Source organism: Acinetobacter sp. SAAs474, from assembly GCF_032823475.1.
In the GTDB taxonomy this organism is placed as follows: Bacteria; Pseudomonadota; Gammaproteobacteria; order Pseudomonadales; family Moraxellaceae; genus Acinetobacter.
The window spans coordinates 2,422,202-2,537,544 of record NZ_CP127915.1; the positions used below are offsets into that span (position 1 = coordinate 2,422,202).

Sequence of the window (115,343 nt, forward strand, 5' to 3'; positions counted from 1 at the left end):
TTGCTAAGGCATATCTGAGATGTTCTCTTTTCAATAATGTTTGCTGATTTCTTGAGCCTAGTTCATTTATGAAATTTTCAGTAGAAGTACGACCAAGTAGGTATAGCTTTCTACCTATCGCATAATCATAAATCGCTTGGTGCCTAAAGCTAATTTCTCTATTTTGCTCGGAAAGCAATCCAACAGAAATCATCGCTCTCTTAATTTTTGATGAACCATTTGATAATTGAGTTGATGAAATACTTAATTTGTTAGAGTGATTAATCAAATCTATAATCTCACTGAAGAAATTTTCACTATCTGCTGTGGAAATGCCATGATTATCAGTGAGTTGCGTAAATCTATCATCAATGAAAAATTTGATTAAATCCAATTTGGTTGTAAATTTAGGGGCTTCACCTAAATCATTCGCTAAGTTTATGTAAATGCCTAACCATAAAGGTATTTTTAAAATATTTTTTTGCTCATCACTTAACTTATCATAATCTTCAAATTGGCTAATATATGGCCTAATTTGATCTGACTCAAAAAGTTTTAATTCTATTTGTTTAACATCATCTTCAAGCCCACTGATCCAACCTTTTAGACGTACATCATCCTCGAGTTCAAAATTTCTTGTTGCCATAATAATTTTTATATTGGCATTAGTATGGTGGCGTAATAAAAGAATTTCCTTAACCATTTTCATGCATATATCCAATGCATTTGATGAATGTAGGGCAGTCCAACGTAAAGCGTCTAATTGATCCAAAATAACGACAACTTCTTGCCCCTGACTATATTTCTCTAGGCAGTAAATTAGAGAGCAGGAAAAACCTAAATCTTCTCCAAATTGGTTGATATTTTTTTCTGGAACTCTTCTATCTAGTCGAATAGGAAGAACAATGACTCCTGATCGAATAAAATGCTTCTTTAAGTCTAATAAAAAGGCACTTTTACCTACACCTGCATCTGCCTTAATTAATGTTATAGGACTACTATTAATAGCATCGACTGTGCTAGTGAATTCAGTGCGTTGAATATTATTCTGTGAGATGAGATAAGGTTCGATTGACCGGTCAAACTCCTCATTTAGCGTTCTTATTACAGAAGAAGTATGAGGGTCACTCGGTGAGGGTCTAAAAGAGAATCCCTGATTTTCTAAATCAGTTTTTAACAGATGAGTGGTAATTTTTACTCTGAGTTTATGAAATTTTACTGGATAAGTTTGTAGGAAGTGGACTAGATGAATAGGAGGCTCATAGACTAATTTTTCAGCATGTATCGGATTTAACATAATATACATTATACGAAATGCTGTATTATTGAAAACGATCCGATGTGTCCGCCGTAATTTTACGTTACGGACACTTTATGATATTTAATTTATTATTCTTCAATGAAGTCTTTAATTAATGCAATTACTTCAGTTGTTTGTTCTGCATGTAACCAATGACCAGCATTATGAACTGTTTTTAAAGTTGAATTATTAAATTGCTGTTGAATTGCAGTAATATATTCCTGTTTTTGAATATATGGCGAATTTCCACCACGAATGAATAAGGTTTCAACATTAGTATGCATCGCATCCCAAGACAAAATATTAGAATAGTTTTCATATAATGCATCTACGTTAAATAACCAATGGTCACGAGAAAAAGATTTAAGTAAAAACTGGATGACCATATCTTCATTAATATCATTTTTCATTATTTCGATTGCTTCTTGACGTGATTTTACTTGTGCATTTTTTACAGAAAAAAGTGCTTTAAATATTTGATTATGATGATTTTCTTTATATGCATATGGTGCAATATCTAATACGATTAATTTTTTAATTTTTTTAGGAATAAGTGCAGCTAATGTCATTGCAATTTTTCCTCCCATTGAGTGCCCTATAACAATACTTTGTTCAATATTTAGGCTTCGTAAAGTTTCAATAATATCTTCAGCCATTAATCTATAATTCATTTCTGGTGAATGGTTAGATTTACCATGATTACGGACATCAACTTGAATTACATTGTATTTTTTGGAAAACTCTCTTGCAAGCATTCCTAGATTACTTAAACTCCCAAATAAGCCATGAATAAGAATAATATTTTCACTACTTTTTTCATTTTTCTGGTATTCATAATTTAGTTGCATTTTGATATTTTCCATTAATTTGATTTTATTATTTTAACATTAAAATTTGCTTAGGCTATTTTTAATGTTAAATTTTAATACTATTAATATAAAAAATGTTAAGGATATATGATTCCATTAATATTCTAATAAGCACTTAAATTATTGATATATATTGAATTATTATATAGAATAAAAAATTAGCTTTATTTTCCTCTAACTGGGATCTTTTTCGAAAATTAAATAAAGCATTTTATTTTTACTAAAGCAACATTACTACTGATGCTGATGAAAGCTTACCAGAACCATTATTAGACACGTACTTTTTTCTTACTGAGAGAATATTGGGTAGCATTAGCAGATGAATATCACTTAAAGCCGTATAATAAAAGAAAAATATCATGTGGTTAACGGTAAAGCGAAAAGTATTAAAGGATATTTAGCTGGGGTTTATACTTCTTTATGTACGTTTATGCCCTCAAAACAAGCCCCTCTTTCGTTTTTGATAACAACTTTTACTTATGTGTATGAATTTCAATTAAAGGCAGTCTTCTTCTTTTTTCTTATTGAATTTTAAAAATTTACTTAGGCTATTTATTAAGGGTAATAAGCAAATGCGCTTTGTTTTAATTGCTTAGGCTATTTTAATATGAATCATAAGATAATGATCTTGCTTCAAAATAATCATTTATAGATGCATGATGAGCAGTTATTCTCTATCCTAAAATCAAACAAATATTTTTATGGCTATTTATTTTGTAATCTGCTGTTAGGTTAACAAATTATCCCTCCTCTCCTAAAAGTTATTATTGTAAATTAAAGCAGCTATCCGTGAGTTTTAGTCATATGAGCAAATACGTCAGCCGTAGAATATCTGAATCAGAGTTTCTAGCATGAAATTTTTAAGCATTTTAAATCGATAAAGATCACAACCAATACAATATTGTTAATATTTTTTAATTAATTTATTGATTCAATCAAGTGTTTTCCCGGTAATTTTTGAGACAACTCGACTTTTTTATTTAATTAAACTAAAATAAACCATTGTATCTATCGGAAAAATCATGTCCGTTTTTCTATTTTGCATTAACAGAAAATCAATCATATGACTAAACAATCAACTCGATTAATCCTACTTAAAGCTTATTTTTGCTAAATCTTACAGCGCTATCATTTAGCAGTATTTTTATTTCTAACATCGTTAGATTATGAATAAATTTAGTAAGATTTTTTTAATATCAGTATATGCAACAAACTATTTTGCTATTTTAATAATTAACATGAAGTAAACAACTTGAAATCTATAAGAGGAGATGGTTTGCAAAATATAACGCTTTTAGAGCAACTTCAAACTTGGATAGATCGGTATCAATGGATAGATTTACTAACGTCCCTATCAATTGTAATCGCTTTAGCACTGATTATAAACTACATTGCCAAACATATTATTGTTCGTGGTTTAAAGAAGCTAATTTCACAAATGCATTTTGTCAATCAAGATATATTTGAAGGACATAGTGTTATTAGCAGGATTGCCAATATTGCACCAGCTTTAGTGATCATGTATGGAATTGCTACCGTTCCTTATTTACCTACTGAAATTACTTCACTAGTCAAAATGCTAACTCAAGCATTTATCTTTCTTACTATTGCTTTGGCAATTTCAGATCTATTAAATATTTTTAATCTTGCCTATCAAAAAAATTCTAAATTTAAAAATAAGCCAATTAAAGGCTATTTACAACTGATTAAACTCATTATTTTTATTGTATGTATTTTAAGTATCTTGGGTACCTTTCTTAAAAAGGATATATTTACCCTTCTCGCAGGATTTGGCGCCATGGCTGCGGTCATGATGTTGGTATTTCAAAATACCATCTTATCAATTGTCGCTGCTATTCAAATTTCATCCTATGATATGATTCGCATTGGTGATTGGATTGAAATGCCATCGTTAAATGCAGATGGCGATGTTGTTGATATGTCATTACATACCATTACCGTCCAAAATTTTGATAAAACCTTAACAACGATTCCAACCAATAAATTAGTAACAGATACTTTTCGAAACTGGCGAGGTATGTCTGAGTCAGGAATGAGACGAATTAAGCGTTCTCTATTTATTGATCAAAGTTCAGTACATTTCATGACACAGGAAATGCAAAGTAAATTAAAAGACTTTTTATTACTTAATCAATATATTGACCTTAAGATTGAAGAACTTAATCAATTTAATCAACAACTCTCTAATCCAGCCAAGTTAAATCAACGACGCCTAACAAATTTAGGAACATTTCGTGCTTATATCGAGTTTTATTTAAAACAGCATGAAGGTATCAGTAACAATGCAACACTGATCGTACGACAATTACAGCCAACTAGCCAAGGAATACCTTTAGAAATTTACGCATTTACCAATACAACCGTATGGAGTAATTATGAGAATATTCAATCTGACATCTTTGATCATTTAATTGCAATTGTTCCGGAATTTGGTTTAAAAATTTATCAAGCACCTTCTGGATCGGATTTACAATTAATGACCAATAAAATCCAAGATCAAATAACATCAATGTAAAAACGTATTGTGCCTATAGGAAATGACATGACATCCTATAGGTGCATATTCACAAAAATTACTGTTTGCTAGCTTTATATGTCTAACTGATGCATATGTGTAAACTTGCCATCTTTAATTTTATATTGATCGATTTGTGGTACTAATGTTTGAAAATGTTCAGATTCCACATGTAAATCTAGCGCATTTCGATCAAGCCATTTTTCAATAAAAATAAAATGACCTATATTTTTAATATCTTGATGTAGTTCATATAATATACAGCCGCTTTCATTTCTGGTCTTTTCAACCAGCTCTTTATAGAGCGGTAATACTAGTTCAACTTTATCAGCTTCAATAAAATCTTCCGCAATGAGTGTTAACATCTTTTATCACCTCCTAACATATCCAGAAAACCCAAATAATCAACATGGCTAATATATCGTAAAATAATGCATCAATATAAATTAGAAGTAGCACAAACTATAGATATAAAATTATAGGTAGCTTTCAAACAAATTAACTATTTTCTAGAAATTTAAATAAAATTCTTAATTTATATTATTGAAATTTATACATTTAATTTAAATAAATTATTGAAAAGTAAAGATATACTAAATTCAAATATTAGATGTCACAGAGTAATGATGCACACCCAGTTAGACTCAATTTTAATCTGGAGATTGCAAAATGAACTTTCACTTTGGCACCTATTCTTGCGTTAGTTAGGCATAATAAAAGATGAGTACTTGCCAATTAGCACTGTTATTAGTCAAGAATCAAATGACACCATTGCAGATTTGTATTGATACAATTTCTATAAAAATTGGATTGAATCAAAAAAATATACGTACAAATATATGTATAAATATTTGTACTTTTTAAGGGTCCGTAAATGAAAGTTGTGACTTATTCTGATTTAAGGAAAAACCTAGCAACTGTACTCGATGGTGTTATTGACGACCATTCTCCTGTACTTGTAACTCGGAAAAATAACCAGACTGCTGTTTTAATTAGCCTTGAAGATTTCAATGCCTATGAAGAAACAGCATACTTAATGAGTAGCCCAACCAATGCAGCTCATTTAATGAAATCTATTGCACAATTTAAGTCAGGAAAAATTAGTCAACATGAGTTGATTGAAGAATGATTTTGAGTTGGACAGATGAAGCTTGGAATGATTATCTAAATTGGCAATCTACCGACAAACAGACTTTAAAACGAATTAATTTACTAATTAAGGATGTTATAAGATCACCATTTGAAGGTATTGGCAAACCTGAGCCACTTAAATTATATTTAAGTGATTTCTGCTCAAGAAGAATAGATAAAACAAATCGTCTTGTTTATGAGGTTTTAGATCAGAAAATCCTGATTATATCTTGCCGTTATCATTATGATTAAGATTTATAAATTGAATTTTTTGAAAAATTTAATACCTAAAATTACGTTCCAAGTAGAAAAAAGAATCAATGTCTATTTAAAATATGCATAGGGATCTTGTTATTTAACTTTTAATTCTTAATAGTATATGTTTTTAAGCCTATTTGTGACTCAAAAATAAGATAAAAGAGATTTTTTATAGCTATAGGGTGATCTTCTTTATATTTGGTGCAGTCACTGCCAATAAGTATTGTTGCATCACGGGTGAAAGTCCCTGGAAACATGCATAACGATGTCCATATAATTTTTCATCTACAAAGCTTCTTTCTACTGTCTCCTTCGGTCTGACGTAGATCTTTTACCTTGTGGATTTAACCTTTCATTCATTCGATCCTTACTATCCTTCCAGACACGGCGAGTCATTACTTTGATTATATTTTGGACTTTGTATAATACATTACTCTCTAACAGAATAGGGCTGGCAACGCTTATAGACGATCGAATGTGACCATTTCGAGTTCTTGTTAAGTAGATTGATATTTCAGCATAATGCTATTATAAAAGGTCTTACAAAAATGTAAGACCTTTGTCAGCAACAAAAACTTCCTTAAAGAGGTTTTTATATATTTTATTTTAAATCAGTCTGATCAGTGACTAAATTAATTTTCAAGATATCAATATCTATTTTGAGCCAATCATTCTTTAATTTTTGTAACTCTTGATCTGTTAAATTATCATCACAATACACTCTATATTCCTCACCACCATGATTCAAGTGTAATACTTTCTTATGTTGTACATTTTCTTGAAGGGTATAACTATCTGGAGTTGGAGAAGCAATGAACTCAAAATCACCTTGTGTATTTTTTATTGCAATAATATGTTTTATAACATTTTTCATAATATGTAACCTATTTAATTTTTTTTATAATAATACAAATTGTTATTTAAGTACTTTTAAATGAATTTGATTTTTGTATTATTTCATTAACGAGTATTACTTATACAACTGAATTTGTGTAAGACATTATTGAGAATTGCAACACGGCTTTAATAGGATAATATTCAACGAATATAAATTAAATATCATGTCTTTTTCTCAAAAAAACACCCTAATAATATCAGGGCATTCACTCACTTGAGCAAGGCCACTCACGTGGCTGAGGTGTACAATAAAACATTACAAAACAATATCTTAATATATATTAAGCTTTAAAACTCTCTACATTAAAATTAACTATTTTTAATAATAAGTGCAAGTTTTTTACTAAATTTTTTGATTAAAAAATAATCAAAAATATTATAATTTTCAAATATTCTATCCATTTGATGTTTTATTAAACAAATATGTATTAAAGTCTATAATATTCAACATTATCCACAGTATTTGTATCAGCAATAATATCAACAAAAAGCTCTATAATTATTTACCTCTATGCTGTAAATAACAGACAAGCAAAACTTGCTTTCAACATGATCTTAACTTTTGAAGCATGAAAATAGCTTAGCTTGGCGATATAGCACTCAAGTACAGAATTTAAAGAACAAGCAATTAATAGCTATTAGCTCAGTTTTCTTTTAAATAGATATTCATCAGCACCACACTAACCCTTTGTCTGCTATATAGTTAAATGCTGACAAACTATTTGTAATTTCTTATGAACAAGATTCTTATCGGAACATCATTAATTGTATTTACCCTATTATCTTCTTGTACTTCTTCACCAGCGAATAACACATTAACAAAACCTATTATTGGCATGGCTAATCCAGCAAGTATTTATTGTGAGCAAATAGGTGGATCGTCTATCACGAAACAAGATATTTCTGGAAATGAAGTTGGTTACTGTAAACGATCTGACGGTACAATCATTGATGAATGGCAACTTTATAGGTCTGCACATCAAGAGAATCAAAAAAATCTAATTATTAGTTACGATGTACCTAAAAAACAAAATGTTCTTAAAGTAATTGAAGCACAAAAAATACAAATCATTTACGCTTTAAAGAACATAAATATTATAGTAGTCTCTATTCCACAGTCAGCGACCCAAGAAAGTACCAAACAACTCAAGAAAATTGATGGTGTATTAGATGTTCAGGAAGATTCGAAAATGGAATTGCATTAATTTAAGAAATAGATTGGTAATACCCTCTTTATTGATTATTGTTTAAAATTAGGGGGGGCTACCATCAACTGCCATATGTGATCTTTCATGATAATAAAAGTACTGCCATGCTATTGTACCGTTTTCGCTATCATCAATATCTGCAAATAAATACTGATTAGACATTCATCACACACTATTCGGTTAAAACGTTCAACCTAAGCCATTCTATTGAGGATAACCTAGTTGAGTAAATAATACTGAATCTCATGTTATTTTCACTAGATCCATTAAATCACTCACGTAATCCGGCCTATTAGCAGGTGTTTCTGCTTCCTTCAGCTTGCTTTTAAATACTCATAATTAAGCTATCTGAATATTTAGATATTTTCATAAAAAATCTCCTCGTTTCAAGGTGATTCGATTTTCTAATTTTAAAATCGTTTAATTTTTGATAACATTACCACAGCTCTCACTATTACTGAATAAGGTATCTCTCAGCCTGATTACAGTATTGATCAACCTACCACCTATAGCGTATAAGTACTGCAAGCCTTCCGAAATAACATCAGCAGTGCAGTGGTCAAAGTTGATGATTAATTTTCCTATTTCAAGTCAGTTTTAATTTTGCTGCATATCTAGATAGTTACGGCGTAACAGATTTTGCCATATTTAAATTAGACAAAAGTAATCGTACAGCATTTCTAATTCATATTAGAGATCTTGCTGATGTACTAGATACAGAACGAGAACTGACCAATATAGAATTTAAAATACTTTATTATTAATATGAATCAAATGAAGCATTTCATGAAAAGTTAATGAAATTATTTTTTTAGGTGAAATATTGTACTGCAGCGTTTACCATGACTCATGTCAGCTATATTGATAACGCACTTTGCACAATCGGAGATTTTTTAATGAGTCACCATACATTAATTTTAGTTTGGCTATAAATACCTTCTGTTTCAGTTAGATATAAATTAATCACATCCAACAGTGTCAAATTCATATCATTTTGATTACCATGTAAAACATTCGGATTATTTTTAATTTTACGTTCAAATTGCACCAATCAGCTTAACGCAATACGTTCGCTACTCAAGGCTTTGCTTTCTATAAATGGAGGGACATCTTTACGCTGGATACAAATGGCTGTTCTATACTTTAAAATCTCTTCTAATAATATTCGGCTGAAAACTGAACCCATATGTTCCCCTTCACTAATTTTGCCATTGTGAGGCAATTCAAGGGGCAAATATAAACCTATTCATAGGGATTATAGAAGGATTTTAAACAAATTTCATTTTGCCTGAATTTACGCGTAAAATACTATTTATCATTATAAATTTATCGGTTTTTTAATCCCATATTATTGTTATTCAAAGGAATTTTATTATGTTGAAGTGGTTTGAAAAATTATTAGATCCTTATCCAACAGATCATTTATTAAAACCACTACCAACACGTTTTTTTTCATTTGTTTGGGAAACAGCAAAAGGTGTACACCCTTATTTATTCATATTAGTGCTATGTTCTGCAGGTGCAGCGACTTTTGAAGCATTACTTTATGCCAATATCGGGAATCTAGTCACATGGATTAGCCAGAGCCAACCAGATACTTTCTTACAACAACACCAAATGAATCTGGTGGTTCTTTCTTTGATTTTATTTGCCAATATTGGGTTTTCCAGTTTACAGTCCGTGATTAAACATCAAATTTTATATAGTACTTTTCCAATGCGCCTACGCTGGCGCTTTCATAACTTATTATTACAGCAAAGTATCGATTTTTTTCATAATGATTTTGCAGGACGATTATCTGCTAAAGTCATGCAAATGGCTTTAGCAGTCCGTGAATTTTGGATTATTCTCGGTGATATGCTGGCCTATGTTTTGGTTTATTTCATTACTGTAAGCATTGTTTTTGCAGCAATTTCTCCTTGGCTCATGATTCCACTTTTTATTTGGCTCATTTGTTTTATTAGTTCCGCATTGTTTTTTATTCCTAAACTCAGCAAGGTTGCCAATGAACAAGCAGATGCACGTGCAGTCATGACAGGTCGTGTCACAGATGCTTATACCAACATTCAAACAGTTAAACTTTTTGCACATGCTGGGCGTGAAAGTCAATATGCTAAAGCATCCATGAAAGAATTCATGACGACTGTATATAAACAAATGCGCTTAGGTACATACTATGACTTAAGCTTGAGTTTACTTACGATCATACTTTACGGCGGCGTTTTAGGCACTGCAATTTGGCTATGGATGAATGGTCAGATTGATGTAGGTGTAATTGCAGCCGCAACAGCAATGATATTAAAGCTCAATAGTATTGCTGAATTCATTATGTGGCAAAGTTCTGCATTATTTGAAAATGTCGGTACCATTCAAGATGGTATTAAAACTTTAGGACGCCCCATTAGTATTCAAGACCAACCAAATGCGCCTGAATTACATGTGACACATGGCAAAATAGAGTTTGAAAATGTCAGCTTCGCCTATCATGATAAAAATGTCATCAACAAACTAAATTTAACCATTCAACCTAGCGAAAAAATTGGGATCGTAGGCCGTTCTGGTGCTGGTAAATCGACACTCATTCAATTGTTACTACATTTTTATCAAACTCAACATGGCTGTATTAAAATTGATGGACAAGATATAGCAAATGTTACTCAAGATAGCTTAAGAAAAAATATTGCACTTGTTACCCAAGATACCTCTCTACTCCATCGAACTGTAGAAGAAAATATTAAATATGGCCGTCCAAATGCATCTGATGAAGAAATGTTTGTCGCAGTCAATAAAGCTCAAGCGACAGAATTTATTCCAAACTTAATTGATCTACGCGGTTGTAAAGGCTATCAAGCATATGTCGGCGAAAGAGGTGTCAAACTTTCGGGTGGCCAACGCCAACGTATTGCAATTGCACGTGTTTTCTTGAAAGATGCACCTATTCTTATTCTAGATGAAGCGACCAGTGCATTAGATTCTGAAGTTGAAGCGGCTATTCAATCTAGCTTAGATGAGTTAATGCAAAATAAAACCGTTATCGCGATTGCACACCGTTTATCGACAATTGCTCAAATGGATCGGTTGATCGTCTTAGATCAAGGTCAAATTGTAGAACAAGGCACACATGAGGAATTAATCGCTAAAAATGGTATTTATGCACAATTATGGCGTAGACAGACAGGTGGTTTTCTCATGGAAGAATAATTTCTTGGTTTAAAAACAAAATATGAAACTGTCTTCATCAGATCAGATAATTTATTTGTTTTCCCCAAATACATCAGGTAATGTGAATATTTAAGTTAAAAATAAACAAGGATGTAAATACATGCTGTATTTGGAAGATATTCAAGTAGGTGACCAGTTTAAAAGTCGTGAATATGAAATGACATTAGAAGAGATTAAGCAGTTTGCAGAACGCTATGATCCGCAACCTTTTCATTTACATGAAGACTTAGCCTCAGAACATCCTATATTTCAAGGTCTAGCCGCAAGTGGTTGGCATACATCTGCAGTTATGATGCGATTATGGACTGAATCTATTCCAATTGCTCATGGTTTGGTTGGAGCAGATACATCGGTACGTTGGCCTAGACCCACACGTCCAGGAGACAAAATTCATGTTGAAGTGACCATTGATTCTATCACGCCGTCTAAAAATAAAAATGATCGTGCTATTGTTGGCTATACCACACAGGTATTAAATCAACATAATCAACCCGTATTAATTTCTACGACGCGTATTGTCGTATTCAAACGAGAAATACAGGATTTAGATTAATACAGAATGATGGTGTTGGTGATTGTATCTATACTCTCACCATACAGCCATAATTGCATTTCATCTCAATACAGTACTGATTTAATCATTAAATAAATTAACACGATCATCTATATTACGATTTAAGAAAAAATATAAAAATAGTTTAAAAACAACCCTGAATACTATTTATATCCATCAATTCGCCTATTTAAGACGTCATATAACTTTTGTTTTAGATTAAAAGCATGTATAAATCATGGCAAATAAATTCAAGACTTTTGAGGAGCTAATCTCATGCATCATCCTTCAGACTTAAAATATGCAACGACACATGAATGGGTACGTATTGAAGGTGATCTGGTTGTAACGGGTATTTCTGATCATGCGCAAGATGCCTTAGGTGATTTAGTTTATGTAGAAGCACCTGAAATAGGTCAACATCTCCAAGCTGGTGAACAGGCTGGTGTAGTAGAGTCTGTAAAAACGGCATCTGATATTCACGCACCTATTTCAGGTGAAGTAGTTGAAGTCAATACAAACTTGGAAGATGATCCAGATTTTGTTAATGATGAACCTTATGCAAAAGGTTGGATCTATAAAATTAGACCAGATAATATAACAGACGTAGAAAAATTGCTGTCAAATACAGAATACGAAGCAGGATTATAATTCTATTATCCAACTGAATATACAAATTGTGATAATCATATGCTAAAAAGCCTCAAATACTATGAGGCTTTTTATGCAATTATTTGATTAAATTAAGCACTTAACTTAAGTGACTGCTGATGTAATTGCTTCGCTACATCAAGTAATAACTGCTGAGTTTTTTCCCAACCTAAACAACCATCTGTAACAGATTGACCATAAGTCATTTGTGTTGATATTTTCTGTGCACCATCATATAAATAACTCTCTAACATGACGCCACGTACATGGCTAAGAGGGCGTTCTGCAATAATCTTTTTTAATACATCAGGTTGTAGTAATGGATTTTTATGACTATTACCATGACTACAATCAATCACAAATGCAGGGAATGCTGTCGTCATCATTTGCTTCATTTTTTCAATTTCAACTAAGCTATAATTTGGTCCTGAATTAGCCCCACGCAAAATTAAATGTGCTTTTAAATTACCTTTAGATTCAAGTAAACTTACTGTACCAGATTGACCTAAGCCTAAAAATTGATGAGGACGTGATGCCGATTGAATCGCATCTAATGCAATCTGAATGGAGCCATCCGTTCCATTTTTAAAGCCAATACTATATGGCATATAACTTGAAATCTCACGATGAATCTGTGATTCACTTGTGCGTGCACCAATAGCCCCCCAAGTTAAAAGATCATCAAAATATGCTGTTGCCATAGGGCTTAATAATTCTGATGCTAGTGGCAATCCCATTTCAATTAATTGCAAATATAATGCACGAGATTGTTCTAAACCACTTTGCATATCTGCAGAACCATCTAAATGCGGATCATATAAAAAACCTTTCCAACCTATCGTCGTTCTAGGTTTTTCAATATATGCTCGCATTACAAAGAAAATTTGATCAGCTACTTGAGTTTGTAATTTTAATAATTTTTCAGCGTACTCAATTGCAGCAACTGGATCGTGAATTGAACATGGACCAATAATAACCATTAATCGATGATCTTGACCATTTAAAATATTGGTAACAATTTGACGATGATGTTGAATTTGTTTGATTAAATGCTCGGGTAATTGCAGCATTTGTTTTAATTGCAGCGGTGAAACAAGTGATGTTTCTTTGGTAATTGTTTTTTCTAATGTATTTACTGAAGCATTCATAAATATTTCCTTAAGGATTGCATTATCAAGCAATCCGAACTTTTATTTGAGCATATTGGGTCTATTGGAACATAAGATCATGTTAAAAAAACTAAACCAATAAAAGTTACTAAAGTAGGCAATGTTATAAGTTTTCATTTCAATTTTCCTCAATGTATAAAATCTGCAGATACAAAAAAACCCAACCGGGTTGCCGATCAGGTTTATACTGGTGGGCAACCTAATTTTGCCCGAACGCATTCAGGCAACTACATAAACTGCCAAAAATAATAATATGCGTTTGTATGTTGTATAGGTTGCTTTTGCATGTTCCAAAGATCTAATTTAATCTTAACTGATCTCTAAAATACGCATTCTTTACATGTTTGACAAGATCTTTTTAAAATTTTTCTCAATTTAATAACGAATTGATTCATCTATTAATCTTGTAGATAAACATTTATAGTCTTCTAAATTGATAAACAGTGATCAAAAAATCACTATTTATCTTATCGACTAAACCAATGATCTTATTCAGTCAAAATGTACAACGGAACGAATAGACTCTCCATCATGCATCAAATCAAATGCATGATTAATTTGATCTAAACTCATAGTATGTGTCACAAATGGTGCCAACTGAATATCACCTTGCATTGCTTCTTCAACCATACCAGGTAATTCAGAGCGGCCTTTTACGCCTCCAAAAGCAGTGCCTTTCCATGTACGACCAGTCACTAACTGAAATGGTCGTGTAGAAATTTCTTGACCAGCGCCAGCAACACCAATAATCACAGATTGTCCCCAACCACGATGTGCACATTCCAAGGCAGAACGCATTACATTCACATTACCAATACACTCAAAGGAGTGATCTACTCCCCAACCCGTCATTTCAACAATAACTTGCTGTACAGGTTGCGCATAATCCTTAGGATTGACAAAATCTGTTGCACCAAATTCTTTTGCCAAGTTAAATTTGTCAGGATTGGTATCCACCACAATAATTCGGCTGGCTTTGGCTTTTTTTGCCCCTTGTACTACAGCTAAACCAATACCACCTAAACCAAATACCGCAACCGTATCGCCTTCTTGAACTTTAGCCGTATTTTTCACGGCGCCCAAACCTGTGGTTACGCCACAACCGAGTAAACAAACTTGCTCCGGATTTGCATCTGGATTAATTTTTGCCAATGAAACTTCCGCAACAACGGTATATTCTGAAAAGGTCGAACAGCCCATATAATGATAAATTGGTTGCCCATTATATGAAAAACGTGTCGTACCATCTGGCATTAATCCTTTACCTTGCGTAGCACGAACAGCAACACATAAATTTGTTTTACCAGATTTACAAAATAAACATTCGCCACATTCAGCTGTATAGAGTGGAATAACATGATCACCTGGCTGAACACTGGTAACCCCTTCACCCACCTCAATAACAATACCTGCACCTTCATGACCTAAAACAGCAGGAAATACACCCTCGGGATCATCACCAGATAATGTAAAAGCATCTGTATGACAAACTCCAGTATGTGTAATTTTAATCAGAACTTCGCCCGCTTTAGGAGGGGCAACATCTATCTCAACAATTTCTAATGGTTGTCCAGGAGCAAAGGCAACCGCTGCACGTGATTTCATCTAAAATATATCCTTGCACATAGACACATATGCGTGAAAAGATGGAAATAGCAATTAAAATAAATGACAGAGACAATTCATATCTCTTGCATTTTATATAAAAGCATATTTAACAAGTATGACCATTTTATAAGTAATTTCTCACTTACAGCAATCTTATTTGATGTAATGAATAATGGTCCTGACTTGCTTTTCACTTTAGCTTTGATTATTTTTTAATAAACAAAAGATGTGTGTATTATGAAACGACCTAAAAACATAACTCATCTTACAGATAATGATGCAACCTATTGGATCCATGAAAAAAATTTTAAGGTTGAATTATCTAAAGGTTTAACAGCATTTTTACCTTTAAATGATGCTTTTTTAAGTATCGCATCACGACGACATATTATTAACAATGCTAAATTCACAATCGATTTACAGTATTATATTTGGAAAAATGATTCTATTGGTCAACTTTTACTCTCTGATTTATTAAAAGCAGCAGATCGTGGAGTCAAAATACGTTTATTAATTGATGATCAGAATGGCACACAATTAGATTCCACGTTAAAACTACTCGCATTACATCCTAATTTTAATATTAAGATTTTCAATCCATATAAATTTAGGAAACTACGCCTTCTTGATTATATCTTTCGCTTTAAACATATTAATCATCGTATGCACAATAAACTTATTATTGGTGATAATAAAATTGCTGTAACGGGTGGTCGAAATATTAGCCGTGAATATTTTGATGCGGGTGGTGAGTTTCAATTTGCAGATCTGGATGTTTTATTTTTTGGACCAGCAACGTCACAAGCTAATAATGTATTCCAACAATTCTGGCAAGACTCATTGAGTTATTGCATTACGGAACTAATCAAAATAGGAACTGCTGAAGATTTTCAACAATTAAAATATCGCTATGAGCTTGATCATTTAAGACTCACTCAATTTGAAAAGCAATTAGAACACGCTGAATATATTATTCGAGAAAAACTGCAACATAGCCCTATTCGTTGGGCAAAAGCCCACTTTATTGCCGATACACCAAATAAAATTAGGGGTAAAGCCAAAATAGAAGAGTTAATTTCGACACAAATGTTAAGTATTATCGGTAAACCTAAAAAATCAATTGAACTCGTTTCTGCATATTTTGTACCAAGACAAAATGGCCTAGAGTATTTAGTCGGCTTACGTAAGCAAAACACACACGTCCGTATTCTCACCAATTCCTATTTAGCCAATGATGTGCCTGTGGTTCATGCATTTTATCAAAAGTATCGTAAAAAACTTTTGGCTGCTGGTGTCAAACTATATGAATTTAAACCCTATATTGAACGTAAAAAACGTACTTGGTATGAAGTTGCCACAGGAAATGTAATTCCTGCTAAAGGCAAAAATGCATCACGCTTACATGCCAAATTTTTTGATATAGACGGCATCGTATTTATTGGTTCATTTAATTTTGATCCACGCTCTGTTCGACTAAATACTGAGGTTGGTCTCGTCATTGAATCAAATATCCTACAAGATCAAATTTCAAATACACTTAACGATCAATTACACAAAGTTGCTTATGAATTAAAACTCAACGATAAAGGTAAACTATTTTGGTTAGATCATAAAGAAAATGGCACGATTATTTATCATACTAAAGAACCACAAACCACTAAATTTCAGAGATTTGCTATTAGATGTGTTTCATTCCTACCAATTGAATGGATGATGTAATTACAAATTAATGACAATCTATACACATTATTGAGCCGTTATCGCTATTTTGTTTTATAATATTACTCGATTTCATCTGCCGCATATGGTGTATTGGTTTTAATGCAATTCTTTGATTTACATCGTCAACTTAATTTAAGTGATATTATTACCCCATTTTTAACACTCAAAGAGCTTGAACAACAAGTCTGGTTTTTAGCAAAAATTCGTGTTGAATATGACTGTTTAATAGATTCTGAATACTTAAAAGGTCAAGCCGTACTCAAATCTAACCATGATATACAAATAGAATTAGATTGGTTGCTACACGATACTGGGCAGGAATTACAAATTTTATTTATAGGCATCGAGACACCGGCTCATTCAGATACATCTATTATCATTAAAGGCGCTCAATTAATCGGAACAGATCAACAGATTCTATCCACAATGGCCTTCAATTTATGGATAGAAGGTACACTATTACCCATGTTACCCAATATCCGTAAAGACATTAAAGCGCGTTTAAATTTATGGGATTATGTACAGTATGATGGGTGAACACTAACTATAATAAACCGACTATTAAAAACAATTGATAATATGCTTTAGCTTTTAAGTCTAAGGGCAAGGGATAAGCCCTAGATGAAGATGGCATTCGATGTAAAGTCACTTGCCTACCCGAAAAATTACATTGTACTGATTGACCAATTTGTGGTTTAGCAGTACCTGTAGGCATAGATTCCATTAAAGTATCTGTCGCTTTATCTCCTGTCGTTAGGATATGCTGACAGTTTGGCATCGCAGCCAATAAAGTCTGTAAATTACTTGGTGTAACAATATCTAAAAATTTATCAGCAGCATTACCCTTTAAACGTCTGACTTGATAAGCTGTATCAAATATTCCAATCCCTTTTTCTGTTAAAAAATTCATGATTTTATGCAAGTGATAACTTTTATTGGTTAAATCTAAAAAATAGTTTTTATCTTGAAAAAAACATAATCCAAAAATTCGCCACATATCATTTTGATAATTCGGATAATAAAAATCCATCTTCCAACGAGTCTTCGGTGGCGGAAAACTTCCAAGCATTAATAACTTGCCATTGGGCGGTAAAAATGGTTCTAATGGATGAGTTTCTATTTCATTATCAGTCATTTATATTTATACCCTCGATCAGGATGATGCTTTATATTAAGAGATATTTTAGCTGAAAAATAAAGAAAAAATCGAATACCAATGTGGTTAAAAAATAATCATTCACAAAGAATTCACAATATTTTCACAATATGTTTTTAGGAAGCTTAATTTTATTGACCGAAATGACAGAGTTTTATAAGTGTTATTCATGTAATATTTCGCCGTTTTGGTGAGATATTGTGGATGGGTGAAGTTGCTATAATTTTATAGATCAAAGCTAATCGTTTTTGATTAACATTAATTATTAATGATTTTTCACCAAATAAGTAAAATAATCATATATAGTACATAAGTACTATATTTTAAATATTAATAATATTGTTAGTACAATTATGTCTAGAGATATTAAAGAACTTGAGCACCTATTATTTGGTGAGGCTTATCAATCGCAACTCTCCAAAAGTCTTAAAAATAAAGATGGTAAGCAAGTACCTAAACAAACCATACAAAATTGGATAAATAGCGGTGTTATGCCTGAGTGGATAGAACCTCAAATTGCAGATCTAGCAAAAAACCGACTTTTAGATTTAATGAAAATTAGTGCGATGCTTGGCAATACTGTAGCCCCAGATGATGATTATTTGTTATCAACCACCCTTGCTTGCGCATCTGCAAAATATAAAACACCAACAGATATCTTTACCCTAAATGGTCAAAGTGATGTTAAAAACTTTGCTTTACCAAACCACCTTAGTGCTATTTACATAATCACAGAAGTTGACGGTGATCCTGAGATTACATTTCAGGAGTTTACAAATTTTAGAGCCGGATCATCATTAAAATGCTCCCGAGCAAATGAGGTCAACAAAAAATCCAATACTTTATATGTTGGTTCATCTCAAAAAAATGTCAAAAAAAGACTCAAAGAGCATACTATTAACTCAGCTGATAGCACATATGCCTTGAGGTTAAATAAGTGGTTTTTCCGCAACTATAAAATCGAGGTTAGGGTTTATGGTGGTATTACTGCAGACGTTCTTCAATTGATTGAAGATGATTTAGCTTATCGACTTAAACCGGCATTTGGCAAAAAAGGGTCAAACGGCAAGTAACCAGTAGCAACCTAAGCGTTGAAAGCCCTCACTTAAGGGCTTCCACCATCTTTATCCAAGCTCTACTTCAAAAACAACTCCTTTTCCTTTGCACGACGATTAACTAATCCTTGCAATCATTTACCTCCGGCATTAACCCAAACATCAAATTGATTTGCTGCACCTTTAACATCACCAGCATTTAATTTTTTAAGTAGTGTTGAGTTTTTAAATGCACTTGAGCCGATGTTATAAGTCAGTGATACCAATGCATTAAACTGATTTTAAGTAAGTGAAACTATGGTAGCTTCATTCACAGTCTGTTCAAATGCTTTTAAATCGTTTTGCATATACTGTTTGACTTGTTTTTCAGTGCAGCTATCACCTTTTTTAACCTTTTGGCCATTCGGATAAATCGTGGTACCGAAGCCAATTGTCCAGACACCAACACCATCGTCATAGGCTTGCAGTCGCTTGCCCTCAAAGCTACAAATCAAAGCAATACCATGATCTGATATAATCATAGTGTTGAGATTTAGCATGTCTTGTACAGCAGATTGATCAAATGCAATAAGCTTATGTGATATAGCTCATGCTCGATGAGGGCACAAAAATCACGATCAGATGCTTGTTCACAAAATGTGGCATCGATCGTGATTAAATAAACAGGTACAAAACCAAACCAATCACGCATCTGCTGTTCTTGTCTTGCCTTCTTCCAACCACCTTGGGTTAAACATGACCTTTTCACATTGACCCAATACCATGCGTTTTTTAGCCACGGTGGCAGATGACGCCCATGCAAACGCTAGAAAGGTTTCGTCATCGTGAAGTAGCTCAGAAATATGATCATGATCGGGATTATGTAAGTGACCACCCACAGTTAGAAAGTTATCTACTACCCATTCTTTTAAATCTGTTGCAGGTGCAAGCCGAATAACTTCCTCTTCCTAGGCTTGGTCAATAAAATCAGTCGGTGGGAATGGTCTGATCTGGTCCATATTTCATCCAATAAAAAACCCACATTTTGTATGTGGGTTTTATCAATAACTTTACTTTTTAGACCAGAGCACTTGCTACTTCATAATGCGCTTTATCTAACTTCCCTTGGTTAAATAACCAAGTTGCCACTTCTGGCCATGAATACATCGCTGACTTTGAAGATAGTCCATACATTGGTTTTGGAAAGTTCCCATCCCCACGTTTATTTAGAGCGTATAGGGATAATACTTGTCGACTTAAACTTGCACGTTCTGCCATTTCTGATAAGGTAGAAACACCTTGCTCTTCAACAATTAAGTCTTGGTAACCTAATTTACGAATATCATTTAATGCTGAACGTATTGCAGTCACAGCATCATCAGCTTCGCGATCAAATTCTAAATAGATAGTATCATTATAGGTACACAACAATGCATCATCACAGCCCGCTTCAAAAAAGTGATCTTCTAAATCTGCAAGATCTGAACGAGCATCACGCACCACAATGGTAAAATGATAAGTATTCATTGTTCATCTCCATTACATTGCTTCACTTTACGCAGGATTTGTTTAGCATGCGTTTCAGGATCTTTGGGCGTACTCCAAATACTCATTTGATGTTCAGTATGTCCTAAAATACATTTTAACCGGCAAAATGCATGTCCTGATTTACCCGTTTCAACAATATCCCATCCATTCTCAACAGCATATTCAATAGCTTCTCGGATATGCTTATTTGGATATTTTTTCATATCTTATCCTTAGAGAATGTTTATTATATATTATTGTTGACATGTGTCAACACATCTAACTAATGCTATTTAAGTTATTTCAAACGGTTTGTACCATCTTCTAATCTCTCTAACTGTGAATTAATCCAACGAATCAGTTGTCCTGACTCAATCGCATGTGGATCAAAACGCTCAATCCTATAACCCATGTCTTCAGCTAAATCATATTTATTGAGAGAGTCTGCTATTTTCTTACCACCACGACCAACGGCCTAAGGGCTACCCACAATCTCAATAAGAAGATTTAGTTTCACAATATAAAAATCAAAGCGCCAGTTTCTGGTTGATTCAAATTGAAATTTACGGCGATAACCAATAAGGTTTTCTTCTAGTTCTTGAAATAAAGTTTCTTCAGCTTCTAAATACTTTTACGTAGCCTTAGGCAGTGGTTTGGTTCTAGGTTTTTTCTGATGAGATTCTTATTGGTTATGGCTTTGTATTTTTGAATATCCATGATTATCAATGGTTCTACTTTTAAGTGAATTTAATTATCAAAAACTATATCGAATCCCCAGCTTGTACACCAAGCTATCAGAATTCTCATGGATTAAGTTGCATATTGTCTGTCTGCTTATTACTGTTAAACAAACTTTAGAATCGTAATTAAATAACCATTGATAACTCAAATTACCAAAATAAGAAAAATGCTCAGATAATTTGATTTCCCCTTCAATAAACAATGGTATGGATATATATTTAAGTTTTAAATCAGCTGTAAGTGGTAAATTTGGATCTTTCAATTGTTGATTTAACCAAACATAGCCTATACCACTACCAATTGATCCATTGATTTTTTTACCACGGTAAAACTTATACAGAAACCCTGTAGATACTTCATCAAACTTTAGGATACTTATTTTCTGTTTATTGTATTCTGCATAAAAATTAATACTAGGTGTAACTCCAAAAATACCCCTTACAAAAAAACCTTTAAGCTTTTCTTTCGTGTCACCAGAAGTATCTTCACCACCAATGTAGCCAGTAGATATTGAGAAATCATGTTTTACTGGCATATGAATTTTCTCGGCAAATGCACAAGTAATCGAAGTACTTAAAATACTAAGCAATAAAAAATATCGCATTGGAACTACTCAAATTTATCAATTATTAATTTATCATCAACTCATTCTATAAAATATTATTCCTACATGTTTTCTTTACGCATTTACTGTCCTTTAGGTAAAAAGAAACCCGCACACAGCGGGTAAAGGTTTCGAATTCAAAACTTTTAAAAATATTAACACTCAATAATAATTTTCTAATTCACTAGGGTGTGTCCTCATTTAGATTTACACCAAATGAACATGCAGGCGATATAAATCATAGACTGATAATTACGTGCGAGTTTATCAAATCGAGTTGCTATTGCACGGAAGTGTTTTAATCTTGCAAAGGCATTCTCAACTAAATGTCTTAAGCAATATAAGTACTTATCAAAATCAAGATTGAATTTCTTACTATTTGATCTTAATGGAATAATAGGTATCATTTTTCGATTTCTAGCAGACTTCCTGATATATTCAGAATCATATCCCTTGTCCGCGATTAGATAATCTGCTGTTTCAATTAGATCTATTAGGTGTTCTGCAACTTGGCTGTCATGGACATCACCCCCAGTGATTTTAAAATCAATCGGTAATCCATTCGCGTCGGTTGCAAGATGAATCTTTGTTGTGAGTCCTCCACGAGATTGTCCAATTGCACGCTCGAAGCCATGCCGAGCTCCACTTGCATGCTGATGCGCGCGTATGTAGCTTCCATCAATGAATACCCATTCTTGGTCCAAGCTGCCTCGTAGTTTGAAAAAAATTTATCCCATAAGCCTTTCATAGCCCAGCGATTAAAACGGTTATAAGCAGTTTTCCAAGGGCAAAACTCTTGAGGAATATCACGCCATGTCGCACCTGTGCGTAGTTTCCATAAAATAGCTTCCATAATATTTCTACTGTTCTTTGAGCTATAGCAACCATGAAATTTCATTGTTACTTGAATCTGTTGCCAAATATCATCTGTGAGAAGAGTACGTGCCATTGAAAAATATTGAAATGGAGATAAAGTAGAGCCTAATTCTAGGCGTTTAAATATTATTCTTCAAATGAGGACACGCCCTAGGGTGTGTCCTCATTTAGATTTACACCAAATGAACATGCAGGCGATATAAATCATAGACTGATAATTACGTGCGAGTTTATCAAATCGAGTTGCTATTGCACGGAAGTGTTTTAATCTTGCAAAGGCATTCTCAACTAAATGTCTTAAGCAATATAAGTACTTATCAAAATCAAGATTGAATTTCTTACTATTTGATCTTAATGGAATAATAGGTATCATTTTTCGATTTCTAGCAGACTTCCTGATATATTCAGAATCATATCCCTTGTCCGCGATTAGATAATCTGCTGTTTCAATTAGATCTATTAGGTGTTCTGCAACTTGGCTGTCATGGACATCACCCCCAGTGATTTTAAAATCAATCGGTAATCCATTCGCGTCGGTTGCAAGATGAATCTTTGTTGTGAGTCCTCCACGAGATTGTCCAATTGCACGCTCGAAGCCATGCCGAGCTCCACTTGCATGCTGATGCGCGCGTATGTAGCTTCCATCAATGAATACCCATTCTTGGTCCAAGCTGCCTCGTAGTTTGAAAAAAATTTATCCCATAAGCCTTTCATAGCCCAGCGATTAAAACGGTTATAAGCAGTTTTCCAAGGGCAAAACTCTTGAGGAATATCACGCCATGTCGCACCTGTGCGTAGTTTCCATAAAATAGCTTCCATAATATTTCTACTGTTCTTTGAGCTATAGCAACCATGAAATTTCATTGTTACTTGAATCTGTTGCCAAATATCATCTGTGAGAAGAGTACGTGCCATTGAAAAATATTGAAATGGAGATAAAGTAGAGCCTAATTCTAGGCGTTTAAATATTATTCTTCAAATGAGGACACGCCCTAATGGTGAGCTTTCTTTTTTACTATTTGCAGGAATAATCATCTGAACTCTGCGTTGAGCGCTTCGAGTAATCAACTCACCTGTCTGGTAATTTTCCTTTTTAAATTTTACAGGCTTACCAAAAGCAATAATTGTATCTAATTCTTTATTTTGCTTTTATGAACCGTACCGGGTTTGTCGGAGAATCAATATTCTGAGTGAGAAGCACTGCTTCGCAAGGTTCGATGACAAAATTAAAATATACCCCTGAAATCAGAGAAAGAGCGGTTCAATTATTGATTGAATCTGAAAAAGATTATCCATCGAATTGGGCTGCGATCACAGCTATTGCTCCTAAAATCGGTTGTACTCCTGAAACACTACGTGTTTGGTATCAAAAATATTTAGATAAACAAAATCCAGTTAAAGTACAGCAGCTTTCAGACCAAGAACGTATCAAACAACTCGAAGAGGTGTGCAATATCTTTCCATTCGCTATACCAATCGTTTAGAAGCAGCAAATTTACGAGCATCAGTCGGTACGACTGGTGATTCATACGATAATGCTTTGGCTGAAACAGTGAATGGCTTATACAAAACAGAGGTGATTGAATATCTAAAAGCAGATTGGCAAGGTTTAGCAGATGTACAACTTGCGACACTAAACTGGGTAGATTGGTTCAATAAAAAGCGTGTAGTGCACTGGGTTATGTATCGCCTTTTGAGTTTGAAGCAATGTACTATGATAAGATTAACCCGTTAGGTCAGGTGGCCTAACTTAAATAAAAAAGTCTCCGACAAACCCGGTACGGTTCATTTTTTCTGGTGTTACTGGGTTTTTAAAGCCTGAAATAAAAAACTCACATGTAAGTGAAACCTCTGTATTTTTACTAGTATTCTTGATGCTAGAGCTAAAATTTCCTTCAGCTTTTCCACCAGGATAGATTCCACTAGCATCTAGTGAGGCTGAAACCATCTGACTTTGCTCTTTTGTTTCTGAATTAAAAATATAAATTGAATAAAATTCAGAACCTTTAATAATTTCAGAGACGTAAGTATCTCCATAAGTTTTTACAAATAAATCAATATCATCTTTGATTTTTAAAGCATTATCTGTAAATTTTATATTGTTACGAACAATACGTTCCTTTTGATTTACGGCCTTAATAATTACGCATACACTTTCATTTGTAATATTATTTTTTTAGCAAGAGATGCCTTTGCTCCAGCTGCATAACTTGCAGACATTGCAGCCGAAATATCCAATGCCTCATAAAATTCTGATAATGACTTTGTGACCTTTAAACTTACTACTGATGTACCAGTAGTAGGAATATATTCATCTATCTTTTCAATAGCTGAGTTTTTCACTTTATATTCAATATTATCAAACCCTTGTAACAAAGCCGTTGGTTCCGCACTTAGCTGTTTTTCATCTATATAAGCATTTAAATCACTACCTTTCTTAATATATTGTCGGATTAATCTATTTGTATTTTCATTCGTGCCTCGTTACCACGCACTATACGGATCAGCAAAATATCAGTCTATTTCTAATACTTCAGCAGCATACTCATGCAGACTGCATTCTTTACCATTATCTGCGGTAATCGTCTTGAATTGATCTTTGATCGATTCAAATAGATAGATTGTGGTTTGACAAATTTCCTCTGCCTTGCGTGAGCTATACTTTTGCAGCCATAAATAATCTGTCTTACGATCTACAATCGAGACCAATGATTGTTGATGCTTCTTACTCACAATCGTATCTATTTTAAGATCTTCAGCGAGAGCGGTGTGCTATCTCAATCTGTCTGTCATGAATTCTTTTTACGATTACTCAGCTGTCCAGCTTTGTTTTTATATTGTCGTATGAAACGATCAATTGAATGCAAATTCACAGGAATACGAGAAAAAATCTGTTCAGGGCTCCATTGAAGATCAAGATAAGAGATGACATTAACCCATATTTCATAAGGGATTCTGTTAGGATGAGAACAATGACGTCTTCGAGCTACTTTATCCGCATGTTTAGCTAAATAGCCATTTCTCGCTCATCTTGCTTCATTCTGATAATTTAATCTCTGTTGCACTTCATTTGAGAATCTAAGAAATTAAATTGTGAAATTATTAAGTACCTAAAGCCATAAATACCTATACTTTTGTGCTTGTTTTCATCTACATTAAATTAATTTATAGCTACTAATATATTACGCGTCAGCAACTTAATTTTTGATATTACATTACTTCAAAAACAACTCTTTTTCCTTAGCACGACGATTAACTAATCCCTGCAATCGTTTCCCACCAGCATTGACCCACACATCAAATTGATTGGCAGCGCCTTTAATATCACCCGCATTTAATTTTTTAAGCAGTGTGGAATTTTTAAATGCACCCGAGCCGATGTTATAGGTCAGTGATACCAGTGCATCAAATTGATTTTGTGTTAATACTATTGTGACAGCATCATTCACGGTCTGCTCAAATACTTTTAAATCATTCCGCATATACTGTTTGGCTTGTGCTTCAGTACATGTATCCCCCTTTTTGACCTTTTGACCATTCGGATAAATCGTGGTACCAAAGCCAATCGTCCAGATACCAACACCATCGTCATAGGCTTGCAGTCGCTTGCCCTCAAAGCTGCAAATCAAAGCAATGCCCTGATCTGATGTAATCATAGTGTTGAGATTTAGCATATCTTGTAAAATTTTGCGATCAAATGCAATGCGTTTATCTACAGCATCGACTTGCTTTTGAGTGAGTTTACCACCGCTAATTTTGCGTAAAAAATCAAATATTTTTTGCATCATTATCCTTCTAAATATCATTTTTTAGCTTTCTTTAACTCATTAATGACTTCAACAATCATTTTGTCTTCTTGCTGTTTAATACAGTTAAATGTCAAACAGAGAATCATAAATGAATAAGTAGTGAGACTGGAAATTATTGGACAGACTGAGCTCACAAACTAATTATGAGATAAATATCGAAAATACATCATGATAAAGACTGCTACTATTGCTACAATTACGAAGCTAACGATAATCATAGCAGCGTAGAATTTAAAAAAGACAATAATATTTCCTGTTTAAACTGGCTGTATATTCACGATACGATCGACCATCTTTTGATAGGTATTTTCATTATCTAATGAAAAACGCTAACCATTGCAACCATAGTGTTGTTTTGAATTAAGATACTTCAAAAATGTCTGCCACTCATGATGAGTATTTAGCTATTGAATATTCTTCATCAACTGGACAGATAGTGGCACAAACTAATGGACAATGATTATTCCCCAACTTGGACAAACAGGTATTGATTTTTAAGATGAATAATTAATCGTTCATAGTCATCTTTAGATAGTTTGCCAATGTAAGTTAATTTTGTTTTATCAATTGGTAACTGATATGTCTGCACAGTATCAATCCATGATTTTTTACTCAGTCCAATCAATTGCCAATCTCTAATTTCAATATATTTACTTTTAATAAAATCAGATTTATTGTCATATTGACTGCTTAAACGGAATACGATGTAGTTTTTTTTTGTTTGTCGAATATATAAAACAGGGCGAGTTTTGCCATCAGCTATATCGGTAAAACCAACGTAAGCCCAATATAACTCCTGTGCCATTAGTACCCACCGTCATCATTTAAAAATGCTTGAGCAGATTTTGTATCAGATACTTTTACACTTGGGATATTATAACTAAGCTCTATAAGCTGTGCTGTCTTAAAATCTTCATCACTTATTTCATTGCTTACAGGGATTCGACCTGTTTTGGCAATTTCAGCCATAACCATACTAAAAACAGATGCAGGGGTTAGCCCAACTTTTTTAATAATGTACTCTGCTGATTCAGAAATAGCTTCATCAACAGAATATTGAACTCTCTTTTTGATTAATGTAGACATTTAACACCTCGCAATCTCAATAGTGCCATTTTATGCCATAAAATGACACAAGACAAGTTAGCAGTAGGTGTCCATCCTTAATAAGAATTAGTGTCCAAGTAACTGTTGATTTTGCAGCTATCTTAATCAGCATGGATCAGGACTTTATTGTTTGGATTTTTTCGCTACAAAGCCATCAATAATGCATTTAAAAATGAGAAATTATTTATAATTTTCTATTTTTGTGTATGATTCAAACAATATAATAGGATAAAGATTATGAAAAAACTGCTACTTCTCACCATGATATCCGCGCTTAGTACAGGAGCATTGGCCAATAGTTCTATTTTTGAGTGCACAACAACCAACCATAAAACTATCAAACTTTCTACTAAAAAAAATTCAATTTCATACTCATTTGGTCAAAAAGGCTCACCAGATTTATTAATTTCAATTCCTAAATCCAAAGCTTCAACTTATCAATGGCAAGGATTTGGTCGATATGAAAATTATGCCATCAATGTGCCAAATGGAAATACCACCTACCGTGTATTTCATGGATTTGATAAAATCAATCAGACGATTGAAGCAGGCGTAGAGGTTATTCAAAATGGAAATCTTCTCGTCACTATTTATTGTTCACCACAATATAAAATTATAAATAATATGATTGGTGTGGATTTAAAGCCTGAAGATATCTAAACACATGCTTAAATGATGAAAAGATTACTCGGTAAAGCTCCCTGCAAATAATAGAGTTTAAAGGTCGAAAATCTCCTTTAATTTTATAGGGTTTACCGTTTATTAGCATATCTAATATTAAAAATCATCTTATCACTGTGAGTTTAGTCTGCATAATAATTATTTCGGCCTATTTTTGTTAAAAAATCATCAAGTGCTGTTCTTTCTGAAAAAAATATTTTCTTTTTAACATTATTTAAAAAATAAATAATTACACAATTTAACTCATGCTTTACTTTTATATATTTAATATGACTTACATTAATCATTAAATCTGCAACTTTTAATAACATATTAACTCTCCATATTGAATTCCTTATAAAAAATTATGGTAAATAGACAGCAAAGTCAATCGTAATTACATTGCTACACTCATCATATATTTTTTTTAAATTTAAAGTGAACACTATAGGTAATCGACTCTGTATATTCATAGCCGATCTAGATATTACAGTCTAAATAACTAACTTAGAATGCTTATATTTAAAAATATCTCATTTAAATTTTAAGTTAAAACACAGCAGCCCAAATTGCTAAAATTATAGTCCTCAAATTACTTTATCTATAATACTCCATTGAGTACCCAATATAGATAGATCTGGAAAATGATCAGCATCAAAAACATTTCCTTCATTATCAACAGCAAATATTAAAACAGAAATAAATAAATCACTGGCTATTTTTTTATAAAAACTCATTTCTCCAGCAACTGCTTCAATCGATATAGATTGATCTATAATCGTTGTTAGAGGACGATCAAAGTCGACAGAGATATTTAAATCTTGTTCACATTCACCATGAATTTCCAAATTATCATTATTTATAAATCTAAAATTCATTTTATTCTCCATTATATTATATATTTTCTAAAAAAGAATAGATGACAATATTTTTGATAAAATTAATAATCTCACTACATCATGATAGTGAGATTTTCTAACGACATCAAACAATTAAAAGCATACGAAGACTAAATTAAGCATATATAATCACTCCTTAATTTAACGCTATTTATCTAGAAAAATAAAAAACCATGACTATCATTATGACCAAAAACATCCATTTTAAAATATGTATAGATTGATTTTGTTGAATATGTGCTCTATTTTTGCCATATCGATAAGATTTTGCTTGAATAACAACCATTGGTGTTTTAAACATATTTCTTTTTAATTGCGCGCGACTATTTTCATTATACATAATATATCCTCATTTTATTTTTAGTATTAAGTATAAAGTTCTGCTCTTTTAAGCGTGTACTTTAGGATCAGGTCGGGTTTTGAAACATTAACACTCCTATTTTTCTAATTACTTTACTTATCCATCAATGTAAATATGACTTTATATCATTTATTACAAAAAGAATAGCCCTATTAGACTGTAAATCAAATTTTTAGTAAGATATGTACAATGATATGAATATTTCTATCTAAAGTGATAAATTTATATCATAATATTGGGCATCATCATTTTGTGTTAAATAAAGATGAAATACTGATCGAAGTTTTGAGAATGGTGATGTATCGATCAAAATCAACCCAAACCACAATATCAAAAGTACTCAGCTTTAAGCTTACGGAAGAAAATTATTCTTATTTTATAGGTAATTAAGTTATTTTAAACATGCTTTAATAAGCGTAGTATTTTATGTATTGACTTAAAATATTTGCTATAAAATTTAAAACCCGTAAATTATAGAAAAGTTTAAAATTATTTATTGACTCTAGAACACGCTGTGATTTATAAAATTATATAAATTAATATTTTAGTTATAATATATCAATTTCTAATATGTTATTTTCCAGCATATGACCCAAATTTTGATCTTGATATACTATCGTAAAACACAATCTATAGCTCAATATAAAATAATTACATTCTCTCCTAGCAAAATCTCACTATTTTAAACTCACTTATAATTTTTAAAAAAAACTTAACTTATATTTTAGATAAAAAACAAATAGTTAAAATTTAGATTTCTCTATATTAAGTTAAAAAAATATGATTTTTCACAATAATTTCACAGTTAGATAAACATGCTTATAGAAAGATATTTTGGTTTTAATCTTGAAAACTTTTACTTACTTTTATAAGTAATGTAATAACAAATTAAATAATTTTAAATGATGGTAATTAAGTTAATCAGTGGAGGAAAAAACTCATGATGTATAAAAATCATCCAAGATATAGTTTGGATTGTCATATTTTAAGTCATCATTTTATTTATAAAAGAGTTATTCTATGAAAAAAGACAAAGCGATTTGCATTGGTGGTTGGATGCATGGTAAAGAAGTTAAAATTATCAAGGGAAATTATGCACCAATTAGCCCAAGTGATTTAAGAAATTATTGGAGTTTATCTATTAATGAAATGATGAGTATTGATGAACCTTTTAATCAATATTATTTACTCTCTATAAATCTTAATAATTTAAAAACTACAGAATATTTTTATTTATGGAATAATGATCAAAAAATCTTTGAAGACTTCCTTAATAATTATGAAAGGTATACTATGGCATCCTAATAATAAGTATTAATTTTAAATCAACGTATTATACTTATGCGATCTTTTCTATAGATTATTTCTAGCATAGTAATTTAATTTTTTATATATAATTAAAAAATAAATTCAAATAGTAAATTAATTAACTATGCTTTCTTTTCAATTAAGCTAGACTAAAATTTTGCCATTAAATTCACATCAAAATGATATAAAAATAAAATTTTATCATTATATTTTCTTTATTATACTTTCTTATCTTATTTTTTAAAAATATTTAATGATCTAAATTTAATTTATAATCAAATAGATCTATTATAAATTACCGATATGATTGAATAGCCACCGATTTTGTAGACACCTTTTAGTTAGATAAAATGGCTAATTAACGAGGTGCTTATGAGCAGTAAACGATATCCTGAAGAATTCAAAATTGAAGCAGTAAAACAGGTCACTGAGAAAGGTCATAGTGTGGCCGAGGTTGCTACGCGTTTAGGAACCACCACCCATAGTTTGTATGCTTGGATTAAACGTTATGATCCACAGCAGCCCAAGACGATAGAGTCTAATGATCCAAGTGCAGAATTAGCAAAGTTAAAAAAAGAGCTGCAACGGGTTACTGAAGAAAGGGACATATTAAAAAAGGCCGCGGTGTACTTCGCAAGCCAGTCCAAATGAGGTACGCCTTTATTCAGGACAATCAGCACATATGGCCTGTTCGTCGTTTATGTTCAACATTAGATGTTCACCACAGTGGTTATTACGCATGGTTAAAGCAACCCACTAGTGAAACTGCAAGGAAACGGCAACAGCTTTCAGAACTGATTAAACAATTCTGGCTGGAATCTGGCGGAGTCTATGGCTATCGCAAGATTCACTATGATTTGAAAGATGTTGGCGAAAGTTGCGGGATCAATCGAGTACATCGACTGATGAAAGCAGATGGTCTTAAATCACAGCGTGGTTATCGTAAACCTAGAGCTCACGCTGGTACTCCAGCGGTCATTGCCGCAAACAGCTTAAATCGACAGTTTAATCCAACTCAGCCGAACCAATTATGGGTGACGGACATTACCTATATCCGTACACATGAAGGGTGGTTGTATCTTGCAGTTGTGATTGATCTATTTTCACGTCTTGTTGTTGGTTGGTCTATGAAATCCAGAATCACGACAGATTTGGTTTTAGATGCGTTATTGATGGCTTTGTGGCGAAGAAATCCAAAGAACAAAGTCCTAATTCATTCTGATCAAGGTAGCCAATATACCAGCCATGAATGGCAGACATTTCTCAAGCATCATAATCTTGAAAGTAGTATGAGTCGTAGAGGTAATTGCCATGACAATGCTGTTGCAGAAAGCTTCTTCCAGCTATTAAAGCGGGAACGAATTAAAAAGAAAATCTATGTAACTAGAACTGAAGCAAGATCCGATATCTTTGAATATATAGAGATGTTCTATAATTCAAAACGCAGACATGGTTCCAATGGTCAACGTTCTCCATTAGATTATGAAAAGGCCCATCAAAAGATGGTTATGTGTGTCTAGAATTTTGGTGGCTATTCAGATATCATATTTTAATCAAATTGTTTTGACCACTTCAAATATTATATCAAGATTGAAATAAATTCTAATTTTTTTTAATTTATCTTAATCTTCTTTAAGGGTAGAATAGAATTAAAGCTTAATCGATTAAAAGATAGATATGAAAAAAATATATGGCCTACTTACCATTATCGGAATAATAATTCCATTTTCACAATTTATACTCTGGTTAATTAAAAATGGAGTTAATTTTAATCTTTTTTTCAACAGATTATTGAAAATCCTTTAGCAACTTTTGCTTGGTTAGATGTCATTTTGACTGTTTTTGTTATTATATTAATGGCTATAAATGAAAATAAGGAACTTAAAATAAAGAAAATATGGATTCCTATCATTGCATCACTACTCGGTGGAGCATCCGTAGGATTACCTCTATTTTTATATATGAAACAGTGCCATATTGACAATGAACTCAAATTAAAACGATAGATAATATTTAACAATGTATAATAAAGCTAAATGTTGAAAGAGATGGCTAAATTAAAAATTTAGACCATATACGATATCCCATAAAATATCCCAAGTGATAATTCTAAAAAAAATTGATTATATCATAACTTGAGTTTTAATATAAAAAACCACCCAAGGGTGGTTTTTATTTTTCATTCAGTTGCTGATTTTAAATCTGTAGTATCTTGCTCAGTTTTATGTTTTTTAACAGGACAGTATTCTGATAACTTTTCTCTGTTAAAATGTGCACATTTTTCTTTTTTATCTTTACGAAAACAATACTTTCCTAAAATAACGCCTACACCAATTAAAGCGATTTCTTTAATCACCAGATATCCTCCTATTTGGTTCTATCAAATTTATTAAATAAACAATAATAGATTTAGAAAAAAATTCATATCATCTTTAACTTTTTTATAACAAATAAATATCTAAACTATAAAAAACAACAATGCTCAGCATTTTAAAATATTAAATTTAGTTTTAAACGAATATACTTCTAATCTAAATACAAAAACAAAATCATCAAGCAGTAGAATTTTATGATCAACTACAATTTAATCATATAAAATAATTTGAATTAAACAACCAAGGTAAATCCCATCTAATTTTACATTTAATACTTTGATTTCTATAATATATTTTTAATAAAAAACAATTGAAAAATAGATAATGTATTTCAATACCACATGATCAATAATAAATTTATTTTATTCCAGCTCAGTCATTAGCTCATATTTTATAAAGTTAGCCTTCTCTCATCGTTATAATTAAAAACAATAATATAAAATATTTTAATCAATCCATTTATGGCAATATTAGATTATCTAATATCATACCAATGATATCGTCTCTTCTGCTATAAAGCACTGAACAAGTTAACTATTCTCTATCGCATCTGGTGTGACTATCCTTGCTAATAAAAAATATTACCATGTAAAACAATAGTTTAGCTTATATTAATCATATCAAGAATATATTGACTTACCTTCAAATCTTAAATAAAAATAAGGATCTATTTCCCTTATTTTTATGGTTATGATCAAACATAAAGCACTTTTTTAAATTTTAATCATCATTTATATTTACACAGTTTCATGTAACCATGGTGTTACTGTTAAACTGGTCAGTATACCTTCTGGACTTAAAAAACGTGTGACTGACTGTCCCCAAGGTTCAATACGATTATTAACCAATAATTGATAACCATGCGCTACCATATGATCTGATGCAGCAGCAAGATCGTCAACTTCAAACTCAATCCAGCTTTGAGGTATTGTGATTTCCTTTGGCCAGTCATCTATACCAAAACAAGATTGTGCTGCTTGAGATAATGGCCAAAGAGCGAAATGCTTCACACCTTCCAGCTGATGGTTTTGTTCGGTACTGAGATAAGATTCATTACCGAACATTGGTTGTAATGGTAAATTTAAGGTATCTAAATAAAAGGATTTACTGGTTTGATTGGCGGTCGTAATTGGACCAAATCCTGCCACAAAAAGAATTTTCAGACGATACATATACAACTCATTTTCTTCTTAAATATGCTGTATTTATACTGTAAAAAATTCATTTTTCAAAGAAAAAATACAGTTTAACTACGAAATTAGAAATGCTATTTTAAGATTTATACAAATGTTAATTCGTTTCCTGAATAAATCCTATAGTTTTCTTAAACGTTTCCTGACTTGCTTTTTTACTCATCATAAATTGATATTCATGAACAAGTAATTCTTTAGAATTTGGATAAAATAATGTTGTTACAGGAACTTTTTTAGACTTTAGTTGTTCAACAAATGGAATAGCTTGTGTTTTAGTCAAAAAATCATGATTTCCACCACTAATCAATACCGGTGGATAATGAGCACTTAAATAATGTTGAGGAGAAATACTTGATAAAAATGCTAAATCATTTTTGCGATTACCTGTATAGGCTTGTACTAAATTATTGATTCCCCATTCAAATAACTTCATCTGCTCAGGTGCAGTCTCTACAAAACTTTGCAAATTATAAATTCCACAATGTAAAATTAAACCTTTAATTTGTGATGCCTGAATAGATATCTTAAAATTTGATTGCTGAGCAAAGGCTGGATTAGATACCAAACCCGCATAATGACTAGCTAAATTTGCACCAGCAGAATCACCTGCCAGATATAAATGATTTATATTAATTCCATAATCATCTGCATATTCAGTGATAAAATTTAAAAGTTGATTGATTTGCTGTAGTTGTGTTGGATAAATATTCTGTGGTGCAAATTGATATTCTATCGCAATAACGTTATATCCTTCATTAGCCAATAATTTAAAATAACCACTGGCATGGGTTTTAGAACCCGAGATCCATCCCCCACCATGAATCCAAATAATCGTTGGACGTTGATCTAATTTTTGAATATTTTGAGCCTGATAAAAATCAAAAGATAGATTCGGATCACGCATATATAAAATATTAGATAAAATACCAATATGATCTGGTGCATGATAGTTTAAAAAAACCTTCTGTACCTGTGTTGCTGTATTAAATCCAGTTGCAATAATCTTGCTACTTTTTTCTACAGATTGACATCCTGTAAGATTGAAGCCAATACTCAAGACCACACATAAAATTAGAAATCTTATATTCACAGCATACTCAATCGTGTATTCATTTATATTTGATATCACAATGCATTTAATACATACATAAAAAAATATTTTAATATGATCAACATTTAATTCTTAGTCTAAATTAAAACTTATTTATAGGCCACTTTTAAATTAATTGTATCTTATAAAATTTTTAACTGATCAGATATATACTTAACTTTTATTAGATATCTTTCATAAATCAAAAAATAGTCATCTTCTAACTAATATTTAGTCTCTAATTTTCTGAGTATTCGTGCATAATTTACAGATGAAATACATCGACTCAAAAAAGCTTTCTGAAACACAGTTTAAGCGCTATACAGGCATCTCGTGGTCAACTTTTGATTTAATGGTTGAGCAATTAAAGAAGCAAACTCCTTCCAAAGGCAGGCCACCCAAATTAAGCATAGAGGATCAGATTCTCTTATGCCTAAGCTATTGGCGTGAGTACCGAACCTTATTTCATGTTGCTACAAGTTACGGAGTTTCAGAGCCCACAGCTTCAAGAATTGTGCGTCATGTAGAGGATTGCCTCATCAAGTCTAATCTATTTAATTTACCGAAGCATTTGCCAGAAGGCGAAGGCATAGACTGGAATGTGGTCATCGTAGATGCTACAGAAATTCCAATACAACGGCCTAAAAAAACAGAAAAAAAGCTATAGCGGCAAGAAGAAGGTACATACTTTCAAAGTTCAAGCGATCATTCATTATAGAACTCAGCAAATTCTGAGTTTATGTACAAGCCGAGGTGCTGTGCATAATTTCGAATTATTCAAACGTAACTTGCATCAGATTCCTGTAGGTGGCTTTATTCTCGCAGATAAGGGCTATCAAGGACTTTATGCCGTGTATCCGAATAGTCTATTGCCATTAAAAGCAAAAAAGCGTTGCACATTAGATCCTGAGCTGAAAATTTATAACCACGAAATAAACAAGAGGAGAATGAGCATTGAGCATATATTTGGTCGTTTGAAAACCTTTAAAATTCTTGCTGAGCGATATCGTAACAGAGGAAAAAGACTGGGTTTAAGATTTAATTTAATTGCTGGAATTTATAATATGGAACTGAGCAGAAAATGACTTATGAAAGAGCTCTATTTTTTATGAATTTATTGAAAATAAAATCTTAGCTGAGTATTTATGTCGCATTTTGTAGACTTAACTAAAAATAAATGATTGCTATAGAACTCATACTTTCATTGATTATATTTATCAAAAAAATCAAATATTTAGATGTAATTTTCTAAATTTTGAGTATCCATTTTAATTAGAGGTTAATACTGGTATAGTCTACACTTTAAAATATACTTCTTTTTTAACTATGATCGCTTTATTTTTTCCTTAAATCTTTATATTAAAACTACGATGATACATGACAAGTACTATATTCCAATCAATCTCCTTCCTTTGGCTTCGGGCAATTTTTTTCAATAACTTGGATTGAATTAGGTGATCCTCAACATAACCTATCATTATTGAATCTATTGATTCTAAAGTATGATAACAATTAGTCAGGTGAAATAAAGTTTAGTATTTCCAACAAACTGTTCAATACTTTCTTAAGCTTAGCCATCATAATCTGTCTTGATTTTAAATATGACCTTGCAATCAATACAGTTGATCCATACATTATCGATCCACGCTCAAAACATCCAAAATAAAACCGATTAAAAAACAATCTATTTTTTTGCTTTCTACAAGAAATCAATTGGACTAAAAATTAAAATATCGCGTAATTTGTAGCAAAATAAACTTCATATTTAATGGAATATGATATTTTTAATAAATATTAATTTGAATGCTTCGCTTATCTTAAAAAAATATGGTATGAATAAATGGAAAAATATTAATAACACCACGGAGAAAGTGTCGTGTCATACCAACATATTATTGTACCTGTTGATGGGTCTCAAATTTCCTATTCTGCTGTTAAAAAAGCAGCAGAGATTGCTAAAGCGTTTAATAGCCAACTTTCTCTAATTAGTTTAATTGCTGAAGATCCATTCACAGATGCTGACTTTTACTATTCATCAGCGATCATGAAAGACTATTTTGCTCAAGCACATGCGAATGCAAAAGAGGCTCTCAAAGAGGCTCGTACTCTTGCAGAAGAATTTGGTATAAATGCTGAGGCTGAAATTATTGAAGGACCTGTGAATGCAAAAACGATTGCTAAAGTATCTATTGATAAAAAAGCAGATCTAATTGTAATGGGTTCACATGGGCGTAAAGGCTTTCAAAAAATCCTTTTAGGTAGCTTTGCTCAAGATGTACTAAGTAATACTCAACTTCCTGTTCTTATTATTAAACAATAATCTATAACGAAAGTGCTCAATAAATCTTAAAAATTTTAGAGAGGGACATACATGTCTACCTATAAACACATTCTGATTGCTGTAGACGAATCACCAATCTCTTATTCTGCGGTAGAACAAGCCCTGAGTCTTGCCAAAGAACTCAATGCTGTAGTAACCATTATGAGTGTTATTGCTGTTGATCCGTTTGTTGGTGTTGATTTTTATAAAGTTGCCCCAGCGGTAACTGACTATTTTATGAAAGCAGAAGAAAATGCTCAATTAAGATTAAAAGATATCGCACACTTATTTATTCGTGATGGTATTGAAGTTAACATGAAAATTATTCGTGGTGTATCGGCTGCTGAAGGTATTATTACGATTGCAGATGAAGTTTGTGCAGACTTAATTGTAATGGGTTCACATGGTCGAACAGGGTTTAAAAAGATGATGCTTGGCAGCGTGGCACAAAATGTTTTAACACTATCACCTATTCCTGTGCTTATTGTAAAAATATAAACCCTCCGATGACAATATTAATATTCTTTTAATTTCATATGCCAGCCAATTTTTAATTGGCTGGCATATCATTATAAACAATAAGATACCAATATATCTTAACTACTTATTTTAAACATTTAACATGCTCGACAAGGTCTCACTCACATTTTTAGAGTGAATCATAGACTTTAAGGCTTCCAGCTTTTCTTTTACATCACTACGCTGTGGCTCAGCCAAAGTATACCATCGTGAAAGTACCTGTAATAAACGAGCACCCATAATCGGATTCTTTTCATCCAAATATTTTGCTAAATCAATAAAGTGATCAACACCAAATGTCCATGTATTAACAGGATTACTATTCAATCCGCCACTTACTGCACGAATACGATTGGGTATTGCTAAATCATAATCTGGATGCTGAGTTAATAGTCGCAACGTTTGAGCTGTTGCTTGAGGATGAGCAGCCTGAACCATAAACCACTGATCCATCGACAATGCTTCATCTTTAAAACGACGATAGAAATCTTCCAGAATCATTGCTGCTTGTGGTGCATCATACCATACTAAAACACGTAATGCACCTAAACGCTCTGACATATTAGAACTATCATGATATTGCGCTGCTGCAAGCTCAAATACCGAAGAATCACCTTGACGCGCCATCATACTGAGTAAAATATTTTTAAGTGCACGAATACCCATAGCTTGAGAAAACTCTTGTTGTAAGCTTGGATCTAAACCTAAATAGGTATCTTTACAAAATGATCCTAATTCAAGCGCTAATTTTTTTAGTAGCACATTACGTTTTTCTTGTATTAATGCAGGCTGATAGTTGCAATCAATCCGCCCTGCCAAATAACCTTCACTTGGCACATCAAATAATCGTGAAGCCAATAACGGATCTTTTTCAATTAAGTCTGGCAAAACATTTTTCATGGCTTGAATATAAATTTCAGCAGAATGATTATTTAGCAAGATACGTTCAAGCAATGTTTGGGTTGCCTGCCACTGATTAAAGCCATTTGTTTCATATTGTAGCAAAAATGCTAAGTCTTCATCTGAATAATTAAAATCAAGATTGACTGGTGCAGAAAAATTACGCAACAAAGAAACAACTGGTTTTGTGATCACCGCTTTAAACTCAATGACGGCTTCATCTTGATCAAAGAGATAAACACCATCCTTGACACCATTTTCAACCAATGCATTAGAATTTAAAGCTAACTGTTCGCCACTATTACTATCAAATAATGCCAATGCAACAGGAATAGGTAATGCTTTTAAGTTTGCATATTTTGGATGTGCTTTTAGGCTTTGTTTTAAACTTAAACGATACGTTTGAGTCTGTGCATTATAATCTCCCTTAACTTCAAGCTGAGGCGTTCCAGGTTGGTTATACCAAGTTAAAAATGCAGATAAATCAGTACCAGAACCGGCCGTTAAAGCAGCAACCCAGTCCTCTACTGTTACCGCTTGGCCATCATGGCGTTTAAAATACTCATCAGTTCCTTTGCGAAATTTATCCTTACCCAGTAAGGTCGCCATCATGCGATTAATCTCAGCACCTTTTTCATAAACGGTTGCTGTATAGAAATTATTAATTTCAACAAAATGGTCTGGACGTGGCGGATGTGACAATGGGCCTGAATCTTCAGGAAATTGATGTGCTTTTAATACAGCAACATCATCAATTCGCTGTACTGCTGCTGACTGTAGGTCTTCAGAAAAAGATTGATCACGGAAAACCGTTAATCCTTCTTTCAAACATAATTGAAACCAGTCTCTACAGGTAATACGATTGCCTGTCCAGTTATGGAAATACTCATGAGCAATCACAGATTGAACACGCATAATTGCAGCATCAGTGGTATATTCCTCATCAGCAAGTACACATGAAGTATTAAAGATATTTAACCCTTTATTTTCCATAGCACCCATATTAAAAGCACTGGTGGCAACAATCATGTAGTTGTCCAAATCATATGGACGACCATAATGTTCTTCGTCCCAACGCATAGCATGTTTTAATGCTTGCATGGCAATATTACACTTAGGAATATCTTTTTGTTCTGCATAAATTTCTAAAGAGACCTGACGTCCTTCAGAAGTCACATAGTGATCTTTTAAAACAGCAAGATCACCAATCACACAAGCAAATAAATAACTTGGTTTTTTTGTAGGATCTTGCCAAATGGTATAATGACGATGTTCACCAACTTCACCAGCTTCTATTAAATTACCATTCGCTAATAATACTGGATACTTTTTATCTGCTTCGACACGGGTCGTAAAAACCGATAAAACGTCTGGACGATCCGGATAAAAGGTAATTTTACGAAAACCTTCAGGTTCATTTTGAGTAACAAATAAATCAGAACCAGCAAGATATAGTCCTTCTAGCTGAGTATTGGACTCAGGATGAATAACGACTGTAATATCTATCACTGCAAAATTTGGAGCATCTGTAATGACAAGTTTTTCCGCATCTAATTGATACTCGCTGCTAGACAAGAGCTGATCATTTAATCGAATTGATTTCAATTCAAGATCTCGACCCAATAAGACCAGATCGCCATCTGCTTGACGCTGCATCACCAGTTTTGAATGCACCTGACTATGATCAGCAAAAACTTGAATATCTAAGTAAATAGAATCAACCGAATAAGATGGTTTTTGATAGTCTTTTAAATAGATCGTTTGATCTGTTTCAACTACTGGATTTGCTGCAATATTCATATTCAGTCCTGATTATTGATTTCATATATTTGGCAAATTATTGAATTGATATAAAATAACCCAAATTCAATTCTTCGTCCCTATCTGTTACATATGGTTCCATTCCTTATATTTTCAATCCATTCCTTTCAGGATTTATCATAAAATGTATAACCTTCTAGTCCATGAGATCAATCATGTCGATTTTTTCAATTAAAATTAAAAGAATAAACCATTAAAATTCAACATATTATAAATAAAAACTCAACGATATTTAATCAAAAATTCTTATTATTTTTAACTTGTGATTAAGATCATCATTAAAAAATAATCAGCAATAAAATATTTTATATGAAGAACAATATTCAATCATATTTTTATATTAACAATCAAATAGATATTTTAAAAAATCATTAAAGATTAAAATTTTTTAATTACTGCTTATTTATAAAACTAAAACTATTAAATTGATATTTAATTTAATTATTTAAAAAATATAACTTTTTTAATCATAAACAAATTCATTTGCAATAATTAAATCATAAATATCTGATAATTAAAGAATTTAAACAAAAAGGTTTATATTTCACATAAAATAAAGCCAATTTAAATTTTAATATCTTTTATTTTCAAACTGTTAACAATATACTCATATAAATCAAATACCATGCTACAGCACTTTGATTTTAAATTATTTAAATTTTATTACATAAAATCACACAATTTTATAAAATATATGATTAATCTTATTTAAAAATATGGTAATTATTCATACATGTTAATTAAAAACTAAAATAAGCTATGAATATAAATAAAATTTTAGTTATATTAATAGTAAACTTCTATATTATTAATATAGCGCAGGCAGATATAAAAAAAGCCAAAACCATTACATGTGATTTGGTTAAAAATCCAAATTATCGTGAGGAAATATTAAAGCAAATTAATAGTATACGATCACGCCCTCAAGTCTGTGGCAATATGCAACTCTCTGCAGCGAACCATTTGAAATGGAGCAATACTCTATATAAAAGTGCACAAGTTCAGGCAAAAGACAATGCAGAACAAAAGAGGATTAATCATTTAGACCGAATAGGAAATAATTTACGAGCGCGTATGCAACAAGCAGGATACACAGGAAGTGCAGGTGGTGAAAATTTAGCAAGCGGACAAGGGAGTATGGATGAAGCCTTAATGGACTGGTTAAAACTAAGCCCTTCCCATTGTAGTACGCTTATGGATGAACGTTATACTGAGTACGCAATTTCATGTGTAACCAATTCACAAACTAAACGCAATTACTGGGTACAACATTTTGGTCGAAATATGCAAAGTTAACAGTAATCATCATGTCATTCTTAATACCTTACTGGATTGATTGTTTATCCAGTAAGGTTTTTAACAATAAATAATGGCAATATCACCATTACGATCTTAACAGTAGGCTTACTTACCCATATATCTCGCATGCCACTTAATGACGTTAGCTCTCTGTGCTTTGGCTCAATTATATTTTAATCATCAAGCTTGATTGCTGCTCTAACAGTACTAAAATTAGCCTAAAACATAAGCTAAAGCTATATTGCTACTATCAGCTAAAAAAGTGTTTAATGATGACTTAACAGAATATCTCTGATCCTCTATAGCATGATTATTTTCTATTTCATAGTTAATTCAATTTAAAACCACTTAGGGCTTAGGACTAAAAAACAAAGAGAAATATAAAATCTATGCATACTATTAAGGGCTTACCTTATGTAAAACAGCAAAGCATTGACTACTTTTATCTGTATTACACAGTTCAAAAGAGCGTGCATTACGCCATTTAATTAAATATTGAGAAATTTCTCCCGATTGATCAATACGATTTCCTGAACAATCTAACTGATTATTATCATACTGAATATTTAAGGTTAGAATAGCTTGTTTATTATCCATTTGTTGATTTGGTTGATATTCATATAACCCTGTAGACCATTCTGCACCACTTTTAACGACTAAATTATTATTACTTTTAAAATTATAATATTCAATACATTGCTTATTATTAGGAATAGGCATACTCCACAGCCCGACTATCTCTGGTCTCAATGAAATTTTAATGGTATTCGTTGGTTGAACTTTATTTTTATTTAACTGACTTTTTAAATTATCTTGAGCATTTACAGTCATACTCAAGGTTAATACTAAAAACGATAAAACTAATATTCTATTCATAACAATCTAAATGATTTTAAACTCAGCACTCAAGTTATCACATTTAAAAACAATGAGGGAATGAATAATGCAAATAAAAAACAAACTTTTTCACTTAATTTCAATTTTTAATATTATTTTTTCAATCTTATAAAAAAATCAATAAAATCGTAAAGATAACCAATATATTAATATTATTTTTTTAGTAAAAAAGTCAATATTAATGATTAACTTAACACAAATACTGTACATTACTTACAATAATATAATAAATATGCTTTCTCTATGGTCGCTCAATAATATCACCCTCTTTTATGACTCATCAATATCTTATACTCTCAATCCCAGTCTATAAATCACATTTGATTATGTTTTGATTTCCAACTGATGATCATCTTGAGTAATCTTAATTCTAATTTGTCGATATGTTCTTTGATTCGGCTCCATGGCAGAGCCGATCACTTCATCAAAAAAAATTCGATTATTCATTAATTCAGCATATGCCCGATAACCAATCAAGATTTTTTTAGGTTTTAGATGTAAACTTTTAACTTTTTCAATATATTGATCTAAAATATTTATAGAAATTGCCAAAAAATACTCCAAGCCTCATCAAAAATGGGATTATAATATTTTTATATTTCAAAGTGATGTCATTAAAAAGTTGAGTATTAACACGTTTTTCTGATCCATACTTTAGTTCACACCAATTGACCGCTTTGTATAGACTAAATTGAAATATCCTCACAATTAAAAGCAATGATGCGCTGATTTCAATTACTCAATACAAGGTATTTCTTTTAAAATTAATTGACTGATCAATACAGCAGTTGCAGCCGATAAGGTCCATCCCAAATGTCCATGCCCTGTATTATAGAAAACCCGATTTGACTTACCTTGCCGAATCACAGGCATCATATTCGGCATCATCGGCCTTAAACCAGCCCAAGGTATAACATATTCGGTAGAAATATTAAAATTTTGCTGACTCCAGTGAATCAAAGGCTGAATTCGATCAACACGAATATCTCGATTATAGCCATTAAATTCTGCTGTACCAGCCACTCTTAAACGATCTATACCTAAGCGAGAAGTAACAATTTTAGCTTGTTCATCTAATAGACTCACCCACGGTGCTTGATCTAAAGATGCCTGATCTTGTAAATTAATTGTGATTGAATACCCTTTAACAGGATAAACATTAACACGATCTCCCACAAGTTCGGCAAGTTGATAACTACCAACACCCGCACATATTAAAACTCCATCTGCAACAATAGGATGAATATCATGATCTAACTGCATATTTTTATCACTTGCTTGATAAGCAATTTCAAGACCCAATTTAAATTCTTTAATCTCTGTGACCGCAGCACCCCAAATAAATTTAACCCCCTTTTGTTCACATACTTTTGCTAATCCCACCGTAAATTTATGAATATCACCAGTAGCATCATCTGGACAATAAAAACCAGCAAAATAATTTTGAGTTAATGCCGGCTCGATATGCTTAATTTCCGCTGAAGTCACTGCGTATCGTTTTAATCCACCACGGCATAGTAGCTCATTGACTCGAATCGCGACGTCATAATCTTGCTGGTGATGATAAAAATGCAGAATGCCTCTTTTTTCTAGATCAAAATCGATCTTTTCTAATTCAGCAATTTCAAATAAGCGTTGACGTGCCAATAATGCCAAGCGTACTGTTTCACAGGTATTTTTTTCATAATGCTTAATATGCCCCATGAACTCAAACAACCAGCTATATTTATGTAAATTAAAAGATGGATTTAACAATAAAGGGGCACTTTTTTGCGACATCCATTTCAGCCCTTTTAAAACTGTGGCTTTTTGATTCCACACCTCAGCATTACATGCTGATAACTGTCCACCATTTGCATAAGAAGTTTCCATTGCTGGATATAAATGTCGATCAATTACCGTCACATCATATCCCAATAAAGCAAGCTCATAGGCAGATGTTACACCTGTAATACCCGCACCAATAATTGTAATCTGTGGCATAAACACTCCTTGACTTGTTTTTTGTGTATGCCCCATCTGTCTTTTTTACCTGAGAGCTTCGGCAAACTTAAATTAAACTAAGTTCACCATCCCCTTCGGTGAGTATATTTATTATTATACTTCTCTCCAGATTGTTAAATTATTACAGTCCTTTGTACCTGAAAGTTTCCGGGGTGGTTGCTCCTTCGGCGAACATCAAGATGTTTCTCTCCTGCAATAATGCAATATGTAGCATAAACATCAAACTTATGCCATGATTATTTATGCTTGAATCCCCTCATATATCTTGAATATTATTAACGTTGTTATCAAATAATATGGATAAAAAAAGCGCTAAAATAGCGCTTCATGTTGTAAACCAAGCTAAGTACGATTAACGATGTGTGTGAATTGACATCACAATCCCCATACCCGCCAAAGATGCAATTACAGCAGTACCACCATAACTCATTAAAGGTAAGGGATCTCCAGTCACAGGTAAGATACCGCTAACCATGCCCGAGTTTAAAAAAACAAAGAAAAAGAAAGTTAGTCCTGTAGCGCCTGCAAATAAACGTCCAAAGTTATGAAAACAATCCATACTGATCATTAAACAACGAATAATAATTGCAGCAAATAAACTAAATAAAAAGAAAACACCAATGAAACCAAATTCTTCAGCAAAAGTTGACATAATAAAATCGGTATGGTGTTCAGGAAGATATCCTAAATGCGACTGAGTGCCTTCAGTAAAACCTTTACCAATCATACCACCAGAACCAATGGCAATTTTAGACTGAATAATATTCCATCCAGCACCCAAAGCATCTGATTCTGGATCAAATAAAGTCATAACACGTTTTTTTTGATATTCTTGTAAAACAAACATCCAGAGTGCAGGTGCAGCAACCATCAAACCCGTTATAGCACCACCAATTAGTTTCCATGACATTCCACTCAAAAACAGAACAAAAATACCTGGAATAATTAAACCAATATTTAAATCTGGCTGTAATGCAACCAATGCAAATGGAATCATCATTAAAATAACAGCAATGACGATATGTAAAAATTTAGGTGGTAAAGGTCTCAATGAAAAATACCAAGCCATCATTAATGGCATTGCAAATTTCATAAACTCACTTGGCTGCATACTGCCGATACCAGGCAATAAAATCCATCGCCTTGCACCCATTTTCTTTTCCCCAATTAATAGCACCAAAACTAAAAGCACAACGGCAATTGTATATAAATACGGTGTAAGCAATTGATAGACTTTGGGAGGAATTTGTGCACAAATAAATAAAATAATGAATCCCATGCCAAAACTAATCGCTTGACGTAATACCATACTCACATCACCTGCTGTGGCACTATAAACTACCATGAGTCCGAGCAAAGCATTTAAAATCAGGAAACACAATAGCCAAGGATCTAAATGTAATTTCATCCAGCGACTAGATGATTCTCTTTTAATGCTTCTACCATCACGTAAGGCGTGACGTAAAAAACGATACTGCTCTGAAGGTATCATTTCATTCAATTATCATAGACAAAAATATGGTGCCAATTATAGAATTAAAGTCCGTAAGAGTGAACTATTAAACCCACTGTTATGATATTTTTAGTTCAATTCAAATCATCAAACTTCGCTGGATAGGCCATCAATCAGTATCATTACTGTTCATGTTGTGATGCCAAAATAAACTTAGCTAAAATTAAGTCGTCTGGATAAGTAATTTTAATGTTATCTGCACGACCTGGTATCATCAATACGGTTTCATGGATAACTTCCAAAGCACTGGCTTCATCTGTAATCGCTATATTATCAAGGCTAAGTGCATGATCAATTGCATACTTTAATAAGCCAATTTTACTGATCTGTGGCGTTTGTGCTTGCCAAAGCTGATCCCTGTTCACCGTTTTTTCAATATAATTTTGGTTGGCGAATGACTTTTTTAAAGTATCACGTACAGGCGTTGCTAAAATAGCACTCTTATTTTGCGCTATCGCTGTTGTCGATAAACATTGTAACGAACTTAAATGTACACAAGGTCGAGCAGCATCATGCACCATTACCCAATCATCTTCTGAAGCAATAGATAATAAATAATCCAATCCATTACGCACAGAATCTACGCGTTCTTTTCCACCGGTACAAAAATGAATTTTTTCAGGATGATCAAATGTCAAGGTTCTCGCAAATGTATCTTGCTCACTCACCACAAGTACACATCCAGCCAAATCAAGTAAATTGATTTGATTCACGGTATGTTCTAATACTGTTTTAGACTGAATGCGTTGATACTGCTTTAATTCATGTGATGAAAATCGAGAGCCAGAGCCTGCAGCAGGAATAATTGCCCATAATTTAGGGGGTTGGTGGGGCTTCATTTTGCTCGGACTCATTTGTTCTTAAATCATTGGTTGAATAAGGATTAATATATACGGGTTTATATTGAGTACTAATGGTACTCATCTGAATAAATGTTTCATGAGGTTTAATTAGACCCAAATCTAATCTCGCATGCTCTTCGATCGCCTCTACACCATTTTTAAGATCATAGACTTCTGCAGCTAAAATACGATTACGTTCTTTTAATTCTTCATTAAACTCAGCTTGCTGTTGTATTTTCTGCATTAACTTTTGATGTTCAAGATATCCTCCCTCACCAAACCAATATAAATACTGAAACCCCGCGATCAAAATGATCGCAAGGCCCAATAATACTTTACTCGAAATTGAGTTAAATACGTTTAACATATCAATGTGCTGTCTATCGCTTAATTTAAGCCTTTAAATTCAGCTTTACCGCGATAAACCGCTTTAGTCAACTCTTCAATACGAAGTAATTGGTTATATTTTGCTACACGGTCAGAACGGCATAGTGAACCTGTTTTAATTTGACCAGCAGCTGTACCTACTGCAAGATCTGCAATAGTAGAATCTTCTGTTTCACCAGAACGATGAGAAATCACAGTACTGTAGCCATTTGCTTTCGCCAAGTAAATTGCATCTAAAGTTTCAGTCAAAGTACCAATTTGGTTATATTTGATCAAAATAGAGTTTGCAACTTTTTCATTGATACCACGTTGAAGAATCTTAGGATTAGTAACAAACAAATCATCACCAACCAATTGAATCTTATCACCCAAAATAGATGTTAAATAAGACCAACCTTCCCAATCAGACTCATCCAAACCATCTTCAATCGAAATAATTGGATACTGTTTTGCTAAGCCAGCTAGATAATCAGCAAATTGGTGACTGCTAAACGCTTTATTTCCTTCACCAGCAAGAATATATTGACCATCTTTATAGAATTCTGAAGATGCACAGTCTAATGCCAACATAATATCAGAACCAGCTTTATAACCAGTTTGCTCAATTGCAGATAAGATGACCGTAATTGCTTCTTCATTTGAACGTAAGTTCGGTGCAAAACCACCTTCATCACCAACTGCAGTATTTAAACCCTGTTTCTTTAAAACAGATTTTAAAGCATGAAAAATTTCAGTACCGGCACGTAATGCTTCTGAGAATGAAGTGAAACCAACAGGCTCAATCATAAACTCTTGAATATCAACAGTATTGTCTGCATGAGCACCACCATTTAAGATATTCATCATAGGTACTGGCATGGTTAAAATGCTGTTATTACGTAAATCTGCGATATATTGGAAAAGAGGAATTTTCTTTTCATCAGCTGCTGCGCGAGCAGCTGCAAGTGATACTGCTAAAGTTGCATTAGCACCTAATTTCTCTTTGTTTTCAGTACCATCTAAAGCAATCATCGTATTATCGATGTCTTTTTGCTCAAATACTGACTTGCCAATTAAAGCATCACGAATCACTGTATTAACGTTATTAACAGCAGTTTGAACGCCTTTACCTAAGTAACGTGCTTTATCGCCATCACGAAGTTCTAAAGCTTCACGAGAACCAGTTGAAGCACCAGATGGTGCACATGCACGACCAACTACACCAGATGCTAAGATAACGTCTGCTTCGATGGTTGGGTTACCACGAGAATCCAAAATTTCACGTGCACGAATGTCAACGATTTGGCTCATGAACAATTCCTCAGTTAATTAATTAAATACTGCTATAGCAGCTTAAGGGTAAATTTTAATGTGTATCTAGCGTTTCAAAACCTTTCACTAAGGTATCTAATGCTTTCAACTGTGCCAAGAATGGCTCTAACTGTGACAAACGTAAAGCACATGGGCCATCACATTTAGCTTGTTCAGGATCTGGATGTGCTTCTAAAAACAATCCAGCCAAACCTGTAGCCATTCCCGCACGTGCTAATGTAGCAATTTGTGCACGACGGCCACCTGCCGAATCTGTACGTCCTCCAGGTGTTTGCAATGCATGCGTTACATCAAAAAATACCGGGACATTCATTTCTTTCATGATGTCAAAACCTAGCATGTCAACAACTAGATTATTATAGCCAAATGCTGAACCACGCTCACAAAGAATAAGCTTGTTATTTCCGGCTTCTAAGCATTTATGTAAAATATGACGCATTTCATGTGGAGCAAGAAACTGTGCTTTTTTAATATTGATAATGGCATCGGTTTTTGCCATAGCTTCAACAAGATCAGTCTGTCGACTTAAAAATGCAGGTAACTGAATAATATCTGCAACCTGAGCAACTTCTGCAGCCTGATAAGGTTCATGTACATCCGTAATAATTGGCACATTAAATTGTTTTTTAATTGCTGCCAGCCATTCAATACCTTTTTCCAGACCCGGGCCACGAAAAGAATGCAAACTAGAACGGTTTGCTTTGTCAAAACTCGCTTTAAATACATAAGGAATATTTAAACGCTGACAAATATCAATATAAGTTTCCGCTATTTCAAACGCGAGATCTTTAGATTCAAGTACATTCATTCCGCCGAATAATACAAATGGCAAATGATTTGCCATTTGTATATCGCCTAAACGTACAATTTCCTGTGGTTTTAATTGTGACATTTAAACTTCCTGATTTAATGCTAAACAGGCATTATTTGGTTTTTTGATACTGTTTTTTGGCAGCATCAATAAAACTAGCAAATAATGGATGACCATCACGTGGTGAACTTGTAAATTCAGGATGGAATTGTACAGCAATGAACCAAGGATGTTCAGGAATTTCAACCGTTTCAACCAAGCGCTGTATAGGTGAATAACCTGAAATTTTCATGCCATTTTCTTCTAAAACAGCAATATAACGATTATTCATTTCATAACGATGGCGATGACGTTCTACAATCTCATTTGCACCATAAACTTGACATGTTTTTGTGCCAGGAACTAACTCTGATTTTTGTGCGCCCAAACGCATTGTACCACCTAAGTCAGAATCCATTGAACGTTGCTGAACTTCACCACGTTCATCTAGCCACTCAGTAATTAAACCAATCAGTGGTGACTTAGTTGAACGATTAAACTCAGTCGATGTCGCATCTGTAATGCCTGCAACATTACGTGCGTACTCGATAACTGCCAATTGCATACCTAAGCAAATACCCAAGAAAGGAATCCCTTGCTCACGAGCAAAACGAATTGCTTTCATTTTACCCTCAGTACCACGTTCACCAAACCCACCTGGAACTAAAATAGCATGGGCATCTTTGAGTACTTCAGTCACATCTTGCTGTTCAAGTTCTTCAGCGTTGACATAATCAATTTGAACTTTAACTTGATTTTGAATACCAGCATGTAGTAATGCTTCATTCACAGATTTATATGCATCTGGCAGTTCAACATATTTACCGACCATCGCAACACGCACCACATATTCTGGGTGGAGCAAAGTATTGACCACATTATCCCAGTCAGATAAATCTGCTTCTGGTAAGTCATGATAACCAAAACGTTCACAAATTAAATCATCAACATTTTGTTCATAAAATGTTCGCGGAATTTGATAAATGGTTTTTGCGTCTTTACAAACAACCACAGCACGTGCTTCTACGTTAGTAAACAAAGCAATTTTACGTGTTGTATCTGCATCTACATCATATTCAGTACGGCAAATTAAAATATCAGGCTGAATACCAATTGATAATAATTCTTTCACCGAGTGTTGAGTAGGTTTGGTTTTTAGTTCTGCTGCAGACTTAATATATGGGAGTAATGTTAAATGCATCAACATGGTACGCTTATGGCCAAGTTCAACCATTAATTGACGTACCGATTCCATAAATGGTAAAGATTCAATATCCCCTACCGTACCACCAATTTCAACAATTGCAACGTCATAACCTTCACCAGCGCGAAGTACACGTTCTTTGATATTGTCAGTAATGTGTGGAATTACTTGAACTGTCCCACCGAGATAATCACCACGGCGTTCTTTGTTTAATACGTCTTGGTACACACGACCAGATGTAAAGTTATTTAACTTTGTCATCTTCGCACGACGCAAGAAGCGTTCGTAATAACCCAAGTCTAAGTCAGTTTCAGCACCATCCTCTGTGACAAAAACCTCACCATGTTGGAATGGACTCATTGTTCCTGGATCAACATTAATATATGGATCCATTTTGACCATAGTTACTTTTAAACCACGGGCTTCTAAAAGTGCAGCAACTGAAGCAGCTGAAATACCTTTACCTAGTGATGAAACAACACCACCAGTAACGAAAATAAAATGGGTCATTGGGTTTCTCGTACAATCGAGCCTAATTCGGCTTACAATGTTGCGTGATTTTACTTTACCTTGCACCTATAAAGCAAAGTCATTCCGCATCAATTACAATAAGATTGCACATTTGCCTATTTTTTAAACAAAAGATTGTATTGTATTGGTCAATCTATTTTACTGTTCGCTATATTTTAACATTTACTACACCAGCTTCGCATCCAACGCATGGCAACAAAATAGATCTATATCAATAAACGATAGCCATCCGAAATAGATCACTAGATTTTTTAAATTCAAGTAAAATTAAACTAAAATAGCAATTGATCAGCCCTTTAACTGAGTGATCTTATGAGCACTTTAATACGAGATTCAATATAAAACATATCTGTAAGAATAAAGCTAAACTCACCACAACTAGCCTTACAAAATTAAAGATAGTGCCATAATCAGCGCTATGTTGTGCCATTTTAGAATTAAACATATATCATTTATCACAGAGGATCGATTTTAAATACGACTAAAGTCATAATTAATGTATCCAATTGATAAAAGTTTCACAGTCTGCAACAAGATAAGATTTCATTCATCTATTTTACTGTTATAATTAACCTATCTCTCTAGACCACTATTTTTGTGCAATTATGAATAAAAAGTTATTGATCTTAGGCGCACTTGCCACTGCTTTACTGGTAACAGCATGCGTAAAAAAAGAATCACCAAGTGAAGATGAGCAAGAAAAAACTGCAGCAAGTCAAGTTGAACCAGCGGATTTTAAAGCACTTGAAGCAACTCAAGTACAAGAAGAAGTCACAGTAACGACAGACAGCAATACCCAACCTACAGCGCCAGCTATAACAGAAACACAGCGTGAAACTCAACAACCAAGCTACACCGAGCCTTCCAACACTAAACCTGTTGAAACAAACCCAACAGCATCGACCAGTAATAGCAACAGTAGTAAAACAACTGTAACAAACACGGCTGTAGAAGAGAAAAAAATCACGACTACACCTGCACCACAAGCTGCTGTGAACAATAAAGTACAATCTGAAGATGATGCTGTTGCAGCAGCAATCGCAGCGGCAACGCCTGCATTAAAAAATTAATCGATACGATTGATATAGCGATTTAACTCATCTAGCTATCATCAATTGATGAGATAAAGCAAATAAAAATCTCCAGACTTTGACTAAAAAGCTGGAGATTTTTTAATGACCCATATTACACCATGACAATATTCATCATTCATCAAGTACAGCATTATTCCCGGATTGAAGATGACATAACTGAATGATGATAACGTTTAAAAAAATCCGCCATCAATTGATGTGCCCATGATTGAGTATGTAAAGTTCCTTGATAAAAACCACAGTGACTTCCCTTACGGGTTGTAATCACAGCAATACTATTCATTTTTTGAATATCCTGCTTATAAGGTTCAAAGTTTTTAATATGGCAAACAGGATCATCTTCTGCATTTAACAACAGTAAAGGTACTTTAATATTTTTAAAAACATAAATTGGATTGGTCATCTGTGTATATGTTTGATAATCGCTAAAGCCAGCCATTTCATAATAAAAACGCTCAAATTCGGCTAAATTTTTTGCAGCGGTTATTTGATGTAATGAGTTTAAATCAGACCAGACCTCTGCATAAGGTGAAATAAATTTTTCAAATAACTTCTTGGCCATAATCCTACTGTAAACAGGATGAATATTGGTAAAACCTGTTTCGGTGTTATAACCCGGACATAAAGCAAATGCAGCCTTAACTGGCGTATCAGCACCAACCTCACCTAAATATCGTACCAACAAACCAGTTCCAGCAGATGATCCAGCCGCATAAAGTATTGATTTTGGAAATTTTTTTTGAATATAAGCAATCTGTTCCTTTAAGTCATCCGTGGAACCAAAGAGATTAATCTTAGCCACCGTCATCGGAAGATCTGCATGTCCACGACGTATACACAATGCAACTCGCCATCCTGTATATCGATTTAGATCTTGCACGACTTCAGCCATACTTTCTGGAGAGCCTGTTAAGGTATGCAATAAAATAATTGTTGGTGTTTCTTCTGGCAACTCCAGACCAAACCAAGCAATCGCCGTAATTCCTCCATCATGCATAACTAAACGCTCAATAAGGTCATACTTTAATTTGATTGTTTTTTGTTTAATAAAATCAAAATATAAAATATGCAGATGTGTATTTGCCAACCAAGGAGTGGGACGATATTTCTGTTTTAGCTGCGGTAAAGATTGCAGTAAATGCGTTAAATAACCTTGTTCTTTATAATAAATTTTAGGTTGTTCAGCACCAATCAGCGCATCAAATGCATGATCTAGATAGCGGCGGCATACTTTATATAATATATTTTTCATCTTTTCTTCCTATATACACTATCTAGGATTTTTCAATGCTATAGCAAGTTATATATCCATAGATGAAAAGCCTATCCAACTGAATATCAAATACATATAAGAGATAGACATCAAATACTACACTATCTCTGATATTTTAATTTAATATTCAACCAATAATGAGACATAAAACACAAAAAATAAATGTAAGTTTACTTACAATAATAGGGTTTTTCTATTGATTACTATTTATTTTGATCAGTTTAGTATCAACCCGTTACCACCATGATACCTACTGATGATTTTAATATTCCTAGTTTATCATCGGTATTTTTCATTCTAGATAAAAAGAAAGTGCAAAGCACTTTCTTTATAATTTCAAATTGTAGCGGCTAATTCTGCACCTTGACGAATGGCACGTTTTGCATCCAATTCACCCGCTTCTTTTGCACCACCAATCAAATGAACCTGATAACCATCGTGACATAATTGTTCATACATAGCACGAAAAGGCTGTTGTCCGGCACAAATTACAACATGATCCACATCTAAAATTTTTGTTTGCTGATCGATGGTGATATGTAAGCCTTGATCATCAATCTTCTGATAATCCACACCAGAGATCATATGAACTTGTCTATTTTTTAAATCAGCACGATGGATCCAACCCGTCGTTTTACCTAATCCAGCGCCTACAGGTGTCGTTTTACGCTGTAATAAATAAATTTCACGTGGTGATTTTTCATGTAATGCAACCTTAATACCGCCTGCATTTTCATATGTAGTATCAATTCCCCATTCCGTATAAAATTTTTCAGGATTTAGACTTGCACTTTCACCGTATTGAGATAAGTATTCAGCTGTATCAAATCCTATACCGCCTGCTCCAATAATGGCAACACGTTGACCAACCTGTTGTTTATATTTTAATACATCAATATAAGATAAAACTTTAGGATGATGAATACCATCAATCTCTAAATGTCGTGGTACGACCCCCGTCGCTATAACAATTTCATCAAATGAATTATTTTGTAAATCTTCATACGTTGCAGTATGGTTTAACACCAATTTAATATTTGATTGTAATTCAATACGGCGTTTAAAATAACGTAATGTTTCATAAAACTCCTCCTTACCTGGAACTGTTTTAGCAATATTAAACTGCCCACCTATTTGTGCTTCCCGTTCATAAATTGTAATTTGATGACCGCGTTCTGCAGCATGAATAGCAAAACTTAAACCCGCCGGACCAGCACCGATCACTGCAATTTTTTTAATTTGCGCAGCCGTTTTAAAAATTAATTCTGTTTCCTGACATGCACGTGGATTTACTAAACAGGTAGCGACTTGCATGGAAAAAATCTGATCTAAACATGCTTGATTGCATGCAATACAAGTATTAATTTCATCACTACGCCCTTGTTCGGCTTTATATACAAACTCTGGATCAGCCAACATAGGTCGCGCCATCGAAATCATATCCGCATGTCCTAGACTCAATACGTGCTCGGCCATTTCAGGTGTGTTAATACGATTCGATGTAATGAGTGGAATATTAACTTCCCCTTTTAATTTTTCTGTCACCCAAGTAAATGCAGCACGAGGAACTTTTGTTGCTATTGTCGGAATTCTTGCTTCATGCCAACCAATACCAGTATTAATAATCGTGGCCCCTGCTTTTTCAATTTGTTTAGCTAAATCAACTATTTCTTGAAGTGTTGATCCACCTTCCACCAGATCAAGCATTGACAGTCGATAAATAATAATAAAATTTTCGCCTACTTCAGCACGAATGCGCTGAACGATTTCTAATGCTAAACGGATTCTGTTCTGATAACTTCCTCCCCATTCATCATGACGATGATTAGTCCGTGCCGCAATAAACTCATTAATTAAATAACCTTCTGAGCCCATGATTTCAACACCATCATAGCCTGCATACTGTGCCAGTTTTGCGCAATTGACAAAATCAGCAATCGTCTGCCAAACTTCAGCTGAAGTTAATGCATGTGGTTTTACTGCATTAATCGGTGCCTGAATTGCAGATGGTGCAACATTTTGTGCCTGATAAGAATACCGTCCAGTATGTAAAATTTGCATTGCAATTTTACCGCCAACTTGATGTACGGCTTGAGTAATTAATTTATGTTTCTCTGCCGTTTGAATTGAATCTAGTTTTGCTCCCCCAGCAAAAGTAACACCTTGATCATTGGGCGCAACACCACCAGTCACAATCAATGCAACACCACCTTTTGCTCGTTCTGCATAAAATGCAGCCGTACGCTCAAAGCCATTTTCAACTTCTTCAAGCCCAGTATGCATTGATCCCATCAATACACGATTTTTTAAAACTGTAAAACCTAAATCCAAAGGTGCTAATAAATTTGGAAAATTTGACATCGGTCCCTCTCATTGATGTAGTATCTGGCTAAATCGTGATCTATTTATGCAACTTGTTGCACAAACTTATAAAGCATATTTTATTCCTATGCAATATGTTGCATAATAAACTTATACAATATTTTGATTCTGATACATTATGTCTTTAGCACATGTCTTACTCACCAGCCTAATAGAAAAGCCAAGCAGCGGTATTGAGTTGGCACGTCGCTTTGATCGATCTATGGGGTTCTTTTGGGGAGCAACACATCAACAGATTTATCGTGAACTGAATCATATGTTGCAAAAAGGCTGGATATCGACCATGCTCACATCTGCACCAAATAGTCGAAAAAAAACCTATCAAGTTGAACAATCAGGTAGAGCGGAGCTGGCCAATTGGATGGTCAAAAATAGTGAACCAGCACAGTTACGAGAAGAGCTTATGGTTCGTCTACGTGCAGAAGCACAATTAGGTGGCAATCAAATTCTACCTGAATTAGAACAACACCTCATTCATCATCAAAATAAACTCAATACTTACACCGCTATTTATCAAAAAGATTTTGCACATAACGATCATGATGATCGTACTTTATATATCCATAAAATGATTTTACAATTAGGTATTGATTTAGAAACTGGTTGGATTAAGTGGTTAGAAAAGATTATCCCTGAACTTAAAAAATTTTAATCTCTATTTCATCATATAATGACATCATCCTTTGACGTTATATTTTAAATATTTAAGATGTCGATAGATGTGTATATCATTAATTTTATTTAATGGTGTAAAAATTATATTTAACAAAAATCTTATAGCCTATTTTGATGATCAAAACAGATTAATGAATCGAGTTAGCTTGACATGATTGCTAAAACTATAGGTATTTTATTGCTTTAAAATCGCATTTTATACAATTTAACGCCAAATACCGTGATATAAATGGATCTATTGATTTTTTATAAACAGCTTATTTTACTGATTAAAATAAACCAATAATCAATAGATCCATCCACCAACACGTTTTATCAATATCTATAGAATCAAAACGTTTAGTCTACTTTAATATCATCAAATAAAACTGAGGATAAATAACGTTCACCACCATCAGGTAATATCACCACAATGTTTTTACCCGCATTTTCTGGACGTTGAGCCAGTTGGGCTGCTGCAGCAAGTGCCGCACCACATGAGATTCCAACAAAGAGCCCTTCTTGAGTTGCTGCTTTACGCGCCCAATCAATAGCAACTTGATTATCAATTGCGATCACCTCATCAACCAAATCTAAATCCAAGTTCTTAGGAATAAAATTCGCTCCTATTCCCTGAATTTTATGTGGTCCTGGTGTTGGTGTTTCACCACGTTTAGTTTGCCCAATAATAGGTGAATCAGCAGGCTCTACTGCGACTGAATATATCGGTTGATTTTTCACATTTTCAAAATAACGTGAAATACCGGTAATGGTTCCACCTGTTCCTACACCTGCCACTAAAATATCGACTTGACCTTGCGTCGCCTGCCAAATCTCAGGACCCGTGGTTGCCTCATGAATTGCAGGGTTAGCTGGGTTTTCAAATTGTTGAGGTAGAAAATAAAGCTCAGGTTGCTCATTCGCTAAACGCTGAGCTTCTTCCACCGCACCTTTCATGCCCTTGGCAGCTTCTGTCAATACCAGATTTGCGCCTAAAGCTTTAAGCACTTTACGGCGTTCTAAACTCATACTCGCAGGCATTGTTAACGTAATTGGATAACCTTTTGCTGCTGCAACAAATGCCAGTGCAATACCTGTATTGCCACTGGTCGGCTCAACAATATGCATACCTTTTTTAAGTACACCACGCTGCTCAGCATCCGCAATCAATGCAGCACCAACACGATCTTTAACAGAAAAAGCAGGATTACGACTCTCTATTTTTGCCAATACAGTAACAGGTTCTTGAATTAAGCGATTAATGCGAACTAATGGTGTATTACCAATCGCATCAGCATTATTTTGATAAACAGCAATCCCTAAATTTTCTGGTGTTTTAAATGCCGCATCAGTTGTCATAATCTTGTCCTCATAGTCTTATCAAGAATGAATACAATGATGATACTATCTTATGAAAAAAAAAGAATTGGCTTCAATCAAATCCAATACAATAAAATCTGATTACCTTTTAATAAAACACGATAAGTGTTTGCTTAAACGTCAGCATAAATGATTTTTAAATCTGATATCATTGCTTATTCAGGTACCTAAAATGTAAATTCAAAACAGAAACAAAACTTAAAATATTGAAAATTTTAACTTCAAAGATGAAAATATATAAAAATCACAAATTCGGATATATCTATGTCTAAGCCTTTTAGTAAGTTTTATCGTAATATCACCAAAACGATATTAGATAAAATTGTCACACCGCAAGTATTAGGCAATACAGCCGAATTAGAACAAAATTTGGCTCAACACCAACAAAATAGTCAAGTATGCTATGTACTGGAAGATGCATCAATCAGTAATACTGTATTGATTGATCAAGAAGCCATTTCACGTGGCTTACCTTCTGTATATTCATCACTTGAAATTGATATCCTTCATGAAGATGATAGTATATTAGCTTTAAATGAAACACATGATAAAAAACAAAATTTTCACTATTCAGCAAAACTGATCCGATTAATTGAATATTTAGAACATCATCCAAATTTAGATATTCAACTCATCCCTGTCACAGTGCTTTGGGGTCGAGCACCCCAACATGAAAACTCATGGCTAAAAGCATTATTTGCTGATGCATGGACAAAGCCTAATAAACTCAAACAAACGCTAAATATTTCATTATATAGCCGCGAAAACTATATTGAGTTTCATAAACCTGTATCATTAAGATCATTGCTCAATCAAGCAAAGACTGAAACACCTCATTTTTCTCCAGCTTACTTTATTGCGCAACAGTTAGAACAAAATTTTACCCACTACAAAGAGGCAATACTGGGGCCAGATTTATCTGATCGTCATAATTTAATCCATCAGTTACTTAAAACTGAAGCAGTACAAAATGCTATTCGACAAGAAAGTATCGATCATAAAATAACCATCTTAGCAGCAGAGAGTCGTGCTAAACAGTATTTATTAGAAATTGTTTCTGATTTTTCTTACTCTACGCTTCGATTTGCTGAACTGGCATTAACCAAACTTTGGACCCAGCTCTATGATGGCATTGAAGTACATCATTTTGATACTGTACGTGAATTAGCCAAAGATTATCAAATCGTATATACCCCTTGCCATCGCAGTCATATTGACTATTTATTATTATCTTATGTGATTTTCAATCGTGGGTTAATGGTGCCCCATATTGCTGCTGGTATTAACCTTAACCTACCTGTTGTCGGACAAATTTTACGTGGTGGCGGTGCTTATTTTATTCGTCGCACATTTAATGGTAATCAACTATATACCGCTGTATTTAAGGCTTATTTAAATAGCTTAATTCGCAGAAATACCCCACTTGAATACTTTATCGAAGGCGGTCGCTCACGAACAGGACTATTACTACCACCTAAAAAAGGTATGTTAGCAATGACCATTGAGAGTCATTTATCAACCCACAATAAACCCATTGCTTTTATCCCCACCTATTTTAGTTATGAAAAACTTCTAGAAGGAACGGCCTATTTAAACGAGTTAAGTGGCAAACCCAAAGAAGCAGAATCTTTATGGGGTCTGGTTAATTCTATTCGTAAAATTGAAAAAATATTTGGTCGAGTCTATGTCAATTTCGGCGAACCTATTTTATTAGATCCATTATTACAACAATATCATGCTAATCATCTACACTTAAATATCGCAGATAAGCCACCTATTGCAGTCATGAATACCGTCAACCATGTTGCTCAAGAAATTTTAGAAAATATCAATAAAGCTGTTGTGATTAACCCAATTTCACTGATTTCATTAGTCCTACTCAACAACAATGATTTTCAATTAGAAAAGCAGGCCTTAATTGAGCAAATAGATCACTTAAAAGAATTTTTACAGGCTGTAAAATATGATGATCGAATGATTATAACTGCACATCATGGCGCCGAGATTATTGACTATGCGGAGCAACTTAAACAGGTTAATATCATTTCACAACACCAAAAACAATATGTACGTGTTGCAGAACGCCAAAGAACACTATTAAATTACTTTAGTAATAATATTTTGCATTGCTTTATTTTAACATCCATCATTGCTCAGCTTATTCAATCAAAACAATCTCTATCTCAATCAGAATTACTTCGCCATATTGAACATATCTATCCATTTATTCAAGAAGTGTTTTTTCTTAAATGGAAACAAAATGAATTATCTCAGCAATTATCTACGATTTTAACTGAATTTAAACGCCAAACTTGGATTCATATCACTGATGATCATATTAATCTATCAACGAATACCAATCAGCATATGAGTCACTTTCATTTACTTGCTCAATTATGCAACCATCATTTAAGTCATTTTATTTTAATCGAAAACTTAATTGCCACATACGGTCATAAAATAGCCTTAGATACTAAAACATTAGAAGCTATGGCAAAGGCCGTACTCAAACGCTGTCTAGGACATCCATGCTTACAGCAACAATCTTATTTTGACAGTGCAACATTTAAAAGTTTTATTCATAGTTTAGAAAAGCAAGGGCTTATTCAGATTAATGAAGACATTATCACGACCACAACTCACTTTAGCAACAATCTTCAAACTTGTTTTGAATGGTATGATGTTACTGTTCATCAACTGATTAAAAGCGCTATATTTTTCACCAATCGAGAAATTAATCAATTGCAAGATCAAATCAAGAAAAAAAAATAAATTTTTCAATCAGGGCTTAGTTTGTTGTTATAAAGAAGATTTTTCACATGATATAAAACTTACATTTTTAAGTAATTTATACGATGTTACTAATAAAAACTCTTCTTTATAATATCAAGGTCTGTTGACAACTTGTCTCTATTTGTAACGGTATGTCTCGCGAGTATAACTGTCATCATGATAGATGCATTCTGCATTCTCATTAATTTGCTAATTTTTATTTTAGATCTAGCAAGAAATGAAACAACAATAGTGTAAATACACACTTTTTAAAAAATAATGGAAATTAAAATATGAATGAAACATTCACCATTTCATCCATGCGTAATTCTAGCGATGAAGTAGTCGGGATTTTAAAATCATTAGCCAATACTGATCGCTTATTAATTTTATGCTATATTGCAAAACAAGAATTAAATGTGGCTCAAATTGAACAATTAACACAGATTGGACAACCCACACTTTCACAACAATTGATGATTCTAAGAAGAAATAATATGGTGACTACTCGTCGGGATGGTAAACAAATTTTCTATCGCCTAAAAGATGCTAATCTTTTCACGCTATTAGATACGTTGCATGAACTATACTGTAAAAAATAATTTTTATAATCGTATTCAATCAACGCCATTAAACCAGCAATACTGACCACTAAAGAAGCGTAACATCAATTTATATATTCAAGTTGTTTTGACATTTTAAATACTTTTTATATTGTCTGAATATCAATATCATCTCTGCCATATTATTGAATCTTTAATTAAATGATTATCTTATTTCGAGAAAGTGACATGACAGCATCGTGATCAACAAAATCGGAGTCTGTGACGATAAATTCTTTTATTGATTAAGATTTCTTAGCATAAATTATGCATAATATATCATAATTTATGCATAACCTTTTGAAGCTGATATGTCACAAAAGAAATCTGATCTTGAACATTTCTTTCCTGCTTGGTCTTGGTTAAAAAATTATCGGCAAGATACATTTCAGTCTGATTTACTGTCATCTTTGATTGTGATTGCCATGCTGGTACCTCAAGGTATGGCCTATGCTATGCTTGCAGGACTACCACCAGTAACAGGTTTATATGCCAGTGTTATCCCCATGATTGTGTATGCCATGATTGGGAGCAGCCCAACCCTGTCTATTGGTCCAGTGGCCATTATTTCCATGATGACTTTTGCTACACTGAATTCATTTTTTGCAGCTGGTTCAGAAGCCTATATTCAAGCAGCCTGTCTCTTAGCCCTCATGGTCGGCATTATTTCACTCATTCTTGGTATATTACGCTTTGGTTTTTTAATTCAACTGATCAGTCATCCAGTCATTAAAAGTTTCATTATTGCATCCGCATTACTGATTGCTCTAGGACAATTAAAATTTATTTTAAATATTCCATTAAGTGCGAATAATGTATTAGAATTTTTTCAAAGCTTTATACAGTCTATAAACGATATTCATTTGGCCAGTGTCTGCTTTGGATTAAGTGCAATTTTGTTTTTGATTTATATTCCTCAAATCATTGCCAGCCAAAAATTTAAGCAAATCATAAAAAAAACTGAATTTTTATCCCGGACAGTTCCACTCATATTAGTATTATTCAGTATTGGTATTGTAGTGGTCTTTAATTTACAACACATCGGAATAAAAACAGTTGGCGAAGTTCCTTTAGGATTTCCTCCCTTAAATATGCCTTTATGGGATATGAATCTTGTATTCAAATTATTGCCTGGTGCAACCATGATCGCCATGATTAGCTTTGTTGAATCATTATCAATTGCACAGGCAACTGCACTACAACAACGTAGTCAATTAAATAGCAATCAAGAATTAATTGCTCTAGGCGTAGCCAATATCAGTGCTGGATTAAGCTCTGCTTTTCCTGTTACTGGCAGTCTATCACGAACAGTTGTGAATGCAGATGCTGGTGCAAAAACACCTATGGCAGGCATCTTCTCCTCCTTATTTATTGTCATTATTAGCTTATATTTTACTGGATTTTTCCGTAATCTACCTTTAGCAGCACTTGCGGCAACCATCATTGTTTCCATCTGGAAACTGGTTGATTTTAAACCATTTTTTAATACATGGCGTTATTCTAAAGCGGATGGAATTGCCATGTGGATTACCTTTTTCGGAGTGATCTGTATTGATATATCAACTGGTTTAATTATTGGTATTATTTCAACGTTTATTTTATTACTTTGGAGAATTAGTCGCCCCCATATGGTCGTCATTGGTTTGGTTGAGGGAACGCAACATTTTCGCAATATTGAACGTTATCCTGTGCAAACCTATCCACAAATTCTGTCTATTCGTATTGATGAAAACTTAAGTTTTTTAAATGCTCAAACACTCAAAAGCTTTCTAATTAACGAGGTCAGTAAAAAAACCGAACTAAAGCATGTCATTATTAACTGTTCAAGTATTAGTTCAATTGACTTAAGCGCCTTAGAAATGCTACAAGATTTTGATCTAGAGTTAAGTAAACTTCATATTCAACTCCATCTATCTGAAGTTAAAGGACCCGTCATGGATAAGCTTAAACAGTCGAATTGGTTGCAAAATATGCATGGCACTATTTATTTAACGCATTATCAAGCCATACAAGATTTATCCGCACAGCTATCAAAATAATACATCGCAAAGTCATCGTATTACATGTATACCATGACTTTAATTAAATCAAATATATCACCCCATAATGACTGACTGATTGGGGTTTTTATCTGATCAATAAATTTCAATATTTTTCTAAATTTTATGCTAAAATAATAAAAAACATTTTTAAAAATAAATACTTATTTTTTATATGAAAATTATTTCAAGCTTATGTCATTTTCAGTATAAAATAGTCAGTTATTTTTTTAATTGTCTTCGTGATTTTCGACAAGGCTCTCCTTATGTTCTCTGCTTACATGCAAATGAGTTTAGTTAAACGTATTATTATTGCGATTATTCTTGGTGGCTTAGTTGCAGTCATTTTTCCGCAAGCTGCACCTTATTTAAGCTTGCTAGGTGATCTTTTTATTAAGGCCCTAAAATCCGTCGCACCTATTTTAGTTTTTATACTAGTGCTTTCTTCCATTGCAAATTTTAAAATTGGTGGAAGCAACGCTTATGTTAAACCCATCATATTCATGTACGGCATAGGGATGTTTTTAGCGGCACTCAGTGCAGTAATCGCCAGCTGGCTATTTCCAAGCACATTACTGCTTGATCTACCAGTACAAAGCAATATTATCCCCCCAGATAACTTGGCAGGTATTCTTAAAAACTTGGTATTAAGTTTTGTTGCCAATCCAATCACAGCTATTAGTGAAGCAAACTTTATTGGTATTTTGGCTTGGGCTGTTGTACTTGGTATCGCCTTTCGCCATGCCAAAGACAGCACCAAAGCGTTTTTAAGCGATACAGCTGAAGCAGTGAATAAAGTTATTCGACTGGTCATTAATTTTGCACCGTTTGGTATTTTTGGCTTAGTTGCCGTGACCTTTGCGGATTCAGGTTTACAAACGCTTGTCAGTTATGGACACCTACTTGCAGTGCTCATTGGTTCTATGCTATTTGTTGCCTTAGTGATTAATCCGATAATGGTTGCTGTAATCACACGTGGTAATCCTTATCCACTAGTATTTCAATGTTTACGAGAAAGCGGAATTACAGCTTTCTTTACCCGTAGCTCAGCAGCCAATATTCCTGTTAACTTAGACTTAGCACATCGATTAGGAATTGCAGAATCTACTGCTAGTGTTGCTATTCCGTTAGGTGCTGCGATTAATATGGCAGGTGCATCGGTTACCATTACTGTACTTTCCTTAGCCGCTGTACATACCTTACATATTCCTGTTGATTTTATTACGATGTTAATTTTATCCGTTGTTGCTACCGTATCCGCATGTGGTGCCTCTGGCGTGGCAGGAGGATCGTTACTTCTCATCCCTGTTGCTTGTGGCCTATTTGGTATTTCTACGGATATTGCTATGCAAGTCGTTGCAATTGGTATGGTGATTAGTGTTCTACAAGATTCTACAGAAACTGCACTCAACTCATCGACAGATGTATTATTCACTGCAGCAGTAGACCGCCGTTTCAAGTAATATTAAGTATTTATTATCAATAAGCGTGTAAGTTATGCCATTTCAAACTTTACCTTACTGGTTACAATTAGGAACATTTTTTCTTGCAATCAATGCGGGCATGATCAATGTATTAGGCCTCATTACTGTATTACATCAATCTGTTTCTCATATGACAGGGAATGTAAGTATATTTGCCATGGCAGTTATCGACTGGAATACAGATACTTTATTGTATTTATTATTGGTTGTTATCTGCTATGTTATTGGTTCCTTCTATAGTGGGCTGATTTTAGGAAGTAGTAATTTTAAACTCGGACGTTTATATGGCTTACCGATGAGTTTGGTCGCGTTATTTATTTTTACCTGTTGGTTTTTACTGCCTTATTTTCCTCGCTATAGTTTATTATGGGCATGTACTGCCATGGGTATACAAAATGCAATGATTAGCCATTACAAAGGAACCATCATTCGAACCACCCATCTCTCTGGCGTACTGACCGATTTAGGTCTCGCCTTAGGCTATAAACTTAGAGGGATTCAAATCAGTCCTAAACGTATTGTATTACATTTACTGATTTTATTTGGCTTTTTACTTGGTGGTATCATTGCAGCTTCTGTTGCACCACTATTAAAATTGAATGCCTTTTTAGTCCCTGCTGGTTTAAGTCTTAGTTTAAGTCTGATTTACTGGATCATTTATTTTCGTCATCAATCTGCTCATCAATAAGGGTATTCTTTATTATGGTTAAAAATGCACTACAAGCTCAACTCCTGAAGGCTGGCTTAGTTGATAATAAAAAAGCCAAGAAGCTTTCCAAGCAAGCCGTACATGAAAAACGTACAGGTGATAGCAAAGAAGCCGAACTTAAAGCGAAAATTAAACAAGATCAGCAAGAAAAATATGCAAAAGATTTAGCAATCGAGCAAGCTAAAAAATCACAGTTACAAGAAAAAGAACTCAAAGCAGCAATCATTCAAATGATTCAGCAGCATAAAATTTCTGATACAGATGGTGATATATCATATCAATTTATTGATGCAGGAAAGATCAAGAAAGTTTATCTAAACCAACAGGTGTATAATGCTTTAGTTGCTGGAAGTCTAGTAATTGCGAAAGACAATGAAAGCTATGCCTTTTTACCTAAGGCACTGGCTGAGCGAATTAATCAAAAAATGTCAGGATTTATTATTGTCAATAATACAGAGCAGAATAGTCAAACAACAGATGAAGAAGATCCTTATGCTGCCTATATTATTCCTGATGATTTAATGTGGTAAAACAGGTTTATTGCCAGCTAATTTTTAAGCATCACCAATCGACATGAGAGGTTGGTAAATATTTTAAATTGTGCTAACAGATAAAAGTGATCAAAAGATGAAAACTTTTTATCTGTGCACATATTTCCTAAAAAGTGAAGCGAAGAAGCAAACTAAAACCTGAATTAAATAAAGTAAATTAATCTAGAAATTAATAAAAGAAGAATGGGTGTTGGGCACATATCTGTTACTTTAAAACGTTTCAAAATATTATCAAGTTATTAACAAAAATCGATATAAGTAATTAAACTTTTGAGGTGTCATTTAATTTCGGGAATCTACAATTTGCATATAATAGTGGAAGCTAATCACTACAAGCTCCAAGATACAAGGTCTAATGCTATTTTCCTATATGCACTTCTGACCAATTTGCATATATTTTTTATTGATCACCAAAAAGATTTTATTATCGCCAATCAATGCCTGATCACGATATTCCTCGCCTGGCAATATATAAAAATGGGTTGCATCTTCATCTGTACCGTTACAACCTTGATGAATAATTACACGAAAAAAAGTATTTCCTGTATTTTTTAATAGCCCTTGTTTTTCATTTAAGTGGTATTGAAAATTTTGTTTACGTGGACGCACGATTAAAATCGTACTTAAAGCCACTGAAGGTAAATAACTTGGTGATCGTGTCGTTGCATTATTATTGAGCGATGTTAATGGTGTTTCAACAAAACTGACGCGATAATAACGCTCTTTATTATCTTGAGGACCTCGATAAATAAGCTTAAAAAAATCAGTAGATTGTTTATCAATAGTTTTTCTTAACGGTGTATACAAAATTTCTTTTTCTTTACTATTGATACGAACTTCATTTGTATTACTGGGTTTTTCTATTTCATAACTTTGAATAGTATATAAATTCATACTATTGGTATCATTGGTCAAATATTTTGCCATGATATTTTCATCACTACCCATTTCATAAATATAGGAAGAAAAATACATGGCCTGACTGCTTAAACTAAAAAAAACAGTCACCAATCCAATTAAAATCAAAGCAAAATATTTCATAAATTATCGATCCACACCAATCCATTTGGCCTCCACTTTAACATCCCCTTCTGCATGCACACTCCCCAACCAATCAATACCTTTATCTACAGTAAATTGAGAAACACGATCATTCATTGGAAATCTTAATTTTAAATCAGTGGAATAAAAATAACCTGATTGTTGTACATCCCATGGCGTCGCAGTCCAAGCAGCATGGGTTAAATCCAGTGTTGCGTTGGCATTACAACCGCTATATTGCTCAACTATATTTCCTGTTTCATGGGTATAAGACAAATATGCTGGAATCGCCACATTAAGACTATTATCATTTGATTTAAATAAACAATAACTCATGGATTTTACTGTGGTAGATTCACCAATGACGCTTGCTGTAACGGTATCAGCTTTACGTGGTGCCGATTGTGTCACGATATAGTTAAATACAATATCTTCTTCATCTTCACCAATTTTTCCTGTTTTTTTCTGCTGATATTGATCTTGATGACGAATACTGATGCCATATTCACGCGGTATAATATCAATATCAACTCCTGATGAAAATTGATAAAATCCTGATTGAGGTGTTACTGTATTATCGATTGCAAATGTAAAAACACCCTGTCTACCAGATGTACTCGCACCCGCAGCCAACATTTTTCGGAAAAATGCTTTCGTAAATAATACGCGAACATAGCCTTGACCAGTCGTAAACATCCCTCTCATACTATTATCCGAACCTTTCTCAGAAAAACGCTTCCAGGCCCCATTTCCGCCATCAAGCCTGATATCATATTCATTCAGATTAATATTTCCTAATGCCGCAGTATCAACAACCATATAAAAGCGTATTCCAGGATACAAATTTGTAATTGCAGCATCTATATTGTATTGGAGCATTTTACAAGAAATGCCTTCACGTTGTCCTGACTTCTCGTCTCCTCCAGAGCTAATCACAATATGCTCACACAACTGACTATCGGCTGCTAAAGTGGGTGTCCCATCAGTAGAAATCCAAATTTCACTAAAAGCTCGGGTATCAACAAAACTGATATTTCCTGTTTTTGTAATATTAAGCTGTGTTTTACGCCATCTTCCTGTCGTCGCATCTTTACAACGCCCTCCCGCAGCAGGATCATAGTCTTCAGTAGTTTCACAATAATGCATATCATAACTATTAAAAGAACCAACCGCCTGATTCTTTAGAAACTCATATGCTTGAGAAGAAAATGATCCTCGTGCAGCGTGTCCTGTAAACTCAGTATCACCAGAGCGCATTTTATAAGCACCATATTGATCTGTAAATGCTGGCGGAATAAAACCCGTTGATGGACATTCATTAGCATTTCTTATTCGACAACGAAGCCCTTGAAAGGGATAAAGCATAGCCGAATTTTCTAACCAAATATCAATATTATTATTTGCACGTAACCTCGTATTTCGCCCCATATAACCCAATGAATCTTGCTTATTTTTACCGTATTTGGTCCAAACATTATTCCCTGTAAAACGTGGATCCAAGTCTTCTGAGGCAATCAAGTATTCTTTATCGATATTATTTTCAATAAAAACAAAGTTATTTTTACCTGTCAGCGTATATCCAGAAGGAGGAGTTAGAGCATAGATCGTTTGCTGTAAAGCACATAGCCCAATGGTTAAAAATATTTTTTGATAATTAATCATAACGACGTGCCTCTAAATTATCTTTACCATGACTGGCTGCTTTATATATACAAGAGATTTCACCCAACCAAGCCACACCTTGTTGTTCTTTCAATGATAAAGTTGATTCACAAATATCACCATTTTCTTTAACAATGGTAATCACTGGATATTTTTTATCGACATCTAAAGAGAATTCACCATTAAAATCGGTTTTGGTTTTACCAATGTGGTTATTGAGCTGAACATGTGATGCAATTTCGCCATCTGGATAACGAATACGCCCAAAAATCGTTACCATCTGTTTCACATCAGGTTTAATTTTGGCCACATTGCCTGGATATAACACCACGGTATTTTTACGTCCCTGACCAATACTGACACTATCCATTGAGTTTTTATCACTTCTTAATTCAACGGTATATTTTTTATAAGGTGCCAATGGAATAAAATTACGATTGCCACTTAAGGTATAATCTTGACCATTAATCAATGCCGACATTTTGGTACCACGAGGTAAACCGGTATTGATCAACACGCCAGAACCAAAATTATTATTTCCAAGCCCGATCGAGAAATTCGAACTGGCAATCGAGCCTTGGGTAGTATAGTTAAAGTTTTTACTATGTGCCGATGCACTGGCAGATAAAGTGCCTGAGTTAATGGTGGTTTGATAAGATAAATACGCAGATGCAGAGAAATCATCTTGATTTAAATAATCATTTTCTCTTTTAATAACTTGTTTAACATCAACACCAATACCATTAATGATGCTATTGCTAAAATTCTGTTTATAACTGGCATTAGCCAATAAATTACTGTTACGGCTACTGATCCCCGCACTAAACCAGCGTGAAATTGGTAAACTGACATCAACAAAAATATATTTATCTTGATCCGAACGCTGACTCTCATAAGTCGATTTTTGTATTCCCGTTCTTAAACTGATATTGGCATAACGGGTATTAAATAAGTTTTGAAAATATTCCATATTGGTATTGGAATACTCACGTAATAAGCTTTTAGAATAACTGACATTTAAAAAACCAAGGCGTTGATAAAGTTGTTTAAAGTTAAAACTCAAACCTGCATCAAAGCCATGATTTTCCGTAAAATATAGTTTATTGCCTTGTGCACTTTTATTATAAGATCCCCAAACACTACCATAGCCTTGTGGTAAGTTATAACTTAATGCAATTGATCCTAAATAAGAAGAATCTGTCGCCAGCATTGCTTGTGCTGTAATATTGGTATTTGGATTAAAGGATAAAGTTGTTTGTGCTTCTGCAACAGCATTTTCATCAAATGCATAAAACGTGGATCTCAATGCCAAACCAGAAAGTACATTATAGTTTTTAGCCAGAGCTGCACCCATCAACCAAGTATCTTGTTTACTGACTGTATTTAAATAAAGACTATTATTCTGGTCTTGTTTATAATATTCCAGCATTCCACCAAATAATTGCCAATCCAATTTACCAGTGACACTAGAACTACGCCCATAAGATTTATTGACCTGAGCCGTTGTGGTAGTTTCCTGACCATCAATAATGGTTTTTAATTCAACATTATAGATACCATAAGGAAAGTTAGAGGTGTCAATTTCATGACTTCCCATGGAGAAATTTTGAATACTTAATAAACGACCATCACGGTAAATCTGTACCGTTCCAGCGCTAGGTAAAAACACCACAATAGGGGTTAAAGACTGTTTATTATCTTCAATCACTGTATTACTTTTAGTCCCATAGCTGAAACCATAAATCTTACTGGTACTCAGTGCAGATAAACTGGCAATCGATTGCATACTCCAGGTATCCATCATCCCTGCAGCTAAACGACGTCCCGCAAAATCACGCTCATACATGGCCCGATATAAATTGCTTTGTACGTTACTCGTTCCAATCCCATAAATAGAACCATTTAAATTGACATGATGCTCTTTATAAGAACTTACGCTGTCCAAACTTAAATAATTGGAAGAATTTGATAAACTATCATATTCATTATAAGAATAACCAAAACGATAATTTAAAATGGAAGCAATTTCATTTGATGTCGCTTCAGCCAACACATCTGAACGTGGAATTAAACTCGTTGCTAATGCATTACGATCTACGGCCAATTCCAGATACATCGATTCGAGATTCATATTTAATGTTGAATCATCATTTACCTTAATCTGCATACTATGATTAAAGCTTTGATCAAGAGTCTGTAAACGATCTTTTAACGCTGATGATAGGGTTGTGGTTTGCTGATAACCATTAAAATCAATTGCCTCAACATATAATTGATCATTTTTATAAATAATTTTTGCATCAGCAACTTTCTGCTCACTCTTACCCTGTTGTATTGAGGCATCTTCTGTATATTTTAAATACACAGGGATGCTAATTCCCTGCGCCAAAGCGCTCGACAATACCTCTGGAAAGGTATAATCCCCGACAACAATACGTTTTTCTCCAGCATAAGATAATACCGACACAAATGTACATCCAGTAAATAAAACGCCAGGGAATAAATAGTTTTTCATAAAAATTATATTGATCGAGAATATGTTAAGCATTATGTGAAAAATAAATATATATATTGATCAACCTAATAGACCAACATAATAAAAATCAGAGAATCTTATATGTCGAGTCTATTCACATAACCTACTTATGATAGACATTGAAAGTAATATATATTTTAACTACTTAGAAACATTGATGTATTGATCGGCATACCAAATGCCTAAATGGGTTTTTGGTGCATTCCAATCAGTCAATTGTAATTTCACTGAAGTTCCCGGCATAACATAATAGCGTTCACGACAGCCCTTCCCATCAATCTCTTTCTTCTTATCTAAACATGGGCCTGCCGCAACAACACGAAAGCTGGCATTACCAGTATTGGTCATCGTGCCATTGGCATATTGATAGTCGAGTTTATCTTTACGTGGAGAAACCACTAAAATGGTATTAATAATCGCAGATGTAGTGGCAAGTGCCGCCTTATTGGCCGTATTGTCTTCTGATCCCAATACAGGAGCATCTAACCAAGATAAACGGTAATAACGCTCTTGATCATCTTCTGGTCCGGTATATAAAATTTTAAAAACATCTTTCCCCGCCCCTGGTAATACCAATCCTGCAGGAGTCGATAATACTTCTTTACTGTCATCTTTGATAACAACACCTTGTGCTGTTGGAGAAGTTATTTTTTCTATTTTTAAGCCAATATAACGTGCAACATTAGTAGTATTTTCAACTTCTTTAATTAAATTTTTCTGATTCGAATTAATTATAGAAGTAATATCACCTACATTAACAGCATAAGTAGGCATTGAAATACTGCATACCAAGATATAAAAAAATGATTTCATTATTATTAGCCATAAAAAGTAGAAAATATGATGTGAAACTTAGATATGAGGAAAATCCTCATATCTAATATCAAGACTTAAATCATTAACTCTCTTGTTCTGGCACAGTCCATAATGCAGTAAACTGCACTGAAACTTCACCATTCCACATTCCATCAGCTAAGTCAGAAAACTCTACGTTATCAGCACCATTAGAAGTAGCACCATCAATGCTAAATACAAAATTACCTTGAGCAGATGATCGAACAGGCTTATTAGTATTCTTTTCTATAACACTATACTTAGATGATTGTGCAAGTGCATCTAAACCAGCAGTGGTACCATTTGTAGTATTAATTAAAGTCGTTGGGGTAGTTTTATCTAATTTGGTACCATTCCATGCCACACCCACGTCTAAAGTAGACGCATCAGAGCCACGTGTTAAGGTATTACTAATTAATTTTGAGGTAAGCTCAAAATCTGTTGCTCCACTTTGTCCCTGAATCGTGATATCAAAAGCACCAGTTTGAGTATTAAATGCTTCTAAGCCTTCTGCATACTGGAAGTTTAAAGATTTTAATGGGGTTACAACCAAAACAGAAGTCGTATCTTTAACAGCGGTAGCATCCCAAGTAGCTGTTGCTGATGCTGTTACGTCAGCCATAGCAGAAGAAGCCAAAACAATAGAAGAAGATAATAACGCTAATTTTGTAAAAATATTTTTCATAAAAAACCTCAATAAATCAAAAAACTTATATCTCATCTTAGAAATAACGACATACTTCAAAATAATTTTCATGTATATCTGGATATTAAGTCCAATTAATATATCAATATTTATCGAAATTTAAAATCAAACAAAGAGCCAAAATAGCATTGACAAAATAAAATAAAACTTAAAAAGTATTAATAAGCCTATTCCTATATTTAAAAATTTCTTAATATAACAATTTTTTTATTTATTTTTTATTACAAATTATTTAATTTCAATAGATTATATTTATTTTTTTATATATAATTATTTTATTATTTCTAATCAATGATTGATATTATTAATATAAAATAAATATAACAAAAATCAATCAATTGTTTAGTAATTAATCAATGGTTAACTTAAAATAAACAATTTTAGCCTTTAATGCCTAAAAAACCTTGTTATATGTAATTTATGCTAAACATAAAATAATAAATGATGCTTAAAAAAATTAAACAAATAACAGTCAACTGAGAAAATTTCATTTTTAATGCCTCTTTAAAATAATAGAAACTAAAAATGCAATTTTATCTTTAGATACAAGCAAAAAATTGCATCATAATATCTAATCGTTTTACAGATAGTCACATAATGTTTATTTTAAATAGACGAAATCTAACCTATCTATAGCTCCTGGTGTCATCAATACCACATACAGAATAAACGATATGAAAAATATGGTTTATAAGTCAGTACGGAATGATTGCAAAAAGCAAAAAGCAAAAAGCAAAAAGCAAAAAGCAAAAAGCAAAAAGCAAAAAGCAAAAAGCAAAAAGCAAAAAGCAAAAAGCAAAAAGCAAAAATACTAGAGCCTATTGATATTTTATATTCAAAAAATAGCAAGAAAGTAGAATTCTATCGCCATACCAAATTCAGTTCTCGCTATACCTCGAACAATACTGACTGATCAATACTGCTCTAAACTAAAATCTATTCTGATTAATTTTGTTATTTATTCCAAACATAATTTAAAATTATGTATTGAAACAATTATCTATAGGATTCAGACTGAATGTTCTTGGCGAAACTTAGCCGAAAAATTGGTTACGCTAAACTCTATTATTAAAAAATTCAATTGGTGGCTTAAAGAGAGTAAATTACTAAAAATATTTAAATAACTATCTTCTGATGCTGATTTAGAATGTATCTTTATTGATACGAGTCATGTCAGAACACACCAACATGCAAATGGAAATCCTATTAAATTTATAATCAATGATGGCACAAAAGTTGCAACTGATCTAATTGACGCTTTAGATTTAAAAGAAATAAAAATATGCTGTGCTGATCATAATGATGATTCAAATTTATATGGATGATGATTTGAGCCTTACTTTAATACCTTTATATGCACAGCAATATATTTTGCACAGACGTATGTATCAATATTTCAAACGATACAATATCAATAACCAACAAAAAGAAAGTTAACTTTTTCTTGGTGACATAAACCAATCTTATTGATTATTCATAATAACGTCGGCCTGATTGAGCATGTAAAAATGCTGGAATCAATCCTGTTAAAGCAGCACGAATATCTTTACGCTCATTAATTAACTGATGTGAGCCTTCTTCCAAAATTAGTAATGTTTGTAACCTAAATTTCTCTCGTATAAAATCAATATTGTATTTCCAATCTACCGTTTGATCTAAAGCACCTTGTGCTAGCCATACCGGAATACGGCAAGCAGGACGATCCTCCATTTCCCGCATCCATTTTGACATCGCTAAAATCCAACCCATTCCCATCATTTTTGGTTGTAGAGGATCTTTTAAACGAATAAATCGTAAAAACTCTGGATTATGATTATTACGTCTAAAATGACGAGGCACTTCACGCTTAATACGACGGATAATACTTAAGCCAATCGTGTTATGCCACCACGCTGTTTTGGCCGGACGTATTAAAGGAGAAAGTAATAAAATTCTTTCAATAAAGGGATTTTGCCGACGTTCAGCATACTGCAAAACATGGTGCATCCAGATTGCACCACCAGTACTTTGACCAATACCAACCCAAGGCTGTGGTAATTGATCTGCATTTTTAACATAGTGATAAATAGTTTCTAAAACCTGTTGATAATGATCAAAATCTGCGATATTGGCAGGTGAACCATTACTTAAACCATGTCCAGGTAAATCATAGGTTAAAACACTAAAACCTTGCTCCAATAATTCCTGAATAATCGGTTGATAAATACCACTATGTTCCAAATAACCATGTAAAAGTGCAACTGTACCCTGTATTCGATGAAATCGACTCCCCGCGAGTTGTGGTGTAAAAACTTGCACATGCAATTTAAAAAGTGGCATTTCAACATAGCCTTGCCAATGCTCGCAATTTAATCGATCAAAGCCATACAGTTTACGATATGCCTGAATATGCACATTAGGGATATATACACGGTTTAAATTTAATTTTTCCAATTTTTCTAATGTCATTTCCCGACTAGGGATGGGCAAATCAAGTTGCTGTAAATCTTTTGGATTTAAAAATGGCAAATCAGACATTATGGAATCTCTCGACAATCGCTTAAACCAAATATGACATCACGAACAGTGGCAAGTAATTCATAATTTGCCCGACGACTATGGTCATAATTTTGCGCACTAGGACGCCAAGTGGTTAATTGAGTAGGTATCGGTGCTTCAACAGGAATTGTTTCAATACCATTTAAAGCAAATAATCGACGCGTTCTAGGCATATGGTATTGATCAGTAATTAAAATAACCGTTGGCGCTCCACCTTTTTTTTGTAACAATAATGAACTGAAACGAGTATTTTCACAGGTATTCATGCTTCTATTTTCAAGCAATTTAGCATTCACCCCCCGTTCTTTAAGCCATTGTTGCATATAGGGTGCTTCTACCCCACTTAATACAATAGGTAAATGATATTGTTTTTCTATCTCTAAGGTTTTTTCTAAACGCAGCCGTGTGTATTGGTTAACGACAATATTTTTGGTTTTTTGATCCAGTGCCAAGCCGCCTCCCAATACAACAATAGCATAAGGTTTCGACTGTTGAATAGATCGGTGCGCATCACTTTGATCAGGCATATCATTAATTTCTTCAGTTAAGTTCAGATCTTTAGAACGATAATCTGTTGTACCCAAATCATGCTGTTGCACTTGATGTGTCGACAAAAATATACGATATTTATCCATAAGTTCTTTATTTTCAGAACTATTGAGCTCAAGTAACTCACGCACAGCTAAAGCACGATCAGCCTCTGCTTCAGAACTAGCATGCGGTGAAGTCATAGGGACTTGGACTGCCGAACCCGCTTCTTTTTCTTGAAGATTTTCCTGATTAATTAAATGAATCAATATTTTATAACGTTGTTGTAACAACGTTATATTTTGCGAGTTATGTTGTTGAATATCTTCTTCCAACAATTTTAGATATGCTTGTCGTGCAATCCAAAGATTTGATCCCGGTTCCAATGTATCATCATCATTTAACTCACCGAGCTTCTGACTTTTAGCTGCTATTTGGTTCACTTCTACTGAGACAAAGCTATTCAAGAGCTTAACAATCGCTTTAGAATAAAAAGGCGAATAAACAAAAAGTACCAGACAGCCGATAAGTACAAAAAGTGCTGCTGCAACTTGTACTATCCGCACCATCCAATCGACTTTCTTCATTGCAATGTTTCCAATGCTGTAGAATGTGCCACAATCTGTCCGATATCATTAAACAATACGGGTTCAGGCTCTAAAATAATTCCAAATTGATCATAAACATCACGTTGTACAGCCATATAAGTATGTTGTACATCAATAAATGTTGCGTCTGCATAATTCACTAATACCAATGCTTGTTTATCAAACATTCCTACAGGGCCAAGCCGCTTACCTTTCCAGTGTGCATGTTCAATCAACCAACCTGCTGCCACCTTAATTTGATGATTAGCCTGAGGATAATGCGGTACAGCATTGATGTTATGAAATAATATATCAAATTGCTGTTGTGAAATAATTGGATTTTTAAAAAAACTTCCTACATTCGGATAAATTTGAGGATCAGGTAACTTACTTTGACGGATTTTAATCACCTGATGTTGTAAATTTAAACCGGTACGGTTCTCACCCACTGCTGCTTTTAAATCACCATAGTCAAGTTTTAAATTTTCCTGTTTAAATAATTTAAAATTAACATGTGTAATCACATAACGTTGAGGATCATGTTTAAAAATACTGTATCGATATGAAAACTGACAATCTTTTTGTTGAATCGTTTTAATTTTTTTCTCAACACAATCATAAACCTGAACAGAATCAATAAACTCTCCAGCTTCAACACCATAGGCACCAATATTTTGTACAGGTGCGGCACCCACTAAACCAGGAATGAGCGCTAAATTTTGTAATCCAAATAAATTTTGCGATGTTGTCCATAGCACAAAATCATGCCACCGTTGGCCAGCACCTACCTTTAACAATACGCTATATGGATCTTCATTTATTTGAGTAATCCCTTGAATATCAATATGCAACAGTAAAGCATGTATTTTTTCTGGCAATAAAACATTACTTCCACCAGATAAAATCATACAATTCAACTGATGTGTCTGTGCATAATCAAAAGCTAATGGCAGATCATCAATAGAATGAATTTTGACATAGTGCGTGACAGAACTGTTTAAGTTTAATGTATTAAAAGACCGAAGCTGTACATCTTTTTCAATTTTCATCATTTTAGCCTTAAACATTCATCGTTTTAAAAATATTTACCCATGCTTGACTACTCGACTCACATTGGTCTAATACACGCTCAAACCCTGACGCATCACCATAATAAGGATCAGGAATTTCTTGTTGAGGATATTGAGTATCATATTGACTCATCAAGGCAATTTTGGCTTTAAGATGCTTTTCTTCAAATTGATCTAATGCGATTTGTTTAAGTTTTTCTATATGCGCCAAATTTTCTAAATCCATTGCCAAAATCAGATCAAACGCCATAAAATCGCGTAATTGTAATTGTCGTGCGCGGAGTGTCGATAAGTCATAACCACGTTTTGCTGCATGTTGCTGACTTCTTAAGTCAGGCGCCTGATCAGGATGAGCATTACTGGTTCCAGCAGAATCAATGATTATATTTAAGTCTTGCTCATCACAAAAATGTTTAAGTACAACTTCTGCTGTTGGAGAACGACAAATATTACCTAAACAAACACATAACACCTTATATGGCGTTTTGGATGACATAATGACCTCAAAACAATTATTTTTTCATCATTGTATGTTAGTTTATTTATGCAATGAATCCTATATCCATCATCAACAATACTAGACAATTCGTTAAATTTTAAACATCACATCAATAATTTTTTATCTATACATTCAGGCGTGTTAATATTTTAAGATTAAAATTAATCGTAACCAGCATTTTTTCGATGTCTTCAATGTATGAGCAGATTATCATACACCATACATGATAAAAATGATGTGCATGAATACCTGCTATCTTAACTACAATCATTGATTGACACACGATAATAGATTCAATATTATTTATTGGAATGATTGTTCCAGTATAAAGTTATGCGTATAAAAGAATTTGATCCAGAAAAAGTTGCCGATTCTGCTATGGAGGTTTTTTGGCGTAAAGGTTTTTTTGCGACTTCAATCCAAGATTTAGTCGATGAAACTGGATTATCACGTAGTAGTTTATATAGTACTTTTAAAAATAAAGAAGAATTGTATCAACACGCTTTATATCGTTACCAACTCAAAACACAAGCTAATATTGATTTATTATCAAGTACAGGTTCTGTAAAAAAAATAATCAACCAATTTTTTTCGCAAATTATTGAAGATGAAATAACCGATATTGAAAATCGTGGTTGTCTCATCGCTAATGCTAGTTTGGAACTGGCTGGTCAAGATGCAAAAGTTGCTAAAACAGTAACATATAACTTTGAAAGGCTAAAAAAAGCATTAGAAAAATTAATCATACGTGGGCAGCAATCAGGTGAAATAAAGAAGGATCATTCTGCACATGCACTGGCACTTTTTTTCGTAAATACTATTCAGGGAATAAGAGTTTTAAGTCAGGGATGTGATACACAAAATCGTCAAGAATACTTATCTAGTATTGTTGAGACCGCGTTAAATATACTCTAAAACTCTTTATTTATCTGCGCTTAGTCTATCTTATACATCACTAAGCATTTCTTTTTTTAATTTAGGAACGATCATTCCAGAATGAACGATTTACAACAACCCCAATTACCAATATGGACGTTATTGGCATTTACGCTTGCGGGTTTTATTACCATCATGACTGAAATTATTCCAGCCGGTTTATTGCCCTTAATAAGCCATGATTTACATGTATCAGAATCTCTAGCTGGTCAATTAATTTCAGTCTACGCATTTGGATCAGTCGTGACAGCTATCCCTGTTATTTTTGCAACACGGAGTTGGTCAAGAAAATACCTATTCCTGTTTGCAATCAGTGGTCTTTTTATTTTTAACAGCCTTACAGCAATATCATCAAACTACTTCCTTATACTGTTTTTGCGCTTTCTTTCAGGGATGGCGGCTGGAATTATGTGGGGAGTTCTAGCGGGTTATGCACGCAACATAGTCGCTATAAATTTACAAGGTAGAGCCATGGCTATTGTTGGGATTGGTCAACCTATTGCTTTATGTATAGGAGTACCTATCGGGACATGGCTAGGTAATCTGTTGGGTTGGCGTGGCGTATTTTTGATTATTTCAGGTTTAACGGCAGGCTTAATCATTTGGGTTCAAACACAGCTTCCTCATGTTCAGGGAAAATCAAACAGCCAAAAGATATCGATTAAAGAGGTTTTATACCATCCTGGAATCTGCTCAATTTTAGCTGTAATTTTTTTATGGATATTGGCGCATAATATTCTTTATACTTTCATTTCACCCTATTTAGTCTCTGTTAATCTCAGTAAATATCTTGATTTTATTTTATTCATATTTGGTATAAGTTCTATTTTAGGAATTTGGATCACAGGTATTTTTATTGATAAGATATTACGAAAATTAGTATTGATAAATTTACTGGGCTTCACCTGTGCTGTTCTTTTAATGGGGATATTAAGTAATCAAATTTGGGCCATCATCATCGGTGTGGCTTTATGGGGAATTACTTTTGGGGGTGCACCAACCTTACTACAGACAGCTATTGCGGATACTGCTGGTGATCATGTTGATATTGCTCAATCTATGTTAGTGACAGTTTTTAACTTGGCTGTCGCGGGCGGTGGTATTGCTGGAGGAATTCTGCTAAAAGAATTCGGTATCAGCTCATTTTTCATCAGTATGGCTTTTTTATCCCTAATGGGCTTATTAATTGTATTTTTAGCGAAAAAACATGGTTTTAAATCAGGATCTCGAGTAATTGAATCTTGACATACTCCCACCACTTTCGACGCGCTCAAGTGGAGGATTCTAAAAGCAAAAGCGCCTAGGTGACTTCCTTACGGATTTCACTTGCTTTCTGCTTCACAGGACGACCTTTACCGCATCGTTTGTATCCCCCACCTGACTGTCGGTAGAGGTCTTACGCTCGATTTAGATAAAAACTCAAACATAGTAAATCATCAACTTTTAACTACATTGATGATTATTTTTCAAGCTATAGCAAAAACTACTCATGTTGTGTTAATGATGTTGAAATATACCTAATATAACCCGCTTGATTCTCTCATGACGATGAATTCATCAGTAAATTAGGTAAAATCAACTTTTTAAAACTATTTCAACTGAATATTATGTAATTCTGCATCAAAGTTATGAATTAAGCTTTGCACAACTGAGTCATGATGAAGTAATTCACTTGCACGCTGGAATGCTTTTTGTTTGCGTTGGTTGAGCAAAGTGTAAGGTGTCGTACAGGTTAAATTTTCATATTTTACACCAAAAACAGTCTGTGGCCATTGTTGCTGTAATGCCTGTTCTAAATAAACTTGCAACTGATCTAACAAGGCCTGATATTGCTCTGGAATATGAAAGATTGACTCGCCATTAATGTTGCCTGTCATAATACCATGCTGTGCCAACTCTTGTACTGCAGGCGATAATTCAGCATACCGAAACCAATACTCCCATTTTTCAACCGTCCATTCACCGTGTAAATCTTGTTCAGACAAACGAAGAATATCTTGTGGCATACAGGATGATGCGACTGTTATTAGCGGAGATTCGTCTTGAGGTATGGCGATATCACGGTCAGAATCAACAGCCGTTTCCTCCCATAAACTTTCCATGACAGACTGTTCGGTATTGCAATCTATAGCCATAGTTTGCTTAGACACAAGCTGATGACTTTCTGATATTGAACTTTCGACAGAAAAATCCTCTAAAACAACATCATTATCACAATGCTGCTGTATATCAGTCACTTCAGAAGATGCGATGTCTAAACCAAATAATAGCTCATCTGATGTCGCATCAAAAACAATTGACTCACTTTGTGCTTGTTGATCCTGACATTGCTGTAACTGAATATCATCATTATGCTTTAATGAATGATCATCTGATACTTTGCATAAATTTTGATGATTTTCATTCTCCTCAGACGGCGTAAATACACTAGAGGGTTGTGCGACCATCGCTACTGGAGATGGTGCGTTCTCTACGACACTAGCAGCTGTGGTATTTTCCATCTCAAAGACATCATCAGATGTTGGCTGCAACATTTCGACCAATGGCTGAGAATGTGTTGCCAATGATGGTTGAGATGCTTGATCTGGAAGCTCATTGACAGAAATCGGCCTAAATGCCAGCAACCGTAACACACACATTTCAAAACCTTGCTCTTGTGTCACGGCAAGCTGTAATTCTGCACGACCTTTACAAGCGATTTGATAATAAAGCTGTAAATCTGCTGCTGAAATCAAGCTCGATAACTGCATAATTTTTTGATTAACTTCATGACTATATTTAAGTGCTAAATCAGGTAAATATTGTAGTAAAGCCAATTCATGTAAAGTCGAAATCAACTGGTCTAAAACCAATGATACATCTAAAGCTTGCTGTCTAAATTGTAATAATAATGCACTTACACGTGCTGGCTGATTTTGATGAATCGACAAAATTAAGTCATAAATAATCGTTCGATCAATTAATCCCAGCATTTCTTTAATGTCTTGATGATGAATTTCACCTTGACCATATGCAATGGCTTGATCGGTTAAAGATAATGCATCACGTAATGAACCTTGTGCAGATTCTGCAATCTGCCAAATCGCATCTGAATCAGCAACAATCGATTCTGTAGACAATACTTGATTTAAATGCTGAGTAATCTCATCAATTGCCAGTGGTCTTAAGGTAAATTGCAAACAGCGTGAGATGACCGTTATCGGTAATTTATGCGGATCTGTCGTTGCAAATAAGAATTTTACATGCTCTGGTGGCTCTTCCAAGGTTTTTAATAACGCATTAAAAGAATGCGTTGATAACATATGTACTTCATCAATCAAGTAAACTTTAAAACGACCTTGTGTCGGTGCATAAGGGACATTATCTAAAAGCTCTCGTGTATCTTCAACTTTGGTTCTTGAGGCCGCATCAATTTCAATCAAATCAATAAAACGACCCTCATTGACTGCCTTACATGTCGGGCATACTTCACATGGAGTTGCAGTTACACCTGTTTCACAGTTTAAACATTTCGCCAAAATACGGGCAATAGTGGTTTTACCCACCCCCCGAGTCCCCGTAAACAAATATGCATGATGCAAACGTCCTCGTTCTAAAGCGCTCGTCAAAGCACGAGAGACGTGATTTTGACCGACCAATTCATTAAAATTACGTGGACGATATTTTCGTGCAAGTACTTGATACATGTATGCTCCTTTTTCACTGTACAAGCATACTGTTTTTTTACCAAAGAGTGAATGCGCAATGACAAAGTTGCGAGAGAATTATCAACACGACTCAAGTAAAAAGATCAGTCGAACAGCAAACAATCAGGTATTATAACTGAGCAAGACCATAAGCCTTGCTTCAACATTCTAGTGTCTAAAGTTAACTTTTTGACATACTTCAACCATTTTCACCTTATTTCTGGCAAAACGCGTTCTCAGGGATTCTAAAAGTAAAGGCAATCTTTAGCACATCCTTGCACTACAAAAAATGATGTACCCCACCAATCAAATGTTGCGTGATGCGTTTAAATCCGCATTGACAACATCATCACACGCGACACATTCAAATTTAGCGACTTTCCTTTGTAACAGACCGCATCAATGACAAAATCCAAGCAAAACATCTAAACTCTAAAAATGGCTTCATTCGTCTTTAAAAGAACAAGAATACCCTATTAATTGTGTTCAATATCAACATTGATCTGTTTTAGACTCCCCATCAAATGAGGCTTCTTATTTTGACTATTTTGAATTAAAAAATCCGTTTGATTGTGTTGTGTTGCAGTTAAAAAATCAACACTTGATGGTAAATAAATAGGTAATTTAAAGGCTACATCTGTTTCATATTGTTCTGGTAGCGCTAAATTAGCAAGTACTTTCGCATGGGTCCACATACCATGAGCAATTGCTTGTTTAAAACCAAAAGCTTTAGCACTGACACGATGAAGATGGATCAGATTAAAATCACCAGAAATGAATGCATAACGGCGACCTATATTTTCTAAAATATGCCACTGCGCTACAATTTTATAATCAGGCTGTGACAAACAATGATCTTGATGAGATGAAGATTTTTGTTGAGGATGATGTTGACGACACAAATAGGTCATCAATGCTTTCATCACAACTTGCCCTTTTGCTTTTGCAGTCACGATAAAATCAAACTGGATACCTTTATCATGTGGACGAAGTTCACCAAATTTGCATGATAAACTCAGTTGTTCATCTTTAATAATTGTTCTAAATTGTTTGATATTATTGCGAATATGCACGAGTCCTAAAATAGGAAATGGAAAATCTTCTTTGGTCATCATATGCATTTGTAAACTTTGTGACAGCATGGCCAAATAAATGGCAGAAACATACTGATCATCTTGAAAACCACAGATTTTATTATAAGCCGCTAAATGGCGTTGATTAATTAGCAAATGGTCAACAATATATTCAACCTCAGCCAATGATTGCTTTGCTTTTGATGGCTTAAAAATCAATCCTTGTATGACTTTAGGATAGGTTAAATAAGGTTTCGGTAATGCTGCAAAATGACGTATGTTCATAATCAATTTCTTCGTTTAATCATATCATTATACCCAGCCATATTTAAGTTCTATTATCAAATATGGCTGAGTAGCAATATTATTCTCTATCAATGATCTGAATATATGTTTTGCCAACCAATCATGCAAATTAACATGATACGCTTGCTAAATACATGTCAAATCCTAATTCATTCATTACAGTAAGTTTTAGGTTTGATATGGCTTATAATCAGATACCTAAGACCAAGATTAATTGTATGATTGAATCATAATCTTGGTCCTTATCTTTTAAAACATCCAATAATTTCTAAGCACCCAGTAAACTTTGCCCACAAACACGTACAATATTACCATTGACGCCAGTTGATGCTGGCGAAGCAATCCAAGCAATCGTTTCTGCCACATCAACAGGTAAACCGCCTTGACTCATTGAGTTCATACGTCGTCCTGCTTCACGAATTGCGAATGGAATTGCTGCTGTCATTTGTGTTTCAATAAATCCTGGTGCGACGGCATTAATGGTCATCTTCTGTTTTAATAATGGTGCAGTCAATGTCACTACCCCGATCACACCTGCTTTCGACGTTGCATAATTGCTTTGCCCTAAATTACCTGCGATTCCTGAAATAGATGAAACACAAATAATACGACCATTCTCATTAAGCCCTTCATGACTGAGTAAATACGCATTAATTTGCTCAATCGCAGATAAATTAATATGAATGACCATATCCCAACGCTCGGGTTTCATATTGGCCAAAGTCTTATCTCGGGTCACCCCTGCATTATGTACAATAATATCTAAGCCGCCATGGGCTGCAGCAGCTTGTTTAATTTTCTCACCTGCATCTGCTGCTGTAATATCAATGGCTAATGTTGAACCAGCAATTTGATCTGCTACACGTGCTAAATCAGCTTGCTGCTGTGGTACATCCAAACAAATGACATGAGCACCATCTCGTGCAAGTACGTGGGCAATTGCCTCACCAATACCTCGACTAGCACCTGTTACCACCGCTGTTTTTCCAGCTAAAGGCTTATCCCATTGCACATCTATCACAGCTGCTTGAGAGACACGAACCACTTGACCCGAAACATAAGCAGAACGAGGTGAAATCATAAACCGTAAAGTCGATTCCAGATTTTGTTCCGCATCCTGATCGACGTAAATTAAGTTTGCTGCAATCCCTTTCTTCAATTCCTTCGCAATCGATTTAACAAAACCAACCAAAGCACGTTGCGCGATTGCATGTTTTAAATCTTTGACCGTTTCAGGTGTTTTTCCAATCACAACGACGCGACCAGAAGTCTGAATTTGACGTGCAATCGGTTGAAAAAATTGATACAGCTGTGTCAATTGTTGTGAGTTTTCTATGCCAGAAGCATCAAATATAATGACTTTAAATTTTGAAATTTTATCAGCATGATCCCAAAGGTTAAAACTTAAACCAGTAGCATTGGCAATCTTTTGTAACGCTGCATCATGCCCAATATAACTGTTTGCATGGATACGTGTTAAAATTTCTGTTATTACAGGCGTGAATGTCGTTGCGCTGGCCATACCAATCAGCACAGCTCCCTTGACCACTGGCATCGCTGATTCAAAACGATCTAATTTAATCGGTGATGGCAAACCTAAATTTTTAATTACAAATTTACCAATCGATGATTTTGCAAATATTTGATATTGATCAGTCATAATGGTTATCTCTCAAACGAATGATGTATTGATTGATCTAAGCCTATCTTTAAACTTTAATATCTTGTCTAAATTTTATAATTCAATAGATCGTTCAGTGCATCCTCATGATACTGAAGTTAAAGTCAACATGTCTTGACCTGAATATCTTTTAGTTTGTCATTGTAGTCAATTGAGCTAAATTCTAATTATGTTAATGTAAGGTCTGAAATGATAATTAATATAGTGGGAAATGCTGTATGAGCAAGGTTACTCAAAAAAATTCAGCCATTAAAATGCCATCCAAAAACACGATGCCAAAATCACCAAAAATGACATCTGTCACTTCTCAGCATCATGATACAGCAAAGAGTATGGCAACAGAAAATTCTCCTACAGAAAACATCATCAGCCATCCACCACAGCACAATGTGTCTACAACGCCTTTAACCGAACAAACATCAGCCAAAATCAATATTGAGCAGCAGGATCATGATATGACTCAAAATACAATTCGTCGCGTTGCAATTCTTGGTGGTAATCGCATTCCTTTCGCACGTTCAAATGGTGCATACTTTTCTGCATCAAACTCCGATATGCTCACTGCAGCACTGAATGGTCTGGTTGAACGCTATCATCTACAAGATCAACGTTTAGGAGAAGTTGTCGCTGGTGCAGTACTCAAACATAGTCGTGATTTCAACATGACACGTGAATGTGTACTCAATACCCAATTGGCACCAGAAACACCTGCATATGATATTCAACAAGCATGTGCTACTGGACTTCAGGCAGCTTTTGCTGTTGCAAATAAAATTGCCCTTGGACAAATTGAAGTCGGTATTGCAGGTGGTGTTGATACGACCTCTGATGCCCCTATTGCTTTAGGTGACAGTTTACGTAAAGCACTACTTAAATTAAACATTGCAAAAAGCGCGAAAGAACGCTTAAAAGCGTTATCTAAAATCAATTTCAAGAAACTCATGGAAGCACCTAGAAATGGAGAACCACGGACAGGGTTATCTATGGGGGATCATCAAGCAATTACTGCGCTTGAATGGGGAATTTCTCGTGAAGCACAGGATCAGTTTGCCGCTTTATCTCATCAAAAAATGGCGGCTGCCTATGAGCGTGGCTTTTTTGAAACATTGGTGACTCCTTTTTTAGGTTTAGAACGAGATAATAACTTACGTCCAGATTCATCTGTAGAAAAATTATCAACACTAAAACCTGTCTTTGGTCAAGGGGATTCACGAACCATGACTGCAGGTAATTCAACTCCTTTAACTGATGGTGCTTCTTGTGTTCTTTTAGCGTCTGAAGAATGGGCTAAAGCCAATGGTCATGAAGTCTTGGCTTACTTAACATTTACAGAAACAGCAGCTGTTGATTTTGTCGTTAAAAAAGAAGGATTATTAATGGCGCCTGCTTATGCTGTTCCACGGATGTTAGAACGTGCTGGCCTTAAATTACAAGATTTTGACTATTATGAAATTCATGAAGCATTTGCATCGCAAGTTCTCGCTACATTAAAAGCATGGGAAGATCCACAATTTTGTAAAGAACGCCTTGGTCTTGATGCACCTCTAGGGACAATTGATCTTGACAAATTAAATGTGACAGGTTCGTCATTAGCTGCAGGTCATCCATTTGCAGCAACAGGCGGACGAATTTTAGCGACTGCTGCAACACTACTTCATCAAAAAGGTCATGGCCGTGCTTTAATCTCCATTTGTGCAGCAGGTGGACAAGGTGTCACTGCAATTATTGAAAAATAAAGCATCAATTGCGTTGATCACTTTTCATCATCTATGATGACCACAAAAAATCAGTTTAATATGATTTTTTGTGGTGCTACTTTAGATCACATCATGCTATCTCAGGAATTTAATTAGAACTGCTTGTTGTTGGCAATAAATTTAGGATAGCTTGTACAGGATCTTCACTATTGTCGGCCAGCAGTCGTTTATGCATAGTAATATGCTGCATCACTTGAATTTGACGAGTTTCAATATCCATCAATGCCTCAATCTCTTTAGCAAGTCGTTCTGGTGTTGCCTGATGTTGAATTAACTCTTTAATCACTTTTTTACCCGCAATAATATTGGGTAAAGAATAATAAGGAATTTTGATCAACAACTTGACAATCCAATAGGTGAAAGTATTTAACTGATAAAAACTAACCATTGGCCGATGGACTAACATCGCCTCCAAAGTCGCAGTTCCTGATGCCAATGCAACAATATCGGCAGCATTCATGACTTGACGCCCAATCTTAGAATCCTGAGCAGTATTTTCCAATATCTGTACCTTGGCTTTTAAATCAGGTGGATATGCACTTAAAATATGCTCAATCTGTTGTTTGCGTGCATCATTAATCGCTGGAATAAGAAAAAAATATTCCGGATAGCGCTGATGAATAATTTGAGCTGCATTCAGTACCAATGGCCCAAGTTTTTCAATTTCACCTCGACGACTTCCAGGTAGTAAAGCAATATGCTTCGCCACTGGATCTAAACCAAGATCAAGTTTTGCTTGCGCCAAGTCATTCTCTAAAGGTAACTGGCTTGCTAATGGATGACCAACAAAAACAGCAGGTACCTGCCACTTTTGATAAAATGCCTGCTCAAATGGAAATAAACACAAGACTAAATCAATATTTGCTTTTATCCCATGTACACGCCCTTGACGCCATGCCCATACAGAGGGACTTACATATTGAACTGTTTTAATTGCTAAGTGCTGTTGCTTAATTTTTTTCGACAATCGTAAATTAAAATCAGGCGCATCAATCCCAATAAAAACATCAACAGGATGTTTTGACCAACGCTCAAATAAACCATCACGTACAGCAAATAATTTTTTGAGATCTTTAACAACTTCAACAATACCCATCACGGACAATACATCCATAGGATAGTAACTTGTAAAACCCTCTGCAATCATTTGAGGCCCACCGATACCTTCAAATTCGGCATCAATACCTTGCTCACGAAAACGACGAATTAATTGAGCTCCAAGTGTATCACCTGAAACTTCACCAACTACCATGCCTATTTTTAGCGTTCGATTCTGCAAGTTTAAATCCTCAAAAAGCATTATGAAAATTTTAACATAATAGCGTTTATTGACAGCAAACATCTGCATGATCTTACTGTGCAATGCCTTTAATTAATGTCTTTAGCACTTTTTAGAATAAGTAAATCATTAATCAAGACAACTCCTTATATCTAAAAGTCATAACATATATTGTTTTTTTTATATTTGATCTCTATCCATGTTTGGTCCAATTGAATTTATATTAGCTGGCATTGTGGTTGGTTTTTGTGTTGGTGTAACCGGTGTTGGCGGCGGTTCATTAATGACTCCGATTTTAATTACATTGTTTAGAATTGAACCCCATATCGCAATTGGTACAGATTTACTCTATGCCGCAATTTCCAAATTCTGCGGTTCATTGGTTCATGCAAAAAAAATGAATATCGTTTGGCCAATTGTGATATGGCTTGCTGTTGGTAGTATTCCAGCCTCATTTGCAACGCATTGGGTACTTGAAAACTATTTAAGCCAATCTAACAGCTATAAAATGGTTTTAACCATAGTACTTGGCTTTATGCTGACCTTAACCGGTATTTCGATTATCTTTCGAGGATCGATTGAACGTTTCTTTGATAAATTTCGTAAAAATCAAATCCATGAACTGGAGATTGATCGAGATGTTATTGCACAACAGGCCAAAAACAAACGTCCTTATATTATTTTTATGGGAGTTGTATTAGGCGTATTTGTGACCTTGTCTTCAGTTGGTGCAGGTGCTTTTGGTATTATGGCACTCATTCTCATGTTTCCTAATTTACCGATGATCCGTATTATCGGCTCAGATGTCGTGCATGCCGTATTACTGACTTTAGTCGCAGGTTTAGGTCATATGAGCTCAGGAAATGTCGACTTTCATTTATTAGGCTGGCTCCTGTGTGGATCAATTCCGGCTATCATTATCGGAACATTAATCAGCTCACGTTTACCTGAACGCCATATTCGTAAAGTTTTAGGTATCACACTGTTTGCACTTGGCGTTAATTTTATGATTCATCCGGTTAAAACCAAACCGAGCAATCCAACGCAACAAACTGTTCAAATCGTATCTACAGCTCAACATAATTAAAACTTATTCATCTTAAGCTAAAAATTATTTATTAAATCAAATATATGCTGATTCCTTTAAAGAAAATCAGTATATATTTGATGATCAGCGTAAATCATCTGTTGATATTTTAAAGATCAATTGAATTTGTTTTATCTACGAACCAAACAGCATGCATAAATTGATTAATTCAGTATAATCATTGGATTGTTTTTTTGCGCAAAGTGATGGATCAAACTTTTCTTTAAGCCATAAGAACAATGATATTCATAAGAATATATAACTTTGATTTATAAATAAAAAATACTAAAAAAAGCAATCAACTGTAACTAAAATATATGCAAATAAAAATAACAAAATGGCGTCTTTCATGTGTATCGCAGTAAACAATATCATCACTGATCACGACTCATCACTTTTTCTTTCATGATCTATTGATCTTTTTTATAACAATTCAACAATATATTCATGTTATAGTCGAAGCATGAAACAACCTTTGTATAATCAAACCAGTGACGGCAATGAATACTTTACAGTCCAATTCTATTACCCAAAATGATATCGATGATGTTAACGTACAGAGCATCCAACCCCTTGTAACACCAGCACAATTAAAAACTGAATTGCCTTTAACTGAAACAGCTTATCAAACTGTACTCAAAGGTCGTGAAACTGTGCGTAATATCTTAGATGGTCAAGATAAACGCCTTTTTGTTGTTATTGGGCCATGTTCAATTCATGATGTTAATGCGGCACATGAATATGCAGATCGTCTAAAAGTGTTAAGTGACAAAATTAGCGATACAATCTATGTGGTTATGCGTGTCTATTTTGAAAAACCTCGCACAACAGTAGGCTGGAAAGGCCTCATTAATGATCCAGATATGAATGACTCTTTTAATATTGAAAAAGGTCTACGTATAGGTCGTAAACTGTTACTCGAATTAAATGAAAAAGGTCTGCCTTGTGCCACAGAAGCCTTAGATCCAAACTCACCACAATATTATCAGGATTTAATTTCGTGGTCTGCGATTGGTGCACGAACAACCGAAAGTCAAACACATCGTGAAATGTCTTCTGGTTTATCATCTCCTGTAGGTTTTAAAAATGGTACAGATGGTGGTTTGACTGTGGCAACAAATGCGATGCAATCCGTCAAACATGGTCACAGCTTTTTAGGGCTAAATGAAAATGGTCAAGTTTCAGTCATCCGTACCAACGGCAATCCATATGCCCATGTAGTACTGCGTGGCGGTAATGGTAAGCCAAATTACGATGCAGGCTCAGTTGCCAATGCTGAGGCAGCACTTTCTAAAGCCAAAGTCAGTCATAAAATCATGATTGATACCAGTCATGCTAACTCCAATAAAGATCCTTATCTACAGCCACTGGTCCTTAAAAACATTACCGAACAAATTATAGACGGCAACAAATCTATTGTCGGTATTATGGTCGAAAGTCACCTCAAAGGTGGACGTCAAGATATTCCAGAAAATCTATGTGACTTAGAGTACGGAAAATCAGTAACAGATGGTTGTATCGACTGGGAAACAACAGAAAAAGCACTCTTAGAGATGCATGAAGCATTAAAATCAGTGCTACCTCAACGTTAAAATTCTAATTTGATCATCAACGCCATCGTCAAGATGGCGTTTGTGTTCTATAGTAGTCATCAATACATTCACCGCTTGATCATCTCTATGAATGACATTGAAAAAAATCTAAGCCAAATTTTAAATTTCCAATTTATTCATGCACATTTATTCACCTCTGGTCAACCGACTCAAGTAGAGCTCCAATCTATTAAAGCCTATGGCGTCAGTACCATCATCAATCTTGGCCTCACTGAAGAAAACACAACCAATCGCCAAGAAGAGCATGATTGTTTAGCGCTAGGATTACACTATATTCATATGCCAATTTCATGGGAAATGCCATCTGATGATCAATGTATCTTGGTTTTAGATCTTATTCATCATCTGGTACAAGATCAAATTTTATGGATTCACTGTCAGAATAATTATCGTGTTAGCAGCCTAATGTATTTATATTTACACTATTATCTTAATATTGAGATGCCAACAGCACAACAGCAAATGCATCAAGTTTGGCAACCTAACCAAACTTGGACTGGCTTAATTCATGCTGTTGCCTTACAACTTCAAGGTCGTAAGGCAACAAAAGAGCTACAAGACACCTTAATGCATACATCGCTTACTTCGCATAGCGAATAAGTACTGTTGCCGTTGCTAGAATACCTTCTTGACGTCCAGTAAATCCCAGTTTTTCAGTTGTTGTGGCTTTAATACTCACTTGATTGAGATCAACATTCATGATGTTGGCAATATTTTGACGCATCTCTAAATGATATGCTGCTAACTTAGGACGCTCACATGCAACGGTAATATCTGCATTATTGAGCAGATAACCACGGTCTAAAATAAGTTGATAAACATGTTGTAGCAATTGCGTGCTGTCTATGCCTTTAAATTTTGCATCTGTATCAGGAAAATGCTGACCAATATCACCTAAAGCCAATGCTCCTAATAAAGCATCACATAATGCATGTAATACAACATCACCATCTGAATGTGCTTTTAAACCATGTGAATGCGGAATACGAATACCCGCTAGAGTTACAAAACTTCCCTCTTCAAACGCATGAACATCTATTCCCTGTCCAATACGGATCTGTTGATTCATTAGTAAACTCCTTAAGAAAATAATCACTGAAATCTTGTATTCATGCTTTCTATTTCGCTATAGTTAAGCATTCAAATTAAGTGAAAGTATAAGCGATCATGCTGCTGGAAAGAAAAATTAATCTGAGCAAATTATTATGCTGTGTCATTGGTTTAGGATTTTTTTGCAGCGCTTTAACATATGCGCAGGAAATTGATTGTCATCAGAAAAAAAATGCGACATTAAAAACGCTTTGTAGCTCATCATTCAAACAGCAAAGACAACAACTCGAAACGCAAAGTTTAACCGCATATTTAGTGACAGATGCACCCTTACGTCTACTACAAGATACACATCAATTATGGTTTAGACATATACAGCAATGCAAAAGTCTAAGCTGCTATCAACAACAAGTGAATGATCGCATTGATCAACTCAATCTTTTTACCTCACTCAATCAAAGTCTAACGCAACATTATTTAAAATATGAACAAGGTCAAATCTCCAAAGATCCTATTCATATTCAAATTCATCAATTAACAAAAGATAATATTAAAATTGAAGGTATCACCTATTTAAATCCAAATAATAAAATTGATAAACAAACTCGTTCCCTACTGGCTTATAGCACTATAGAAAATAAAAATCAGATCATCGACAATGAGAAAGGTTGTCAATATCGTTTTAATTACCACAAAGCTTATCTGGCAATTCACAGCAAACAAAAAGGTTGTGAAGCCTTTATTGGTCTATACCGGCTCTATGATTAGCAAGATGATCAAGAAATCAGCATCGTGTAACTTTTGCCAATACTATGTCGTCTAAAGTGACGACTAGTGATAAAAAAAATACCTATTTATTTGGTCATAAATGAACAATACGGCCAATTTAAATGACAAAGATATACATATCCTCTTGTATCCATAGACAAGATCATTGACAGCCTTCATAAACACCATCCAAGTATATAACTCAAAAAACGATCAACCTTGATCAAGTCTGTTAGATCAAAACCAATTTTAAATTCCGATAACTCCCATTTCCTGTATAATTTTAGTCACATATCCTCAAGTAAAGCTCAATCAAATCGAGCAACAACAGGATATATGATAATTAAAAATATATAATTCAATAAGTTAAAAACAAGAAAAAATCAATTAAAATAAATATTGTTTTTATGATATAAAAAGATATCTATACAGCCAAGTGATCTTAATTTTTAAGAGATGTATTTTTTATCTGCAAATAAAAATTCTAAAATAGGATGATACTGCATTCATCAGATGCTATTTGGTTGATGATCTGGATATATTTTAAACTGACGTATTTATAATCGTTAAAGTCAAATCAAGATTCAAGTATAGTTTTCGCCAATAGTTTTAAGCCAATCATACACAAGAATAAACTGAGAATTTGTAATTTTTTAACATTGCTACTTATTAACAAAATTATCATTATATAGCCGTATTTTGGCAACAGTACTCCACGGCATTTTAACCAATTTATAAAAAAAATGTGGATTTTTCTGCCATAATAAGCAAACTTTGCATAGAACGTGCAAAATTAATTTGCAATTTAATCATTGGAGCAAGCTGAATGAGTGCAGCCATTTTGGTGATTCATGGACCAAATCTAAATTTATTAGGCAAACGTGAACCTGAAGTATATGGATCACTGACACTGGACAATATTAATCAGCAGCTCATAACGCAAGCAACAAATTCAGCAATCACTTTAGAAACTTTTCAAAGTAATTGGGAAGGCGCAATTGTAGACCGTATTCATCAAGCTGGGCAGGATGGTGTGAAATATATCATCATTAACCCTGCTGCATTGACACATACTTCAGTTGCCGTTCGTGATGCACTCTTGGGTGTCGCAATTCCTTTCATTGAAGTCCACTTGTCGAATGTGCACGCACGTGAGGCATTTAGACACCATTCTTATCTTTCAGATAAAGCGATTGGTGTAATCTGTGGTTTAGGTGCGAAAGGATATGCCACCGCCCTAGATTATGCTATTGAAAAAATTCAATCTTCTACACAATCTTAATTAGGAATACTGTCTCATGGATATTCGTAAAATCAAGAAACTCATCGATTTAATGATTGAGTCTGACTTACAAGCGATCGAAGTTAAAGAAGGTGATCAATCGATTGCATTAACTCGTCGTAGTCCTGTGGTTGCGGCAGCCGTTCCAGCAATGCCTACTCCTTCTGCACCTGCTGCTCCAGCAGCAAAAACACCACGTGGTGCGGTTGAAACATCACCAATGGTCGGTGTGTTTTATGCAGCAGCAAGCCCAGGAGAGGCACCATTTATTAAAGTAGGCCAAACTGTTTCTGCAGGCGAGACTTTGGGGATTATTGAAGCAATGAAAATCATGAACCCAATTGAAGCAACACAAAGTGGCGTAATTGAAGAAATTTTAGTTAAAAATGGCGAAGTTATTCAATTTGGTCAACCATTATTTCGTTACCGCGCCTAATCACCACGGGGATTCACAATGTTGCAAAAAGTCTTAATTGCAAACCGTGGTGAAATTGCGCTTCGCATCACACGTGCTTGTAAAACTTTAGGAATTAAAACCGTTGGGATTTATTCCGATGCTGATAAAGACCTCATGCATTTACGTTTTTGTGATGAAGCAGTTTGTATTGGCCCAGGTACAAGTAGCGAAAGCTATTTAAATATTCCTGCGTTAATTACGGCTGCTGAGATTACAGGTGCAGATGCAATTCATCCAGGTTATGGGTTTCTATCAGAAAATGCAGAATTCGCTGAAATTGTCGAGAGCTCTGGATTTATTTTTATCGGCCCTCGCCCAGAACATATTCGTCTTATGGGGAATAAAGTTTCTGCAATTACAGCAATGCGTAAAGCTGGCGTACCAACTGTACCAGGCTCGGCTCATGCAGTAACACCACAGAATGCTTTGGTTGAAGCTAAAGAAATTGGTTTTCCATTAATTGTGAAAGCTGCATCTGGCGGTGGCGGTCGTGGTATGCGTATTGTTGAACGTGTCGATACACTGCTTGAATCTGTGCAGGCCGCTCAACGTGATGCCGAAATGTGGTTTGGCGATGATACCGTTTATATGGAGCGGTTTTTACAAAAACCTCGCCATGTTGAAGTACAAATTTTAGCAGATGGTAATGGCCATGCTATTCATTTATATGATCGTGATTGCTCATTACAACGCCGTCATCAAAAAGTACTTGAAGAAGCACCTGCACCAAACTTACCAGAAAAAGCACGTGCTGATATCTTAGATGCATGTGTTAATGCATGTAAGCTAATGCAATATCGCGGTGCAGGTACATTTGAGTTTCTTTATGAAGATGGTGAATTCTTCTTTATTGAAATGAATACACGTGTACAAGTTGAGCATCCTGTCACAGAAATGGTGACAGGTATCGATATCATCGAACAACAGTTACGTATTGCTGCTGGACTGGGTTTAAATCTGCAACAAGAAGATGTTCAGGTACATGGTCATGCGCTAGAATGTCGTATCAATGCTGAAGATCCAACAACATTCTTGCCTTCTCCAGGTAAGATTGAAAGTTTTTATGCACCAGGTGGTGCAGGTATCCGCTTAGATTCACATATCTATCAAGGTTATAGCATTCCGCCTTATTACGACTCCATGATTGCAAAGCTAATTGCTTATGGTAAAGATCGTGACACTGCGATTGCACGCATGAAACAAGCCTTAGATGAAATGATCTTAACGGGAATTAAAACCAATATTCCACTGCATAAAGATCTGATCTTAGTTGATCCGAACTTCTGTAAAGAAGCCATGGATATCCACTACTTAGAAAAACATCTTCTCAAACAGCTTGAAGGTCATTCTCAGAAAGAATAATCCATACAATGTATCGCGTTGCTGACATGCAAATATGCCAGCAACGCTTTTCTGTTATTCAGTTTAAATCAAAATTAATCCAGAAAATCATTGTTGAATCAATAAAGCAGTAGTCAAAATCACCGTTTTATTGATAATAAATATCAACAACAAGCATCTATCGGTGTCACTTCTGAAATTAGATTTTCCATTGCAAAAATTTCATCAAACTGCTGTTGAGTTAATAATCCTTGCTCTAAGACCACCTGTTGAATGGTTTTATTTTCAGCAATACATAATTTACCAATTTCATCACATTTTGCATGCCCTAAAATTGGGTCCAATAAAGTCACGATGCCAACACTACGCATAACTGCATCATAGGCAACCTGCTCATTCGCCACAATCCCCTGAATACATTTATGATCTAAACTTTCAATACCATGTATCAACAACTCAATAGATTCATTAATACACACTGCAATGACAGGCTCCATCACATTCAGCTGTAATTGCCCAGCTTCAGCAGCCATCGTCACAGCTAAGTCATTACCAATCACCTTAAAAGCAATCTGATTCACAACCTCAGGAATCACAGGATTTACCTTGGCAGGCATGATCGAAGATCCTGCTTGTAATTCAGGTAAACGTATTTCACCCAGACCTGTTCTTGGACCTGAACTTAATAACCGTAAATCATTACAAATTTTTGACAACTTAACAGCCAAGCGCTTTAAGGTACTTGATAAAATAATAAACACCCCACAATCACTGGTTGCTTCAATATAATCTTCGGCACCAATTAACGGTAATTGTGTAAGTTGTTTTAATGCTGCGACAACCTCTTTTGCGTAACCTTGAGGCGTATTTACTCCCGTACCAATTGCAGTCGCGCCTAAATTAATTTCTAAAAGCAATTGACGTGTGCGATCGATTAATTTGAGATCTTCTTTTAATAATGTCGAAAAAGCGCGAAACTCTTGCCCCAAAGTCATTGGAACAGCATCTTGTAACTGTGTTCTTCCCATTTTTAATACATGTTGAAATTCTGCCACTTTAATATTAATAGAAGCAATAAGTTGGCGCATTACTACAAACAACTGATCTAAACGATAATAGGTTGCTAATCGCAATGCGGTTGGATAAACGTCATTGGTAGATTGTGATTTATTAACATGATCATTAGGGTGAATAAATTGATACTCACCTTTATGATGACCTAAGTATTCCAAAGCAATATTGGCAATCACCTCATTTACATTCATATTAATTGAAGTGCCCGCTCCACCTTGATAAATATCAAGCGGAAACGCTGTACTCCATTGCTCAGGATATTGAATCAATTGATCTGCAGCAAATTGAATTGCTTCACTAAGCTGCTTAGAAATTTTCCCAAACTTAAGATTGATTTGTGCTGACACCTTCTTGACCTGCGCCAATGCACGAATAAAATCTAAATTTTTTCCAATTTTTTGATCTGAAATTTTAAAATTCTCCAATGCTCTTAAGGTATGAATACCATAGTAGCAATCCATTGGTACTTGTTTATGGCCAAGTAAATCATGTTCTGTTCTTGTTTTATCTATATGAACTGTTGTCACGTTAAATTCTCTCAATAAATAACTACACGATAAGTGCAACTACCATCTTATCGCCTTTCTTGACCAACAGCACTGATTTTTTGCTGTAAAATTGAGATCTATTTTGTATATTTTTTTACAATCGCTTTAATGATAAAATTTCGATCAAATATTTCTACTTAGGCTATTAATTATAAATATGATGAAAAAAACTAATTATATCAAATAGTAAACAAACCATCATATTAATACCATGAAGATTGATAACATCGTTATTTTTATGCGACTGATCAATATAGCAAAAGTTTTTATAATTAAAGAAGCGTGAAATCATAAACTTTGCTACCATCATCACTTTACAAAGATTTGTGATTTTTTTACGGTATATGACTTCATCTTATCAACAACAACTTGATGCAAAAGTTGCACGTATTTCAGCCCAGTTTGCTGAATTTAATCCACCTGCTTTAGAGATTTTTCCATCTGCAGAATTCAATTTTCGGATGCGTGCAGAGTTTCGTATTTGGCATACAGAACATGATCTATTTTATGCCATGTTTGAACGCGATGAAAATCAACAAAAAAAAGTTATTCGTATAGATGAATTTCCTATTGCCGATCAACGCATTAACCAACTAATGCCTATCTTGCTGCAAGAAATTAAAGCAAATACAATTTTATCTACACGTTTATTTGAAATAGATTTTCTATCCACCTTACATGGTGAAGTACTCGTCACATTCATTTATCATCATAAATTAACTGAAGATTGGGAACGTGCCGCTCGCTTACTTGCCGAAAAATTGCACATTAAAATTATTGGTCGTAGTCGCGGACAAAAAATCGTGCTCTCTGATGATTATGTCGTTGAAGAACTTCAAGTCTTTAACCGTCATTACGCCTATAAACAAATTGAAAGCAGTTTTACTCAACCCAATGCTGAAGTCTGCCAAAAAATGCTGGAATGGGCTTGTAATGCCGCCCCTCAGTCCAATAAAGACCTGCTTGAACTCTATTGTGGGAATGGTAATTTTACACTTCCTTTATCAACAAAATTTAATCGTGTTCTAGCAACAGAACTGGCTAAATCTTCTGTTTATGCTGCACAGTGGAATATTGAAAAAAATAATATTCAAAATATTCAAGTTGCACGTTTATCTGCCGAAGAATTTACTCAGGCATATAATGGTGAAAAAACATTTCGCCGCTTACAAGAAGCCAATATCGATATCAGTAGCTATCAATTTGACACTGTCTTTGTAGATCCACCTCGTGCTGGTATTGATGAAGCAACATTAAAGTTATTACAACGCTTTGAACGTATTATTTATATTTCATGTAATCCTGACACTTTACATGATAATTTACAATATCTTAGCAAAACACATGTCATTAAGAAATTTGCGCTATTTGATCAGTTTCCATATACACATCATGTTGAATCCGGCGTGTTACTTGAGAAAATTTAACGCTTTAAGATCTTCATTCACTTCAAAGCAGAATGAAGATCTTGTTTATTAAACCCGCAATTAAATATCAAAAATAGCATTACCCTACATACTTTGCATATATTTCTATTTCAACGCTATCACAAAGCTAAACGAAATTGAACAATATCACGTCATTACGAACCCAATACAGCACCATTTATGCTCAGCCCCTTACTTTCTCATTAAATAATGTGATGTTTTATTAAACAATTGGTTTAAATAAACTTAAAAAACAAACTCACATCTAATAAATTGATTTTTAATAGAATGTTATTTGAACCATCAAACAATATGATCAATTTCATGATGAAAATCGATAAAGTTCATCATCAATGCTGATTTATTATATCAAGGAGACTTGCTTTATTTTTTAAAATGTTTATATTTCGATCTATGTTAGGTTGTATATGTAGGCTCTATGAGTTTTTGGCAAAAACTGTTTATGAACGAACAGCATAACGAGCATAAAAATCAAATTGCTTGTGTTGAAAATGATTGCTCTTGTAAATCCAATGAACAACTTATCCAAGCATTATCTCAAGCAACGGATGAGGAAGTGATTATTGGTATTAAGAAGGTATTAACCTCTCGCGGCTATAGCCGTAAAGAGTTAAATGAACTGCAGCATCTACCATTACAATAGTACAACAAAAGGTATTTAGTCATCTAAATACCTTTTTTATTTATCACTGTTATTTTTATATTGACTTAAAATAATCTACATTCTGTTTAAGCCAATGATTTCATCATTTGAACCTATTGGCTTATTTTTATATATCAATTGATATGCACACCACAATACATAAATACCACTGAGAAATCTACGAATACGATATGTTTTACTCATCAATCTATATCGTCCTTCAGCCACGTCAAAAAGACTTTGAACGTATTAAAATAAAAGCATTGCATGTAAATAGCAATAACACAGATTTCTAAAATGATCTAAATCAACTGTCCTATCGCTTAAAAAATGATGATTTTGGTTGAGAAGAGTCTAATCAGTTACTACAAATTTAAGCCAGAAATCATCAATTATGCCGAATAATTCCGTATTATTGACCACTAGGACTAAATAAAGTAATACGTTTTGTGTACTCACTTAACTGATGGCGCTAGTCGTGTTATTTTTCAAGTCAATTGCTGATCCACGATTCGCGGTTAAAGTAATATATATTAAAGTATTGTTAATTTTTTCTTTAGTTAACATCAATTCAACTAAGTGATAAAATTTGACTAAATATCAATCAATCAAATACAGCGAGAATACTCGATATCTTCCTGCGATTTGATTTGCTAAATTGCAATCGTTCCCTTAAGATATACTTAAATTTTGATCTTGGATATGTTGGTTTTATCATCTTAGATAAGTCATAATATCACTTTAATTTATACTAACTTTTATTATATTTTTACCACATAATATTGATAAAATCATCAATAGTTTATATGCTGAGATGCGAGAGCCAAACATCATGACTCAACGTAAACTCATTTATCAATGACATTTATTTTTTATTTTGGTCATTCTTAGGATGCTAAAGCACAAACAACACAAGATACGATATCCCTTGGGCGCCCATTTGATTGTCAAACATTTTGGTTATAGCCATCATGGTATCTATGCTGGTCGTGGACGTGTCATTCACTACTCTGGTTTTGCACATTTATTTAAAAAACATCCTATTGAAATTACCTCAATTGAGCAATTTAGTTTTGGAAAACCAATTAAAATTCAATACTATAACAATCCAAAATATACTGGCCGTAAAGTTGTACGACGTATACGCAGTCGTATGCATGAAAATAACTATCACTTAATTATTAATAATTGTGAACATCTATGCACTTGGGCCATTACCGGCATAGAAAGTAGCCCACAAGTGATTCGAATGATGAATCGCTTAACCACGATTGGTTATGTCAGTTCAGTAATGAGCTATATGAACAGTATGATCTTAACGATAACCACTACCTGTTTTGCACTGGTATTATATATCAAGAAAAAACTACGCCAAAAAGCAAAAATGAAAATGTCATCCTATACCTACTTTAAAAATCAACAGCATAAAAATCGATAATTCATTAATAAAATTAAATAATCAGTATTATGAATTTGCTACTGATCGATCAATTAAAGATAGTACATATGATCGCGCTATAGCTAAGACGAAAAGTGCATCTATATTGAATCTTAAGATATAAACTTATTTTAGAACGGGACAGTACATTGACATCCTCTCCGACCTAAAGGACGGAGATTCCTACAGCTAGACGCTCATGTCCTGAGATACCGTCTTGGTAGTCAATCAGGTTTTGAGATTATTCGACCACTAAATAATCTCTTTGATAGGCAGTCTGATGTTTTAAAACGCCATAACACAGATGTATAAGCTTGCGCATTGCAGCACCTAAAGCACACATTTTATTTTTACCCTGGCTTAATAATCGTTGATATAAAGCTTCAATGTGTGGATTATATTTAATCGCTGTTAATGCCGACATATACAATACTGAGCGTATTTTACTGTCACCTGCTTTTGATAAGTGACTTTGCTTGTTGACTGAACTGCCAGACAACTGATGTACTGGAACCAAACCTACATATGCAGCAGCTTGACTTGCTTTTTCAAACTTGTGCGAATGAAATAACCCCAACAGTAATAAGCCTGATCGTTCACCGATTGAAGGAATAGTTTGCAGTAATTTCAAATCCTGTTTCAATGTTGGATCTTGATCTATGTGATTATTTATTAACTTATCAATATGTTCAAGTTGCTGATTTAAATACTCAATATTCTCTTCAAATAATTTAATCACAACAACGGAGGTATGAGTGGACTGCGCCTTTTCAAGTCGATTCTTTTCCTGCAATAGACTACCTAGATAGACATCTCGTCTGCCTAGTAAAGCTTTTAATAATCTGACATTTTCAGGTTCAGGCTGCCATATGATTAACTTTGCGGTGTAACCATAACGTGAAAGAGCTTCACTATCAGCTTTATCCGTTTTATTTAGCATGGACATGCCTTTGGCAAAGGCTCTTACTCGTGAAGGATTAGCCACACAAACCTTTACACCTGCATCATATAGATAATATCCCAAATTCTCATGATAAACCGAAGTCGCTTCCATGATTGCTGTCACTTGATCAGGTTCAATTTTAAGAGTGATGAGCCATTTGAGCAGACTGCCAAAGCCACTTTCTGTATTAGTAAATATTTTATTTTTTCTTTTTCCAGTCAAACCTTGAGGGAAAATGCAACAATCTATTTTGGTTTTACTGACATCAATACCTAGCATAATCATAGTGATATTCCTTGAGTTTAAGCTATGATTTTTATCCCATTAACCATCATCTTACCTTGTGAATACAGCATCAAAGTGCTTAGTTACCGTTCAGAGTTGTATGAGGGATAAGGGCAAATTGTAGGTTTTATCTCAGGTTCAAATTTAAGATTTTAGCAGCACTCCAAACTCTACAATTTGCGTATAGTGGTAGCTAATCACTATATCAATCAAGATACAAGTAGCACTGCTACGCAAGGGCGTTCTCGCATTTATACTTGAGCATTGTTTTGAATGCTGAAAACCCTGTATCTAAAACAGATTTAGCCATTTTAGTTTTTACAAGTTTTTTAGCACTCAGGTTGCCAACAACAATGAGTGCATTTTCTTTAACAAGCTTAGTGCTTGCCTTATGCAAGTAATCTTGACGGCTGTTTTTAATCTTTGCATGTATCGCACGTACACGGCATTTATTCTTTGCCCGTTGTGCAATCCCTAGTTTTTGCTCATATTGACGATAATATTTAGGATTACTAATGACTGTACCGTCCGAGCATGTAGCAACGTCTTTGAAGCCTAAATCAATCCCTATGGCTTGTTTCGCTTGTGTTTGTTGTTTGACTGATTCAACAACTAAACACACGTACCAACGCCCACGGCTATCTTCTACAAACGATCCAGTTTTAACCGTGTACTTACTTAATCCGTAGCTATCCCATAGTTTGAATTGAGTTTTACCATATTGAACAAAACCATCGGCATATCGAATAGCGGACTTTTTAAAAGGTATCCATCCTAAAGAACGTCTAGCCGATTTTTTATTACTAACACGCCAATTTAATTTAGCTTTTTTAAATTGTTTACGGCGTATAACCAATTCTTCTGTAACAGCTTGCACTGTTTGACTATGAAGATTGTATTCTTTTGATGTGCCTTTTGTGTACTTAGCAATATCGTATGCAGAAAGAAACTCACCTTTTCTTTTTAAATGCTTAAAACTCAAATCATTTACATAATTCCAGACAAAATTAACCTCTGACGCTAATTGATTAAGTGCCTTAACGTGTTTGTCTTTTATACGGATTTTAAGAGTCTTCATAGCTTAATTATAGTACAAAGAAAATACGCATAGCGTTGTAAGTCGAGGCTATGCGTCATAGAGTGTCGTATGGCTTAACGCCACTTGCTTATATCCACGTCTTAAAAGACGAGGTTTTACGCTCAATTTGATAAAAAAGCCCAATACTGGGATTGGGCTTTTTATGATACCTGATGATCGAAAAAGTAAAAACTTTGATCTACAATCTTATTTTGCAGGCTTAAAACTATCTTTTAAATCTAAAATACGATTAAACACAGGTTTTTCAGCACAATGATCATACTGATCTGCTACAAAATACCCTTCACGTTCGAACTGAAAACGATCCTCAGCATGTGCTTGCGCCAATGCTGGCTCAATGACTGCTTGAACGATTTTTAATGAGTCTGGGTTTAAATTGCTGAGGAAATCCTCGCCTGCTTCAGGATCAGATTCTGTAAATAAACGATCATAAATACGTACTTCAGCAGCAACACCCTGAGTTGCAGAAACCCAATGTATTACGCCTTTCACTTTACGGCCTTCAGGATTTTTACCCAGTGTTGCTGGATCAATTGAACATTTCAGCTCAATAACTTCACCTTGAGCGTCTTTAATCACTTCATCACACTTGATCACATAGGCATGACGCAGACGCACTTCACCATTTGGAATTAACCGTTTAAAACCTTTAGGTGGTACTTCTTCAAAATCTTTACGATCAATATAGATTTCAGAAGTTAAAGGAATAATACGCTCTCCCAAATCAACGTTAGGATGACGTGCATGAACCAAATCAAGCGCTTCAGGCAAATTCGTTAAAGTCACTTTAAGTGGATTCAACACTGCCATACCACGTGATGCGGTATTCTCTAGTGATTGACGAATACAATATTCCAACATCGCGACATCGACAATACCATCCGATTTCGATACACCAACACGCTTACAAAAATCACGTAAGCCTTCTGGCGTAAAACCACGACGACGCATACCAACTACAGTTGGCATCCGAGGATCATCCCAACCATTGACAAATTTACCTTCAACCAAGCGACGTAATTTACGTTTTGACGTAATTGTATAATCGATATTTAAACGGCTCGATTCATATTGACGTGGAACATCTTTGGTGCCAACTTTAGCCACCACCCAATCATAAAATGGACGATGATCTTGAAATTCCAATGTACACAGTGAATGTGTAATCCCTTCAATGGCATCTGATAATGGATGTGCATAATCATACATTGGATACACTTTCCACTTGCTTCCTGTTTGATGATGTTCAGCATGCAAGACACGATATAAAATTGGATCACGCATATGAACATTGGCAGAACTCATGTCAATTTTGGCACGAAGCACCGCTTCTCCCTCACCAAAACCACCATTATTCATTTTTTCAAAATTAGCCAAATTATCTGCAACAGAGGTATCACGATAAGGTGAATTTTTACCGGGCTCGTTAAAATTACCTCGATTTAACTTAATCTCATCAGCTGTTTGTAAATCAACATAGGCATCACCCTGTTCAATCAATTGAATTGCCCATGCATATAATTGATCAAAATAACTGGATGCATAACGAGGTTCACCATTCCAATCAAAACCTAGCCATTTAACATCATGTGCAATACCATCCACATATTCTTGTTCTTCAGCATTTGGATTGGTATCATCAAAACGAAGATTACAGAGTCCTGCAAACTCTTGCGCAATGCCAAAGTTAAGACAAATGGCCTTTACATGACCGATATGTAAGTATCCATTTGGCTCAGGCGGGAAACGTGTAATGACTTTTTGAGTACGGCCTGCCTCTAAGTCACCAGTAATCACCTGACGAATAAAGTCTAAGCCTGGCTGTTGTTCTTGCTGCACAGCTTCGACGGAGGCATTATTTTGTGTTGTCGGATTGTTTGGCAGAGATGAAACAACATCATTTGGCTTCATAGTAGTAAAATCACTTCAAAATTAAAATTAGGATAATTAAAACGCATTTCTTCATTTTTAACAAAAGAAAATCGCATTTTTACTTGCCTTGTAGTTTACAGTTTGCTTATGCTTCTCTCAACCATAAAACCCATGGCTTTAATGCCCATGTTTAGGAGATTGTACAATGAGTTTTCCTCAAGTCGAATTAAATACCAACAAAGGACGTATTGTTCTTGAATTAAACAGTGAAAAAGCACCACAAACTGTCGCTAATTTTTTAGAGTATGTCCGTGATGGTTTCTATGATGGCGTTATTTTTCACCGTGTAATTGATGGTTTCATGATCCAAGGTGGTGGCATGGATGAAAACTTTAAAGAAAAAGCAACACGTGATTCAATTGAAAACGAAGCAGATAACGGCCTAAGCAATGATGAAGGTACTATTGCAATGGCACGTACACAAGCACCACACTCTGCTTCAGCACAGTTCTTTATTAATGTTAAAAATAATAGTTTCTTGAACCATACCGGTAAAACAGCTCAAGGTTGGGGTTATGCTGTATTTGGTAAAGTGATTGATGGCATGGATGTAGTCAATGAAATTAAAGCTGTTCGCACAGGTAATCGTGGTTACCATGCAGACGTACCTTTAGAAAATATTGTTATCGAATCTGCTAAAATTATTGCTGAATAATTTTACACGCTAACCCTGCTTAAAATTCAACGATTTGGCAGGGTTAACGAGATTAAAGGAAAAAACTGTGACCTATCTGTTTATTTCAGATTTACATTTGTCACCTAAACATCCTCGTCTAGTACGAGGTTTTTTAGATTTATTAGACAAGTATCAACATCAAAATACTCAGTTGTATATCCTCGGAGATTGGTTTAACGCCTGGATTGGTGATGATGATACTTCAGCTTGGCTAGATGAAATTGTTCAACATCTACAAAATTTTACCCAAGCCAACAATCAAATTTTTTTTCAAGCTGGAAATCGTGATTTTGCGTTGCATGAGCAGTTTCTAGACCAATTTGGTGGCCATTTACTGCCTGAAATAGAAACATTAAAAATTGGGCAGTATTCAATTCGTATCGAGCATGGTGATGCATTATGTACAGATGACATTGCTTATCAGCGCTTTAAAAAAGTGATCCGTCATCCAGTTTTATTGAGTATATTACGTAAAACACCACTAAAATTTAGACAAAAACTAGCACAAGGTTTTCGTCAAAAAAGCCAAGCTGCCAAAGAAATCAAATCAAATCAAATTATGGATGTAAATGCTGCTGCCGTTGAAAAGGCACTTAGCAATGCTGATATCTTAATTCACGGACATACACATCGTCCTGCGATTCATCAGCAAAATCAAAAATTGCGTATTGTTTTAGGTGATTGGAGAGAAAATAACGCACAAATTTTACAAATTAACTCACCAGATGAGTTCGCCAATTTAAAATTGATATCATGGCATTATTAGAAGAATGTTAGCCAAAAAAATAAAGAGCTTAACAGCTCTTTATTTTACTTTTCATCAACTTATAGTGGACGAATTGCACTTGCCTGTGGGCCACGCTTGCCGTCAACTACTTCGAATTGAACACGTTGACCTTCATTAAGCACTTTAAAACCACTAGTTTGAATTTCGCTATAATGTGCAAACACATCAGGGCCATTATCTACAGCAATAAAGCCAAAACCTTTAGTTTCATTAAACCATTTAACCGTGCCAGTTAAAACATTTGACATATGAGTTTCCAAATAAAATTTTTTAAAATAAGTAATCAATAGAAAATTTGAAACAGGATAAATCTAGAAAACGATGAATAAATGGCAACGAAAAAAAGATTAAAGAGTTACAAAATTTTTTAATGGTTATACTCAAGGCTTAATATACATCATTTTTCAACTAATTCAAGAAAAAATCGAATCAATAATCCGATTAATGCGATTAAAAGTATTACAAATTACCTATAGGTTGAATTTAAAAACAAACCAAATCAGCACGATATCACGATGAATTCATTTTTATTTTTAAGCCATTAATGATTTTACTCACGTCTTCTCTAGATGCCAGCAATAACACATCACTGGCGTTGCCTTGCGTAAAGTCATTCTGATTTAGCGCATGAAAATTACTGATCCAGATTAATGCTTAGGCTAAACTATTTTTATCTAAATACGCATGGCGTACTTCTGGCATATCATTTAATAACTGAATAATATGATTGATATCTTCCGAATTGGTTGATGTCGCAATTAAAGTTGCTGCAATTTCAACATCTTCGTCACCAAAAGGCTCCACCTCAATATCTTGTGGAGGATAATGATATTGCATTAAAGCCTGATCCAACTTATCCATGACCAATTTACTAAATTGTCGTCCGCAGATAATATAAATTACATTTAATAACTCGGTATCGTCATCTAACGGACGACGATCAATAGCGTGACCAATTGGTCGTAATAAAATATTTGCTGCCAGAATAAAGCCTGTTGCCAACAGTGCTTCAATAATCAAGTCTGCTCCTGCTGCTGCACCAATTGCGGCAGAACACCATAATGTTGCTGCCGTATTTAAGCCATGAATATTGCCTTCTTCACGCATGATCACACCAGCACCTAAAAAACCAATGCCTGACACAACATATGCAATCACCCTTACTGCACCATCACTACCATTTAATGCAACTGCAATATCAACAAATATCGCAGCTCCTAAGGCGACCAGCACATTGGTTCTCAAACCTGCGGTACGTTGACGATATTGGCGCTCAAAACCAATTAATCCCCCCAAAACAAAGGCGACCACTAAACTCACCAATGTATCTAAGAAATGATCCGTTTGCACATGTTGTAAAAATTTTAATGCCATACTCATTCATCATCTTAAGGTTTATTTTAAATCATATATATCAAGCAAATGATGATTTAACAAATTAAAGTATTGAATTGGTAATTCAAAATTAACTTTGCATAATGGTCATAGAAATCTATGTATAATTTATGACATACATACACTAAATATCACAACCGATACGATATGATGTATTCACATCACCATCAGTTGATTAAGGAAAATTTCATGGATTTATTGAATGTTTCAAAAACTCGCTATGCGACCAAAGCCTATGATTCAAGCAAAAAAATCCCACCAGCACAATTTGAACGTTTACTTGAAGTATTAAGATACACCCCTTCATCAATTAACATTCAGCCTTGGCATTTTTTTATTGCTGATGATGCGCCGGCTAAAGCACGTATTGCCAAAGCATTGGTTGCTCAATATAGCTATAATGCGGCAAAAGTCTTAGATTCCTCTCATACCATTGTATTTTGTACCAAAGCAGATATTGATCAGACACATTTGCATAAATTGCTGGAATCTGATGATTTAAATGGCCGTTTTAAAGATGCCGCTGCAAAACAAGCTCAACAAGCAACACGTTTGGGTTATATAGAATATTATCGTCATGAAAAAGGTGATATTCAACGCTGGGCAGAAAATCAGACCTTTATCGCTTTAGGTCAAATGTTATTGGCAGCAGGTATTGAACATATTGATGCGACACCGATTGGTGGCTTTGATGAAGCGATTTTATCTAATGAATTACATTTGCCTGAACAAGGACTTATTCCCTCTGTGATTTTAACACTCGGTTTTCATAGTGACCAAGATTTCAATGCACAGCTACCTAAATCACGATTTAAAGCCGAAGATATTTTTACAACATTATAATATCGCAGAGATAAAATAGCATCCATACAGTATTGATCTGCAATGCCTACGATATGTTGACGCATGCAGATCAATCGCAATACCCTAATTCAGTATCAAATTAATCTTCATGTTTCAGTATAAAACGTATCATGATCGACTTAAGCTGTCATTGCATAAGCCAGACAGGCAACGCTGAATATTCCCAAAATTAAACCTATGGCTGCTGATACTTTTAATCTTTCTTTAAAAAAAAGTAGCCCACTCATTACACCGAATATAACAACCAACAAATTCATGGTGGCAAACACGATTGCAGGGGTATCTTTAAGCAATAGATGTGCCTTCACATATAAGGCAATGTTGGCAAAATTAATTACGCCTAATCCTAAACCAGCAACAATATTTTTTCTTTGACCAAAATGACCGCATGTTAATTTGATATAACTTAAAGCCAATATAAATGCAGCAACAAATACCAAATTCAATGCAACGGTAAATTGCAGTCCTAGACCTGTGGTATATTTTAATAAAATATCAATACAAGCATAGCCTATCCATACCAATATTAGATAAAGTATACCTTGATCTTTTGTCAATTGGGTTGAGGAACGCTGTGAAAAAAGAATCAGTACTATGGCCAATATGCCACAAACAATGCCCAACCATTTATAGTGATTAAACTGTTCGTTAAAAATAAAGTATGCTGCACTTAAAGATAAAATTACGGATAAGCGCTGTGCAATTTCTGTCTTTAAAATCCCCGCTGTTTGTAATGATTTGGCTAAAAACAAAAATACACTGGGCAATAACCCCCCTAAAGCAACAATTAACAACCACGGCGTATGCGTGAAGGAAAGATGGACAATATCTGGCTTGAACCAAAAAAAACACAAAACACTGGCAGCTGCATAATTCCAAGCAATCATTTGCAAAGGAATAAACCCCGTGTTGCTACAGACTTTTAATAAAATTGAAACAGCAACACTGCACAGTGCTGCAATAAAAATCAGTTCCATGTCTAAATTCTTCAATTCAAAAGTTGATGCTAACTAAAATTCTTGCCTCATCATTGACGATTTGGCTAACATGCTCACATAGCAGATTACTCGCCATTTATGTCACATCAATCTTATAGCGTTCATTATGAATACAGATCAACAGATCCTCTGCTTCAGATTAACTCAGCATGCAGATTTGCTAAAATCGTAATAATTTTCCAGATAAAAAGCCCACAAAATGTGGGCTTTTTATCAATCATTATACTGATTATTTATAACGGCTCACCATTTTCTCTAAAGAAATTGGGCGAATTTTATCGGCATGACCCGCTGTTCCAAATGCTTCATAACGATCAACACAAATTTGTTGCATTGCATCTACAGTTGCACTGAAGAATTTACGTGGATCAAATTCACTTGGTTTTTCAGCCATCATACGACGCATTGCTCCCGTAGAAGCTAGACGTAAATCGGTATCAATATTAATTTTACGCACACCATGCTTGATGGCTTCAACCAGTTGTTCCACAGGAACACCATAGGTCTCTTTAATATCGCCGCCATATTGATTAATCACAGCTAACCATTCTTGTGGCACCGAGCTTGAACCATGCATCACCAAATGTGTATTTGGTAAAGCTGCATGAATCTCTTTAATACGGTCAATTGCCAGAATATCGCCTGTAGGTGGGCGAGTAAATTTATACGCACCATGAGATGTACCTACAGCAATTGCCAATGCATCAACATCAGTATCTGCAACAAAACGGCGTGCTTCGTCTACTGAAGTTAACAGCTGTGAATGATCTAGTACGCCTTCTGCGCCCACACCATCTTCTTCACCAGCCATACCTGTTTCTAGGCTACCCAAACAGCCAATTTCGCCTTCTACCGAAACACCACAAGCATGTGCCATTTGTACAGTACGACGTGTTACATCCACATTATATTCATATGATGTTGGTGTTTTACCATCTGCACCTAAAGAACCATCCATCATTACTGATGAAAAACCCAATTGAATAGAACGCTGGCAAACATCTGGATCAGTACCATGATCTTGATGCATAACCACTGGAATATGTGGCCATTCTTCAATCGCTGCCAAAATTAAATGACGCAAGAAAGGTGCGCCTGCATATTTACGTGCACCTGCTGATGCTTGCACAATTACAGGTGAATTGGTTGCATCTGCTGCAAGCATAATTGCACGCATTTGTTCTAAATTGTTTACATTAAACGCTGGTACGCCGTAATTGTGTTCAGCGGCGTGATCCAAGAGCTGGCGCAATGAAATAAGAGCCATAATATCCTCCCAGGTAGTGGGCCTATTCTACCTTGTGATTTATTTCAATTCAGCAACATTTGATGATTTTTAAAAAAAAGTCCTCTTTATTCGAGGACTTTTTTACATTTGGATAATATTTAACGCTATATCCATCATATTTTTAAATTTTTTTAATTATGGTCTTGGTGAGGTGTAACGGCATCTGCTGGTGCATTGGCAATATCAGCAGGTACATCCTTATTCTTTTCATCTAAAATAGGCTGGTCAACAGAATCAATTGCACTTTGCTGCTGCGGTGAAATAGCCTCAACAGCTACTGCTGATGCCTCACTGCTACTTGGCGTTTCAGGCGCCTTGTCTTTTTGGCCACATGCGGTTAAAAACAAAGAAGTTCCAATTATGACTGCGATTAAAGAAAATGGTTTCATCATGATGTCTCAAGGCAAACTTTTATAAAGCAAAAAAAGCATATGACAAATATATTTCATTTTCATGACGTCTAGATCAACAGAAGATTGCAGAAATATTGAAAAATTGTTTTTGTTCATCACAAAAAGTGAACTTTATTTTAATTCATGGTTGATTTTAACATGTTAAACATGCCAATCAGTAACAGGACTGATTGGCACATCGAGTAAAATTATAAACTAAGCACGTTCTAATAATACTGCAACAGCTGGCAGCGTTTTACCTTCTACAAATTCAAGGAATGCACCACCGCCCGTAGAAATATAACCCATTTGATCTGCAACTTGGTATTTATCAATTGCAGCTAGCGTATCACCACCGCCAGCAATTGAAAAACCTTCTGATTCAGCAATTGCCAAAGAAAGTGCTTTGGTTCCCTCACCAAATTGATCCACTTCAAACACACCAACTGGACCATTCCAGAGAATTGTTTTAGATGTTTTTAAAATTTGTGCAAAAGCTTGGGCTGTTTCTGGACCTACATCCAAAATCATATCGTTATCTGTAACATCTGCCACCTTTTTCACTGTTGCTTTTGCCATAGCCAAAGAACCTAAGAAGTCAGCAAAATTAATTTCTGATGCATCAGCAACTACCACATCTGTTGGTAATGGTACAGAAACCTTGGCAGCAATCGCTTTGGCTGTATCAATTAAATCATGCTCACATAATGATTTACCAACGTTATATCCTGCTGCTGCGAGGAAAGTATTGGCAATTCCACCACCGACAATCAACTGATCACAAATTTCAGAGAGTGAAGTCAAGACATCAAGTTTAGTGGAAACTTTGGAACCCGCTACAATTGCAACCATTGGTTTTTCTGGTGTTTTTAATGCACGGCCTAAAGCATCTAACTCTGCTGCAAGCAATGGCCCTGCAGCAGCAACTTTTGCCAAACGCGCCACACCTTCAGTAGATGCTTCAGCACGATGTGCTGTACCAAAAGCATCCATAACAAAAATATCACATAGCGCAGCATATTGGGCAGCAAGCTCAGGGTTGTTTTTCTTTTCACCTACATTAAAACGGCAATTTTCAAGCAACACAACTTGACCCGGAGCAACCTCTACACCATCCAGATAATCTGTTAGTAATTGCACTTCTTGACCAAGTGCTTGTGTTAAATATGCTGCAACAGGTGCGAGAGATTGCTCAGCTTTAGGCTCACCTTCAACTGGACGACCCAGATGTGAATACACCATTACCGCAGCACCTTGATCTATAGCTGCTTGAATTGTCGGCAATGCTGCACGTAAACGTGCGTCACTTGTAATCACACCATTTTTAACAGGAACATTTAGATCCTCGCGAATCAAAACACGCTTACCTGCTAAATCAAGTTCAGTCATACGTTGAAAGTTCATGTATAGCTCACTTTATATATTTAAAAATCGCACAGATTCTAAATGATTATACAAAAAAAGGTTAGTTTCTTTTTATAGAAAAGATGGCGAAAGTCTGAGTTTTGATTATGATAGAGGGATGTCACATTGAAATAGCTAGAATATGTCTATACATCCTGAGCCGAACATCAATCGATTTAACGTATTCGGACAACCTTTAGCCAGTTGCTGCTACTCACCAATCACAGGTTATTTCAGAAATGGATTTTGTCATATTTCGCCGATTGACTCTGGTCAACATACTGTATGTGCTCAAATGACATCAGAATTTTTAAATTATTCACAGCAAACAGGCAATGATTTAATTACACCGATTCCTGAAATTGACTTTATCGGACTTCAACCTGGTGATTTTTGGTGTATTTGTGTCACACGATGGGTAGATGCCTATCAAGCAGGAAAAGCACCTCCCCTTAAATTAGAAGCATGTCATCAATCGGTACTATCATATGTTTCGCTTGATGTTCTTATGGAATATGCAATGTAATGACTCAACCTCGTATTATTTTGGCTTCAAGTAGTCAAACACGTCAAACATTAATGAATCGCCTGCCACTTGACTATCAAGTTATTGCGCCCGATATTGATGAGT

106 protein-coding genes, 6 pseudogenes and 1 riboswitch (2 of these 113 running past the window's edge) are annotated in these 115,343 nt (G+C 34.4%); of the genes and pseudogenes, 47 read left to right on the forward strand and 65 right to left on the reverse strand.

From position 1 onward, the window contains the following. Together QSG86_RS12325 and QSG86_RS12330 are read right to left on the reverse strand one after the other, a co-directional pair. A protein-coding gene (locus QSG86_RS12325; protein ID WP_317031770.1) for a hypothetical protein crosses the window boundary here: on the reverse strand, positions 1 to 1,285 show its 5' portion. 2,792 nt of this gene lie to the left of the window's left edge; 1,285 of the gene's 4,077 nt are visible here — the first part of the coding sequence; it begins with the start codon at positions 1,283 to 1,285; its stop codon lies beyond the left edge, outside the window. Positions 1,286 to 1,368: 83 nt separating this feature from the next. Next, positions 1,369 to 2,127: an alpha/beta fold hydrolase gene (locus QSG86_RS12330; RefSeq protein ID WP_317031771.1), complete on the reverse strand. Its 759-nt coding sequence runs from the start codon at positions 2,125 to 2,127 to the stop codon at positions 1,369 to 1,371. Between the two features lie 1,306 nt (positions 2,128 to 3,433). Between QSG86_RS12330 and QSG86_RS12335 the strand changes: the two genes are divergently transcribed. Further along, positions 3,434 to 4,684 carry a mechanosensitive ion channel family protein gene (locus QSG86_RS12335; RefSeq protein WP_410487497.1) on the forward strand — a complete coding sequence of 417 codons (1,251 nt, stop codon included), beginning with the start codon at positions 3,434 to 3,436 and terminating at the stop codon, positions 4,682 to 4,684. 74 nt (positions 4,685 to 4,758) lie between these two features. On the opposite strand, the gene QSG86_RS12340 is transcribed toward QSG86_RS12335, so the two are convergent. Then, positions 4,759 to 5,049, reverse strand: coding sequence for a putative quinol monooxygenase (locus tag QSG86_RS12340; RefSeq protein ID WP_317031773.1), 291 nt, complete (start codon positions 5,047 to 5,049; stop codon positions 4,759 to 4,761). 509 nt (positions 5,050 to 5,558) lie between these two features. On the opposite strand from QSG86_RS12340, the gene QSG86_RS12345 reads away from it, so the two are divergent. Further along, positions 5,559 to 5,813: a type II toxin-antitoxin system prevent-host-death family antitoxin gene (locus QSG86_RS12345; protein WP_317031774.1), complete on the forward strand. Its 255-nt coding sequence runs from the start codon at positions 5,559 to 5,561 to the stop codon at positions 5,811 to 5,813. Then, complete coding sequence (locus tag QSG86_RS12350; RefSeq protein WP_317031775.1) at positions 5,810 to 6,067, forward strand: Txe/YoeB family addiction module toxin; 258 nt, start codon at positions 5,810 to 5,812, stop codon at positions 6,065 to 6,067. Before QSG86_RS12345 ends, QSG86_RS12350 begins: the two co-directional genes overlap by 4 nt. A gap of 607 nt (positions 6,068 to 6,674) precedes the next feature. On the opposite strand, the gene QSG86_RS12355 is transcribed toward QSG86_RS12350, so the two are convergent. Then, positions 6,675 to 6,947, reverse strand: coding sequence for a hypothetical protein (locus QSG86_RS12355; protein WP_317031776.1), 273 nt, complete (start codon positions 6,945 to 6,947; stop codon positions 6,675 to 6,677). A gap of 757 nt (positions 6,948 to 7,704) precedes the next feature. On the opposite strand from QSG86_RS12355, the gene QSG86_RS12360 reads away from it, so the two are divergent. Next, positions 7,705 to 8,175, forward strand: coding sequence for a DUF333 domain-containing protein (locus tag QSG86_RS12360; protein WP_317031777.1), 471 nt, complete (start codon positions 7,705 to 7,707; stop codon positions 8,173 to 8,175). Between the two features lie 647 nt (positions 8,176 to 8,822). Continuing rightward, complete coding sequence (locus QSG86_RS16695) at positions 8,823 to 8,942, forward strand: hypothetical protein (RefSeq protein WP_410487498.1); 120 nt, start codon at positions 8,823 to 8,825, stop codon at positions 8,940 to 8,942. 137 nt (positions 8,943 to 9,079) lie between these two features. Here QSG86_RS16695 and QSG86_RS12370 read toward each other — a convergent pair whose 3' ends face one another. Further along, entirely contained in the window at positions 9,080 to 9,226 is a 147-nt protein-coding gene (locus tag QSG86_RS12370) for a hypothetical protein (protein ID WP_317031778.1), read from the reverse strand. 326 nt (positions 9,227 to 9,552) lie between these two features. Between QSG86_RS12370 and QSG86_RS12375 the strand changes: the two genes are divergently transcribed. The 3 genes from QSG86_RS12375 (at position 9,553) to gcvH (ending at position 12,604) form a co-directional block, all read left to right on the forward strand. After that, a complete protein-coding gene (locus QSG86_RS12375) occupies positions 9,553 to 11,379 on the forward strand; it encodes an ABC transporter ATP-binding protein (protein WP_317031779.1) in 1,827 nt (608 codons plus the stop codon). Between the two features lie 121 nt (positions 11,380 to 11,500). Continuing rightward, positions 11,501 to 11,953 (forward strand): MaoC family dehydratase, encoded by a 453-nt coding sequence (locus QSG86_RS12380; RefSeq protein WP_317031780.1) that lies wholly within the window; start codon positions 11,501 to 11,503, stop codon positions 11,951 to 11,953. A 276-nt stretch (positions 11,954 to 12,229) separates the two neighbouring features. After that, positions 12,230 to 12,604, forward strand: coding sequence for a glycine cleavage system protein GcvH (gene gcvH, locus QSG86_RS12385; RefSeq protein ID WP_317031781.1), 375 nt, complete (start codon positions 12,230 to 12,232; stop codon positions 12,602 to 12,604). 92 nt (positions 12,605 to 12,696) lie between these two features. On the opposite strand, the gene QSG86_RS12390 is transcribed toward gcvH, so the two are convergent. Together QSG86_RS12390 and QSG86_RS12395 are read right to left on the reverse strand one after the other, a co-directional pair. Next, entirely contained in the window at positions 12,697 to 13,752 is a 1,056-nt protein-coding gene (locus QSG86_RS12390; protein ID WP_317031782.1) for a 3-deoxy-7-phosphoheptulonate synthase, read from the reverse strand. A gap of 513 nt (positions 13,753 to 14,265) precedes the next feature. Continuing rightward, the gene (locus tag QSG86_RS12395; protein WP_317031783.1) at positions 14,266 to 15,378 is read right to left on the reverse strand and encodes an S-(hydroxymethyl)glutathione dehydrogenase/class III alcohol dehydrogenase; all 1,113 of its coding nucleotides are present in this window, start codon (positions 15,376 to 15,378) and stop codon (positions 14,266 to 14,268) included. A 240-nt stretch (positions 15,379 to 15,618) separates the two neighbouring features. Here QSG86_RS12395 and QSG86_RS12400 point away from each other — a divergent pair, with 240 nt between their 5' ends. Continuing rightward, positions 15,619 to 17,100 carry a phospholipase D family protein gene (locus QSG86_RS12400; RefSeq protein WP_317031784.1) on the forward strand — a complete coding sequence of 494 codons (1,482 nt, stop codon included), beginning with the start codon at positions 15,619 to 15,621 and terminating at the stop codon, positions 17,098 to 17,100. A gap of 102 nt (positions 17,101 to 17,202) precedes the next feature. Next, positions 17,203 to 17,640, forward strand: coding sequence for a hypothetical protein (locus QSG86_RS12405; RefSeq protein ID WP_317031785.1), 438 nt, complete (start codon positions 17,203 to 17,205; stop codon positions 17,638 to 17,640). A 7-nt stretch (positions 17,641 to 17,647) separates the two neighbouring features. Here the strand turns inward: QSG86_RS12405 and QSG86_RS12410 are convergent, their stop codons facing one another. After that, positions 17,648 to 18,238: a uracil-DNA glycosylase family protein gene (locus QSG86_RS12410; protein ID WP_317031786.1), complete on the reverse strand. Its 591-nt coding sequence runs from the start codon at positions 18,236 to 18,238 to the stop codon at positions 17,648 to 17,650. A 374-nt stretch (positions 18,239 to 18,612) separates the two neighbouring features. On the opposite strand from QSG86_RS12410, the gene QSG86_RS12415 reads away from it, so the two are divergent. Continuing rightward, complete coding sequence (locus QSG86_RS12415; RefSeq protein ID WP_317031787.1) at positions 18,613 to 19,332, forward strand: GIY-YIG nuclease family protein; 720 nt, start codon at positions 18,613 to 18,615, stop codon at positions 19,330 to 19,332. 116 nt (positions 19,333 to 19,448) lie between these two features. Here QSG86_RS12415 and QSG86_RS12420 read toward each other — a convergent pair. The 8 genes and pseudogenes from QSG86_RS12420 to QSG86_RS12455 all read right to left on the reverse strand — a co-directional run bounded on the left by QSG86_RS12420 (position 19,449) and on the right by QSG86_RS12455 (position 23,956). Beyond that, positions 19,449 to 19,898: pseudogene (locus QSG86_RS12420) on the reverse strand (lysozyme). After that, positions 19,883 to 20,312, reverse strand: a pseudogene (locus QSG86_RS12425) (putative metallopeptidase); the annotation flags it as partial. The pseudogenes QSG86_RS12425 and QSG86_RS12420, both read right to left, overlap by 16 nt. Before the next feature lie 58 nt (positions 20,313 to 20,370). Then, positions 20,371 to 20,820: an XRE family transcriptional regulator gene (locus tag QSG86_RS12430; RefSeq protein ID WP_317031788.1), complete on the reverse strand. Its 450-nt coding sequence runs from the start codon at positions 20,818 to 20,820 to the stop codon at positions 20,371 to 20,373. Beyond that, positions 20,817 to 21,044: a hypothetical protein gene (locus QSG86_RS12435; RefSeq protein WP_317031789.1), complete on the reverse strand. Its 228-nt coding sequence runs from the start codon at positions 21,042 to 21,044 to the stop codon at positions 20,817 to 20,819. The genes QSG86_RS12430 and QSG86_RS12435 overlap by 4 nt, the downstream gene beginning before the upstream one ends. Before the next feature lie 74 nt (positions 21,045 to 21,118). Next, positions 21,119 to 21,537: pseudogene (locus QSG86_RS12440) on the reverse strand (hypothetical protein). A gap of 37 nt (positions 21,538 to 21,574) precedes the next feature. Beyond that, positions 21,575 to 22,096, reverse strand: a complete 522-nt coding sequence (locus QSG86_RS12445; RefSeq protein WP_317031790.1) for a hypothetical protein — start codon at positions 22,094 to 22,096, stop codon at positions 21,575 to 21,577. Positions 22,097 to 22,362: 266 nt separating this feature from the next. Continuing rightward, positions 22,363 to 23,114, reverse strand: a protein-coding gene (locus QSG86_RS12450; protein WP_410487449.1) for an IS5 family transposase whose coding sequence is annotated in 2 segments (ribosomal slippage) — positions 22,363 to 22,892 and positions 22,892 to 23,114 — 753 coding nt in all. Because the reading frame shifts where the segments join, the coding sequence is not laid out codon by codon here. A gap of 90 nt (positions 23,115 to 23,204) precedes the next feature. Next, positions 23,205 to 23,956 (reverse strand): IS5 family transposase gene (locus QSG86_RS12455; RefSeq protein ID WP_410487449.1). Its coding sequence is split into 2 segments (ribosomal slippage): positions 23,205 to 23,734 and positions 23,734 to 23,956, totalling 753 coding nucleotides; the frame shifts between segments, so codons are not numbered across the junction. A 302-nt stretch (positions 23,957 to 24,258) separates the two neighbouring features. Between QSG86_RS12455 and QSG86_RS12460 the strand changes: the two are divergent. Continuing rightward, positions 24,259 to 24,790 (forward strand): annotated as a pseudogene (locus tag QSG86_RS12460) (integrase core domain-containing protein). Between the two features lies 1 nt (position 24,791). On the opposite strand, the gene QSG86_RS12465 reads toward QSG86_RS12460, so the two are convergent. From QSG86_RS12465 to QSG86_RS12495, 6 genes are all read right to left on the reverse strand, one after another. Then, on the reverse strand, positions 24,792 to 24,989 hold the full coding sequence (locus tag QSG86_RS12465; protein ID WP_317031791.1) for a hypothetical protein: 198 nt from the start codon (positions 24,987 to 24,989) through the stop codon (positions 24,792 to 24,794). A gap of 194 nt (positions 24,990 to 25,183) precedes the next feature. Beyond that, positions 25,184 to 25,417, reverse strand: coding sequence for a hypothetical protein (locus QSG86_RS12470; RefSeq protein WP_317031792.1), 234 nt, complete (start codon positions 25,415 to 25,417; stop codon positions 25,184 to 25,186). 138 nt (positions 25,418 to 25,555) lie between these two features. After that, the gene (locus QSG86_RS12480; RefSeq protein WP_317031793.1) at positions 25,556 to 25,774 is read right to left on the reverse strand and encodes a hypothetical protein; all 219 of its coding nucleotides are present in this window, start codon (positions 25,772 to 25,774) and stop codon (positions 25,556 to 25,558) included. 482 nt (positions 25,775 to 26,256) lie between these two features. Next, positions 26,257 to 26,826 carry a lysozyme gene (locus QSG86_RS12485; protein ID WP_317032571.1) on the reverse strand — a complete coding sequence of 190 codons (570 nt, stop codon included), beginning with the start codon at positions 26,824 to 26,826 and terminating at the stop codon, positions 26,257 to 26,259. Positions 26,827 to 27,310: 484 nt separating this feature from the next. Next, a complete protein-coding gene (locus QSG86_RS12490) occupies positions 27,311 to 27,655 on the reverse strand; it encodes a hypothetical protein (RefSeq protein WP_317031794.1) in 345 nt (114 codons plus the stop codon). Further along, positions 27,655 to 27,936 (reverse strand): type II toxin-antitoxin system RelB/DinJ family antitoxin, encoded by a 282-nt coding sequence (locus QSG86_RS12495; RefSeq protein ID WP_317031795.1) that lies wholly within the window; start codon positions 27,934 to 27,936, stop codon positions 27,655 to 27,657. The genes QSG86_RS12490 and QSG86_RS12495 overlap by 1 nt, the downstream gene beginning before the upstream one ends. A 258-nt stretch (positions 27,937 to 28,194) precedes the next feature. Between QSG86_RS12495 and QSG86_RS12500 the strand changes: the two genes are divergently transcribed. Further along, on the forward strand, positions 28,195 to 28,617 hold the full coding sequence (locus tag QSG86_RS12500) for a hypothetical protein (RefSeq protein WP_317031796.1): 423 nt from the start codon (positions 28,195 to 28,197) through the stop codon (positions 28,615 to 28,617). Positions 28,618 to 28,760: 143 nt separating this feature from the next. On the opposite strand, the gene QSG86_RS12505 is transcribed toward QSG86_RS12500, so the two are convergent. From QSG86_RS12505 to QSG86_RS12515, 3 genes are all read right to left on the reverse strand, one after another. Then, positions 28,761 to 28,949, reverse strand: coding sequence for a hypothetical protein (locus QSG86_RS12505; protein ID WP_317031797.1), 189 nt, complete (start codon positions 28,947 to 28,949; stop codon positions 28,761 to 28,763). 255 nt (positions 28,950 to 29,204) lie between these two features. Next, positions 29,205 to 29,495 (reverse strand): hypothetical protein, encoded by a 291-nt coding sequence (locus tag QSG86_RS12510; RefSeq protein WP_317031798.1) that lies wholly within the window; start codon positions 29,493 to 29,495, stop codon positions 29,205 to 29,207. A 172-nt stretch (positions 29,496 to 29,667) separates the two neighbouring features. Then, the gene (locus QSG86_RS12515) at positions 29,668 to 29,856 is read right to left on the reverse strand and encodes a hypothetical protein (protein WP_317031799.1); all 189 of its coding nucleotides are present in this window, start codon (positions 29,854 to 29,856) and stop codon (positions 29,668 to 29,670) included. A gap of 1,041 nt (positions 29,857 to 30,897) precedes the next feature. Between QSG86_RS12515 and QSG86_RS12520 the strand changes: the two genes are divergently transcribed. From QSG86_RS12520 to QSG86_RS12530, 3 genes are all read left to right on the forward strand, one after another. Continuing rightward, positions 30,898 to 31,182, forward strand: a complete 285-nt coding sequence (locus QSG86_RS12520) for a hypothetical protein (RefSeq protein ID WP_317031800.1) — start codon at positions 30,898 to 30,900, stop codon at positions 31,180 to 31,182. A gap of 375 nt (positions 31,183 to 31,557) precedes the next feature. Then, positions 31,558 to 32,705, forward strand: a protein-coding gene (locus tag QSG86_RS12525; protein ID WP_317030298.1) for an IS3 family transposase whose coding sequence is annotated in 2 segments (ribosomal slippage) — positions 31,558 to 31,804 and positions 31,804 to 32,705 — 1,149 coding nt in all. Because the reading frame shifts where the segments join, the coding sequence is not laid out codon by codon here. Positions 32,706 to 33,017: 312 nt separating this feature from the next. After that, on the forward strand, positions 33,018 to 33,191 hold the full coding sequence (locus tag QSG86_RS12530; protein ID WP_317031801.1) for a DUF2834 domain-containing protein: 174 nt from the start codon (positions 33,018 to 33,020) through the stop codon (positions 33,189 to 33,191). 173 nt (positions 33,192 to 33,364) lie between these two features. Here the strand turns inward: QSG86_RS12530 and QSG86_RS12535 are convergent, their stop codons facing one another. From QSG86_RS12535 to QSG86_RS12545, 3 genes are all read right to left on the reverse strand, one after another. After that, the gene (locus QSG86_RS12535) at positions 33,365 to 33,541 is read right to left on the reverse strand and encodes a hypothetical protein (protein ID WP_317031802.1); all 177 of its coding nucleotides are present in this window, start codon (positions 33,539 to 33,541) and stop codon (positions 33,365 to 33,367) included. 756 nt (positions 33,542 to 34,297) lie between these two features. Next, positions 34,298 to 34,732 (reverse strand): VOC family protein, encoded by a 435-nt coding sequence (locus QSG86_RS12540; RefSeq protein ID WP_317031803.1) that lies wholly within the window; start codon positions 34,730 to 34,732, stop codon positions 34,298 to 34,300. 118 nt (positions 34,733 to 34,850) lie between these two features. Next, complete coding sequence (locus QSG86_RS12545; RefSeq protein ID WP_317033362.1) at positions 34,851 to 35,837, reverse strand: alpha/beta hydrolase; 987 nt, start codon at positions 35,835 to 35,837, stop codon at positions 34,851 to 34,853. Positions 35,838 to 36,114: 277 nt separating this feature from the next. Here QSG86_RS12545 and QSG86_RS12550 point away from each other — a divergent pair, with 277 nt between their 5' ends. The 4 genes from QSG86_RS12550 to QSG86_RS12565 all read left to right on the forward strand — a co-directional run bounded on the left by QSG86_RS12550 (position 36,115) and on the right by QSG86_RS12565 (position 38,661). Then, entirely contained in the window at positions 36,115 to 36,510 is a 396-nt protein-coding gene (locus QSG86_RS12550) for a transposase family protein (protein WP_317031804.1), read from the forward strand. Continuing rightward, complete coding sequence (locus QSG86_RS12555) at positions 36,458 to 36,928, forward strand: transposase (protein ID WP_317031805.1); 471 nt, start codon at positions 36,458 to 36,460, stop codon at positions 36,926 to 36,928. Before QSG86_RS12550 ends, QSG86_RS12555 begins: the two co-directional genes overlap by 53 nt. Positions 36,929 to 37,719: 791 nt before the next feature. Further along, positions 37,720 to 38,163 (forward strand): universal stress protein, encoded by a 444-nt coding sequence (locus QSG86_RS12560; protein WP_317031806.1) that lies wholly within the window; start codon positions 37,720 to 37,722, stop codon positions 38,161 to 38,163. A gap of 51 nt (positions 38,164 to 38,214) precedes the next feature. Next, on the forward strand, positions 38,215 to 38,661 hold the full coding sequence (locus tag QSG86_RS12565) for a universal stress protein (protein WP_317031807.1): 447 nt from the start codon (positions 38,215 to 38,217) through the stop codon (positions 38,659 to 38,661). Between the two features lie 111 nt (positions 38,662 to 38,772). Here the strand turns inward: QSG86_RS12565 and pepN are convergent, their stop codons facing one another. Continuing rightward, positions 38,773 to 41,382 (reverse strand): aminopeptidase N, encoded by a 2,610-nt coding sequence (gene pepN, locus QSG86_RS12570; RefSeq protein WP_317031808.1) that lies wholly within the window; start codon positions 41,380 to 41,382, stop codon positions 38,773 to 38,775. 780 nt (positions 41,383 to 42,162) lie between these two features. On the opposite strand from pepN, the gene QSG86_RS12575 reads away from it, so the two are divergent. Next, complete coding sequence (locus QSG86_RS12575) at positions 42,163 to 42,699, forward strand: CAP domain-containing protein (RefSeq protein ID WP_317031809.1); 537 nt, start codon at positions 42,163 to 42,165, stop codon at positions 42,697 to 42,699. 402 nt (positions 42,700 to 43,101) lie between these two features. Here the strand turns inward: QSG86_RS12575 and QSG86_RS12580 are convergent, their stop codons facing one another. The 9 genes from QSG86_RS12580 to QSG86_RS12620 form a co-directional block, all read right to left on the reverse strand. After that, positions 43,102 to 43,578 carry a hypothetical protein gene (locus tag QSG86_RS12580; protein ID WP_317031810.1) on the reverse strand — a complete coding sequence of 159 codons (477 nt, stop codon included), beginning with the start codon at positions 43,576 to 43,578 and terminating at the stop codon, positions 43,102 to 43,104. 345 nt (positions 43,579 to 43,923) lie between these two features. After that, positions 43,924 to 44,145, reverse strand: coding sequence for a hypothetical protein (locus tag QSG86_RS12585; protein WP_317032572.1), 222 nt, complete (start codon positions 44,143 to 44,145; stop codon positions 43,924 to 43,926). A 189-nt stretch (positions 44,146 to 44,334) separates the two neighbouring features. After that, positions 44,335 to 45,582, reverse strand: coding sequence for a D-amino acid dehydrogenase (locus QSG86_RS12590; protein WP_317031811.1), 1,248 nt, complete (start codon positions 45,580 to 45,582; stop codon positions 44,335 to 44,337). 135 nt (positions 45,583 to 45,717) lie between these two features. Continuing rightward, a riboswitch (glycine riboswitch) is annotated at positions 45,718 to 45,806 on the reverse strand. Positions 45,807 to 45,955: 149 nt separating this feature from the next. Further along, a complete protein-coding gene (gene rodA, locus QSG86_RS12595) occupies positions 45,956 to 47,095 on the reverse strand; it encodes a rod shape-determining protein RodA (protein ID WP_317031812.1) in 1,140 nt (379 codons plus the stop codon). A gap of 143 nt (positions 47,096 to 47,238) precedes the next feature. Then, complete coding sequence (ispD, locus tag QSG86_RS12600) at positions 47,239 to 47,955, reverse strand: 2-C-methyl-D-erythritol 4-phosphate cytidylyltransferase (protein WP_317031813.1); 717 nt, start codon at positions 47,953 to 47,955, stop codon at positions 47,239 to 47,241. Next, a complete protein-coding gene (locus tag QSG86_RS12605; protein ID WP_317031814.1) occupies positions 47,933 to 48,325 on the reverse strand; it encodes a septum formation initiator family protein in 393 nt (130 codons plus the stop codon). The genes ispD and QSG86_RS12605 overlap by 23 nt, the downstream gene beginning before the upstream one ends. A gap of 20 nt (positions 48,326 to 48,345) precedes the next feature. Beyond that, positions 48,346 to 49,635: a phosphopyruvate hydratase gene (gene eno, locus QSG86_RS12610; RefSeq protein WP_317031815.1), complete on the reverse strand. Its 1,290-nt coding sequence runs from the start codon at positions 49,633 to 49,635 to the stop codon at positions 48,346 to 48,348. A 55-nt stretch (positions 49,636 to 49,690) separates the two neighbouring features. Then, positions 49,691 to 50,548: a 3-deoxy-8-phosphooctulonate synthase gene (kdsA, locus tag QSG86_RS12615; protein WP_317031816.1), complete on the reverse strand. Its 858-nt coding sequence runs from the start codon at positions 50,546 to 50,548 to the stop codon at positions 49,691 to 49,693. Between the two features lie 31 nt (positions 50,549 to 50,579). Beyond that, complete coding sequence (locus tag QSG86_RS12620; RefSeq protein ID WP_317031817.1) at positions 50,580 to 52,220, reverse strand: CTP synthase; 1,641 nt, start codon at positions 52,218 to 52,220, stop codon at positions 50,580 to 50,582. 626 nt (positions 52,221 to 52,846) lie between these two features. On the opposite strand from QSG86_RS12620, the gene QSG86_RS12625 reads away from it, so the two are divergent. Then, on the forward strand, positions 52,847 to 53,311 hold the full coding sequence (locus QSG86_RS12625) for an internalin (RefSeq protein ID WP_317031818.1): 465 nt from the start codon (positions 52,847 to 52,849) through the stop codon (positions 53,309 to 53,311). Between the two features lie 154 nt (positions 53,312 to 53,465). On the opposite strand, the gene QSG86_RS12630 is transcribed toward QSG86_RS12625, so the two are convergent. Both QSG86_RS12630 and QSG86_RS12635 read right to left on the reverse strand, forming a co-directional pair. Further along, on the reverse strand, positions 53,466 to 54,587 hold the full coding sequence (locus QSG86_RS12630; protein ID WP_317031819.1) for a YheT family hydrolase: 1,122 nt from the start codon (positions 54,585 to 54,587) through the stop codon (positions 53,466 to 53,468). 357 nt (positions 54,588 to 54,944) lie between these two features. Then, positions 54,945 to 56,969 (reverse strand): NADPH-dependent 2,4-dienoyl-CoA reductase, encoded by a 2,025-nt coding sequence (locus QSG86_RS12635; protein WP_317031820.1) that lies wholly within the window; start codon positions 56,967 to 56,969, stop codon positions 54,945 to 54,947. A 139-nt stretch (positions 56,970 to 57,108) separates the two neighbouring features. Between QSG86_RS12635 and QSG86_RS12640 the strand changes: the two genes are divergently transcribed. Beyond that, positions 57,109 to 57,642 carry a PadR family transcriptional regulator gene (locus tag QSG86_RS12640; RefSeq protein ID WP_317031821.1) on the forward strand — a complete coding sequence of 178 codons (534 nt, stop codon included), beginning with the start codon at positions 57,109 to 57,111 and terminating at the stop codon, positions 57,640 to 57,642. A 362-nt stretch (positions 57,643 to 58,004) separates the two neighbouring features. Here the strand turns inward: QSG86_RS12640 and cysK are convergent, their stop codons facing one another. Beyond that, a complete protein-coding gene (gene cysK, locus QSG86_RS12645; protein WP_317031822.1) occupies positions 58,005 to 59,003 on the reverse strand; it encodes a cysteine synthase A in 999 nt (332 codons plus the stop codon). Between the two features lie 285 nt (positions 59,004 to 59,288). On the opposite strand from cysK, the gene plsB reads away from it, so the two are divergent. The 6 genes from plsB (at position 59,289) to QSG86_RS12675 (ending at position 67,160) form a co-directional block, all read left to right on the forward strand. Further along, entirely contained in the window at positions 59,289 to 61,796 is a 2,508-nt protein-coding gene (plsB, locus tag QSG86_RS12650) for a glycerol-3-phosphate 1-O-acyltransferase PlsB (RefSeq protein WP_317031823.1), read from the forward strand. Between the two features lie 293 nt (positions 61,797 to 62,089). After that, positions 62,090 to 62,398 carry a metalloregulator ArsR/SmtB family transcription factor gene (locus QSG86_RS12655; RefSeq protein WP_317031824.1) on the forward strand — a complete coding sequence of 103 codons (309 nt, stop codon included), beginning with the start codon at positions 62,090 to 62,092 and terminating at the stop codon, positions 62,396 to 62,398. 311 nt (positions 62,399 to 62,709) lie between these two features. After that, positions 62,710 to 64,437, forward strand: coding sequence for a sulfate permease (locus QSG86_RS12660; RefSeq protein ID WP_317031825.1), 1,728 nt, complete (start codon positions 62,710 to 62,712; stop codon positions 64,435 to 64,437). 266 nt (positions 64,438 to 64,703) lie between these two features. Then, entirely contained in the window at positions 64,704 to 65,900 is a 1,197-nt protein-coding gene (gene sstT, locus QSG86_RS12665; RefSeq protein ID WP_317031826.1) for a serine/threonine transporter SstT, read from the forward strand. Between the two features lie 34 nt (positions 65,901 to 65,934). Further along, positions 65,935 to 66,609, forward strand: a complete 675-nt coding sequence (locus tag QSG86_RS12670; RefSeq protein ID WP_317031827.1) for a YoaK family protein — start codon at positions 65,935 to 65,937, stop codon at positions 66,607 to 66,609. 14 nt (positions 66,610 to 66,623) lie between these two features. Beyond that, positions 66,624 to 67,160, forward strand: coding sequence for a DUF2058 domain-containing protein (locus QSG86_RS12675; RefSeq protein ID WP_317031828.1), 537 nt, complete (start codon positions 66,624 to 66,626; stop codon positions 67,158 to 67,160). A 387-nt stretch (positions 67,161 to 67,547) separates the two neighbouring features. Here QSG86_RS12675 and QSG86_RS12680 read toward each other — a convergent pair whose 3' ends face one another. The 9 genes from QSG86_RS12680 to QSG86_RS12725 form a co-directional block, all read right to left on the reverse strand. Beyond that, positions 67,548 to 68,222, reverse strand: a complete 675-nt coding sequence (locus tag QSG86_RS12680) for a molecular chaperone (protein ID WP_317031829.1) — start codon at positions 68,220 to 68,222, stop codon at positions 67,548 to 67,550. Between the two features lie 3 nt (positions 68,223 to 68,225). Then, positions 68,226 to 69,884 carry a hypothetical protein gene (locus QSG86_RS12685; RefSeq protein ID WP_317031830.1) on the reverse strand — a complete coding sequence of 553 codons (1,659 nt, stop codon included), beginning with the start codon at positions 69,882 to 69,884 and terminating at the stop codon, positions 68,226 to 68,228. Then, the gene (locus QSG86_RS12690) at positions 69,877 to 72,351 is read right to left on the reverse strand and encodes a TcfC E-set like domain-containing protein (RefSeq protein WP_317031831.1); all 2,475 of its coding nucleotides are present in this window, start codon (positions 72,349 to 72,351) and stop codon (positions 69,877 to 69,879) included. The genes QSG86_RS12685 and QSG86_RS12690 overlap by 8 nt, the downstream gene beginning before the upstream one ends. Positions 72,352 to 72,561: 210 nt before the next feature. After that, a complete protein-coding gene (locus QSG86_RS12695; RefSeq protein WP_317031832.1) occupies positions 72,562 to 73,194 on the reverse strand; it encodes a hypothetical protein in 633 nt (210 codons plus the stop codon). A 124-nt stretch (positions 73,195 to 73,318) separates the two neighbouring features. Continuing rightward, positions 73,319 to 73,939, reverse strand: a complete 621-nt coding sequence (locus tag QSG86_RS12700) for a common pilus major fimbrillin subunit EcpA (RefSeq protein ID WP_317031833.1) — start codon at positions 73,937 to 73,939, stop codon at positions 73,319 to 73,321. A 1,491-nt stretch (positions 73,940 to 75,430) separates the two neighbouring features. Beyond that, the gene (locus QSG86_RS12710) at positions 75,431 to 76,477 is read right to left on the reverse strand and encodes an alpha/beta hydrolase (protein WP_317031834.1); all 1,047 of its coding nucleotides are present in this window, start codon (positions 76,475 to 76,477) and stop codon (positions 75,431 to 75,433) included. Further along, positions 76,477 to 77,613, reverse strand: coding sequence for a YdcF family protein (locus QSG86_RS12715; RefSeq protein WP_317031835.1), 1,137 nt, complete (start codon positions 77,611 to 77,613; stop codon positions 76,477 to 76,479). The genes QSG86_RS12710 and QSG86_RS12715 overlap by 1 nt, the downstream gene beginning before the upstream one ends. Beyond that, complete coding sequence (gene murB / locus QSG86_RS12720) at positions 77,610 to 78,662, reverse strand: UDP-N-acetylmuramate dehydrogenase (protein WP_317032573.1); 1,053 nt, start codon at positions 78,660 to 78,662, stop codon at positions 77,610 to 77,612. The genes QSG86_RS12715 and murB overlap by 4 nt, the downstream gene beginning before the upstream one ends. 10 nt (positions 78,663 to 78,672) lie before the next feature. Continuing rightward, entirely contained in the window at positions 78,673 to 79,179 is a 507-nt protein-coding gene (locus QSG86_RS12725; RefSeq protein WP_317031836.1) for a low molecular weight protein-tyrosine-phosphatase, read from the reverse strand. Between the two features lie 336 nt (positions 79,180 to 79,515). Here QSG86_RS12725 and QSG86_RS12730 point away from each other — a divergent pair, with 336 nt between their 5' ends. Continuing rightward, positions 79,516 to 80,097 (forward strand): TetR/AcrR family transcriptional regulator, encoded by a 582-nt coding sequence (locus QSG86_RS12730; protein WP_317031837.1) that lies wholly within the window; start codon positions 79,516 to 79,518, stop codon positions 80,095 to 80,097. Between the two features lie 81 nt (positions 80,098 to 80,178). Continuing rightward, complete coding sequence (locus QSG86_RS12735) at positions 80,179 to 81,363, forward strand: MFS transporter (RefSeq protein ID WP_317031838.1); 1,185 nt, start codon at positions 80,179 to 80,181, stop codon at positions 81,361 to 81,363. Between the two features lie 344 nt (positions 81,364 to 81,707). On the opposite strand, the gene dnaX is transcribed toward QSG86_RS12735, so the two are convergent. The 3 genes from dnaX to QSG86_RS12750 all read right to left on the reverse strand — a co-directional run bounded on the left by dnaX (position 81,708) and on the right by QSG86_RS12750 (position 86,843). Next, complete coding sequence (dnaX, locus tag QSG86_RS12740; protein ID WP_317031839.1) at positions 81,708 to 83,804, reverse strand: DNA polymerase III subunit gamma/tau; 2,097 nt, start codon at positions 83,802 to 83,804, stop codon at positions 81,708 to 81,710. A gap of 476 nt (positions 83,805 to 84,280) precedes the next feature. Continuing rightward, positions 84,281 to 85,162: a MaoC/PaaZ C-terminal domain-containing protein gene (locus QSG86_RS12745; protein WP_317031840.1), complete on the reverse strand. Its 882-nt coding sequence runs from the start codon at positions 85,160 to 85,162 to the stop codon at positions 84,281 to 84,283. Positions 85,163 to 85,451: 289 nt separating this feature from the next. Beyond that, complete coding sequence (locus QSG86_RS12750; RefSeq protein ID WP_317031841.1) at positions 85,452 to 86,843, reverse strand: 3-oxoacyl-ACP reductase; 1,392 nt, start codon at positions 86,841 to 86,843, stop codon at positions 85,452 to 85,454. 461 nt (positions 86,844 to 87,304) lie between these two features. Between QSG86_RS12750 and QSG86_RS12755 the strand changes: the two are divergent. Then, positions 87,305 to 88,600 (forward strand): annotated as a pseudogene (locus tag QSG86_RS12755) (acetyl-CoA C-acetyltransferase); the annotation flags it as partial. A 109-nt stretch (positions 88,601 to 88,709) separates the two neighbouring features. Here QSG86_RS12755 and lpxB read toward each other — a convergent pair. After that, positions 88,710 to 89,900: a lipid-A-disaccharide synthase gene (gene lpxB / locus QSG86_RS12760; RefSeq protein WP_317031843.1), complete on the reverse strand. Its 1,191-nt coding sequence runs from the start codon at positions 89,898 to 89,900 to the stop codon at positions 88,710 to 88,712. 199 nt (positions 89,901 to 90,099) lie between these two features. On the opposite strand from lpxB, the gene QSG86_RS12765 reads away from it, so the two are divergent. The 3 genes from QSG86_RS12765 (at position 90,100) to QSG86_RS12775 (ending at position 93,200) form a co-directional block, all read left to right on the forward strand. Beyond that, entirely contained in the window at positions 90,100 to 90,987 is an 888-nt protein-coding gene (locus QSG86_RS12765; protein WP_317031844.1) for a sulfite exporter TauE/SafE family protein, read from the forward strand. 500 nt (positions 90,988 to 91,487) lie between these two features. Then, complete coding sequence (locus QSG86_RS12770; RefSeq protein ID WP_317031845.1) at positions 91,488 to 92,579, forward strand: 3-deoxy-7-phosphoheptulonate synthase; 1,092 nt, start codon at positions 91,488 to 91,490, stop codon at positions 92,577 to 92,579. An 87-nt stretch (positions 92,580 to 92,666) separates the two neighbouring features. Next, on the forward strand, positions 92,667 to 93,200 hold the full coding sequence (locus QSG86_RS12775) for a hypothetical protein (RefSeq protein WP_317031846.1): 534 nt from the start codon (positions 92,667 to 92,669) through the stop codon (positions 93,198 to 93,200). Here QSG86_RS12775 and ispF read toward each other — a convergent pair. Beyond that, complete coding sequence (ispF, locus tag QSG86_RS12780; protein ID WP_317031847.1) at positions 93,181 to 93,669, reverse strand: 2-C-methyl-D-erythritol 2,4-cyclodiphosphate synthase; 489 nt, start codon at positions 93,667 to 93,669, stop codon at positions 93,181 to 93,183. The genes QSG86_RS12775 and ispF overlap by 20 nt on opposite strands. A gap of 98 nt (positions 93,670 to 93,767) precedes the next feature. Here ispF and QSG86_RS12785 point away from each other — a divergent pair, with 98 nt between their 5' ends. The 4 genes from QSG86_RS12785 (at position 93,768) to accC (ending at position 97,519) form a co-directional block, all read left to right on the forward strand. Then, positions 93,768 to 94,418 (forward strand): hypothetical protein, encoded by a 651-nt coding sequence (locus QSG86_RS12785; protein WP_317031848.1) that lies wholly within the window; start codon positions 93,768 to 93,770, stop codon positions 94,416 to 94,418. Positions 94,419 to 95,244: 826 nt separating this feature from the next. Next, entirely contained in the window at positions 95,245 to 95,700 is a 456-nt protein-coding gene (aroQ, locus tag QSG86_RS12790; RefSeq protein WP_317031849.1) for a type II 3-dehydroquinate dehydratase, read from the forward strand. Between the two features lie 16 nt (positions 95,701 to 95,716). Further along, positions 95,717 to 96,136 (forward strand): acetyl-CoA carboxylase biotin carboxyl carrier protein, encoded by a 420-nt coding sequence (accB, locus tag QSG86_RS12795; RefSeq protein WP_317031850.1) that lies wholly within the window; start codon positions 95,717 to 95,719, stop codon positions 96,134 to 96,136. An 18-nt stretch (positions 96,137 to 96,154) separates the two neighbouring features. After that, complete coding sequence (accC, locus tag QSG86_RS12800) at positions 96,155 to 97,519, forward strand: acetyl-CoA carboxylase biotin carboxylase subunit (RefSeq protein ID WP_317031851.1); 1,365 nt, start codon at positions 96,155 to 96,157, stop codon at positions 97,517 to 97,519. A gap of 143 nt (positions 97,520 to 97,662) precedes the next feature. On the opposite strand, the gene QSG86_RS12805 is transcribed toward accC, so the two are convergent. After that, positions 97,663 to 99,033 carry an aspartate ammonia-lyase gene (locus tag QSG86_RS12805; RefSeq protein WP_410487499.1) on the reverse strand — a complete coding sequence of 457 codons (1,371 nt, stop codon included), beginning with the start codon at positions 99,031 to 99,033 and terminating at the stop codon, positions 97,663 to 97,665. A 431-nt stretch (positions 99,034 to 99,464) separates the two neighbouring features. Here QSG86_RS12805 and trmA point away from each other — a divergent pair, with 431 nt between their 5' ends. The 3 genes from trmA (at position 99,465) to QSG86_RS12820 (ending at position 102,649) form a co-directional block, all read left to right on the forward strand. Beyond that, positions 99,465 to 100,547: a tRNA (uridine(54)-C5)-methyltransferase TrmA gene (gene trmA, locus QSG86_RS12810; RefSeq protein WP_317031853.1), complete on the forward strand. Its 1,083-nt coding sequence runs from the start codon at positions 99,465 to 99,467 to the stop codon at positions 100,545 to 100,547. A gap of 439 nt (positions 100,548 to 100,986) precedes the next feature. After that, positions 100,987 to 101,211: a hypothetical protein gene (locus QSG86_RS12815; RefSeq protein WP_317031854.1), complete on the forward strand. Its 225-nt coding sequence runs from the start codon at positions 100,987 to 100,989 to the stop codon at positions 101,209 to 101,211. Between the two features lie 892 nt (positions 101,212 to 102,103). After that, positions 102,104 to 102,649, forward strand: coding sequence for a lecithin retinol acyltransferase family protein (locus QSG86_RS12820; protein WP_317031855.1), 546 nt, complete (start codon positions 102,104 to 102,106; stop codon positions 102,647 to 102,649). Positions 102,650 to 102,890: 241 nt separating this feature from the next. Here QSG86_RS12820 and QSG86_RS12825 read toward each other — a convergent pair whose 3' ends face one another. The 3 genes and pseudogenes from QSG86_RS12825 to QSG86_RS12835 form a co-directional block, all read right to left on the reverse strand. Next, positions 102,891 to 103,877 carry an IS110 family transposase gene (locus QSG86_RS12825; RefSeq protein ID WP_317030947.1) on the reverse strand — a complete coding sequence of 329 codons (987 nt, stop codon included), beginning with the start codon at positions 103,875 to 103,877 and terminating at the stop codon, positions 102,891 to 102,893. A 238-nt stretch (positions 103,878 to 104,115) separates the two neighbouring features. Then, positions 104,116 to 104,955, reverse strand: a pseudogene (locus QSG86_RS12830) (RNA-guided endonuclease InsQ/TnpB family protein); the annotation flags it as partial. Positions 104,956 to 105,162: 207 nt separating this feature from the next. Next, positions 105,163 to 106,887 (reverse strand): glutamine--tRNA ligase/YqeY domain fusion protein, encoded by a 1,725-nt coding sequence (locus QSG86_RS12835; RefSeq protein WP_317031856.1) that lies wholly within the window; start codon positions 106,885 to 106,887, stop codon positions 105,163 to 105,165. A gap of 166 nt (positions 106,888 to 107,053) precedes the next feature. On the opposite strand from QSG86_RS12835, the gene QSG86_RS12840 reads away from it, so the two are divergent. Then, complete coding sequence (locus QSG86_RS12840; protein ID WP_317031857.1) at positions 107,054 to 107,563, forward strand: peptidylprolyl isomerase; 510 nt, start codon at positions 107,054 to 107,056, stop codon at positions 107,561 to 107,563. A 67-nt stretch (positions 107,564 to 107,630) separates the two neighbouring features. Then, positions 107,631 to 108,350, forward strand: coding sequence for a UDP-2,3-diacylglucosamine diphosphatase (locus QSG86_RS12845; RefSeq protein ID WP_317031858.1), 720 nt, complete (start codon positions 107,631 to 107,633; stop codon positions 108,348 to 108,350). A 59-nt stretch (positions 108,351 to 108,409) separates the two neighbouring features. Here QSG86_RS12845 and QSG86_RS12850 read toward each other — a convergent pair whose 3' ends face one another. Next, complete coding sequence (locus QSG86_RS12850) at positions 108,410 to 108,619, reverse strand: cold-shock protein (RefSeq protein WP_317031859.1); 210 nt, start codon at positions 108,617 to 108,619, stop codon at positions 108,410 to 108,412. A gap of 406 nt (positions 108,620 to 109,025) precedes the next feature. Beyond that, entirely contained in the window at positions 109,026 to 109,745 is a 720-nt protein-coding gene (locus tag QSG86_RS12855; RefSeq protein WP_317031860.1) for an MgtC/SapB family protein, read from the reverse strand. A 210-nt stretch (positions 109,746 to 109,955) separates the two neighbouring features. Between QSG86_RS12855 and nfsB the strand changes: the two genes are divergently transcribed. Continuing rightward, entirely contained in the window at positions 109,956 to 110,609 is a 654-nt protein-coding gene (gene nfsB / locus QSG86_RS12860; protein ID WP_317031861.1) for an oxygen-insensitive NAD(P)H nitroreductase, read from the forward strand. A 140-nt stretch (positions 110,610 to 110,749) separates the two neighbouring features. Here the strand turns inward: nfsB and QSG86_RS12865 are convergent, their stop codons facing one another. The 4 genes from QSG86_RS12865 to QSG86_RS12880 form a co-directional block, all read right to left on the reverse strand. Continuing rightward, entirely contained in the window at positions 110,750 to 111,607 is an 858-nt protein-coding gene (locus QSG86_RS12865; RefSeq protein WP_317031862.1) for a DMT family transporter, read from the reverse strand. A gap of 250 nt (positions 111,608 to 111,857) precedes the next feature. Beyond that, on the reverse strand, positions 111,858 to 112,895 hold the full coding sequence (fba, locus tag QSG86_RS12870) for a class II fructose-bisphosphate aldolase (protein WP_317031863.1): 1,038 nt from the start codon (positions 112,893 to 112,895) through the stop codon (positions 111,858 to 111,860). 152 nt (positions 112,896 to 113,047) lie between these two features. Next, the gene (locus tag QSG86_RS12875; RefSeq protein ID WP_410487500.1) at positions 113,048 to 113,305 is read right to left on the reverse strand and encodes a hypothetical protein; all 258 of its coding nucleotides are present in this window, start codon (positions 113,303 to 113,305) and stop codon (positions 113,048 to 113,050) included. A gap of 219 nt (positions 113,306 to 113,524) precedes the next feature. Continuing rightward, the gene (locus QSG86_RS12880) at positions 113,525 to 114,712 is read right to left on the reverse strand and encodes a phosphoglycerate kinase (RefSeq protein WP_317031865.1); all 1,188 of its coding nucleotides are present in this window, start codon (positions 114,710 to 114,712) and stop codon (positions 113,525 to 113,527) included. 142 nt (positions 114,713 to 114,854) lie between these two features. On the opposite strand from QSG86_RS12880, the gene QSG86_RS12885 reads away from it, so the two are divergent. Both QSG86_RS12885 and QSG86_RS12890 read left to right on the forward strand, forming a co-directional pair. Further along, positions 114,855 to 115,238 (forward strand): DUF2237 domain-containing protein, encoded by a 384-nt coding sequence (locus QSG86_RS12885; RefSeq protein ID WP_317031866.1) that lies wholly within the window; start codon positions 114,855 to 114,857, stop codon positions 115,236 to 115,238. Beyond that, positions 115,238 to 115,343 carry the start of a Maf family protein gene (locus tag QSG86_RS12890; protein WP_317031867.1) on the forward strand. The gene runs 488 nt beyond the window's last position, so 106 of the gene's 594 nt are visible here — the first part of the coding sequence; the start codon lies at positions 115,238 to 115,240; its stop codon lies off the right edge, out of view. Before QSG86_RS12885 ends, QSG86_RS12890 begins: the two co-directional genes overlap by 1 nt.

What these genes read in the sequence shown, in the direction of transcription:
- QSG86_RS12625 (WP_317031818.1), top strand. Translation starts at nt 52,847, where the DNA reads ATGAATAAAAAGTTATTGATCTTAGGCGCACTTGCCACTGCTTTACTG.
- QSG86_RS12630 (WP_317031819.1), bottom strand. Translation starts at nt 54,587, where the DNA reads ATGAAAAATATATTATATAAAGTATGCCGCCGCTATCTAGATCATGCA.
- pepN (WP_317031808.1), bottom strand. Translation starts at nt 41,382, where the DNA reads ATGAATATTGCAGCAAATCCAGTAGTTGAAACAGATCAAACGATCTAT.
- QSG86_RS12360 (WP_317031777.1), top strand. Translation starts at nt 7,705, where the DNA reads ATGAACAAGATTCTTATCGGAACATCATTAATTGTATTTACCCTATTA.
- QSG86_RS12655 (WP_317031824.1), top strand. Translation starts at nt 62,090, where the DNA reads ATGAATGAAACATTCACCATTTCATCCATGCGTAATTCTAGCGATGAA.
- fba (WP_317031863.1), bottom strand. Translation starts at nt 112,895, where the DNA reads ATGGCTCTTATTTCATTGCGCCAGCTCTTGGATCACGCCGCTGAACAC.
- QSG86_RS12865 (WP_317031862.1), bottom strand. Translation starts at nt 111,607, where the DNA reads ATGGAACTGATTTTTATTGCAGCACTGTGCAGTGTTGCTGTTTCAATT.
- QSG86_RS12825 (WP_317030947.1), bottom strand. Translation starts at nt 103,877, where the DNA reads ATGATTATGCTAGGTATTGATGTCAGTAAAACCAAAATAGATTGTTGC.
- QSG86_RS12750 (WP_317031841.1), bottom strand. Translation starts at nt 86,843, where the DNA reads ATGACTGATCAATATCAAATATTTGCAAAATCATCGATTGGTAAATTT.
- QSG86_RS12510 (WP_317031798.1), bottom strand. Translation starts at nt 29,495, where the DNA reads ATGAATTTTAGATTTATAAATAATGATAATTTGGAAATTCATGGTGAA.
- QSG86_RS12855 (WP_317031860.1), bottom strand. Translation starts at nt 109,745, where the DNA reads ATGGCATTAAAATTTTTACAACATGTGCAAACGGATCATTTCTTAGAT.
- QSG86_RS12695 (WP_317031832.1), bottom strand. Translation starts at nt 73,194, where the DNA reads ATGCCTACTTATGCTGTTAATGTAGGTGATATTACTTCTATAATTAAT.
- QSG86_RS12700 (WP_317031833.1), bottom strand. Translation starts at nt 73,939, where the DNA reads ATGAAAAATATTTTTACAAAATTAGCGTTATTATCTTCTTCTATTGTT.
- QSG86_RS12880 (WP_317031865.1), bottom strand. Translation starts at nt 114,712, where the DNA reads ATGAACTTTCAACGTATGACTGAACTTGATTTAGCAGGTAAGCGTGTT.
- QSG86_RS12410 (WP_317031786.1), bottom strand. Translation starts at nt 18,238, where the DNA reads ATGACTGATAATGAAATAGAAACTCATCCATTAGAACCATTTTTACCG.
- QSG86_RS12765 (WP_317031844.1), top strand. Translation starts at nt 90,100, where the DNA reads ATGTTTGGTCCAATTGAATTTATATTAGCTGGCATTGTGGTTGGTTTT.
- rodA (WP_317031812.1), bottom strand. Translation starts at nt 47,095, where the DNA reads ATGATACCTTCAGAGCAGTATCGTTTTTTACGTCACGCCTTACGTGAT.
- QSG86_RS12735 (WP_317031838.1), top strand. Translation starts at nt 80,179, where the DNA reads ATGAACGATTTACAACAACCCCAATTACCAATATGGACGTTATTGGCA.
- plsB (WP_317031823.1), top strand. Translation starts at nt 59,289, where the DNA reads ATGTCTAAGCCTTTTAGTAAGTTTTATCGTAATATCACCAAAACGATA.
- QSG86_RS12495 (WP_317031795.1), bottom strand. Translation starts at nt 27,936, where the DNA reads ATGTCTACATTAATCAAAAAGAGAGTTCAATATTCTGTTGATGAAGCT.
- QSG86_RS12885 (WP_317031866.1), top strand. Translation starts at nt 114,855, where the DNA reads ATGTCTATACATCCTGAGCCGAACATCAATCGATTTAACGTATTCGGA.
- QSG86_RS12835 (WP_317031856.1), bottom strand. Translation starts at nt 106,887, where the DNA reads ATGAAGCCAAATGATGTTGTTTCATCTCTGCCAAACAATCCGACAACA.
- QSG86_RS12715 (WP_317031835.1), bottom strand. Translation starts at nt 77,613, where the DNA reads ATGAAGAAAGTCGATTGGATGGTGCGGATAGTACAAGTTGCAGCAGCA.
- QSG86_RS12555 (WP_317031805.1), top strand. Translation starts at nt 36,458, where the DNA reads ATGCTACAGAAATTCCAATACAACGGCCTAAAAAAACAGAAAAAAAGC.
- QSG86_RS12330 (WP_317031771.1), bottom strand. Translation starts at nt 2,127, where the DNA reads ATGCAACTAAATTATGAATACCAGAAAAATGAAAAAAGTAGTGAAAAT.
- trmA (WP_317031853.1), top strand. Translation starts at nt 99,465, where the DNA reads ATGACTTCATCTTATCAACAACAACTTGATGCAAAAGTTGCACGTATT.
- aroQ (WP_317031849.1), top strand. Translation starts at nt 95,245, where the DNA reads ATGAGTGCAGCCATTTTGGTGATTCATGGACCAAATCTAAATTTATTA.
- QSG86_RS12435 (WP_317031789.1), bottom strand. Translation starts at nt 21,044, where the DNA reads ATGAAAAAATATCCAAATAAGCATATCCGAGAAGCTATTGAATATGCT.
- QSG86_RS12390 (WP_317031782.1), bottom strand. Translation starts at nt 13,752, where the DNA reads ATGAATGCTTCAGTAAATACATTAGAAAAAACAATTACCAAAGAAACA.
- QSG86_RS12635 (WP_317031820.1), bottom strand. Translation starts at nt 56,969, where the DNA reads ATGTCAAATTTTCCAAATTTATTAGCACCTTTGGATTTAGGTTTTACA.
- QSG86_RS12485 (WP_317032571.1), bottom strand. Translation starts at nt 26,826, where the DNA reads ATGCAAAAAATATTTGATTTTTTACGCAAAATTAGCGGTGGTAAACTC.
- QSG86_RS12590 (WP_317031811.1), bottom strand. Translation starts at nt 45,582, where the DNA reads ATGCCACAGATTACAATTATTGGTGCGGGTATTACAGGTGTAACATCT.
- QSG86_RS12850 (WP_317031859.1), bottom strand. Translation starts at nt 108,619, where the DNA reads ATGTCAAATGTTTTAACTGGCACGGTTAAATGGTTTAATGAAACTAAA.
- QSG86_RS12340 (WP_317031773.1), bottom strand. Translation starts at nt 5,049, where the DNA reads ATGTTAACACTCATTGCGGAAGATTTTATTGAAGCTGATAAAGTTGAA.
- QSG86_RS12415 (WP_317031787.1), top strand. Translation starts at nt 18,613, where the DNA reads ATGTCTAGAGATATTAAAGAACTTGAGCACCTATTATTTGGTGAGGCT.
- QSG86_RS12520 (WP_317031800.1), top strand. Translation starts at nt 30,898, where the DNA reads ATGAAAAAAGACAAAGCGATTTGCATTGGTGGTTGGATGCATGGTAAA.
- QSG86_RS12405 (WP_317031785.1), top strand. Translation starts at nt 17,203, where the DNA reads ATGCAATTCTTTGATTTACATCGTCAACTTAATTTAAGTGATATTATT.
- QSG86_RS12725 (WP_317031836.1), bottom strand. Translation starts at nt 79,179, where the DNA reads ATGTCATCCAAAACGCCATATAAGGTGTTATGTGTTTGTTTAGGTAAT.
- QSG86_RS12785 (WP_317031848.1), top strand. Translation starts at nt 93,768, where the DNA reads ATGCTGCTGGAAAGAAAAATTAATCTGAGCAAATTATTATGCTGTGTC.
- QSG86_RS12815 (WP_317031854.1), top strand. Translation starts at nt 100,987, where the DNA reads ATGAGTTTTTGGCAAAAACTGTTTATGAACGAACAGCATAACGAGCAT.
- QSG86_RS12395 (WP_317031783.1), bottom strand. Translation starts at nt 15,378, where the DNA reads ATGAAATCACGTGCAGCGGTTGCCTTTGCTCCTGGACAACCATTAGAA.
- QSG86_RS12605 (WP_317031814.1), bottom strand. Translation starts at nt 48,325, where the DNA reads ATGTTAAACGTATTTAACTCAATTTCGAGTAAAGTATTATTGGGCCTT.
- QSG86_RS12430 (WP_317031788.1), bottom strand. Translation starts at nt 20,820, where the DNA reads ATGAATACTTATCATTTTACCATTGTGGTGCGTGATGCTCGTTCAGAT.
- QSG86_RS12500 (WP_317031796.1), top strand. Translation starts at nt 28,195, where the DNA reads ATGAAAAAACTGCTACTTCTCACCATGATATCCGCGCTTAGTACAGGA.
- gcvH (WP_317031781.1), top strand. Translation starts at nt 12,230, where the DNA reads ATGCATCATCCTTCAGACTTAAAATATGCAACGACACATGAATGGGTA.
- ispF (WP_317031847.1), bottom strand. Translation starts at nt 93,669, where the DNA reads ATGAATCAACAGATCCGTATTGGACAGGGAATAGATGTTCATGCGTTT.
- QSG86_RS12445 (WP_317031790.1), bottom strand. Translation starts at nt 22,096, where the DNA reads ATGCCAGTAAAACATGATTTCTCAATATCTACTGGCTACATTGGTGGT.
- QSG86_RS12775 (WP_317031846.1), top strand. Translation starts at nt 92,667, where the DNA reads ATGAATGACATTGAAAAAAATCTAAGCCAAATTTTAAATTTCCAATTT.
- accB (WP_317031850.1), top strand. Translation starts at nt 95,717, where the DNA reads ATGGATATTCGTAAAATCAAGAAACTCATCGATTTAATGATTGAGTCT.
- QSG86_RS12680 (WP_317031829.1), bottom strand. Translation starts at nt 68,222, where the DNA reads ATGAAATATTTTGCTTTGATTTTAATTGGATTGGTGACTGTTTTTTTT.
- QSG86_RS12505 (WP_317031797.1), bottom strand. Translation starts at nt 28,949, where the DNA reads ATGTTATTAAAAGTTGCAGATTTAATGATTAATGTAAGTCATATTAAA.
- QSG86_RS12550 (WP_317031804.1), top strand. Translation starts at nt 36,115, where the DNA reads ATGAAATACATCGACTCAAAAAAGCTTTCTGAAACACAGTTTAAGCGC.
- QSG86_RS12345 (WP_317031774.1), top strand. Translation starts at nt 5,559, where the DNA reads ATGAAAGTTGTGACTTATTCTGATTTAAGGAAAAACCTAGCAACTGTA.
- sstT (WP_317031826.1), top strand. Translation starts at nt 64,704, where the DNA reads ATGTTCTCTGCTTACATGCAAATGAGTTTAGTTAAACGTATTATTATT.
- QSG86_RS12875 (WP_410487500.1), bottom strand. Translation starts at nt 113,305, where the DNA reads ATGAAACCATTTTCTTTAATCGCAGTCATAATTGGAACTTCTTTGTTT.
- QSG86_RS12540 (WP_317031803.1), bottom strand. Translation starts at nt 34,732, where the DNA reads ATGTATCGTCTGAAAATTCTTTTTGTGGCAGGATTTGGTCCAATTACG.
- QSG86_RS12675 (WP_317031828.1), top strand. Translation starts at nt 66,624, where the DNA reads ATGGTTAAAAATGCACTACAAGCTCAACTCCTGAAGGCTGGCTTAGTT.
- QSG86_RS12820 (WP_317031855.1), top strand. Translation starts at nt 102,104, where the DNA reads ATGCTAAAGCACAAACAACACAAGATACGATATCCCTTGGGCGCCCAT.
- dnaX (WP_317031839.1), bottom strand. Translation starts at nt 83,804, where the DNA reads ATGTATCAAGTACTTGCACGAAAATATCGTCCACGTAATTTTAATGAA.
- nfsB (WP_317031861.1), top strand. Translation starts at nt 109,956, where the DNA reads ATGGATTTATTGAATGTTTCAAAAACTCGCTATGCGACCAAAGCCTAT.
- QSG86_RS12580 (WP_317031810.1), bottom strand. Translation starts at nt 43,578, where the DNA reads ATGAATAGAATATTAGTTTTATCGTTTTTAGTATTAACCTTGAGTATG.
- QSG86_RS12710 (WP_317031834.1), bottom strand. Translation starts at nt 76,477, where the DNA reads ATGTCTGATTTGCCATTTTTAAATCCAAAAGATTTACAGCAACTTGAT.
- kdsA (WP_317031816.1), bottom strand. Translation starts at nt 50,548, where the DNA reads ATGTCACAATTAAAACCACAGGAAATTGTACGTTTAGGCGATATACAA.
- QSG86_RS12350 (WP_317031775.1), top strand. Translation starts at nt 5,810, where the DNA reads ATGATTTTGAGTTGGACAGATGAAGCTTGGAATGATTATCTAAATTGG.
- QSG86_RS12355 (WP_317031776.1), bottom strand. Translation starts at nt 6,947, where the DNA reads ATGAAAAATGTTATAAAACATATTATTGCAATAAAAAATACACAAGGT.
- QSG86_RS12670 (WP_317031827.1), top strand. Translation starts at nt 65,935, where the DNA reads ATGCCATTTCAAACTTTACCTTACTGGTTACAATTAGGAACATTTTTT.
- QSG86_RS12640 (WP_317031821.1), top strand. Translation starts at nt 57,109, where the DNA reads ATGTCTTTAGCACATGTCTTACTCACCAGCCTAATAGAAAAGCCAAGC.
- QSG86_RS12770 (WP_317031845.1), top strand. Translation starts at nt 91,488, where the DNA reads ATGAATACTTTACAGTCCAATTCTATTACCCAAAATGATATCGATGAT.
- QSG86_RS12840 (WP_317031857.1), top strand. Translation starts at nt 107,054, where the DNA reads ATGAGTTTTCCTCAAGTCGAATTAAATACCAACAAAGGACGTATTGTT.
- QSG86_RS12660 (WP_317031825.1), top strand. Translation starts at nt 62,710, where the DNA reads ATGTCACAAAAGAAATCTGATCTTGAACATTTCTTTCCTGCTTGGTCT.
- murB (WP_317032573.1), bottom strand. Translation starts at nt 78,662, where the DNA reads ATGAAAATTGAAAAAGATGTACAGCTTCGGTCTTTTAATACATTAAAC.
- QSG86_RS12805 (WP_410487499.1), bottom strand. Translation starts at nt 99,033, where the DNA reads ATGGATTGCTACTATGGTATTCATACCTTAAGAGCATTGGAGAATTTT.
- accC (WP_317031851.1), top strand. Translation starts at nt 96,155, where the DNA reads ATGTTGCAAAAAGTCTTAATTGCAAACCGTGGTGAAATTGCGCTTCGC.
- QSG86_RS12375 (WP_317031779.1), top strand. Translation starts at nt 9,553, where the DNA reads ATGTTGAAGTGGTTTGAAAAATTATTAGATCCTTATCCAACAGATCAT.
- QSG86_RS12730 (WP_317031837.1), top strand. Translation starts at nt 79,516, where the DNA reads ATGCGTATAAAAGAATTTGATCCAGAAAAAGTTGCCGATTCTGCTATG.
- QSG86_RS12575 (WP_317031809.1), top strand. Translation starts at nt 42,163, where the DNA reads ATGAATATAAATAAAATTTTAGTTATATTAATAGTAAACTTCTATATT.
- QSG86_RS12685 (WP_317031830.1), bottom strand. Translation starts at nt 69,884, where the DNA reads ATGATTAATTATCAAAAAATATTTTTAACCATTGGGCTATGTGCTTTA.
- QSG86_RS12620 (WP_317031817.1), bottom strand. Translation starts at nt 52,220, where the DNA reads ATGACCCATTTTATTTTCGTTACTGGTGGTGTTGTTTCATCACTAGGT.
- eno (WP_317031815.1), bottom strand. Translation starts at nt 49,635, where the DNA reads ATGAGCCAAATCGTTGACATTCGTGCACGTGAAATTTTGGATTCTCGT.
- ispD (WP_317031813.1), bottom strand. Translation starts at nt 47,955, where the DNA reads ATGAAGCCCCACCAACCCCCTAAATTATGGGCAATTATTCCTGCTGCA.
- QSG86_RS12380 (WP_317031780.1), top strand. Translation starts at nt 11,501, where the DNA reads ATGCTGTATTTGGAAGATATTCAAGTAGGTGACCAGTTTAAAAGTCGT.
- QSG86_RS12465 (WP_317031791.1), bottom strand. Translation starts at nt 24,989, where the DNA reads ATGGTTTCAGCCTCACTAGATGCTAGTGGAATCTATCCTGGTGGAAAA.
- QSG86_RS12745 (WP_317031840.1), bottom strand. Translation starts at nt 85,162, where the DNA reads ATGAACATACGTCATTTTGCAGCATTACCGAAACCTTATTTAACCTAT.
- cysK (WP_317031822.1), bottom strand. Translation starts at nt 59,003, where the DNA reads ATGACAACTGATGCGGCATTTAAAACACCAGAAAATTTAGGGATTGCT.
- QSG86_RS12400 (WP_317031784.1), top strand. Translation starts at nt 15,619, where the DNA reads ATGAAACGACCTAAAAACATAACTCATCTTACAGATAATGATGCAACC.
- QSG86_RS12565 (WP_317031807.1), top strand. Translation starts at nt 38,215, where the DNA reads ATGTCTACCTATAAACACATTCTGATTGCTGTAGACGAATCACCAATC.
- QSG86_RS12515 (WP_317031799.1), bottom strand. Translation starts at nt 29,856, where the DNA reads ATGTATAATGAAAATAGTCGCGCGCAATTAAAAAGAAATATGTTTAAA.
- QSG86_RS12490 (WP_317031794.1), bottom strand. Translation starts at nt 27,655, where the DNA reads ATGGCACAGGAGTTATATTGGGCTTACGTTGGTTTTACCGATATAGCT.